The following is a 101,835-nucleotide window of genomic DNA, read 5'->3' on the forward strand; positions in this document are numbered from 1 at the left end:
TCTGCATCGGCTGGTATGCTAATATGTTTTTCCGAAGTATTACCATCATTCCCAGCACTTACCACACAAACAATACCTTTTGAAAGTGCTATTGAAGCTCCTCTTGATGCAAAACCAATTTGACCATTTCTTTGTGAATAAGAATAACTATAATTAGAATTATCATAATCTGTATAACCTAATGAAGAATTAATTACATCAACTCCTAAACTATCAGCCATTTCTAAGGCTTCCACCCAATATGATTCTTCTACTGGATTTTCAGAAGTAGTATCTTCTGTAATAAATAAATAATACTCAGCATCAGGAGCAGTTCCTACTAATTGTCCATCTACAAAACCACCCATTGTAGAAAGCACATTGGTACCATGAGAATATCTTGTGTAAAAATTAGTATTTCTATCAGGAAAATTATACCCTCCCAAAATTAAATTATTATCTCTCAATCTCTGAAAAGATGAAGCTGTATCTACACCTGGAAAACCTGCATCAAGTATAGCAATGACTTTTCCTTGTCCAGTATAATCTTGTTGATGTAATAAATGACCATTCAACATTTGAATTTGATTGTTTGAATTCCCGTAATTAAAATTGGTCATAATCTCAAACTCTTCATTATTCCTATTAGAACTGGAAGGATTATCATTTCTTGTTGAAGGATTCAAACTATGGTTTGCAAATTGAATATGATCTACAAAGTTTAGAGCTTCTAGTGATTGAATATTGAACTGTGTTCCTCTAATATGTAAAGCATTTAACCATTTAGATTTAGCCATAATCGTAATTCCTGAAGTTGCAGCAATTTGATTAATATATGTTTGAGAAATAGGAATATCTTTAATATCTAGAGCTATGTTTTGAGTTGTCCTTCTGTCTAAAGCTCTTTGTGACAACATTTCAAGAGGATTATTTGTATAATATACTTCATCCGGCTTATCTGTAAAATAAACCCAAGCATCTTCTTGTGCGAAAGAGCAAAATGACAATAATAGAAATAATAGTGTTCCTAATTTTCTCATAATCAAAACAATTTATATTCAAATATATTAAATTCTGAACTTTAGGTTATTAAATTACTGTGAAATATAAAAACACACCATAAGCAACTAACAGCAAAACTCCTTCTTTTAAACTCAGACTGCCTTTTTTTGGTAAAATTACCATTGGCAACAAAATAAAAGCAAAACCAAGCATCCAATAAATATCCTGACTTATGATTCTAACATCTACTTTTTCAATAGGTTTTATAATTGCTGTCACTCCTAAGACACTTAATATATTAAAGATATTAGAACCTATAATATTACCGATAGAAATATCATTTTCTTTTTTAATAGCAGCGATTATGGATGATGCTAATTCAGGAATACTAGTTCCAATAGAAACAACAGTAATTGCAATAACCCGTTTACTAACGCCTACACTTTCAGCTAGATTAACAGCTCCTTTTACTAATAATTCAGAACCACCCCATAAGGCAACTCCTCCAATTATTAAAAGTCCAAAAATCTTAACATAAGACATATTTTCTTCCATAGGAACATCAATATCTACTTTTACCTTTTTATTATTTCGAATTAAAATAATTAAAAAAATAGCTAAAAGACTTATAAAAATAAAACCATCAATACGAGTTAAACCTCCATCAATTATAAGAAAAACGAATAACAAGGTTGAAGCGATCATTTTTGTAGGCCAATCTGTAATGTAAAAACTTTTATCAACTTGAATAGCATTAATAAGTAAAACTACACCAAGAACTAAACCTATATTTCCAATATTAGATCCAATTACGTTTCCAAGAGCAATATCTGGAAAACCATCTAAAGCCGCTTTTACACTAACTATCATTTCTGGTGCTGAAGTTGCAAAAGAAACAACCGTTAAACCCACAATAATTTTTGAAATATTAAGTCGTAATGAAAGTCCTACTGAAGATTTTAATAACCAATTTCCTCCAACAACTAATAATACTAGTCCAATAATAATAAATAATATATCCATAAAACAATTAAGAAATTACACCACTGCCCAATACTTCATCTTCTTTGTGCCAAGCAACAAATTGACCTTCTGTAATAGCTGATTGAGGTTCATTAAATACTACATACATTCCATCTTCAAATTGATGTAGGATAGCTTTTTGTAAAGGTTGACGATAACGAATACGAGCCATTACTTCCATAGTTTCATTTGGCTGTAAGGTTAAATCTTCACGGATCCAATGTATTTCATTTTTTTTAATAAACAAGGCACTTTTAAATAAACCAGGATGATTTGCTCCTTGTCCAGTATAAATAATATTTTTTTCAACGTCAGTTTCAATTACATATAAACCTTCTTTAGTTCCTCCTACATTTAGTCCTTTTCGTTGTCCTTTAGTAAAGTAATGAGCACCTTGATGTTTACCAACAGTCTTTCCTATTTCATTTGAATAATCTCTATTTCTTGATTCAAAAGCAAAAGCTTCTTCTTGTGAAGAAAATTCTGGAGTTTCTGTATTAAAAATAGTGGCTTCTTCTGGTACTTCAATAATAATACCTTCTTTAGGCTGTAATTGTTGTTGTAAAAACTCTGGTAAACGAACTTTTCCTATAAAACATAATCCTTGAGAATCTTTCTTTTCAGCTGTAATTAAATCTAATTTTGCTGCGATTTCTCTTACTTCAGGTTTTGTTAATTCACCAATTGGGAATAAAGCCTTAGACAATTGTTCTTGAGATAATTGGCATAAGAAATAAGACTGATCTTTATTACCATCTTTACCTGCTAATAATTGATATGTTTCTTTTCCTTCCTGTTCAATAGTTCCTTTTCTACAATAATGACCTGTTGCTACATAATCCGCTCCAAGAGACATTGCTATTTTCATGAATACATCAAACTTAATTTCTCTATTACATAATACATCAGGATTTGGAGTTCTTCCTTGTTCATATTCTTTGAACATGTAATCGACAATTTTTTCTTTATATTCTTCAGACAAATCTACTGTTTGAAATGGAATTCCTAATTTTTCAGCAACTAAAAGTGCATCATTACTATCTTCTAACCATGGGCATTCATTCGATATAGTTACAGAATCATCGTGCCAATTTTTCATAAAAAGACCTATAACTTCATAACCTTGCTCTTGTAATAAATAAGCGGCCACACTAGAGTCTACTCCTCCAGAAAGTCCTACTACTACTCTTTTCATTTTCTTAACTATTATTTTTCATTTTTGGGTTTTAACTCTGTTGGAGCCATTTTACCTTCTTTATTTTTCTCTAAGGTAAAAGTCTTTCTTGTTTCTCTGGAAATTTTCTCCTTAGAAACTAGCTTCCCATTTTCATACGTTTCCCAATAACCCCATTTTCTATCATTCTTAAATTGACCTTTTACATTGATATTTCCTTTTCCATCATAATATAATGCAGGTCCATCTAATTTTCCACCCTTATAGTTTATCTCTTCTAAAATTGTTTCATTCTCAGCATATTTTTTATATAAACCTTGCTTTTTTCCATTTACATAGTTTGAGACTTCAGCTAAAGAGCCATCTTTATAAAAAACTTTCTTTACTCCATTGAGTTTACCTTGTTTATAGTTTTCAAGAGACATTAACTGGTCACTTTCAAAATGAAAATATTTCCATTCTCCATGTGGTAATTTATTTACCAACAAACCTTCACTTACTTTATTTCCTTTTTGATTGTAAAAAATGGCATAACAAGAACCATCTCCTTTAGAGAAATTCCTTGTTGCTATTACAGTTCCTGCTTTGGTATCATCAAAATATTTAAAAACTCCAGTTTCTTTACCATGATTAAAGTTACCTTCATATCTAGGTCTTTTTGATTCTTTATAAAATCCTTTCCAAACACCATGACGTTCACCTTTTGTATCAAACTGATTATTCTCAACTTGAGAGAAAACTGTTAAACAATTTAGAGCAAGAAATAGGAAGGCTATGAGGGATTTTATTAACATTTGTCTTATATATATCATATACTTATAGGTTTTTTACAATCAATTAATTAAACAATAATAAATCCAACGTTAAACTTTTTACTTTTTTACTTTTTTCTTATTTAACGTTATGCTTTTTTGTTTAAAGTTTTTTTACATTTGCTTAAACAATTAAAACAAAATGCTATGAAAAACTTTGCAAAATTAATCAAATTAACTTTAATCGCTACTACATTTGTAACGATGTTTTCATGTTCTGATGATGACACGGTGGTAACTCCAGTAAACAATAGTATTGCAGCCGTTACATCAAGATCTCCACAATTTACAACACTAGTTTCTGCTTTGGACAAAGCAGGATTAGTACAAACATTAGACCAAAATGGTCCTTTCACAGTTTTTGCACCTACAAACGATGCATTTAATGACTTTTTAACAGCTAACAACTTTGCTTCACTAGATGATGTACCAGTTGCTGTTCTTAAAGAAATATTATTAAATCATGTGATTATGGGTACAAATTTATCTACAGATTTATCCACTGGTTATGTAAAATCTATGGGTAAAGGTTCCGCTTCTGACACAAACACATTAAGTTTGTATATTGATACAGAAACAACTACAGATGTTGTTGTTAATGGAATTGCTACCGTAACTACTCCAAACATCCTTGCAGCTAATGGTGTAATTCATGAAGTTAATGCTGTAATAAACCTAGCTACCATTATTGACCATGCACGTGCTAATCCTAACTTTTCAACTCTTGTAACAGTGGTAACAAGTACTGACACGAATGGAAATGGTTTTGGTGATCAAAGTGCAGTAGCTACTACTTTGACTACAAATACAACTCCATTAACAGTATTCGCTCCTACAAATGATGCTTTTGCAGTTGCTGTTGGTGCTGGAGGTTTTGCAGAAAATGCTACACCATCTCAAGTTTCAACAGTATTACAATATCATGTAACTGCAACTGGAAATGTAGTGTCAACCACATTAACAGATGCTCAAGTTATTCCAATGATAACAAATCCGATACAAGAAATAACAATAGATTTAACAAGCCCAGCCACTCCAAAAATTACAGATCAATCTGCTACACAAGCTACTATTGTTGTAGTTAATGTACAATGTTCTAATGGAATTATCCATGCTATTGATAAAGTTTTACAACCAACTCTATAATATCAAAAATAATTAGAAGTAAGTTAAGGTTATTATTTAATCTTCTTAAAAACTCGATTGATATTGCATTAATCGAGTTTTTTATAAAATTGTTTTTCCTAATTCTACTGCTCTACTATTAGCTGCAAAAATTCCATTTTTGATAAATTCTAATAAATTATTATCTTTAAAAACTAACATAGCAGCTTCAGTTGTCCCTTTTTTTGATGCTACTTTATTAATCCATTCTTCATGTGATAAATCGCTTCTGTTTTGAAGTTGAACTGCTCCAATAAATGTTTGACTTACTAAAAACTCTGCTTCCGATTTAGAAAAACCTAATTCAATTGCTGCTTGAATCATTGCATTCATAAAATAAAATACATAAGCAGGTCCGCTTCCTGAAACAGCTGTTGTAGCATTCAACATTTCTTCTTTATCAATATAAATAGACTTTCCAGTGGTGTTAATTAAATTTTGAATAATAAACAATTCTTTTCGATCTACACTTGATGAAGCACAAAAAACAGTCATTCCAAGACCGATTTGTGTTGGAATATTTGGCATTGATCTAACTATTTTTTCACAACCCAATTTTTCTTTAATGGATTCTAATGTTACACCAGCCATCACAGATAGAATAAGATGTTCCTTATGAATAAAGGATTTTATTTCTTTTCCTAATAAACTAAAATCTTGAGGTTTTACTGCAATTATTATAATATCTACATCGAAAATAGCCGCTACGGGTTTGGTAAAAAAATTATTTTCATCTATTGAATAACGGTTTTTATTTACGAAACCACTCCTCGTTAATACTAAAATATCTGAAGCATTAATAAATCGAGAACTGACGAAACTATTTGCATAGGTTTGCCCCATATTTCCATAACCAATAATAAGTATTCTCATGTATTTTCTATTTATTTGTTTTTTTGAACGTTGAGAAACAATCTTTAAAAGATTTATGCTAAAGATATTTAGTATTTACATTTAGAAAAACAATTTCCTATTTTATAACAATTTCCTTAGTATTGTTTCAAAAAAAAATCCCTGTTGTTTGAACAGGGATTTATAAAAAATTACTTTTTTTATTTATTTTTCTTTTGAGCTTCTGCTTGTTCCATCATTTCCCTCATTTTTCTTTGGAATTTACTCTCAGATTTAGGTTTCGCTTTATTCTCTTGAATTCTAGCGTGAATCTTATCTTCTTTTACAATATAATTTTTAATTACTAACATAATTCCAATTGTAATCAAATTAGAAATAAAGTAATACAATGATAAACCAGAAGCATAGTTATTAAAGAAAAACAACATCATTAACGGAGAAATGTAAATCATTATCTTCATTATTTTGCTCATATCTGGCATACCTTCTTGTGTAGGAGCACTCATTTGTTGGTCTCCAGTAGTCATTTTCATGTAAAAGAATATCGCTATTGAAGCCAAAATTGGGAATAAACTCACGTGAGAACCATATATTGGAATTCGAAACGGTAATTCATAAATGCTATCATAAGAAGACAAATCATTTGCCCAAAGGAAACTTTTTTGTCTTAAATCGAACATTGATGGAAAGAACTGAAATAATGCATAGAAAACTGGCATTTGCATCAATGCAGGTAAACAACCTGCCATAGGGTTTACTCCTGCCTTAGAATACAATTTCATTGTTTCTTGTTGTTTCTTCATTGCATTATCTTTGAATTTTTCATTCAATTCTGCAATTTCTGGACGTAAAACTTTCATTTTAGCTTGAGAAACATACGATTTGTAAGTTACTGGTGACATTACTAATCTTACCAAAATAGTAAATAAGATAATTGCAAAACCATAACCAATTCCTATACTAGAAATAAAACCAAAAACTGGAATAAAGATATAACGGTTAATCCAACCGAAAATTCCCCAACCTAATGGCATTATTTCATCTAAATTTCTATCATAACCATTTAAAATTTGATATTTTGAAGGACCATAATACCAATTCATATTATAGTTTATTGCTCCGTTTTTAACTTCTAAAGGAACTTCAGCTATAAAATTCTTTGTAAAAACAGTATCTATTTCTTCATTATCTACTAAATTATCAGAAGAAAATCTAGCTGATTTGAAAGGAGTGTCTGTCAATAAAATAGACGTAAACATGTGTTGCTTAAATGCAATATAAGAAACATCAGCAGCAGTATCTTCTGAATCTTTAGCTGCATTTAAATAATCATCTTTTCCACCCTCATATTCAAAGACTAATTCTGTATATCTGTTTTCATACGAGATACTCTTTTCATTGCGATAGGTTTTTAATTGCCATTCTAAATTAACTGGTTTAGAAGGATTAATTACACTTTCTAATCCTTGAGAACGAATAGAGAAATCTAACATGTATTCTCCTGGCTTAAGAACATAACGGTATTCTAAGAATTGAGTTGGACCTGCTTTCAATTGCATAGTCACTACTTGGTTCTCTCCTTCTTTTGATACTTTAGGTTCGAAAAATAAATCAGAAGTGTGTAATAGTCTATTATCCGTAGTGTTTAATGCTAAATCGAATTTTGCATTATTTTCTTTTATAATCTTTACAGGTTTATTTGAATTCTTTTCAAATTGGTCATATCCTAATACAGTAGCATCAATAATGTAACCTCCTTTATTAGCTATTTTTAAAGAAAGAAGATCATTTTTTATTTCTGTAAAATCTTCTTTAGCTGAAGGCAATGTTGCTGAATATGCAAAAGTACCTAAAGCAGCTTTTGTCTGTTCTTGAGAAATTGAATCTGGAAGTATTTGAGCAGTTTCTACAACTTTATCGGTTATTTTTACTGTATCTTCTTGTTCCTTTTTAGCCTTTTCTAGCTTTTCTTTTTCTTTTAATTCTTCAGGTGTAGGCTGATTTGAATACATCATCCACATTAAAATACCAGAAATTAAAACAAACCCAACAATTGATTTTAAATCAAACTTTTTTTCTTCCATTTTAATTATTTGTTCGAAGGCTTAAGCCAACGGCAATTACTATTATTTACAAATATTCCAATAGAATTTTATTAGCCCCGATTGACGTGGAAATCTTTTTTATTTTTAAAATAAAAAAATTGCAACAAAAAGCGGGAAAATGGTTGGCTAAAAAACACCAAGCCATTCGCTCAAAATTCTATTTATTCTTATGTTGAACAGCTGCTTTCACGAAACTCACAAAAAGTGGGTGCGGATTTAAGACTGTACTTTTATATTCAGGATGATACTGTACTCCTATGAAAAATGGGTGGTTTTTTATTTCTATTACTTCAACTAAACCAGTATCTGGATTTATTCCTGAAGCAATTAAACCAGCATCTTGCAATTCGTTCAAATATCTACCGTTAAATTCGTAACGATGACGATGACGTTCCATTATTTCTGTTTTACCATAAATTTTGTTGGCCAACGTGTTTTCTTTCAAGCTACATTTCCATGCTCCTAAACGCATGGTTCCTCCCATATTAATTATATTTTTTTGCTCCTCCATTAAATTAATTACTGGATGCTTTGTACTATCATTCATTTCTGTTGAATTGGCATCTTTATATCCTAAAATATTACGTGCAAATTCTATTACTGCCATTTGCATTCCTAAACAAATTCCTAAAAAAGGAATATTATTTTCTCTTGCAAAACGTACTGTATCAATTTTACCTTCGATACCTCTGTTCCCAAAACCAGGAGCAACTAGTATGCCATCTAATCCTTTTAGATGTTTTTCTGCCGTTTTGACATCTAAATGTTCAGAATGAATAGAAATCACATTCACTTTTGTTTCATTGGCAGCACCAGCATGAATAAAGGCTTCTAAAATAGACTTATAAGAATCTTGCAATTCTACATATTTTCCAACTAGACCAATATTCACTTCATGTCTTGGATTTTTATGTTTTTGTAAAAACTCATTCCATTGTTTTAAATCTGGACTATTTTTTTCAGGTAAGTCTAATTTTTTAAGCGTTACAGTATCCAAACCTTCTTCTAACATTAAGTTAGGCACGTCATAAATAGTAGATGCATCAATTGATTGAATAACCGCTTCTTTTTTAACGTTACAAAACAAAGCTAATTTCTGACGCAAATCATCCGATAATTCATGTTCTGTTCTACAAACTAAAATATCCGCTTTGATTCCGCTTTCCATTAATGTTTTAACAGAATGCTGTGTTGGTTTTGTTTTTAATTCACCAGCAGCAGCTAAATATGGAACTAAAGTTAAGTGAATTACAATTCCATTTTCATCTCCTAATTCCCATAATAATTGACGAACAGATTCTATGTAAGGCAATGATTCGATATCACCAACAGTTCCTCCTATTTCAGTTATTACGATGTCAAAATTTCCGTTTTGACCTAATAATTGCATTCTCGATTTAATTTCGTTGGTAATATGTGGTACAACCTGTACCGTTTTTCCTAGAAATTCTCCTCTTCTTTCTTTTTCAATTACAGATAAATAAACCCTTCCTGTGGTTACATTATTGGCTTGTGATGTAGGAACATTCAAAAAACGTTCGTAATGTCCTAAATCCAAATCGGTTTCTGCACCATCATCTGTTACATAACATTCTCCGTGTTCATAAGGGTTTAAAGTACCTGGATCGACATTAATGTAAGGATCGAATTTTTGAATGGTCGTTCGATATCCTCTTGCTTGTAGCAATTTTGCCAGAGAAGCTGCTATAATTCCTTTTCCTAAGGAAGAAGTAACACCTCCAGTAACAAAAATATACTTCGTTTGATTCATTGTGTTGTGGTTTGTTGTAGTTGTGTAAAAAACTTGGCAAAGATATGTTTAAATATTAGATTTTTGAAATTACATTTTATAAAATTCCAAAAACATTTTAATAAAAAAATGCCATTTGATTTTCAAATGGCATTTTTTTATTAAAATGTTTTTGCTTATTCTTGTGCAGTTCCTATTTCATTTATTTCACTAATATCAGACTTAGGATCATCACCATACTCGTTTTTTCCATTATCACCCTCCGTACAAGCTAATATCAAATTATAAATTGGAATTAAGAGATACCAACCACTTTTCCCTACATCGTGCATTCTTCTTACTCCAACTGCTATTGAAGGAACTAAAAATACTAAACTTGAAATTGAGCCTAAAATCCCATTACCATTTTCAGGATTACCAATAAACAAACCTCCAAGTCCATCAATAATACCCAAAACAATACTAATGATAATATTTACCAATACAAAATACCAATATTCTTTTCTTCTAGCTCTTCCATTGAAATTTGCATAATTTTTAATTACGACTTTTTTCCACCAATCAATTAAGTTGTAGTCTTGTTCTTTTTTTTCCATAATTAACATTTTTAGTATTGTTTATATTCAAATATCTTAAAAATTAAAGAAAATAAACAAAGGGATAATACAAAGTTATTAACAAATTTATTTTTTAGGAAAATTTCTTCTAATATTTCTAACTAGTTCTTCTAATCCATTTAATTTTAGTTCGTAAACCAGTTTTAATTGTTCACCTAATTGTCCTTTTGGAAAGCCTTTATTACTATACCAAACTACATAGTATTCTGGCAAATCGATTAAGTACCAATCTTTGTATTTACCAAAGGGCATTTTTGTATGAGCAAGTTTTATTAGTTGGTCGTTGTTGTTCATTTTTTAAGATACTAGAAAATAGATGAAAGAAAATAGACTAATTAACGAGAGAATACTTTATATTATCTATCTACTATTAAAAATTTCTACTTCCAATTAAAAGTGACTTCTTTTTCGATGTCTGGATGTAAGCTTAATAAAACAGGGCAAGTCATTGCTGCTCTTTCTAGTATTGTTTTGTTTTTATCGGTAGTTTCGATTGACATGTCTAATACTACGATTATTTTACTTATCCTTCTTGGTTCTGACTGCATTATTTTGGTAACCGAAATTGTAGAATCTTTTAAATCAATATCTAAATCTTTTGTTTTTATAGCCATAATAGAAACCATACAACTTCCTAAAGCTGTGGCTACTAAATCGGTTGGAGAAAAAGCTTCTCCTTTACCGTGATTATCAGTTGGTGCATCCGTTAGTATTTCAGTTCCAGATTGTAAATGTATGCAAGTGGTTCGTAAATCCCCTACGTATGTTATCTTAGAAGTTGGCATCTTTTTCTTTTTCTTTTACTTTTTTAATAGAATAGTCTGTGTCGTAATACATTAAGTAAACTCCATTATTAATAATATTTCCATTATCATTAACATAATCGAATGTATTCTCAAAATATTCAGTTTTATTTGATTGAACCGATTTTGCATACCCTTCTTCTTGATAAATACGTAAAATAGTATCAAAAGTAACATCAAAGCCTCTTGCTGCTGCACTACTTGGTAATGTTCCGTTTTCTTTAAGATATTTATTCGCAAAAACCTTATCTGATTCTGTTTCTATCTCTTTTCTGTTAGAAGGAAATAACATATTCAATTCGGTTAAATTCGTCATTGGAATTTCTTCAAAATCCAAAGTATCATATAATTTTAAAACTACTAATTGAATGTCATAATCTGATTTTAATTTAATCAATAAATTAGTTACGTTTAATATTTGAGAAGTCGTTTCAGATTCAATAATAACAAAGTTCTTTTTATCCTTTACTAACAACGTTTTCAATTTATCGGTATCTACTCCTCCTTTATCATTAAATCCTGGAAATTTTACTCCAGGATATCTAGAAACTAAATACTCCTTAGTTGAACCTTTTTTAGTACTAACTACAGCAATTACATTTCCATTATTCTTTTCAAAATGAGAAAATAATTTATTCATCATGTAATCTTCAGAAGGTACAGCATTGTATAAATTAGGATATTTCATACCTACTTCTTTGGATAGAGGAGAAATGACTGGAATACTGTCTTTTAACAATAATTCGGCAGTTTTTTCTGCAAGTGAATTTTGGAATGGTCCAATTACTGCATCCACATTAGAAAAATCATTTTCTAAAATCAATTTAGAAATATTAGAACTTGTTCGAGAGCTTTCTACATCAAGAATTTTCACATTTAGAGGTAATCCTAAAACTCTTGCAGAATCTATAGCCATAATTGCACCTGAATAAAATTCTAAGGATAGATTTAAAAGTGGATTTTCTTTTAATGTCTGTTTTATAGATGTTGTAGCATTCCCATCTAACTTACTCAAATTAAAAGGTAACAATAAAACTAAGTTCTTTTTGTTATTCTTATTTATGGTTTCTACCAAATTTACGACTTTCTTTTCAAAATAAATACTATCTGCTTTTTTTGAAACTCCGTCTGAGTAAGGTAATTTTAAAATCATTCCTTCTTTTAGCCCATCTTTCAAATCAGGATTTAATGCCACTAATTCTTCTTTAGATATATTTAATTCTCTTGTAAGACTGAAAAAAGTTTGTCTAGGTTTTACAGTATATAATTTTACATCATTATCTGTATTATTATTGATTACTGTAACTGTTTTTTCAATTTTTCTTTTCAGAGTTAGAATTGTTCCTTCTTTTAAACCGTCTTTTGAATCTGGATTTAATGCAATAATATCTTCTATTGTGATACCGTATTTTTTTGAAACTCCATAAAGTGTTTCTTGTGGTTGTACTTTATGAGAAAATGTCTCGATTGTGTTTTTAGTACTTTGTACTTCCAGATAATTTTCATTTACAGGCAATGATTCTTTTCCTACAATAATTTCTTGTCCTTTTTTTAAACCATCTTTCAATAATTCAACATTCCATTCCTCCAATTGAGGAACAGTCACTTCATATTCTCTTGCAATACTATATAAAGTTTCTTTAGCTTTTACTTCGTGAATAATATTTTTAGTTTCTGTCTTAACTATAGCAGTTGTCGTTTTTGGAATTAACAAGACCGTTCCTTCTTGAATTCCATTTTTAGCATCAGGGTTTAACCTATAAATATCAAAAGGTGTAATTTGATATTTTCTAGATATCTGATAAATCGTTTCACCTTTTTCTACATTATGTCTTAAAAAATTGTCTTGTTTCGCCTTGGCTGCACAAGAAATAAAAACAAAGAATAAAATTAAAAGCTTAAAAATTCTCATAATTAGGTTTTAAATTGTTATTGAATAACAAATAGATTTGGTATTTATTATATTTATAGTCAAATTTTATTCCAATTTTAATTCAACTATTTTTGCATTTTCGTACAAAGGTAAACTTTCTTTGGTCTTAATAGCAAATAAAGCTTCTTCAAACAATTTAAATTTATCAGTATAAACGCAATAAGTAAACGTATTTATATCATAAAAAAAGCTTGTTTTTAATTCACCTTTATCAGATAATTCTCTAGCATATTTATCTCTTTCGCTTTGACTTTTAGTTACTTTATGCACAATATAAAACCCATCTTCCACTTGTTTTAAATTGTTAATTCTTTCTATTGCAGGAATTTTTTCATTATTAAAATTACTTTCTTTAATTTTTGCTCGAATTTCTTCCAAACCAATTTGCTTTTCCTCTACATCGACAATACTTCTTTCTTTTTTAATATTATTTTGATAACGAATTAATTTTTGAAGTGCCAATCTATCATCATATTCTCTTGCTGAAGCACTATAAAAACTTGCTTTTTCGATACGCTTTGTAATGATATACTCTTTTTCTTTTTCTATTGTAGCCATCTTAAAAAATAGCGATTCATTAGTTTTATCACTATCAGCATGTAAGGCTTTAATTTTTTCAATTTGCTCTTGTTCGGCTTTATTTTGAGCCTCAATTTCAGCCATAGATTTACTACGCTTTTTGAGTTCTTGATCTTGAGCCACGTTAACCCTTTGTACCTTATTCATCAAAGAAACATAATTTTTTCTTGATTCATTTAGGTCTTTCTTTAATTGAATAATTAACTTACTTGTTTCAATTCTATTAGCTTGTGTTTCCTTTTGTAACTTTTTATATTCTTCTACATCTACTATATTAGAATTTTTTAGTTTTTCTAAATCTTCATACATATCTCCAACTAAAGAATCTAATTTAGAAGTTAAAACATCTTGAATATTTTTGTTAGAGGCTAAAATTAATTTTAATTTATCTACAGAAGAACCTTTTGAATTATCGATTTCTTTTAAATCAATTTTTAATGAGTTCATTTTTATTATTTTCTGATTCATTTGTTCTTGGACAATTAATTTGTCTTCTAAATCTTCAATTTTAGCATTTTGAGCTTTATTCTTTTCAATCTCTGCTTCTTTTTCTGCTATTGTTATCATCAATTCATCAGAAATATCCTTTGGAGTAATACCTTCTTTATTAACAGCTAAAATAGTTCCTTCGGCAAATCTGTTTATAATTTCAGGATTTTGTAATTCCAATTGTTTGATACTAATTTTATACAATTTAGATACTGAATATTTAGTTTCTCCAGATTTAACCTTATGAAAAACAGTTTCTTCAGTTATAATTCTAGGTTTTCCATCTATTGTTTTTTTTCTTAAAGGAATAGCAATAACTTGTCCAGTTTTCAAGCCGTCTTTTAAATTATCTTTGTTTAATTCTTCTAAATCTTGAACAGAAACATTATAAGTTCTTGCAATTCCAAATAAAGTTTCCTGAGATTGAACAGTATGTGTAGTTGCGTTCTTATAATTAACTTCATTTTTTAAAAGTGGAATAGCAATTTCTTGACCTATTGATAAACTTGCTTCAGCAATTGAAGCATTTACTTTTTTAATTTCATCAACAGATACATTAAATTTTTTTGAAATAGAATATAGAGTTTCTTTAGGTTGAACTATATAAGTTTTAGTTTTAATTTCTTGAGCAAAAAGCAAATTGGAGCATGCCAATAAAATCAAAATATATTTCATGAAGCGATTGTTTATTTTTTGAATTGAAAAAGTCATTACAAAGTTATTTATTGTAACGACTTTTCAAAGCTTTTGTGTTAAAATTATCTAAAAATTATAAAAAAATTATTCCCACTCAATCGTTGCTGGTGGTTTTGAGCTAATGTCATACACTACTCTATTTACTCCTTTAACTTTATTGATAATTTCATTAGAAGTTTTCATTAAGAATTCATAAGGCAAATGTACCCAATCAGCTGTCATACCGTCAGTAGATTCAACTGCTCTTAAAGCTACTACTTTCTCATAAGTACGCTCATCACCCATTACACCTACACTATTTACAGGTAATAAAATAGCACCTGCTTGCCATACCGAATTATATAAATTATGTTCTTTTAAACCATTGATAAAAATAGCATCTACTTCTTGTAAAATAGCCACTTTTTCAGGTGTAATATCACCTAAAATACGAATAGCTAAACCTGGTCCTGGGAAAGGATGACGCCCTAATAATTCAGGATCAATTCCCAAAGTAGCTCCAACTCTACGCACTTCATCTTTGAATAACATTCGTAAAGGTTCAACTATTTTAAGTTTCATAAAATCTGGTAAACCACCTACATTATGATGCGACTTTATTGTTGCTGATGGACCTCCAGTTGCAGAAACTGATTCAATCACATCAGGGTAAATAGTTCCTTGTCCTAAAAATTTTACATCTGTTAATTGGTGTGCTTCATCATCAAAAACTTCAATAAAAGCATTTCCAATCGCTTTACGTTTTGCTTCAGGATCATCTAAACCAGCTAAAGCATCATAAAAACGTTGAGAAGCATCCACTCCTTTTACATTTAATCCCATTCCTTTATATTGATCTAATACACTTTGGAATTCATTTTTACGAAGTAAGCCGTTATTTACGAAAATACAATACAAGTTATTTCCTATAGCTTTGTTCAATAAAACGGCTGCAACTGTAGAATCAACTCCTCCTGATAAACCTAAGACTACTTTATCAGTGCCTATTTTCTCTTTCATTTCTGCAACAATTTCCTCAACGAAAGCCTTAGGAGTGAAATTCTGAGGTACTTCAGCAATTTTGACTAAGAAATTCTCCAACATTTGTTTTCCTTCAGTAGAATGATACACCTCAGGGTGAAATTGAATAGCATAAGTGGTTTCCCCTTCTATTTTATAAGCTGCATTTTCAACATCTTTTGTGCTAGCAATTCTAACACCGTTGGTTGGCAATTGTTTGATAGAATCAGAGTGAGACATCCAAACTTGACTATTTGGGCTAACTCCTTCTAAAAAAAGTTCATTTTCTTGAATAAAAGAAAGGTTGGCTCTTCCATATTCTCTTGTGTTAGAAGCAGCGACTTCTCCACCTGAAAAATGAGCTAAATATTGTGCCCCGTAACAAACCGCCAGTAAAGGCATTTTACCTCTTATTTGAGATAAATCTGGATGTAAAGCCTCTTCAGAACGAACTGAAAATGGACTTCCACCTAAAATTACTGCTTTGTATGATGATAAATCTTCTGGAATTTTATCGAATGGAAAGATTTCACAAAAAATATTTAACTCTCTTACTCTACGAGCAATTAACTGTGTGTATTGTGAACCGAAATCTAAAATTAATACGTTGTGTTGCATTGTTTTTAAAAGTTAGAAGTTAGAAATTAGAAGTTAGAAGTTTTAAAATTCACACTCATAACAAGTAACTCATTTTTATATGTAATAATTTGTTGTTTTAATGTTTATATTAATTTTGAGATTAAAATTAATTCTCATAAATCAATCCTTTTAATGTGGGTTCTTTTAAATCTATATAGAATATTGATATAGGTTCATCTCCTGATGTTTTACCATCTTTATTTAAATCTAATATAGCATTAATGTACAGATAATCATTTTCAGAATCATAATCAGCTCCAATAACTGAATAATTTTTCGGAATTATCAAGGATTTATTTTCTCCATTTTCATCAAAAAAGTAAAAACGTCTTAAATCTTTACTATTGATGTACTTGTCTTTATTGGTATCCTCATCATAAACAGAAATCATATAAAATTTTCTAGTGAGAGGTTGGAATTTAAGTGAATCAACAGTTGGTGAAGGATAATAACATGTTTTTATTAGAACTGGTTTATCAAATAGCTTTTTACCTTTATTTTCTTTATGATCGAAATGAAAAACATTAACTAAATTATACCCATAAAGCGCTTTAAAACCTGGTATTATATTTTGCCAATTATCCTGATTTTTTTGGTTATCATAATAATAGTTATGATGAAATTCACTTGAACCTGTATAATAACTTTTGTCTTTTTTATTATAATTCAATTTAAACAAAGGAGAAATTCTCACATTAGGATTTCCTGTTAAAAGTACTCCTAATGATTTTACCTTAAAATCTAAAGAATCTTTTTTTATAACGTTTTGAGCATCTTTTGAATCAACAACTTCTTCAACTTGCAATCCTTTTTTATCCAAATCATTGGAATGATTACAACTAATTAAAATTGATACGCATACTAAAAAAAATATCTTATTCATTTGTTAGTATTGAAAAGTTCCAAATTCACTATTGATTGTTAATTTTTTTTCTTCAGAAGCTTCCACTCTACCTACAATTTGAGCCTCAATATTAAATGATTTCGAAATTTCAATAATATCTTGAGCAATTTCAGCTGGTACATAAATTTCCATTCTATGGCCACAATTGAAAACTTGATACATTTCTTTCCAATCTGTTTTCGATTGTTCTTGTATCAATTTGAATAAAGGTGGCACTGGAAATAAATTATCTTTTATTACATGTATATTATCAACAAAATGAAGCACTTTTGTTTGTGCTCCTCCACTACAATGCACCATGCCATGAATAGTATCTGATTTGTATTTCGAAAGAATTTTCTTAATTACTGGTGCATACGTTCTTGTTGGTGATAAAACTAATTTACCGGCATCGATTGGGCTATTTGCAACAGTATCGGTTAATTGGGCTTGACCCGAATAAACCAAATCATTAGGAACAGAAGCATCATAACTTTCTGGATATTTTGTAGCCAAATATTTAGCAAAAACATCATGACGAGCAGACGTTAATCCGTTACTTCCCATTCCGCCATTGTATTCTTTTTCGTAGGTAGCTTGACCAAAAGAAGCCAAACCAACTATTATGTCACCAGCTTGAATGTTTGCATTATCGATAACATCAGTGCGTTTCATTCTTGCTGTTACAGTTGAATCTACAATTATAGTTCGTACCAAATCACCTACATCAGCAGTTTCTCCACCTGTAGAATGAATTGTCACTCCATGTTGTTTTAAATCTTGAATTAGTTCTTCAGTTCCATTAATAATTGCAGATAAAACTTCAGCAGGAATAAGACTTTTATTTCTTCCAATGGTTGATGAAAGTAAAATATTATCAGTCGCTCCTACACATAATAAATCATCAATATTCATGATTAAAGCATCTTGAGCAATACCTTTCCACACTGAAATATCACCAGTTTCTTTCCAATACATATAAGCTAAAGATGATTTTGTACCTGCTCCATCAGCATGCATTATGATACAAAAAGCTTCATCATTCGTTAAATAATCGGGAATAATTTTACAGAAAGCTTTTGGAAACAATCCTTTGTCTATGTTTTTGATGGCATTATGCACATCTTCCTTAGCAGCAGAAACTCCTCTAAGATTGTAGCGTTGGCTCGTATCGGAACTCATTAAAAAGTAGTTTGTTGTGTTGTGGCACAAAGATAGTTTTTTATCTCAAAATTCTAAAATTTGACATTAAAAAAGGCTTAAATTTTTACTAGAAAGACTCCTTCAACGTATTCAGAAGGATTTTCTGGAAAAAGTACATTAGTAATTTTAAATGAAGTATAACATTCTTCAATTTCAGATTCTACGTTATATTTCAAATTAACTTCATTAGAAACCATTGTAGTTTGATTATTCAAAGCAATTTTAATATCAATATTTCTAGCATTGATAGTTGTTTTTGGTAATAAATGGATAATATTTACTTCTTCAACAAATTCAAAAGGAATATCATTACCAATAACATCAGTAACTGTAATATCTGTTATAGAATAGGTTTCATTCTGAAAAACGTTCTCGTTAGTAGTTTCATCTAAAATTTCGACAAAAAAAGAAGCTGGAACAGGTTGTTTTCCTTCTATACATTTATCAGAACAACTGCACAAAATAAGAGTTATAAAACTTATAATTGCAATACTAATTTTTTTCATTTATTTATTTACTTAAAATTTCAATTTCAACTCTTCTGTTTGCGGCTGCTTGTTCTTCATTTGCCTCTGGAATAGGATAAATAGGATGATTAATTCCAAAACCTGTTACAGATACTCTAGTCATTGTTATTCCTTTTGCAACTAAAAAACGCCTTACTTGCTTTGCTCTCTCTAATGATAATTTTCTTCTATCACTACTTACACAACAAATATGACCTTGTATTTCGATTTTTAAAGTTGGATTATTTTGCATTACAAATAACAAATCATATAAAGCTCCATTCGATTCAGGTGTTATAGCAAAAGTATTCTGAAAAAAATTAATATCTTTAAGAAGTATTACTGTTCCTTTCTTTGCTAATTTGATTTTTTCATGCAAAGGCAAATTATCATCTATTTCTTCTTCCTTAATCCCTAATATTTCATTCTCTCTCTCTAAATCTTTTTCTAAAATATAATATATAGTTGCTTTCCTATTTTCTGCTTTATTTTGGGATTGATTAAAGTTTTCACCATAACTTCTTGTTTTAAAATCTTCCCTAATAGCTACTTTATCAAGAATAAAATCTGAAATAAAATCGACTCTTTTTTGAGCTAATGAATCATTGTACTCTACAGACCCAACTTCATCTGTATACCCGTTAATTGCAACAATTTTTGATTTACTATTTTTTTGAATCCAATCCTCTAATCGAAGCAACTCCTTTTTAACCAAATCAGATTTATTACTTTCAAAATAAACAGAGAATTGCTCTTGAGCAAAACTGCCATTTAAAAGAAGAAGTAATAATAATGATAAAATAGGCTTCACTTTAAATATTTTTTACGAAGTAACACTTTTTTTAGAAAATAAAAAAATAGGCTACAAGTAATTTAACGTGAAGCTTTAGTAAAAAGTATAAAAAAAGCCTATTCAAAATTTTGAATAGGCTTAAAATTAAATTTCTTTTTTAAAACAGACACTATTTTCGATACCTATATATTGTCCGTAATTTGGTATGATTGAAAAGCCATTTTTCTCATATAAGCGAATAGCTTCTGGCTGTTTTACACCGGTTTCAAGTACTAAATATTTACAATTTAGCTCATTAGACCAATTTTCGAGAGACTTTAAAACTTTAGTAGCAAAACCTTTATTTCTATATTCCTCAGGAACATACATCCTTTTTACTTCCATTGTTTCCTCATCATACTCTTTTATAGCACCACAAGCTACAGCTATAGCATCTAAATAAAGAACGATAACATATTTGATAACCGAAATACTATTAAATTGAGCATAAAAGGAATGTTCGTCTCCATCTCTTATTGCCAAATCTTCATCTAGTTTCCCTACTAAATCAATAAAATCTTTATTGGATGAGTTGGTTTTAACAACTTCAATCATTTGTAATAGATTATCTTAAAAATAATAACTCTCTATATTTGATAAGTGTCCACATTTCATCATCAACTAATAGTTCTAATTTATCAGCATGGTAACGAATTTCTTCAAAACATGGTTTTACTTTATCACAATAAGCTGAAGCCATTTTTGATAAATCAGTAAGATTATTAGCTTTCTTACGCTCTTCTGTCATAGCATCTACCTTAGTATTAATTCCTTCTATATGCTCAGAAATTTCTTTTATTAATGAAATTTGTTCTTTCGCAATTTTTTCGAAGTCTTTACCAAAAATTTCTTTTAAACCTTTAACATTTTCGATTAAAGTATTTTGATAACGTATAGCAGTTGGCACTACATGATTTCTTGCAATATCTCCTAAAACTCTACCTTCAATTTGAATTTTCTTAGTGTATTCTTCTAATTCAATTTCATAACGAGCTTCAACTTCAACATGATTCATAATTGATAACTCATCAAATAAATCCATTGCTTTTTTAGAAATTTTAGCTTTTAATGCTTCTGGAGTTGTTTTATGATTACTTAATCCACGTTTTTTAGCTTCTTTTTCCCATGCTTCACTATAACCATCACCTTCAAAAAGAATGTTTTTAGTTTGCTTGATATATTCTCTTAAAACATTGAAAATTGCTTCATCTTTCTTTAGATCTTTTTTAGCAATTAAAGCATCCACTTCGATTTTAAAATCCTTTAATTGTTTTGCAACAATAGCATTCAAAGTTGTCATTGAAGTAGCACAGTTAGCTGAAGAACCTACTGCTCTAAACTCAAATTTATTTCCTGTAAAAGCAAATGGAGAAGTTCTATTTCTATCTGTATTGTCTAATAATACATCAGGAATTTTACCTACAACGTTTAATTTTAAATCTGTTTTTTCTTCAGGTGATAGTTTTCCTTTAGTAACACCTTCTAATTCTGCCAATACTTTTGTTAATTGTTGACCAATAAATACAGAAATAATAGCTGGAGGAGCTTCATTAGCACCTAAACGGTGATCATTACTTGCAGAAGCAATAGCTGCTCTTAACAACTCTTCATAGTCATGTACTGCTTTAATTGTATTTATGAAAAAAGTTAAAAACTGTAAGTTACTCATAGGAGTTTTACCCGGAGCCAATAAATTAATTCCAGTATCTGTAGCTAGTGACCAGTTATTATGTTTACCAGAACCATTAACGCCTTTAAAAGGTTTCTCATGAAACAAAACTTTATAATCATGTCTTTCAGCTACTTTTTGCATCACATCCATTAATAATGAATTATGATCTACTGCCAAATTGATTTCTTCAAATATAGGCGCCAACTCAAATTGACTTGGAGCAACTTCATTATGACGTGTTTTCACAGGAATTCCTAATAACATACACTCATTTTCTAAATCACGCATGTAGTTAAGTACTCTTGAAGGAATCGAACCAAAATAATGATCATCAAGTTGCTGTCCTTTTGCAGAAGCGTGACCTAATAAAGTTCTACCAGTTGCTAGCAAGTCAGGTCTAGTATTAGCTAATGATCTATCAATCAAGAAATATTCTTGTTCCCATCCCAATGTAGGAGTCACTTTTTTTACATTTTTATCAAAATATTTAGCTACATCAGAAGCTGCACTGTCAATAGCCTGAAGTGCTCTTAACAAAGGAGTTTTATTATCTAGGGCTTCTCCTGTATAAGAAACAAATATTGTAGGAATACATAAAGTAGTACCATATATAAAAGCTGGAGATGTTGGGTCCCAAGCAGTATAACCTCTTGCTTCAAAAGTATTTCTAATTCCTCCATTTGGAAAAGAAGAAGCATCTGGCTCTTGTTGTACTAATTGACTTCCTCCAAATTTTTCAACAGGATCACTACCATCAAATGAAGTTTCAAAAAAAGCATCGTGTTTTTCTGCAGTGTTACCTGTTAATGGTTGAAACCAGTGTGTATAATGAGTAACATCTTTAGATAATGCCCACTCTTTCATTCCCATCGCAATTTGGTCAGCTATAATTCTGTCTATTTTTGTGCCCTTTTGAGTTGCATTTTTAACAGCTTTGTATGCTTCAGGTGTTAAAAATTGTCGCATTGACTTATCATTAAACACATTACTTCCAAATATTTTGGATTTTTTTTCTAATTTTTCAACAGCAACAATTTTCCTACTTGCTGTCTCTTTTAAAGCTTGAAAACGAAAAGTTGACATAAATTTTATTGTTTTTTAAGTTATACCCCTTAATTTTGAATACAAATATATAAAAATATAAACATTATAATAAAAACACCCTATCATTTTTTAAAAAAACCAACAAGTAAATATTTTTTTTAAAATCATTCAAAAAAATCATTCTTCAATAAAATATTAATGTTATTAACAATTTAGTGTTAATAATTTATAAAAAATCCTTTTATTTGCAAGTTATTACGGTTACTAACCGACAAAAAGAATATATATGAAAGGATCCAAATTGAGACTAGTTATGTTGATAATTAGTTTTTTTGTCTTTATGAGCAAGTCTAATGCTCAATGTGCAGGAAATGATAATACTATTACAATATGTACCAAAGAAAACTATAATCAAGGTATTGGTAACCCAAACGGAGTAGTAAATCTATTTACCCTTTTAGGCGTAGGTGCTGTAAATGGAGGTTCTTGGACAAATCTTAATAGTTCAGGAGGTTTAAATACGTCTACAGGAATATTGAATACTTGGCAAATCAATCAAAGTGGAATTTATAGTTATCAATATACTATTAATGGTATTTCAGGTTGTACTGATAATACTTCAATCATTACTTTAACTCTTGGTGGCTTTCCTGGTGTTGATAATCCAAGTGCTGTAGCTTGTGATAACAATGCATCTGTACCTTTATTTAGTTTTTTAGGAAGTAGTCCAAACCCTCATTTTAATGGAACATGGTCAGGAGGTCCTGCTGGCTCAGTAAATGGAAATTTCTTTAATGCTCAGTTAGCTGGCATTGGTACTTACACATTAACTTATACTGTTCCTGCTATTGGAAGTTGTCCTTCTAGAAGTGCCAATGTTTCTTTAACAGTTCATCCTTTACCAGAATCTGGAATTCCATCAAATCTAACTTTTTGTGAAACAGATGATTTTTCAGGATTTACTAATATTAATTTGTTTAATCAATTATCTGGTGAAGATTCAGGTGGATTTTGGTCAGATAATTTTCCTACAGGAGAAATATCTGGAATTGGAGATTCCTTTATAAATATTCAAAATATTGCCACTAATTTTGGACCTGGAACTTATACATTTACCTATAATGTGAATCCAACTCATCCTATATGTACTCCAGCATCTTCAAACGTAGCTATTATTATTGAACCCATAATTGATATTAATGGAGCAAATCTCAACATTACACCAACTCCAATTTGCTATGAAAATTTAAGTACAACAATTTTAACCGCTACAATTACTCAAGGTGTAAATCCAATTCCTGATGGAACATATAATATCACCTATACTTTATCTGGAGTAAATTCGGGAACTGAAACAGTAAGTATTACTTTTATTGGTGGAATTGGAACTTTTATAATAAATTCCGCTTTTGTAAATTCTATTGGAATAACTACTGTAAATATTACTAATATTATAAACCCTAGTAGTGTTACAAACTGTACAAGACCAATAACCAATCTTAGTAATACATTTGAAATTGCTGAAAGTCCAAATGTAAACGATACACAAATCTCTGTCACTAACTTTTGTCTTGGAGAAACTGGTCAAGTAGTTATTAGTGATATTAATAATTCTAATATTGAGTTATCAGATGACAGATACATCATTACTTACATTATTACTGATCCAAATGGATTACAAACTACTGAAACTATAGTAATTATAGTTACTAATGGTGATGGAGTATTCTCAATTCTCAATTCTTTAATTACAATTCCAGGAAATTATACCGTTACTATTATAAATGTTGAAAATGAAAATTCTGGTTGTTCAACTGATACAAATATAACAAGTCCATTTGTAGTTTTTCCTATACCAGAGGCAGATAATATTATTGTTTCGATAGATGACGTTTGTCTTGGTGATACTGTTGTAGTGACTTTATCTAGTGCCAATAATTTATCAGATGGACTTTATGATTTAGATTATTCAATTTTTGGAGCTATCAATGTTAGCAATCAGATAGTAAATAATGTTAATTTCACTAATGGTTCTGCTACTTTTACTTTGCCTAATACAATATTAACTAGTGGCGCATCAACTTTTGTTTTAAATGTTTTGACTAGTGTTTCAAATACATGTGGTACGAGCAGTTTTAATGATGCAAGTGACAATTTTATAATTAACCCACTACCAGATACAACTGGAGCCACAATAACAGCAATTGATATATGTATTTCAGAAATAGAAACTATTTTTATTGGAAATGCAAATATCTTAAATGATGGTGAATATACCATACTATATGATTTAACTGGTAGTAATAATAGTACAGATAATTCTGTGATTGTAACTTTTACAAATGGAAATGGTGATTTTACAATTCCATCTTCATTATTAGAAAATGGAGGAACAACGACAATTACCATTCAAAATATATCTTATAATGTAACTAATTGTGGCACTACTGATTTGTCAGCCAATCCAATAAATTTTATTATTACTGATCCTGGTGTTCCAAGTTTAGCAGTAGATGGCAACTTATTTTGCTTACAAGATTTACCAAACCCAACAATTGCTAACTTAACTTCAAATATAACATCTACTGGAACAATTACTTGGTACGATGCGCCCTTAAACGGAAATATCTATACTTCAACAGATCCAATAACAAATGGAACAACTTATTATGCTTCTCTTACTGATGCACAAGGTTGTGAAGGTTCTTCTAGACTTGAAGTCATTGTTGACTTAACTTTTTGTCCAAATTTATTTATTCCTGATGGTTTTTCACCAAATAATGATGGCTTAAATGATACTTTTTATATTAAAGATGTTGATGTTATTTATCCTAATCATGTACTTGAAATTTATAACAGATATGGAAATTTAATATACAAAGGTGATATAAATACACCTGACTTTGATGGTAAATCCAACCAATCCACAGTTCTGGGTAGTGATATTTTACCTACGGGAGTCTATTTTTATATTTTACATTATAATGACTCAACAAACAAAAAGCCAACACAAGGAAGGTTATATTTAAGCAGATAAGAAAAAAATGAAAAAATTGAATTATATATACGGACTTATTTTGTTGGCTTTTTGTACTTCATTTGCGCAACAAGATCCTCAATTCACTCAATACATGTATAATATGAGTGTAGTTAACCCTGGATATGCTACTGATGATTTAGGAGTTATTAATTTTGGAGGAATTTATAGAGCACAATGGATTGGAGCAACTGGTGCTCCTACTACATCCTCACTTTTTGTACATGCTCCTTTATCTGAAAAATTAGAATCTGGTTTTAATATAGTTAAGGATGAATTAGGTGATGATGTTTTAAATGAAACTACGTTAACAGCAGATTTAGCTTATAAAGTATCATTGAGCCAAAAAGCAAAACTTTCGATTGGTTTAAAAGCTGGTGTCAATTTCTTTAATACAAACTTTAATGGCTTTCGATTAAATGATGATGCTATTGGAACTGATAATGCATTTCAAAATTTAAATGAGACCTTTCTTAATGTTGGTGCAGGTGCTTTCTTTTTTACAGAAAACTATTATTTAGGTTTATCTGTACCTAATTTTTTACCCAATAAACAATTAAAAGAAGCTAGTGGAATAAATGCTATAGGTGTAGATGAATTGCATTTCTTCTTTACAGGAGGCTATGTCTTTAATTTATCAGATAATATCAAGTTTAAACCAGCTTTCATTACTAAATTAGTTCAAAATGCTCCATTATCAGCAGATATTACAGCTAATTTTATGTTTTTTGACAAATTTGAAATCGGAGCAGCTCATCGTTTTGATGATTCCTTTAGTGGATTAGTCAACTACAAAATTACACCTCAATTAAGAATTGGTTATGCCTACGATCATACCATTAACAATCTAGGTCAATTTAATTCTGGTTCTCACGAAATAATTGTGTTATTCAACTTGGATACTTTTGGCAACAGAGGATATGACAAATCACCTAGATTCTTCTAAAAGCAAAAATTTTATGAAAAAAATTGTAATTATATACTTTATAACAACTTTGAGTATTTTTGCTCAAGAAAGTCAACTAAAAAAAGCAAATAAGTATTTTAAAATAGCTTCCTTTGAAAAATCTGCTGAAGCTTATGCTGCTTTAATTTCTGATGGAAACACAGATCCTTTAGTTCTAAAAAAAGCAGCTGATTCTTATTATTATATTTCTGATTTTGAAAAAGCAGTAGGTTTATATAAAACATTAATTGACAAACAAAAAGAATCTTTGGATGACCAATGCATATTTCGTTATGCACAATGTTTAAAAGCTTTAGGTAAGACAGAAGAATCAAATACTTGGATGCAACTTTATGAAAAAGAAATTCCAGAAGTTGTTTATAAAGCTACTATTGAAAAATTAGAAACTATTAAAAAACAAGGGAACAAATTTGAAATAAAAAATGAAGTAATCAATACTCCTCAGTCTGATTTTGGTCCAGCAATTTATAAGGATAAATTGATTTTTTCATCAGCCTCAAAATCTAGAGGATTATTTTCAAGAAAATACAAGTGGAATGACCAAGCTTATCTTGATTTGTATCAGACTACTTTAACAAATACGACCTTAGATAGTACAGTTGTTCCTTTCTCTAAAGAATTAAATTCCAAACTTCATGAAGCAGATGTTACTTTTACAAAGGATGGAAAAAGAATTTATTTTACCAGAAATAATAGTGAAAATGGAAAACGTAAAAAAGATGACAATAAAGTTACCCAATTGAGTATTTACTCGGCTGATTTAGTAGATGGCAAATGGACTAACATTACTTCTCTTCCATTTAATGGTTTAAATTATTCAACCATGCATCCTTCTTTAAACAAAGAAAATAATCGTTTGTATTTTTCATCTGATATGCCTGGAACTTTAGGGTCATTTGATCTTTTTTATGTTACTATTGATACCAATGATAGTTTTGGTAAACCAATTAATCTTGGTGAAGAAATAAACACAAAAAATAGAGAACAATTTCCTTTTATTAGTAATGAAGGAAAATTATTCTTTTCATCAGATGGTCATCCTGGCTTTGGTTTGTTAGACGTTTTTATGTCAGAAGTTAAGGATGATGTTTATACAAAACCACTAAATTTAGGTTTACCAATAAATACCAATTTAGATGATTTCTCATTGATTTATAATGACACTTCAAAAAGAGGCTTTTTCGCTTCTAACAGAGAGAACGGAAAAGGAGATGACGATATTTACAGCTTTTTACAAATTGCTCCTTTACAAGATTTTCAATATTATGTTCAGGGTATTGTAATTGATGAAGAAAATGATGTACCAATAACTGAATCAACGGTATTCTTATTCGACGAAAAAGGAGACAAAATAAACGAAATGTTGGTGAATGAAACAGGAAATTTCTACTTTGATTTACAACCAGGAACCTATAAAATAAGTGTTTACAACCCTAATACTATACCTGCTGAAAAAACCTTTACAGTTTTAGATAATGGTACTACAAAGACAGAGCAAATTATTAAAGTAAAAAGAATTCCAAAAACATTCTTAGAAGAATTAATTGCTGAAGAAGGAGATCCAAAGGTGATTACTGATAATGGTGTTTTAATGTTTGATCTTCCTGAAATTTTATTTGATTTTGACAAATTTAATATTAGAGCTGATGCCAAAGTACATTTAGACCAATTGGTAGATAAATTAAATCGTTATCCTTTAATAAATATTGCTATTGGTTCCCATACAGATAATCGTGGAACAGAAGAATACAACAGACAATTATCACAGGATAGAGCAACTTCAACCATGAATTACTTAGTAGAAAGAGGAATTAATGCTTCTAGAATAACTGCTGAAGGATTTGGTGAAAGCAAACCAAAAGTAGATTGTATCGATCATCAATGTTCTGATGAAGAACATCAAATTAACAGACGAAGTGAATTTGTTATATTAGTAAAACAAGAATAAGATAGAAGACCTCAAATAGAGGTCTTTTTTTTATCTTTGGTTTATGAAATCGCTAGTAACAAAACTTTACAATAAATAAAAGCAATAACATATATGAAAGAAAACACTTAACATATGATTATGTTAGGTTGTACTCCAAAAGGAAGACTAACAGAACAACATGACATGTTTTTTGGAATAGGGAATTCCTTATATGATTTAAAACAAGATATGTTGGATTTTTGGCCAGAGGCTAAAGGAAAAATTCATTTAGATGCTTGGCAAAAAGTAACTCAAATTGATGGCTATTCGATAGAAATAGTTTCAAAAAGTGAAATTCTTAAGCAAGAGGAAAGGCTATTTTTTATCAATCTAGGAGGTTATAAAGAAAATGAATTTGAAGAATATCATTACAAAGTTTTAACTGTTGCCAAAACTAAAGCAGAAGCTATTAAAAAAAGCAAGAAGACTACTTTTTTTAAACATTGTGGTTTTGAGGGAGCTGGAGCATCACATATTGATGATAAATATGGAATAGATGTAGATGACATTTATAGAGTTAATGACATTTTAAGTCCAAAGTTTAAAGAAAAGTACCAATTAAAAATTACCAAAACAATCTCTACTCATGAGGACAAAAAACATATTAGCTATTTAAAATTTGACAAAATAAAAGCGTCCTAAAGATTAGAGCGCTTATATTTTTTTATACTTTACCTTCTGTATCATTCCTCTTTTTCCATTCTTTTGTATCTTCAACTTCATCTTTAGGAGTTAGAAAAAAGATAGCTAAACCAGCCACTGTCAATCCAATCATAATTATCCAAGCCACAGTATCTCCCCATTTATAAATCCATGAGAGCAATCTTGGCACTCTATCAAAAAACTTTAAAACTATGGCAAATGCACCAAAGAAAGCTATGTAACCTCCTATTTTTTTCATATAAATTTGTTTATGTTTGTACTGCAATATAAAAAAATAAAAATAAAAAAAGAGTCCTAAAAAAAATTAAGGACTCCTACTTTGTTATTAAAATGAATTTAGTTAATCATTTATTTACTAATTTTCATTACATTGTTATCATTAATACCATAATAATCTATTACTGCTTTATAATCATTAAAATCTACAGGATTTGCCATTCTGTTTCCGAAACTTGCAGGAATAACAACTGCTCTAAAAACTTGATTTTGTGTCCATACAGATGGTAAAGTATTTAAAGCGTAATTAGATCCTAAAATTACATTTGCATTAAATGTGGTAAAATCAAAATTATAATCAATTTCTAAATTTCCATCATAATACGTTTGTGGCATTAACCTCCAAACATCTTGTCCATTTACAACATCATATAAATGATAAACTAACACCATATCAGAATTATAAATTTGATAAGGGAAATCTAAAAACACATTATAATTATTTCCATTATTAAAATCTACATTAGAATACTCAAACACTTCACTAATGGTGTCATTATCTGGTTGTGTAACTGGTACTTCTCTGATAACTTCTTCTTTAACACAACTTTGTAGCGTAATCATCCCGATTAAAGCTAAAATTAAGGTAACTTTTTTCATAACTATTCGTTTTTTAAATTGTTTCTTACAAAAACAAACCAATAGTCGTGCCAAATTTTAAATAGTATATAAATTAATTAAATTTTATTTGTCATATATTTTCCTGCATTTTCATAGGGTACAATTAACTTTTCTAGCTTAAGTGATTGTACTGGACATTCTTTATCATTAGCAAATAACCACTTCTTAAGTTTATATTGATCTAATTTTAATATTCCATCTTTAGAAATTTTACCAATATTATTAATATCACTTTCTAAAGCTACTGTACACTTTTGTACTCTACCATCTGCTCTTATAACAAAACTATTTGCTTTAGCTGCATAGCAAGTTGATTCTCCTTCTTCGGAATTAAAAAATAAACCTTTAGATATAGCAATTTTCTTTAAATTATAAAGAAGTTCATTCTTTGATAATTTTAAATTTTCCATACCAAATATAGGATGAAAATGAAAATTAAATCTTCTATCATTACTAAATGGAAAAGAATTATTTAAAATAAAAGATTCTACTGAATAAATATTTGTATCGGAAACATTAAATCTTATTACACAACTAAAATCATGTTTTGATTTAGACATTGAAACTAAATTTGAATAAATTTTTTCAAATGTATTTTTTCCATTTATTGTAGGCCTAAGTTTGTTATGCTCTTCTTTTTCACCATCTAATGTAATTTGAAATGATTTAACTTTACTTCTAATTAATTTTTTAAATGTTATTTTATCTAATCCATATGCATTAGTTGTTAAACTCCCGAAATAATATACATTATTCTCTTTACATAATTTAGAAGCCCAATCTGATAATTCTAGAACAACACTTTTATTCAGTAAAGGCTCACCCCCAAAATAAGATAAACTTAATTCTTTTATTTTATGAATTCTTGCTAAAATTAGATTTTTAATCCCTAATATTATTTCTGATGAAATTTTACCAACCTTAAAGTCTTCATAACAATATAAACATCTAAAATTACATTGTTCAGTCACAAATACAATTATTTCTAAACGCTCGTTATCAAATGATTTTAACCATATTTTATTTGTATCCATTATTTAAAAAATTACTATTTTATTAATAAAAAAACATGCTATCTAAAATTCATATAAAACATTAACTTTAATGTAATCAATACTTTAGCATTAAGATTAAACATTTAATATTCTTTTTAAATAGCATTTTAAAAACTAGAAGAAATTAACCTTCTTTACATACAATATTTATTAGGCTATGACCTTGCTTATCATTATCAGGATTAGTAGAAAAACTTCCTAAAGAATCGTCTTTTTTGGCATAGCCTTTCAAGTAATTTAAATATTGATTATAGCTCTTTAAATCAGTTATAAAAATTGATCCATCTTCTCTTATTTTCAATTGATTTTCAATAATTTCATTAAACTCTTTTTGTGTTATCATAATAAATAAATTTTATTTCCCTACTCATATGGCTTTTCGGTTACGCCCCGTTTTTGATATGGTTTCTAGACTCCATTTTTAAATCCTATTAGTTAGCTAACTACTATGTAAAATTGGGAATTTAAGAGCAAAAAAAAATCCCTAACAATAGGGATTTTTTATTTAGTTTTAAGCTGATATTACTAGAAATCATATTTTCTTTCAATAGCAAATCGGATTAAATCGGTCTTTCCATAAATATTCATTTTTTTTAGAATATTTTTTCTGTGTGTGTCTACTGTGCTTTTAGCTACAAACAGTAAATCGGCTATTTCTTGTGATGTTTTACCTTCACCAACTAATCTAAGAATCTCTTTTTCTCTTGTACTCAAAATAATTTCTTCTTTACTAACTGTGTCCTTAGTAATGATAGCATCATCATAAAAAGAATTATTTTTAGCTACACTTTTTATCGCTTCAATTAATTTTTTCAACGAGGAATTTTTCATAATATAACCTAATGCTCCTGCTTCTTTCATTTGAAGAATGGCTTCTTCTTGATCAAACATACTAAAAGCTATTACTTGTATTTCTGGATATTCTTTCTTTATCATTCTAGTAGCAGCAATACCATCGCATTTAGGCATTCTTATGTCTGTTACTACAACATCTGGTTGCTTTATTTTCACCAATTCAAGTAACATTTCACCATCTAAAGCTTCTCCTACAACTTCAATGGTTTCTTCATATTCTAAAGCTAACTTAATTCCATCTATTAGAGCTTGATGATCTTCTGCAATTACAATTCGTATCATAATGGTAAATCTATTATAATGGTTGTTCCTCTTCCTTTTTTTGTATCAACTGTAAAAGTTCCTAATAACTGTTCCACTTTTCGTTCTATATTTTTTAATCCTATTCCATCATTTTTATCTATTTTATTACTCTCAAAACCTTTTCCATTATCTTCTACCATTACATTAATCTCGTTATCATATTGGTTCAAATAAATATTTACTTCACTAGCATTTGCATGTTTAATACAATTTGTTGCCAGTTCTTGAATAATTCTAAACAACAAAACCTCAACTGTATTCTCTATTCTATTATTTAATCCAGAAGGAATTACATTAAAAATGATTTTATTAGGAACTGACATTTTTTCTGCCATCTTTTTAACAGCTAATAACAACCCTTCTTTTCCAATAACTCCTGAGTTTTTAAGATGTGCAATATTCCGTACTTCATTATAAGCTTCATCAATTATTTGATTCGTTTTGTCATATAACAACTCATTATTTTCTTGTTCATTCAAGGTTTCAAAATTTATTTTTAAAATAGTCAATAAACTTCCTAAATTATCATGCAATTCATCTGCTATTTTTTGTCTTTCCTTATCTTGAATTGCCAACATTTTATCAATTTCATTCAATTGATTTTCTTTTAACTGATTCACCAAATGATTTACTTCAATAGTTTTTTGTTGTTCGATAATTTTCTTTTTATTCTTTAGATTTTTAAAAGATAAAAAGCCAATTAAAACAGACAAGAAAAGTAATAGTAAACTAATGCTAATTGTAATTTTATTTTTAAAATTAATTGCTTTTAAATTTTTATTTTCCTTTTCTTTTTCAACTGTTTTGTATTTAATATCAATATCAATTATCGCTTTATTTTGTTCTTTTTCATCCAAAATATCTTGATAAACTTTTTGCTTTTCTAAATATTCAATTGCTTTTTTATAATTCCCATTTTCTTTATAAGTATTGGCCAAAAAACCATAAATAATTTCTTTATTTTTATTCTTAAACTCCTTTACCGAAATGGAATCAGCTTTTAGAAAACTTGAAATAGCCTTCTCTTGTTTTTGCTGCTTTTTGTAAACGACTCCTCTATTTATGTAGATATACGATATATATTCATTTAAACTGTTTTTTTCATAAATTTTCATTGCTTTATCATAAAAAAACAAAGCTGAATCTAGTTTCATAAGTTGGTCTGAAGCATAAGTAGCTCCAATATTTTGCATGATTCTAGCACTATAAACTTCCTCATTTTGGTTTTCATTCTCTTTTAAAGCTTTAAAAAAGTAATCAATCGATAATTTAGGATTGGAATTATAAAAAGATTTGCCCAATTGCATATACCCTTCACTTAATATCTTAGGATCATGAACTGTTTTAGCATAGTCTAAAAATTCTTTTATGTAGATGTTATAATCAATCTTATTATTTTCGATAGCCAATAATAAAGAAACCATCTCAATATTTATTTGAGCTACTTTTGAAATACTATCTAAAATTATATATCTTTTTTTTGCTGCTAAATAATTTTTATAAGCCAAATCATCTTCGTTGATTAACTTAAAATAATTTGCTTTCAAATACTCAAAATTTGCTTTTTCATTATAGGATAACTGAGTACTTTTAATATGATTAATTATGTTTTTTGAGGAATCAATTGCTACATGATTGATACTTCTCTTTAGTGCTTCTAAGTAACTATTTTGACCAAATGAAAAAGCAACAATAAAAATTGCTGCTATAAAAAGTAGTTTCTTTTTTAAGCTATTCATTAAGAACAACCTTCAAAAGTAAGTACACCACCATTACCTACTTTAGGTTCTTCAATCAAGTCAAAATTGGGAAATTTTGGCAAGCTTTCTTGGAAAATCCTTAATATCTTTTCAGAACCATTAAATCTATCATCATGAAAACACATAAAATGAATAGTTTCTTCCGATTTTATATTTGTAAAATCACGTCCGTTTGCCAAGGGTTGCAATTCATTTAAATAAATTGGATTTTGATCTACACTAATTTTTCGCAAACTTTTATCTGAACCAGATAAATCTTTATTAGGACCATTTTCAACAAGTAGAACCCCTAAAATGCCATAATATTTAGCATTAGAAATATTATAATATGCAACGTATTTATAAGTACCCTCTTCTAATTCCGGTAACATTGTTCTTACTTCAACTGTTTTGTTTTCTAAGTTTATTTTTCCACAAGACTGATATGTTTTCATATATAGTATTTTTATTTTTAGCTAAATTAGGATTCTAAAATAGTAAAAAAATCACTAACAATGGGTATTTATTAGATTGATAAAAATGTAAATAATATAAAATAATCGATAAAACCTGTAATAAAATTCATTGAAGCAATACTTAATTTTACAACAACAAATTAACAATATATTACATCATGTAAAATGTAATGATAATAACATCTAAAAACCAAACAATTATGAAAGCTACAAAAATTATAGGAATCGTTTTAATTGCATTATCTATTTACCTTGGCTATTTAGGAATCAATAAAGTATCTAATAATACTTCAGAAATTAATTTTTTAGGAATAGAGATTGACGCTTCTAATGAATCAGGTCAAAATCAAGGATTTATTTTTCTTGGTTTAGCAGGCGTATTGCTTTTGGGAGGAGTTTACACCGTAAAAAAGTAAACTCATAATTAACATTAATTTTACTTCTTTACTATTATAAAACATTTCAGATAAGATTTAAGAATGATTTGGTAATTTTTAAATAACAATTTCATTACAACATACAAGTAAGTTTGTGCAACAACAATAAACTTACTAAATGAAAACAAAAATTACACTATTAGTATTACTTTTTAGCATTTTATATTCGAAAAACATAGCTGCTGAAAAAGGTAATAACTATTTTAAAACATCAAAAATTCATACAATAAACAATGTCTTAGTATCCAATATTGCATTTGCATCAGATTTTTATATCGTTAATGAAAATGAGTCTACTATTACTATTGAACTTACATTAAACAGTCCTTCAACCGGAAACACAAAGGTTGATGTGACTGTTTCTACTTTTGGAACAGCTACAAATGGTTCGCAATTTACATTTGCCAATCAAACCATTACTTTTCCTTTAAATAGTACTTCGGAAACTATTATTATTCCTATTACTAATGACGCTATTTTTAATGGTGATTCTTATTTTACATTAGCATTATCAAATCCTATAGATGGAACAATTACTGGTACTTCTAAAACAACTATTTACATCTTAGAGGATGAAGAAGATGTACCAACTACTGCTACAGCATTAGACATTAATTACCTTTCAAGTTATTTAGTCGATGCTACTGGTTCAGCAGAAATCGTTGCTCATGATCCTACTTCCCAACGCTTATTTGTAATGAATTCTACTGCTTCAAAGGTGGAAATTTTAGATTTTTCAAATCTTACTTCAATTTCTCCCGTTCAATCTATCGATTTATCTTCATATGGAATAGGTGGAACTAGTATTGCTGTAAAAAACGGAATGGTTGCAGCAACCGTTCAAGGAGCAAATTTCACCAATGGAAAAGTAATCTTTATGGATATTGATGGCAATATTGGATCTATAGTTGAGGCTGGTGTTTTACCAGATATGGTAACTTTTACTCCAGATGGAACAAAAGTAATAATAGCAAATGAAGGAGAACCAAATGATGACTATACAATAGATCCTGAAGGAAGTATTTCTATTATAAATGTTACTGGTGGTTACAATGGTGTCCTGCAAACTGATGTTACTAACTTAAATTTTAATGCTTTTGATAGCCAATTAACGACTTTACGAGCCAATAACGTTCGTATTTATGGAGTTAATGCTACCGTTTCTAAAGATTTGGAACCAGAATACATTACTGTGGCTTCAGATGGATTAACGGCTTGGGTTTCACTTCAAGAGAATAATGCAATTGCTACAATCGATTTGGTAAACAATCAAATTACAGCTATTACACCATTAGGTTTTAAAGATCATATGTTAACTGGAAATGAATTAGATACTTCAGATCAATTTGGAGAAATCTTTATGGGAAATTGGCCTATAAAAGGAATGTATATGCCTGATGCAATTGCAAATTATACTGTCAATGGAATTACCTATTTGGTAACCGCTAATGAAGGTGATTCTAGAGATTATGGTGGATTATCTGAAGAAAAAAGAGTAGGAAGTGGTAGCTATGTTTTAGATGCAAGCGTTTTTCCAAACGCATCCTTATTAAAAAACAATAAAAATCTTGGCCGATTAACTGTTACAAATGCAACAGGTGATACTGATGGCGATGGTGATTTTGATGAAATTCATGTTTTTGGAACTCGTTCTTTTAGTATATGGAATACGTCAACAGGACAATTAGTATATGATAGTGGTTCTGATTTTGAAAGAATCACAGCTGCTGATCCTGTTTATGGTGCTTTATTTAATGTTAGTAATAATAATAACAATCTAAAAAATCGTAGTGATAACAAAGGACCAGAACCTGAAGGAATTACTGTTGCTGAAATTAATGGCGCTACTTATGCTTTTATCACTTTAGAAAGAACTGGTGGATTAATGACCTATGATATTACTGATCCAATGGCTCCAACATTCATCTCTTACAAAAATAGTAGAACAACAAGTACTATTGGTGGTGATTTAGGACCTGAAGGAATTATTTACATTGCTCCAGAAAATAGTCCAATTAATAAAGGAATAATTATTATGGCTAATGAAGTAAGTGCTACTTTAAGTCTATATGAAATTTCTAATGACGTTTTAAACACACCAAATTATTTTATTACTACTAATACATTGGCTTACCCAAATCCAGTAACTAATGGAATAGTGTATTTCAATGAAGCAACAAACGTAAGTTTATATAATATGCTAGGTAAAAAATTAACAGAAAAAGAAAACACAAACAGTTTAGAAATGAATTACCCAAAAGGAATTTATTTCATAAAAACAAAAGATGGAATCACGCAAAAAGTAGTTGTTGAATAATTATAAATGTGTTATGTTGATTCCGAGAGGCCTTCCAAATTGGAAGGTCTTTTTTAATTGAAATGATATTAAAAGCACGAATACTTTTTAAAAATAATGGTCTTTATTGTACTATTAGCTTCCCTTTTTTAATTAATCTAGAGGAAGACAATACATAAACATAATTTCCTGATGCTAAGTTTTTAATAGTGAGTTCATCATTATTTTGATGTGTTGATTTATATACTCTTTTGCCATCTATTGAAAACACTTCTACACTAATTGCCTCGTCTAAATTGGAAAATAAATGCACTAGATTATCAGGACGCACAGGATTAGGATAAAGTAATAGTGTTTTCTCTTCATTTATTGGATTTGTAGTTGACAGTATTGGGGTTCCATTTACATTAATATTATCAATATAAAGGTTTTGTCCATACCCTTCATGTACCCTAAAAAGCAATAGCACTTTATCAAAACCTTGATAATTTGATAAATCTATAGTTTCAGTACGCCATTGGGTAGCAGTAGGAACAAACACAGTTGTTGGATTTGAAGGAGCAGTTGCTAATTGATCACTTTCCTTAAAATATAAACTTTGAAAGGTAACACCACAATCAGTTGAAACTAAAACTTCAAGGCCTTCATAATTGATACTTCCCCATATAGCGTAAGCAACATCAAAATTTAGTGAAGCATTTTCATAATTAGTCATATCTACAAAGATTTTTATATCGTCAGTTTGACCTGCTGTAGAGTTATAAGCATTTATATAAATACATCGATCACTTAATCCATAACCTCCAACTGTTTCATTTAATTCCCAAGTTAAATTAACATCAGGATTTACAATTTCAAATCCATTAGGAGGAAAAACAGCTTGAAAATCTTCTATAAGTGGTGGAATTATAGCGAGTTGTTGCAATGTATTTATCGTAAGTGTATCAGTATCTGATTGCCCATTCGCATCAGTCACTGTTAAGGTTACAATGTGTTCACCAGGAGTATTGAAAATAACATCAGCCTGCCAAGTAGTAGCTGTTGCTGGAATACCACCCTCAAATGTCCATAACCAAGTAGCATTTTCGTGATTTAGCATAGAATAATCTACAAAATGATACGCACTATATGTATCACATACTGAATTAGATTGCACTAATTTATCTACCATTATTTGAGCTAGTGGAGCCGTTTGGGGTTCATATAATGGACTTTCCCATACCCCTTTACCGTAAGTTGCAATTCTTATTTTCCCATCTCTGTAAAAAGGTATTCCTTTACAAACACTAGTTTTTAAAGGCAATCCGTTAGAAAAATCTATCCAATCTGGCATACTATCATTACGATAAAATACGCTTTTATTGGTAAACAAATAAATACCTCCACTCGAGTTTCCTAGAAGACTAATTCCATGAAAAAAATGATTTTGTATTGTTGGAGTTGCCATATTGGTCCAGGTAGAACCACCATCTATTGTTTTAAAAATTCTTGGTAGATTACCGTAAGTAAGCCAAATTTTATCTGGGTCAATTGCGTCTGCTTGTATATTAATGAAAACCCCAAAATTTCCATTTGGCATATTCATACTACTCCATGTTTGTCCACCATCAATCGTCTTCCATATTATACTCAAAGATAAAGAAGGCAATTGTTGGCAAACGTAGATGATATTTGGATTAGATCGGAACACTTCTATATTGGTTATTTTATCATTCACATCAGTTCCAAAAGTTTCCAACAAGCTAAATGTGTTCCCTTTATCTTCCGTTTTCCATATTTGATTGTCTTTACCAGTATAGGCAACAGCATAACAACGAGGGTCAAATTCTAATTCACTGGAACTATTTGTCCAATAGGATTCATTAGGTTGAATACCAAATCCTACGTTAGTAATAGGATCACCTATGTTTTGAGGTAATATTCTACCGCCTACTTGGGTGGAGTATACTCTTTTATTCTCACCAGGATTAACATATCCTGAAGCAGGTTCTCCTCCTCCTGTATTCAATACATTCCCTAATCCGTAATTTTCATAAAACGCTTTCACACCATTATGATAGGCTCCTCCATATAGGATATCTTCGTTCCAACCACTTCCAAAACCCCAAAAATCAGTACTATGCACCCCTTTCATTTTGGTTTCAAAATTACTGGTGCTAAAGAAATCAGAAGATTTTACTATTCCTCCATCATTAGTAATCCAAGTTGTATTACCTATCTGCCTAAAATCCTGCATATCCACATGTAAAATACTATTGGGAAAAGGAGCTGTTCCCGAATATCCTGCTAAAAGTGTAAAGGTTTCTCCTCCATCATTGGAACTCCATAAATTAATACCTCCAATTAAAAGCTTATCTGGATCAGTATTGGAGGCTAGCAAAGCACAATTATAAAAATCCTGATAAATTCCTCCTCCATCAGGATTTGATGCTGCCAAATTTACATGATTAGCGGTATAAGGCGCTCCGATGGGTCCATTAGGTAATGTCCATGTTGTACCACCGTCTGTGCTCTTATACAAACCTATAAAGCCATAATCTGTTGCTTTTGAATGACCAATTAAATGGGCATACACTCTATTGGGATCCGCTTGAGAAACAGCAAGCCTACCTCCATCAACATTTCGATTAGGGTTTGAAGAAGTATACCAGCCAGTAGATTGTACAGCAAAGGTTTGTCCGGAATTTGTAGACTTTAAAAACTCACATATATTGAGAGTATTATTTTTTTTAAGAAGATAAATAATAGTAGGATCAGCCGTATTCACTTTTATATCATAACAAAAGGAGTTAAACAATCGATTCCAAGTATTTCCATTATCAATAGATCTATAAAGCCCCCCATAACCAGCCATAAAAATGATGTTAGTTTGTGTGAGATGCACCACTATTTCGGAAATGATTCCATTGCCTGGATAATTAATATCAGCAAATACCTGTTGCCAATTTACCCCTCCATCACTAGTCTTGTATATTAAATTATCATTTCCTACATACACTATATCAGGATTTGTAGGGTCAATTTCTATGGCATTTACGCCCCGATTGCTAAAGGCTACATTCAAACTCACATTAAACCAATTATCACCTCCATCAAGACTTTTATAGACTTCTCCTGGTTCTGTTCCACAATAGACTATATTAGGATTAGAGAGAGATTGGTCGATACAATACACATTACACTGTTGATTATCAATAGCACCATCATCAACACCATGAGTTTCAATAGGTCCAATCAAAGTCCAGTCTCCATTTAATAGTGCTGCAGTTTCTGTTCTAGAAGAAATTTGATTGTATTTTTTAATTTCTTCTCTATTTCGATCCTTAATACTACCATCTGGTGCTATTAAATCCATAATAGATCTTTTCCAACTTTTATAATACTGAGTATGTATATTTTTTTCAAAATCATGTTCTCGATAATAAGCATTATAAGCAGCATCAACACTATAAACATTAGGGTTGTCGTCATACATCATTTTAGCCCACTCAGGTGCTTTTTCGATTAAAAAGTGGGGTGGTTTTTGCAAAGATTGCGCAGTTGCTACTATCGAATAGCAAAGCAATAGTACTTTAAATAATTTTTTCATGTGTTAGTGGTTGTTTGTTGTTTTATGGTTAAATCGTAAATATGAAAAATAAATTAAGAGACTATGAATGAATCCATTTTATTTTGTAAAATAGAACACAATACTTCTAATTTATTGATTCGTGAGCAAATATACACTTTTTATGAAATTTCATCAATAAAAAGAGTATTTGTATGAAAATAAAATCGCTTTTGTTTTAAAATGATGCTATTTTGACAAAAATAGTAGTATGAAATTGTTTTTATAATCCACTTTATTTTCTACTACCTGTAATTCCATAACTATTTTTTAAAATATTGTAACAAGGAAGTCAGGTTTTAGCCTTAATTTGCCAACAAACAATTAATATTAACATAAAAAACAAAACATTATGAAAAAGAAAATAGCTATATTGGCTACCAATGGATTTGAAGAAGTAGAATTAACATCACCAAAAGAAGCACTTGAAAAAGAAGGCTGGAGTACAGAAATCGTCAGTCCGAACTCGGGAAGTATTAAAGCTTGGGCATCTACTGATTGGGGAAAATTATACCCAGTTGATAAAACAATAGACGAAGCTCATTTTTCTGATTATAACGCGTTGCTTTTACCAGGAGGTGTTATTAATCCAGATCAATTACGAACGAATGAAAAAGCATTAGAATTTGTAAAAGCCTTTTTTGAAGCGGGTAAACCTGTAGCAGCCATTTGTCATGGACCACAAACACTAATTAGTGCGGAAGTGGTAGCCGGTAGAAAAATGACTTCTTATCCTTCTATCAAACAAGATTTAATCAATGCTGGTGCAGAATGGCATGATAAAGAAGTTGTGGTAGATAAAGGATTAGTAACTAGTAGAACACCAGATGATTTACCAGCGTTCAACAAGAAAATGGTGGAAGAAATTAAAGAAGGGATGCACGAACCTGCTTTGTAGTAAAACAATCAATTGATAGTAGAAAAGACTTTCCATTTATGGAAGGTCTTTTCTGTTTTTAAAGTGACCTATACTCAAATGGTAATTAATAATTTAGGAGTTAAAAAAAGATTTAATGAAATACCTTAAGAATTATAATTAATACGTCTGGAAGTATAAGTAATACCATATTACTTTTATTTAATACCTCTGGAAGTATAAGTAATGGCATTTTAATTATAATTAATACCTTTTAGGTTATAATTAATACCATTTAGATTATAATTAATACCATTTAGATTATAATTAATAGCTTTTTGATTATGATTAATAGCTTTTAGATTATAATTAATACCTTTTAGATTATAATTAATGTCTTTTAGATTATAATTAATAGCTTTTTGATTATAATTAACAGCTTTGAGATTATAATTAATGTCTTTTAGATTATTGATAATACCTTTTTGATTATAATTAACAGCTTTGAGATTATAATTAATGTCTTTTAGATTATTGATAATACCTTTTAGATTATAATTAATAGCTTTGAGGTTATAGCTTATATAATTTAGAAATTTATCAAATAAAAAACCTTCCATTTCTGAAAGGTTTTTATACTATAATCTCTTTACATTGGAAATATTCTCTGAGAACCCGATAAAAATCAGGATAAGCGAGTCACACACTTTTGCAAAAACAGTTCTCTGCTTACATATTCCTTCTATACTGACCTCCTACTTCAAATAATCCTGAAGTAATTTGTCCTAGCGTACAGTATTTAGTAGCATCCATTAATAATTCAAAGATGTTTTCGTTTTTAATGGCTGCGTCTTGTAGTAAATTGATTTGCTCTTTTACTTTATCCGCGTTTCCTTTATGTAAGTTTTCCAAGGTTTTAATTTGGAACAACTTCTCTTCTTCCGTAGCACGAATGACTTCTGATGGGATTACTGTTGGTGATCCTTTTGAACTTAAGAAGGTATTTACACCTATAATTGGAAATTCTCCTGTGTGTTTCAACATTTCGTAATACATCGATTCCTCTTGAATTTTACTTCTTTGATACATCGTTTCCATAGCACCTAAAACGCCTCCTCTTTCTGTAATTCTGTCAAATTCTGTTAAAACCGCTTCTTCTACTAAATCCGTTAATTCTTCTATAATAAAGGAACCTTGAATTGGGTTTTCATTTTTCGCTAAACCTAATTCTTTATTGATAATCAACTGAATAGCCATGGCTCTACGCACTGACTCTTCTGTTGGTGTTGTAATCGCTTCATCATACGCATTAGTATGTAACGAATTACAGTTGTCATAAATAGCATACAACGCTTGTAAAGTCGTACGAATGTCATTAAAATCAATTTCTTGTGCATGTAAAGAACGTCCTGATGTTTGAATGTGGTATTTTAACATTTGTGCTCTTTCATTGGCTCCATATTTCAACTTCATGGCTTTCGCCCAAATTTTACGTGCTACACGACCTATTACTGCATATTCAGGATCAATTCCGTTTGAGAAGAAGAACGATAAGTTAGGTCCGAAATCGTTGATATTCATTCCTCTGCTTAAGTAATATTCCACGTAAGTGAATCCATTCGCTAAAGTAAAGGCTAACTGCGTAATAGGATTTGCTCCAGCTTCAGCAATATGATACCCTGAAATGGAAACAGAATAGAAATTACGAACATTCTCTTTAATGAAATATTCTTGTACATCGCCCATTAAACGTAAGGCAAATTCAGTAGAGAAAATACACGTATTTTGGGCTTGATCTTCTTTTAAAATATCTGCTTGAACTGTTCCACGAACTTGTGCTAAGGTTTTTACTTTAATATCATTATACACTTCTTTTGGTAAAACTTGGTCACCAGTTACTCCAAGTAACATCAAACCTAAACCATCATTCCCTTCTGGTAAAGCTCCATTGTAAGTAGGTCTTTCTGTTCCTTTTTCTTTATAGATTGCTTTGATTTTTGCTTCAACCTCAGCTTCTAATTCATTTTCTTTGATGTATTTTTCACAATTCTGGTCAATAGCTGCATTCATAAAGAAACCTAACAGCATAGGTGCTGGACCATTGATTGTCATAGAAACCGAAGTGGCTGGATGACTTAAATCGAAACCAGAATATAATTTTTTAGCATCATCTAAACAACAGATTGAAACACCTGCATTTCCAATTTTACCATAGATATCAGGTCTGTGATCAGGATCATTTCCGTATAAAGTCACAGAATCAAAAGCGGTTGATAAACGCTTTGCCGGCATGCCTAAGGATACATAATGAAAACGTCGGTTTGTTCTTTCTGGACCACCTTCACCAGCAAACATACGTGTTGGATCTTCCCCTTCTCGTTTGAATGGATATAATCCTGATGCAAAAGGGAATTCTCCTGGTACATTTTCTTGTAAATTCCATTTTAGAATATCGCCCCAAGCTTGGTATTTTGGTAAGGCAATTTTTGGAATTTGCGAATGCGAAAGCGATTCGGTATGCGTTTGTATTTTAATTTCCTTATCACGCACTTTAAAGCTGTAAACAGGATTTTTATATTTATTTACTTTTTCATCCCAAGTTTGAATGATTAACCAATTGAATGGATCTAAATTCATTTTTACTCGGTCAAATTCTTTAACTAATAGAGAAATAAAGTCTTTGTTTTCCTCATTAATTTGCAAAGAATCTTCAAGGACACCTACTTTATCAATTTGAGGTAAATTGCCATTAACAGATTCAATAGTTTTAAAAATTCCGTATAATTTTTGAGCCACTTCCACTTGCGTTAAAACCGTTTCATCATACTTACGATTGTTTTCAGCAATTTCAGATAGATAACGGGTTCTGTGTGGAGGAATTACGAATATTTTCTCGCTCATTTCTCTTGTAATCTCAAAAGTAGATTGTAAATCAGACTCTGTCTTCTCTACAATTTTATCCATGATAGATTTATACAACGTATTCATTCCTGGATCGTTGAATTGAGAAGCAATAGTTCCAAAAACAGGCATTTCGTCAGGATTTACATCCCAAAGATTATGATTGCGTTGGTATTGTTTTTTCACATCACGAATAGCATCAAGAGCCCCTCTTTTGTCAAATTTGTTTAACGCTACTAAATCAGCAAAATCTAGCATATCGATTTTCTCTAATTGCGTTGCAGCACCAAATTCTGGAGTCATAACATATAAAGATACATCAGAGTGATCCATGATTTCAGTATCACTTTGTCCAATTCCAGAAGTTTCTAAAACAATTAAATCGTATTTAGCAGCTTTCAAGACTTGGATAGCTTCAGCTACATATTTAGACAAAGCCAAGTTAGACTGACGTGTTGCTAACGAACGCATATACACTCTAGAATTGTTAATAGCATTCATACGAATTCTATCTCCTAAAAGTGCACCACCAGTTTTACGTTTTGAGGGATCAACCGAAATTAATCCAATGGTTTTATTTGGAAAATCGATTAAGTAACGACGAACCAATTCATCCACTAATGAAGACTTTCCTGCTCCACCTGTTCCTGTAATTCCTAAAACAGGAATTTTAGAGGTTTCATTTGCTTTGTGAATTTTATCTAGAGTAGCTTTAGCTATTTCAGGAAAATTTTCTGCAGCAGAAATCACACGTGCAATTTCTCTTGGGTTTTTATTTTCTAAGTGATCGGCTTCATTGGTTAGTTTGTCACCAATAGGAAAATCGGAACGTTTTACTAAATCATTAATCATTCCTTGTAATCCAAGTGAACGACCATCATCTGGAGAATATATTTTTTCAATTCCATAAGCATGTAGTTCTTCAATTTCTTTAGGAAGAATTACACCACCACCACCAGCAAAAATTTTGATATGACCTGCTCCTTTTTCGTTAAGCAAATCAAACATATATTTTAAATATTCTGTATGTCCTCCTTGGTAAGAAGTCATTGCAATAGCATTAGCATCTTCTTGTATAGCCGTATTAACAACTTCTTCTACACTTCTATCATGACCTAAATGAATGACTTCACATCCAGTAGACTGAATAATTCTACGCATGATATTGATTGCTGCATCATGACCATCAAATAGTGATGCTGCTGTAACAATTCTTACTTTATTTACAGGAATATAAGGTTGTTGTTGTTCCATTTGTAATTTTATCTCAATTTTAAGGGTGCAATTTACGAATTTAATAAATTTCTTAGCTTATTTATACTCATAATTTCGAACTAAAAAAAAAGACACTATCTTTGATGAAAAGAATATAAAATAATACGTATGAAAAAAATTGGATTAGTTTTATTAGCCTTTATTGGTATAAGTTGTGCTGAATTACAACAAGTAGTTGACCAATTACCACAAGGAACACCAGGGCTTAGTCAATTAGATATTGCAAATGGTTTAAAAGAAGCTCTTGATAATGGAATTGACAAACAAGTAACTAAATTAACAGCAACTGATGGTTTTTTCAAAAATGATTTGGTAAAAATTCTATTACCAGAAGAATTACAAAAAGTAGACAAAGGATTAAGAGATATTGGTTTATCTAAATTAGCAGATGAAGGTTTAAAAGTATTAAACAGAGCTGCAGAAGATGCCGTAAAAGAAGCAACACCTATTTTTGTTGATGCAGTAAAACAAATGACTTTTAATGATGCAAAGAATATCTTAATGGGTAATAACAGAGCTGCTACATCTTATTTAGAAGGTACTACATCAAATGCTTTGTATGATAAATTTAATCCAGTAATTAAAAGTTCTTTTACTAAAGTTGGAGCTGATAAAGTATGGACAAATATCATTACTAAATACAATAGTATTCCTTTTGTAAATAAGGTAAATCCAGATTTAACAGATTATACTACTAACAAAGCAATGGAAGGTGTTTTTAAAATGATTGCAGTTGAAGAAGGTAACATTAGAACCAAGTTGAGTTCAAGAACTTCTGATTTATTGAAAAAGGTGTTTGCTTTACAAGATAACAAATAAGAAAACTTTAATATTCAATAACATATATATAACACATCGTTAACATACCTTAGGCAAAAATAGTTGGATATTTGCAGTGTTAAAAGTAACAAATCTCATATTTGTTTGGTTAAGGTTAGTTAAAAAAATACCACGTTCTCATAAACGTGGTTTTTTTATATTCTAAATTTTCATTTTAAATAATGAATAACTAATCCCTTTAAAAAATAATTGCTTTACGAGATAAAAAAACCAGATTTGAACTTTAACATAATATAACAAATTTATAGTAAAGTGTTAACACAAATAAAGCCAAAGTAGTTGGATATTTGTAGTGTTAAAAGTAACAAATCTCATATTTGTTTGGTTAAGGTTAGTTAAAAAAATACCACGTTCTCATAAGCGTGGTATTTTTTTGTTTTTAAAACTTTTCTTTTAAATAATTCACTACAGTTTCATTAAAAATCATAGGTTGCTCAACATTTACTACATGTCCACAATTTTCCACTACAAAAAGTTCGGCTGTTTTTACGTGTCTTTTAACTACTTCTCTAACTGCTGGAAGAAACATATAATCTTCTTCACCCATTACATATAAAGTCGGTATTTCTAATTCTACTTGTCTAAACCAACGCAAAATTGGATTTATTTCTGCGGTAAGTTTAAACCATTTTATGAATTCTTTTTGATACAACTTCTTAGCTTCATTAATAAAGAGTAAACGTGATTTTTTATGATTTTTTTTTGGCATTATTACAAATGCAAAAAATTTATATAAAATTAAATAAGGTAATACATACTTAAATAAATTTCCTAACCGCATTAATATTTGAGAACGAAAATTCATTTTTAAAATGGCTCCACCTAAAATCATACTTTTTACTTTTTCAGGATGCATTTCAGCTAATTGACGAATTATAATGGAACCTAGCGAAATGCCCACAAAATGAGAGGATTCAATTTGTAAATGATTAATCACCTCAATTACATCAGTAGCAATGGATTTAAAAGTATATTTTTGCTTGAAAGCCGTTTTGATTTGTTGGTTCGAATTACCATGACCTCTTAAATCTAAAAGCAACACATTAAAATGCTTTTGAAAAGCCCTAATTTGTTTGAACCAAATAGAAGAACTTCCACCAGCTCCATGCACAAAAGTCACCCATTGTTTTTCTGGATTAATTTGTGAAATATCTTCGGCAGATTCAGCTTGATAAATTGTATATGAAATCAATAGAGTTTTTTTAGAAATACAAATGTAGCATATTAGACCAAATAGTAACTCTAAACAATTATTAATTAATCTTGTATTTTTTCATGCAACTTTTTAAAGTAGGCAAGCGCTTTAACCAATCTACTACCATACCAAGAAAACATTTCTCCATCAACAAAAACAGTTTTTGCATGATGAGTCACTCTTCCAATTTCAAAAGCGTGTTCGTCCTTAAAAGGAAAAGGTTCTGAAGATAAAAATACATAATCTGGATCTCCTTCTAAACGAATTTTCCTTAATTCCACTTCAGGGTAACGGCTTTCTTTGTTTTCGTAAATATTACTAAAATGATTTAATTGTAATAGTTCGTTAATAAAAGTTGAATTTCCAGCTACCATATAAGGATTAGCCCAAATAAAATAAGCTGCTTTTTTTATAGGTCTGTCTTTTATAAATTGTTTAAAATCTTGTAACGCAAAATTAGTTTTATCAATCCACTTTTGTGCATCAGTACGTTTATTAAATAGTAAACCAAAATCTTGGATCATCTTACTATTATCCTCAATAGTAAGAATATCGGTTACCCAAACTGGACAAATTTGGCTTAACTCTTCTACTATTTCTTTGGTATTTTCTTCTTTATTACAAATAATAATATCAGGTTGTAAGGCTTTTATCTTATCAAATTTTATTTTTTTGGTTCCACCAACAACAGTTTTAGTAGCTTTTAGATGATACGGATGAATACAAAATTTAGTAACTCCAACAATATCATCTTCCAAACCTAAATCGTATAATAATTCCGTTTGAGAAGGTACTAAAGAAACTATCCGTTTCGGTGTATTTTCAAAAGTGTGTGAGGTCCCTATTTGGTCGATGAATTGTCTCATTTTTTATTTAAAAAATTACTGATAGTTTTGTAATTGGTAATAAAAAGCAATCCTAAAATAACATTGACAATTGAAACTGAAAAATTAAAATAATCAATTTTAGTTCCCAAAATCGCATAATTAGTGGCTTTCATTTTAAAAATATTTACGGCTTCAAAAATAAAATTCGGGAAATAGTCAACAATTAAAAAGCCTCCAATTAAAAGAATGGCTAATTTTAATAGTTGTTCATTTTTAAAATCTCCTAAAATAATGACATCATCATCAAAACCTTTATCTAAATCTAACTTATCAATAATATAATCTGTTTTAAATAACAAAATATAAAACAGTGTTAGCATTAAAAATACAGAAGTAATAATAACTAATCTTACCCAAATTTCATCTTTATAAAAAACAACATTAGAAATGTTTTGAGGTAAAAAAGTAAATAACGAAAGAATTAAAGAATAAAGTCCGTAAATCTTGATAATTAATCGAAAAAAATCTCTTTTAGTCATTCTTATTTATTTAAAATAATTTGTTTCATCTCTTGCTGTAATTTTAAAGCTTCTTCCCTAGCCTTTTCAGCAAAATCAATCCCGTTTGAAGCATAAATTATACCGCGAGAGGAATTAATTAATAAACCAATAGATTCATTCATTCCATATTTACACACTTCTGACAAACTTCCACCTTGAGCACCTACACCAGGTACTAAAAGAAAGCTATTAGGAACAATTTTTCTAATTTCTGTAAAATATTCCGCTTTGGTGGCACCCACAACGTACATTAAGTTTTCAGAATTTTTCCACTTTTTTGAGGTTTCTAAAACTTGTTTATATAACTCTCTTCCATTGATTCCGGAAAGTTCGGGATTAGTTTGAAAATCGAAAGCACCTTCATTTGAGGTAAGCGCTAGCATAATCGTATGTTTGTTTTCAAAAGTCAAAAAGGGTTCTACTGAATCTTTACCCATATAAGGAGCAACAGTAACCGAATCAAACTGTAGATCTTCAAAGAAGGCTTTGGCATACATTGATGAAGTATTTCCTATATCTCCTCTTTTTGCATCTGCAATTGTAAAAATTTCTGGGTATTTCTCATTAATGTAATGGATTGTTTTTTGTAAAGACTGCCAACCTTTAATACCATAAGCTTCATAAAAAGCGGTATTTGGTTTATAAGACACACACAAATCATGTGTAGCATCAATAATAGCTTTATTGAATTCAAAAATGGGATCTTCTGTTTCTAAAAAGTGTTGTGGGATTTTAGTCAAATCTACATCTAAACCAATACATAAAAATGATTTTTTTGTTTCAATTTGATTAATTAATTGTTCTGTTGTCATGAGAAATAGTGTTGTTCCTGCAAATCTACAAAGTTTAAACTTCAAAAATAAATATTGTGTAAATATCTATTGAAATTATATAAATAATGAAAGGCTTGTGCTGTATAGATTTGTATTATAAATAGTAATACATATGAAAGCTATAGTCCTATTTAATAAATTAACCATAAACTGTATGTGTATTTTAATTGCTACTTGTACAAACGATTTAATAATTAATGCCAAACAAGTTAATTATTTTGAAATGTTCATGTTATCATTAGCTATTGAGTGTAAAAAAAATATAGTAGAAGACAAATTGCTTAAAAATAAAGAGCTTAAAAACAAATTATTAAAATTATATAAAGATTGTCAAAAATCATGTAAGTCGTTCTCCAAGGCTGCTGCTTAACTTTGTATTAAATAAAAAATCAAATAAATAAAATCATTATGGAAGCTATATTAGAACCTAAAATTGGATTAGAAAAAAAAGATTTATCAAACAGCATAAAAGATTTAACCATTGTATTATCTAATGAAATGATTTTATACGTAAAAAGTAGAAAATTTCATTGGAATGTAACTGGAAACAGCTTTATGGAATTGCATAAACTTTTTGAAAACCAATATGGTAAGCTTGAAGAAACTATTGATGAAGTAGCTGAGAGAATTAGCAAGCTTGGAGGAAAGACTATTGGTACAATGAAAGAGTTTATTGAACATTCTATACTATCAGAGGAATCAAAATATGTGAACCAAAATCAAATGCTTGAGGAATTATTAGATGATCATGAAAAGATAATTGTTCAATTAAGAATATTTATTGAAAATGCAGAAGAACATAAAGATGCTGGAACTGCAGATTTTCTAACAGGAATTCTACTAGATCATGAATCTAAATCATGGATTTTAAGAAAATATTTAAGCTAGAGAGTAAATAAAAACAAAATAAATTATTAATTTAAAAACAAATATTATGAACACTACAGAATTAAAAGGAAACTGGAACGAAGTTAAAGGTAAACTAAAACAAAAATATGCTGATTTAACAGACGATGATTTACTTTACGAAGAAGGTAAAGAAGATGAATTGTATGGTCGAATTCAAAAAAAAGTTGGAAAAACTAAAGATGAAATCAAAAAATGGATTGCAGACTTGTAGCATATAGTTATGTTATTTAACAATACAAAAAGAGGTGAAAGCCTCTTTTTCAATATAATTTAAGAAATATAATATGGACACAAAAAGTAAACATCACAGCGCTTTAGATTTATTAGGTTTTATTGCCATAATATTTATTGCTTATATGTTAAAAGGACTAATCATTCCCTTATTGTTTGCTATAATTTTAAGTGTTTTATTATATCCTATTGTGTCTTTTTTAGAAAAAAAATTTAGATTCAATAGAGTTTTATCTGCTCTTGTTTCTATAATTACTCTAACTATTTTAGTGATGTCTGTTGTTTCTTTTGTAGGAATTAAAGTAGAGGAAATTGCCTCAAAAAGAAATGAATACTATACTAGTGCAAAAGAAAAAATAATCCCCTTAATTAATAAAGCAGAAAAATCCACAGGCATTCAATCTGAAGAAATTATCCAAACTGAGAATATGAAAATGGGCAAAGTCGTAAAGGATAATTTTTCGGATATTACCAGTTTTTTAATGGCTTCTGGAAGTATTTTAAGTAATCTAGTACTAGTTCCTTTATACATGTTTTTCTTTTTATTATATAGAAAATTCTTTATTAGTTTCATCTATTCAATTTGTTCAAAAAAGTGCAGTAAGGGAGAAACTAAAGAAATTTTAACCAAACTTTACGAAGTGCAACAAAACTATTTAATTGGTCTACTTACCGTTATGCTAATAGTTGGTTGTTTAAATTCTATTGGATTATTAATATTAGGAATTGATTATCCTTTTTTCTTTGGTTTTTTATGTGCTTTGTTATTATTAATACCTTATATCGGCATTATAATTGGTTCTCTTTTACCAGCTATAGTAGCCTTAGCAACAAAAGATTCTGCTTGGTATGCCGTTGGAGTAATTGGTATTTTTGGATTTATCCAATTTATAGAAGGCAATTTTATTACACCAAATATTACAGGCTCGAAAGTGAGTATTAATGCTTTTGTATCAATTCTATCCATAATTGTTTTCTCAATGTTATGGGGAACATCAGGTATGGTTTTGGCTTTACCTGTAACTGCAAGTTTGAAAGTAATTTTCGATCATTCTCCTCAGTTTCGTGCTATCGGATTTTTATTAGGTCAACCAACAGATGAATTTTTAAAGAGTAAAGCAAGAAGACGATTAAAGATTTGGAAAGAAATAAGAAAAATAAAAAACAAACAGTAATGAAATTCATGCTATATATTACCTTATTAAGTTCGCTACTAAGTTGTAAAAAAATTAAAAACGAATTCAACATTGACGAAGATAAATTAGAAGAAATAGGACAATCAATTATGAATAATTCTACTATTGATTTACTAATTAGAAAAAAATCTTTTTTAGGTATAACCATTAACGATTCTATAAACAAACATGAATTACTATTAACTAAAAATAGCTCCTCTATAAATATTGATAATTATACTTTATCGACTGTTCAATATGATAGTTTAGCTCAAATAATTACTTCTCCAGATAATAAGTTCATTATAAGTGATATCATAGTTACTTCATCTGAAGCTTTTACAGAATTAGGGTTAAAAGTGGGATCAACTTTTAAAGATATTAAAGACAATATCAGGTATTATGAAATTAAACAAACAGATAATGGTACTACATATGTTCAGGATTCGATTTTTAAATACATGTTGAATTATAATAAAAAAACAGCTAATTCTTCTATCTCTGATACTATAAAAATCAAACAAATTATTATTAATAATAAAAAATAAATATCATGAAAAAAATTACATTTTTAATCTCATTAGTATTCATATTAAGCTCTTGTTCTCCTAAAATTGTTGGAGAATGGAATGTAAGTAAATATCAAACTACTAAACCTGGTATTGAAAATATTTCATTGAATAATATTGGTACAATGACATTCAAATCTAATAATGAAGGAGAAAAAAATTTAGACTATACTGTGCTAGGTATAACCAAAAAAGACAATGTTCCTTTTACTTGGAAAGCCACAGAAAAGTATATCACTATTGATAGTGAAAACTCAGATTTTGCGAAGACCTGGATTATTTTAGAAAGCAAAAATAGCTCTCAAATTTGGAAATCTACAAATGGTGAAAATGAAGTACAAACAATTGAATTAACCAAATAATTACAAAGTATGAATGAGCAAATTGAAAACTTTAAGAACATGCTAAGTAAAACTTGGATCAATCTTTATGAATCCATGCCTTCAATTGTGTTTTCAATAATCGTATTTGGTATTGGTTTATTAATCATACGAAAGCTAAAAGGTGTTGCTTACACTTTTATTGATAAAAAATCAAAAGACCCTTTAGTAAGTGATTTTTTAGTAAATGTAATCGCTTTAATATTAACAATTTTCTTATTAATTATCTCGTTAAGCATATTAGGTTTAGGAGAAATCACAGATAAAATATTAGCTGGAGCTGGAATTACTACTTTTATTATTGGATTTGCATTAAAAGATATAGGAGAAAACTTTCTTTCTGGAATAATAATGGCTTTCAAAAGACCTTTCAGAATTGGTGATTTAATAGAAATTAATGGTTTTAAAGGTAAAGTTATTAATATGTCTTTGAGAGAAACTTTAATTAAAACATTAGATGGAAAAGAAGTTTTTATTCCAAATGGATTAATTGCGAAAAATGGATTGGTAAATTATACTTTAGATGATTTATTACGAACCGATTTTTTAATTGGTTTAGATTACAATGATGATACGCAAAAAGCTTTAGACATTATTGAAAACATTTTAAAAAATGAAGAAGCTATATTGCAATATCCAGAACCATTTGCAGTAATTGATGAACTGGCAACCAGTACTGTTAATGTTAAAGTTTTCTTTTGGTTCATGACTGATAATATCAAAGTGCCAGGTGCAAAATTAAAAAGCAATATAATGCTAAAAATTTTTAAATCATTGATGGATAAAGGGTTTGGTTTACCATCAGACATTGTTGAAGTTAAAATGTTAGAAAAATAGTACTTTTATAGCAATATAAAAGTAAAGTAATTATTTATCATTGTAAACGTTATCAATATCAGTATAAGGTTGCAAATTATATAGTCAAACTTTGAAAAAGAAATTTAAAAAATATTTAAAAATAATACTCTGGATAATAAGTTCAATTCTTGGACTTTTTTTTCTTTTAATTATTGCTTTACAAATTCCTTTTGTACAGAATTTTGTTAAAGATAAGGCTGTTAGCTATTTATCGAATAAAATACAAACAAATGTAGCTATAGGTTCTATTGAAATTGGATTACCCAAAAAAATAATCATAAACGATTTCTATTTTGAAGACCAAACTGGTGATACTTTAGTAGCTGGAAAAAAACTAGATGTTGATATTAGTCTTTTTAAATTAATATCAAATTCCGTTGAAATTAATCATGTTTATTTAGAAGGAATAACAGCTAAAATCAACAAAAACAAAGATTCTCTTTTCAATTTTGATTATATTATTGAAGCTTTTGCTAATAAAAATGAGACTTCTACTTCTGAACCAATGGTTATCGATATTAACCAAATTAAAATTAAGAAAAGTAAATTCTATTACAAAGATGTTGTTAGTAAAAATGATTTAGATGTTACTATTAATTATTTTGAAACAGAATTTAATACTTTTGACCTCAACAATTTAGCTTTTGATATTCCTAAAATTCAGCTAGACGGTTTGCAACTAAATTTGAATCAAGGTTTAGTTGAAACAACTACAAAAGTCAAAGAAAATATTAAAAATCAGACTAAAGCTAAAATTCTAGATCTAAAACTCAATGAAATAAACCTAACTAAAATAGCTGTTTCTTACAAAAATGAGACTTCAAAATTAAACACAAATATTGCTTTTGAAAAACTAAAAACTACTGTTAAAAACATAGATCTTAAAAATCAAAAAATTGAAATAAACGATTTAATTCTTGAGGATACTTATGGAAAATTAGCTTTAGGAAAACTTGATCAAAAAATAGTTGAAACAAAAAGCGAAACTACTAATTCAAACTGGAATCTAAGTGTAAATACAATTAGTTTTTCAAACATTAATCTAGATTACGATAATAACACCTTTGAAGTGCACAAAAAGAGTTTAGATCCAAATCATTTATCTGTTACTCAATTAAATTTTAAAGCAAATGATTTAACTTATACTACGACAAAGTCATCTGGTATTATAACTAGTTTCAACTTTTTAGAAAAAAACGGTTTTATACTAAATAATTTAAGTACACAATTTGAATATGCAGAACAAAATGCTTTTCTTAAAAACTTAAACATTATTACTCCACAAACTCATTTAAAAAATGAAAATATAGCCTTAAAATACACTTCTATAGCTTCATTAACAAAAAATCCAGAAAATATTCAGTTGCAAGCTAACTTTAGTAATAGTAGCATAGGTTTTAAAGACATTCTTTTATTAGTTCCAGATTTAGCAACTACTTCTCCATTTGATCAATATAAAAACAGTATTGTAAATTTTACAGCTAATGTAAATGGAAAATTGAGTAACCTTCAAATAAAAACGTTTAAAATATCAGGAATTGGTGCAACAAAAATAGATTTAAAAGGTTCCATTTTAGGTTTACCAAATGTAGACCAAACTTACATCGATTTAATAATTTCAACTATAGAAAGTACTTCAAAAGACATAGCTAATTTAATTCCCAAAGGATCAATACCAAATACAATAACATTACCAGAACATTTCATCGCTAATGGAAATTTTAAAGGCTATATCACTAATTTTGAGACGAAATTAAATTTAAAGAGTTCCTACGGAAATGCAATTGTTGACGCTTCATTAAATTTATCTAAACCTAATCATGAGGCATATAATATAATAACTTCTTTAGACCAATTTAATATTGGTAAATTAATTCAAAATAAAGATTTAGGAACGGTTTCTTTAAATACAACTATAAAAGGAAATTCTTTTGATCCTAAAAAAGCCAATGCAAAAATAGAAATGGAAATTCTTTCCGCAAATTACAATCAGTATAATTACAATTCTATCATTTTGAATGGAACGATAAAAGAAGGAAATTTTAATGTATTTTCAAAAGCTACTGATCCTAATTTAACATTCAATTTAAATACTTCTGGAGATTTTGGTAGAGAAACTCCAAAAGCCAAACTAAATTTAAAAATAGATTTAATAGATTTAAACAAACTCAACTTATATGCTAATGCTTTAAAATTAAAAGGAGATATTAATGCTGATTTTGATACTCTTGATTTAGAAAACCTCAACGGAAATTTAAGTGTCACCAATTTCTTAGTCGCTCTAGAACAGGAACAATTCCCAATTGACACCCTAACTTTAAGAGCTGTTTCTTCCGCTGAAAAAGATTCCATTATTTTAAAATCTCAGTTTGCAAATGCAACTATTAATGGAAACTATAATTTAGCTACAATTAGTAATGCTCTCACAAATAGTTTTTCTAAATATTTAAATACCAATTCCAATTCCGGTAATAAAACACCTTCCGAACCACAACACTTAACTTTTGAAATCAATATCAAAGAAGAAGAAATTATAAAGAAAATTGTTCCCGATTTAAAAGAGATGTCAGCCATTTCAATCAGTGGAAATTATAATTCTGCTAACGATTCAATAGTAGTTAATGCTTCTGTTCCAAATTTAAACTATGCTGGAAACCAAATTACAGCAGGAAATTTTTCAATTACTACTAAAAATGAAGCTTTAATATATAATTTAAATGTTGCCAAGATTCAAAACAATGCTTTTATAGTACCAAAAACAAAAATTTCAGGTAAAATTGAAAATAATCAAATCGATTATCAAGTAAGTATTATTGATTTAAAAGAAGTCGAAAAATATGCTATTTCTGGAAATTATTTGGTGAAAAACGAACTATCAGAAATTAATTTAAATCCAGAAAAATTAGTTCTAAACTACGAAAATTGGACTATTGATTCAGACAACAGTATTCAAATGTCACAAAGTGGAATTAATATTAAAAATTTCAATCTTTCTAAAAATCAAAATTCGATAACTATTCAATCTAAAAGCGATGATTTTTCAGCTCCAATAGAAGTCAATTTAAAAGATTTTAAATTACAATCTATTACAAATATTGTTAGTTCTAATTATGAGTTTGGTGGAACAGTTACAGGAAATACTACAATTGAAAATTTAAATAAATCTCCTCTTTTTATTGCTGATTTAGCTATTGAAAATTTTACTATAAAAAAGGATACGGTAGGAAACATGGCTTTAAAAATTGATAATAAAATAGCCAACACTTATACTGTTGATTTAGGATTAACAGGTAATGATAATAAAGTAAAAGTTATTGGTGATTATAAAACTGGTTCAGAAATTTTGAATTTCAATATTAATTTACAAAAATTAAAAATGAGTTCGCTTCAAGCTTTCACTTTAGGCAATTTAAAAGATAGTGAAGGGTACTTAAATGGTAAGCTACAAGTTGCTGGAAAAGCTTCTAATCCTAATATTGATGGTAATATACAATTCAATCAAGTTGGTTTTAATTTAATTCCTTTAAATTCAAAATTTAAATTAATCAATGATAAAATTATATTTAATCACAATGAAATTGTATTCAATGATTTTAAATTAAAAGATGAAAACGATAATAATTTAAAAATTAATGGTACAATTAATAGCTCTGATTATTCCAATTTAGGATTTAACTTAAATATAGTAGCAGAAAACTTTAAAGCAGTTAATTCAGAAGCGAAAAACAATGACTTATTTTACGGACAATTGTACTTAGACAATTCAATTAATATAAAAGGAAATCTAAACAATCCTGTTGTTAATGGGAATATTAAAATTAATAAAGACACTAAGTTTACAATTGTTTTACCACAAGAAGATCCGTCAATAGCAGATAGAAAAGGAATTGTAGAATTTATTGATCAAGACCAACCTGTTTTAATTACTGTTGAAGATCCAATGAAAAAAATTACAGAGACAAGCATAAAAGGAATTAATGCTTCTGTAAATATTGAAATTGATAAAGAAGCTGAAATTTCTATTATTATTGACAAAACTAATGGAGACTTTTTAAAACTAAAAGGAGAAGCTAAATTAAATGGAGGAATTGATGCTTCTGGGAAAACAACGTTAACAGGTAAATATGAATTTACAGACGGTTCTTATGAAATGAGCTTTAATCTAATTAAAAGGAAATTTGATATAAAACCAGGAAGTTATATTTTATGGACAGGAGAACCAACTACAGCTAATGTTGAAATAACTGCCATTTACAAATCTGAAATTGCTCCTATTGATCTAGTAAATGATCAATTAGGAAACGTTTCGACAGAAACTAGAAACACTTACAAGCAAAAAATTCCATTTGAGACGCAATTAAAAATGACAGGTGAACTAATGACTCCAGAGATTAATTTTGATATCGTATTACCAGATGGAAATAATGATGTTTCTACAGAAGTTATTAATACAACTAAAGCCAAATTAGAACAAATTAGACAACAAGATGATGTTTTAAACAAACAAGTTTTTGCTGTTTTATTATTAAATAGATTTATAGGTGAAAATCCTTTTCAAAGTGAAAGCGGTGGTTTAAGTGCTACTAATTTAGCAAAACAAAGCGCTAGTCGAATTCTATCTGAACAATTAAATCAATTAGCAGGTGATTTAGTTAAAGGTTTTGAAATTGACTTTGATTTAGAAGCCACTGAGGATTATTCCTCTGGTCAAAAACAAGATAGAACCGATTTAAATGTTGGTATTTCAAAAGAGTTATTAGACGATCGCTTGAAAGTAACTGTTGGAAGTAGTTTTGGAATTGAAGGTTCTCAAAATGAAAATGAACAAGCAAATAATATTGCTGGTGATGTTACTGCCGAATATTTGATAACTAAAGATGGTAGATATAAATTAAAAGCCTATAGAAAGAATAATTATCAAGTAGCTTTACAAGGACAAGTAATTGAAACTGGAGTTGCTTTCATAATTACCATGAACTATGATAAATTTAAAGAACTATTTCAGAAAAAAGCAACAAAAAAACAATAAAATTCTCTATGAAAAAGCATTTGCTCCTTTATTTAGTTACAATTACTCTACTACTATTTTCTTGTAGTGGTACTAAAAATATTCCTGAGGGTGATTTGTTATATATTGGACATCAATTAGAGGTTAATGGTGAAAAAGTAACCAAATCGGAAAGAAAAAATATCGAAAACAACTTAGATGGTTTAATTAGACCAAAACCAAATCGTTCAATTTTAGGTATGAGACCAGACATTTTCTTTTATAACCTTGCAGGAGATGTAAAAAAAGAAAAAGGTTTTAGACATTGGATCAAATATAAATTAGGAAGAAAACCCGTTTTATTTAGTGAAGTAGATTTATCATATAATAATAAAATTATTCAAAATTATACTGAAAACAAAGGCTTCTTCAATGTACAAACTATTTCAGACTCTACTAAAAGAGGTAAAAAAGGAATTGCAAAATATAAGGTAACATTAAATCATCAATACAAAATAAAACAAATTGTATATCCAGAAGATTCAACGACAATAGCCAAACAAATTACCAATTTAAAAAAAGATAGTTTTTTAAAAGTTGGTGAAGCTTATGATTTAGAAAAAATTAAAAATGAAAGAAATAGAATTGACACTAAACTAAAAGAGTTAGGATACTACTATTTCAATGAGAATTTTTTAATTACTAAAGTAGACAGTACAGTAGGAAACCATGAAGTTGATGTTATTTTAGCTATAAAAAAAGACACTCCAGAAAAAGCCAAACAAGCTTTCAACATCAATTCAGTTTATGTTTATTCTAATTTTAAAATTGATAATGACACTTTGAATATAAATCCTAATGCAACAACAAAATATGAAAATTTCACTATCATTGATGATGAAAAACTTTTTAAGCCTGTTGTTTTTGAAAACACTTTATACTTTAAAAAAGGGGATTTATACAACAGAACAAATCATAACTTATCATTAAATAGAATTATTACTTTAGGTACATTTAAGTTTGTAAAAAATCAATTTAAAGAAAGTGATACTATTGGTAATTATCTAGATGCTTATTATTATTTAACTCCATTACCTAAGAAATCCATTCGATTAGAGGCTTTGGCCAAAAGTAATTCTGCAAATTATTCAGGAACGGAGCTAAATATTAACTGGAGTAATAGAAATACCTTTAAAGGAGCAGAATTATTGGCTTTATCTGTTTTTGGAGGGTTAGAAGTACAAGTTTCAGGTCAAAATAATGGTTTTAATGTATATCGATTTGGTGGAGAATCTAGCTTAACATGGCCAAGATTTATTCTTCCTTTTAAAACACATACAGCTAGTGGTTATGTTCCTCGAACAAAAGCGATATTAAGTTATGAATATCAATTCAGATCAAAACTGTATTCTTTACAAACTTTTAAAAGTTCTTTTGGATATTTATGGAAAGAGAATAAAAGAAAAGAACATAATTTAAATGTTTTTGATATTACTTATACTTCATCAAATGGTATTACTGATTTATATAAACAACAGATAGCAGAAAATACTTCATTGGAAAAAGTGATTCAGAAACAGCTTATTTTTGGTCCAACCTATTCTTATACCTATACGAACTCGATGTTGACAAATAAAAAGAATACCTTCTATTTTAAAGGTGCTTTAGATTTATCAGCAAATGCAACCAGACTTATATTAGGAGCCAATGATGTTAATAACCCTAAAACTATTTTAGGAGTTCCTTTTAGTCAGTTTTCAAAATTTGAAATCGACTTCAGACATTATTTGAATTTTAATAAAGATACCAAATTAGCTAGTAGAATAATTATGGGAGTTGGCATTCCTTATGGTAATTCTAATGAACTTCCTTTCATTAAACAATTTTTCATAGGAGGAACAAGTAGTATTAGGGCTTTTAGAGCGAGATCTATTGGTCCTGGAACTTTCATTGATACTACAAATAATACTTTTTTACCAGATCAATCAGGAGATCTAAAATTTGAATTTAATACTGAATTAAGAACAAAAATTTATGATTTAGTAAAAGGAGCTGTTTTTGTCGATGGAGGAAATATCTGGTTATTAAATGAAGATATTAATAAACCTGGAGCTACTTTTTCAAAGAACTTTATGAATCAACTAGCTATTGGAGCTGGTGTTGGATTGCGTTTTGACTTCTCTTTTTTAGTTTTAAGAACTGATTTTGCTTTTCCTTTACGAAAACCTTATTTACCCAAAGGAGAAGAATGGGTTATTGATGATATTAATTTTGGAAATGGAAACTGGAGAAAAGAAAATCTGATATTCAATTTAGCAATTGGCTATCCATTCTAGTCATAAAAGCTACTATTTTATTTTATGATTGTAAAGAATAAATATAAATTGATATAATTATGTAAGATTTTCAAAAAATTATATAAGTAAGAGAATTCATTTTATTTCTAGTTTTGAATAACTATAAGAAAAACTAACCATGCCTATTCAAAACCAAAATAATTCATTGATTATAAAGCAACTAGTCAATGATATAAAAAAGAAGTTTATTGTTTTTTTTATTGATATAGCTAATGTAGTAAATTATCAAAATAGTGTATTTAAAAACATTTTTACAAATACATTTGAGTTTAATGAATTTTTAAAACAGTGTTACCAAATTGGCAATAAATCTGTTGGTTTAATCTCAATTACAGGTATTATAATTGGTTTAGTATTAACCATACAATCTAGACCACCTTTAGTCGATTTTGGTGCAATTGGAATGTTACCAGGAATGGTTGCCATATCTATAATTAGAGAAATGGGACCTGTTATTACAGCTTTAATTTGTGCTGGTAAAATAGGATCTAGTATGGGAGCAGAATTAGGTTCCATGCGAGTAACCGAACAAATAGATGCTATGGAAGTCTCTAATACAAATCCTATAAATTTTTTAATTGTACCAAGAGTACTTGCAGCAACAATAATGATTCCTATTTTAACCTTATATGCAGATGTCATTGGAATTTTTGGGAGTTGGTTAGGTGTAAATATAAAAGATAACGTTAGTATTACTCTTTTTATTCATCAAGCTTTTAATAATGTTGATTTTATCGATTTAGTACCTGCACTGATAAAGTCCTTTTTTTTTGGAGCTGTAATTGGACTAGTTGGTTGTTATAAAGGATTCCATGCTGGAAGAGGAACAGAAAGCGTTGGTATAGCAGCAAACTCTGCAGTTGTTACTTCATCATTATTGTTAATAATTGTTGATTTAATTGCTGTACAAATAACAGATTTATTATGAAAAAGGTATTAATTGATATAAAAGAGGTAAAAAAAAGTTTTGGAAAACAAGAAATTCTAAAAGGCATTACCTTACAGCTTCTGGAAAATGAAAATCTAGTGGTTTTAGGAAAATCTGGATCAGGAAAATCGGTTTTAATTAAATGTATAGTTAACTTATTGAAAATAGACTCAGGAAGTATAAAAGTAGATGAACGAGAAATTTCAGAAATAAATGAAACTGATTTAATAGAAGTTAGAAAGCAAATTGGCTTTTTATTTCAAGGTGCTGCTTTATATGATTCTATGACTGTTAGAGAAAATTTGACTTTTCCATTAACTCGCTTGGATGAAAAATTTTCAAATGAAGAGATCACACAAAAAATAGAAAAAGTTTTAGATGATGTAAGTTTACCCAAAGCAATAGACAAAATGCCTTCTGAACTTTCAGGTGGCATGAAAAAGAGAATTGGCTTAGCCCGAACTTTAATCGTAAATCCAAAAATATTATTGTATGACGAGCCTACAACAGGTTTAGATCCGATTACATCAGATGAAATTAGTAACCTGATAAATGAAACCAAAGATAAGTTCCATACTTCTTCCATTATAATAACGCATGACATAAAATGTGTAAAAACAGTAGCTGACAGAATCGTTATGTTAAAAGATGGAATTGTATATAAAGAAGGAACACTATCTGAGTTTGAAAACGATACCGATAGCTATATAAAGTCATTTTTTAATTAAAAAAACAAACATGGAAACGCAAAATAAATCTTATAAAATAAAACTAGGAGTTTTTGTAACATTAGGAATAATTTTTCTAGTCTCAATAATTTTCTTAATTGGGAGTCAACAAAATCTTTTCAGCTCTGAAATTAAAATAACTACAAAATTCAGAAATGCAAGTGGATTACAAGTTGGAAGTCAAGTGAGGTTTTCTGGTATTTCAATAGGAACGATAAATAATGTTGAAATTATAAATGATAGCACCGTTCAAGTGGATTTTTCTATTAAAAATAAAATCAAAAAGTTTATTAAAAAAGATAGTAAAGCTTCAATAGGTTCTGAAGGTGTTATTGGTGATAAATTATTGGTTATATCACAAGGAAGTACAAAAACGGAATCAATCGAAGATGGAGATATTATTAAATCTTTCGAACCTATAGAGATCGATGATATTTTAGCATCTGTAAAAGTCACAGCAGAAAATGCAGAAGTTATTACTGATGAATTAGCCATGTTACTTACTGATGTTAATGATGGAGAAGGTACATTAGGAAAACTAATGAATGATGAAAGTATGGCTGAAGATTTAGAAAAAACCATGGAAAATTTAAGAAAAAGTTCTAAAGGATTAAATGAAAATATGGAAGCAGCAAAACATAATTTTTTATTAAGAGGTTATTTTAGAAAAAAAGAAAGAGAAAAAAAGAGAGCATTAGAAAAAGCACAAGAAGAAGCTGAAGAAAAAGAAGCTAAAAAATAAAAAATAATCTTTGTTTGATTGATACAACTAATTTATTCCATATATTTTTTATTACTTTTACTAAAATCAAAAAACAACAACTGTGAAACTATTTTTAAAGCTTGATTCTAATATTTTAGCTAAAAAAATCTTGGAAGAAAAATTAATAAATTTCAATGTAAAATATGAAGTTACTAATTCTTCTGAAATTTTATTTTTAGAAAACATACCAACAGAAACCTATCAACAAATCACTACTTTATTAGAAGAATATGGGTTTGAAATAATTGAAAATCAAAAAAACATATTGGTTCAAAAAATTAAAGATGCCATTATTGAAATGGTTTTTAGTGAAGATGCTCCTAATGTAAAAAGTTCCGTTTATTTAGCAGAAAAACTAGATCATAGTTACGGCTACTTGTCAAATATTTTTTCAGAAGTTACTTATACTTCAATTGAAAATTTTATTATCATTCAAAAAATAGAGCTGACAAAAAATCTTATCATTAATGAGAATCTTAGCTTAACAGAAATTGCTTTCAAATTGAATTATTCAAGTGTAGCTCATTTAAGTACACAATTTAAAAACACTACTGGCATAACTCCTTCTGCCTTTCAAAGAATTATTACAAAAAGAAGAGAGATTGCTACAAAAAATATAAACTAAAAAACATGCAAAAAGATTATATCCTTATTACTTTGGCTGATGATGATGAAGATGATCGTCTATTCTTTACAGATGCATTTGATGAATTAAAAATTAATACTGTTGTCAATACTTTCAAAGATGGTAGAGAATTGCTAGATTTTTTACATCATCCTGAATCTGTTTTACCAAATATTATTTTTTTAGATTTAAACATGCCAATTTTAAACGGTATCGATTGCTTAAAAGAAATTAAAAAAAGTGATAAATTCAATGATATTGCCATTGCCATTTATTCAACCTCATCTTCAGATCAAGATGTAGAAAATACTTTTGTATTAGGAGCAAATATTTATATTAAGAAACCTAGTGACTTTAATACTCTAAAAAAGGTTTTATCTGAGGTAGTAACCATAAACTGGCAATACCATACTAGCGGATTAAATAAAGATAATTTTTTACTGCGATTATAACCCATTTTTTATGAGAAAAAATAAATTTAAATCTTCAAAATTTCATAAAATAATTTTCACTATTAGTTTATTTGTTGTTCTCTTTATTGGAGCGATAACTTATAAACATATAGATGATGTTTCTACATCTTCAAAACAAATAATGCATACTTATGAAGTTAACTTAGAATTAGAACGTTTATTTTCTTATATAAAAGATTCAGAAAATAGTATGAGAGGTTTTTTAATTACTAATGAAAGCATTTATTTAAATCCTTATTATACTGCAAATAGTAATATTAATCAATCATTTAGTACATTAAAAAAGTTAACTTCTGATAATAAAAAACAACAAAAGAATCTAAATGAATTATATGAAATAATAAAAAAACGTTTAGACTATAATGGACAATATTCTGATCCAGACGTAAGCAAGCATATAGAGGACACTAAGAAGTTTAAAAAAGATTTTTTTAAAAGTAGTAAACTCTTAGTTGCTATAAGGAATAAGATTAATGAAATGGCTGATTTAGAAAGTTCCTACCTAAAAAAACGCAATTCTCTTTATAATGAACAAATTAGTTTTACTCCAGTTTTAACACTTAGTATATTATTTATTACCATTCTACTAATTGTATATTCATATTACAAAACAAATAAAGATTTAGAAAGGCTTAAAGAAATTAATAATAGTTTAAATAAATCCATTTTTTTAAATTCTCAGGCAGAAATACTATCGAGTTTTGGAACTTGGGAATGGAATTTAATCACTCATGTTACTACTTATTCGGATAATTTTTATCGTATTTTAGGTTATGAACCTCATTCATTTCCATCTACAAATGATAATTTTTTAACATTTGTGCATCCTGAAGATAAAGAAATTGTTTTAGAAATCATGAGCAAAGTCGTGAAAGAAGAAAATTTACCACCTTCTACTTTTAGGATTATAAGGTCAGATGGAGAAATTCGTTTTTTTAGAGCAACTGGTAAATTATTTGATGAAAAATTAAAAAGCAAAACAGTTTTAGGTGTTACGCATGATATAACCGATGAAATCAATAACAATTTGCTTTTAAAAAAAAATATTGAGGATTTAAAAAAAGTGAATAATGAACTTGAAATTTTTGATGAATCAAGCAAACAAGCAGAAATTTTAGGAAATTATGGAAGTTGGGTTTTAAATTTTGAAAACAACAAGTTTATATATTCTGATAACAATTTTAGATTAATGGGATATGAACCTCAATCATTTGAACCTACAATCGAAAATCTTTTACTTCACGTACATGAAGAGGATAAAGAAATTGTGATTGAAGCTAATGAAGCAGCACTGTCTAATGATGAAATTCCAACAATGAATTATAGAATTATTAGAAAAGATGGTGAAGTAAGACGTTTTAAAACCGTAGCTAAATCATTTATTGATCTAAGTGGTGAAGAAAGTATAATTGGTACAACTCAAGATGTAACAGAAGACTATTACAAAAGTAAATTACTAAAAGAACGTAATTTAGAATTAGAACAAAATATTAAAGAACTAAATGAATTCAATCATGTTGCTAGTCATGATTTACAAGAACCTCTAAGAAAAATTCAAACCTTTATCTCCAGATTAAACGATAAAGAAAAAGAAAATTTATCAGATTTTGGTAAAGATTATCTCTCGAGAATTCAAAGAGCTTCAGATAGAATGCGTATCCTAATTAACGACTTACTACAATATTCTAGAACTAATAGAGGAGATAAAAATTTCAACAATGTAGATTTAAATGAGGTTTTAGCGAACAGTCTACTTGAATTATCGCAAAATATTGAAGATAGAAAAGCAAACATTCAATACGATTCTTTACAAGTTATCAAAGGAGTAGAGTTTCAAATGCAACAACTTTTCACAAACTTAATAAGCAATTCCTTAAAATATTCTAAAGAAAATGAAGTTCCAAAAATTGTGATTAAATACAAAAAAGTAAAAGCTAAAAATGAAGCTATTTTAAAAGACAATTCCAATAGAGTTTATCATAGAATAAGGTTTAAAGATAATGGAATTGGTTTCGAACAAGAAAATGCAGAAAAAATATTTTTACTTTTTAATAGACTTCATGGAAAGACCGAATATCAAGGAACAGGTGTAGGTTTAGCTATTTGTAAAAAAATAGTAGAAAATCACAATGGTTATATTTTTGCCTCTAGTGAACCTAATAAAGGATCTATATTTACTATTTATATACCTAAATCTTAATTGATTAAAAGTATGAAATTTAAAAGATTTTGGACAGTTTTAAAAAATACTTTTACAGGATTTTTAGACAAAAAAATCTTAAAAATGAGTGCTGCTTTAGCTTATACAACTGTTTTTTCAATTGGACCTCTACTGCTTGTAATTCTTTATTTGTGTGATATATTTTGGGGAAGAGAAGCTATAGAAGGTTCGATATACAATCAATTAAAAAGTTTTGTTGGAAAAGAAAGTGCTATTCAAGTTCAAAATATGATACAAAATTTAACTATTTCAAATAGCACTAGTCTTGCTGGAATAATTGGAATTGTAATGTTAATCATTGGAGCAACTTCTGTTTTTGCTGAAATTCAAGATTCAATTAATACGATTTGGGATATTAAACCAAAAAAGAAATCAGGTTTTTGGTTATTCATTAAATCTCGATTACTTTCCTTTGGAGTTATAGGAAGTATTGGTTTTATATTATTAGTTTCATTAGGTATTTCTGCAGTAATGGATACAATTAGTCAACAGCTTACCTCCTATTTCCCTGAAGTATTATATTATTTAGTTTATATTGCTAATTCTTTATTAACTTTTGTTATTATTTCATTGTTATTTGGAGCTATTTTCACGATTCTTCCAGATGCTAAAATAAAATGGAGACAAGTAAAATTTGCCTCATTTGCAACTGCTTTGTTATTTATTTTTGGTAAATTTTTAATCTCTTTTTATATCTCTAATTCTAATATAAATTCAGTTTATGGTTCTGCTGGTTCATTTGTTATCGTAATAGTTTGGGTCTACTACTCTTCTGTTATTTTATATTTTGGAGCCCAATTAGCAAAATCATATGCAATAGAATATGCTTCACCTATTCAACCTTCAGAATTCGCAGAATTCATAACAGTAAAAGAAGAAAAATCAAATAGTCAAATACTACAAGAAAAAAGATAATAGATTCTTTACTATGATTTAAAAAACACTCTTTGTAGTGTTTTTTTTATGTCTTATAAGTAGCCAAACTTAAAATTCTATAATAGAATTAAAAAATGATATAACATCCTTACAGCCTAATCGACTTAAATTTGTCTTATAAGTTCTTCGATAAGAGATAGAAACAATTATAATGGTAAAATGGAAATAGTATAATTTAAACATAAAATGATGTAAGATACATTTTCTTTAAAAAAACCAACTTTGTAGTGTATTAAAAATGAATAAAATGAGAAAGACAAACCCCAAAAGAACCTTACATTTTTATTTGATATTATGTGGTCTGACATTGTTAACGGTTACTTCTTGTGTCTTTACAAATAATAAAGAAGAAGATAGTTTAATGACTTATATCAATGGAAACGATTATAAATATGAAAATGTTGAAGCCGAATTGTTAGCCGAATTTAGTGAGAAAAATTTGAACCTTATCTCAATTAGTAATAAAGTAAAAGAAAAAGAAGTTCCATTTAGAGTAAAGTGTTTGGCAAAAAACTTAGCTCAAGAACAAATTAAAATAAATAAAATAATTAATCAAATTACATCTGAGAAATTAATAATCATTCCAAGTATCAATATTCAAAATGACAGTAATGAGTTGGATAAAGTAGACAGTGAAAATTTTAAAAAAAAATACTTAGAAATTGTCACAAAGATTATTAAAAGTCAGATTCATGATTTAACAATGCTATCTGAAACAACAAAAGATGTAGATTTTAAAATTTTAGCATTGCAAACCATCGTAAAACTAAGTAATTCTTTAGATGAAGTGAAACAAATTAAGACTACTCAAACATGAAAAAATGGATAATAGCACTAGTGTTGTTAACATTGTTTACATTAATTGCAAATGCCACAACTCTAATCATCTATTGAAATAAGAAAAAGAAAAACAATTAAATATAAATACTAAAAAGAAATAACATGAAAAAAAGAAAAAAAATTGTAGCAACACTAGCATTACTTTTAACAACTTCATTAGCTGTTAATGCACAATCTAAAGATTCAAGTGCAGAATTTGGTTTTAAAGGAGGCCTAAATTTCTCAAATATGTACACAGAAGATGTAGACGACAACAATGTACTGACCAGTTTTAATGCTGGTGTATATGCCAAATTACCCATAACAGATGCAATAGCAATACAACCAGAGCTATTATATAGTAGAAAAGGTGCTGAACTAGTTTATGACAATGCATTTGCTGAAGGAACGGCAAAATTCAAGTTAAATTATATAGAATTACCACTTCTATTAAAGTTAAACCTAACAGATAGTTTCAACGTTCATGCAGGACCTTATTTTGCATATTTAATTGATGCACAAGTAACTAACGAAACTAACGACGGTACATTTGATTTTGAAGATACCTACAACAATGATGATTTCAACAAATTCGATTATGGGTTATCAGCTGGTGTTGGTTTAGATTTTGAATCAATAGGAATAGGAGTTAGATACAATTATGGTTTACAAACCGTAGGAAAAGAAAGACAATTTGCTGGAACAACATATACGGTTCCTGATGGGAAAAACAGTAATTTAAGTTTGTACTTAGCTGTTAGATTAAATTAAAAAATATAAAAATATTATCATGTCAAATTTATTATACCTCATAGCAGTCATATTAATTATAGGCTGGGCACTAGGCTTTTTTGTCTACAGTGTAGGATCTTTAATTCATATATTATTAGTTATAGCAGTTATAGCCATAATATTTAGAATTATTCAAGGAAAGAAAATTTAAAAACAAGTATTAAAATTTAAAAACAAATATTATGAAATCAAATAAAGCATTATTAGGAGTAGTAGCAGGTCTAGCTGCTGGAGCAGTTATTGGAGTATTATTAGCGCCAGATAAAGGTTCAAAAACAAGAAAAAAAATATCAAAAAAAGTAGGACATTTAAAGGATGACCTTAAAGAAGGACTAGACAATACAATCAACTCACTAGAAAACAAATATGATGAACTTCATGAAAAATTCAATCATATATCAGAAAATGTTGAAGAAAAATTTAAAGAAAGTAAAACTAAACTGAAAGAGGAATTAGAAAAAATATAAGAAAATGGAAAATGTAGCTACAAATATTGAAATGCTTTTTGAAAAAGCTCAAGATTATACAAAAACTAGCATCGATTTATTAAAATTAAATGCTATTGATAAAACAGCAGATATTGCTGCATCCTTAACTTTTAGATTAGCTTTGGGATTAATTGTAGCTATGTTCTCCTTATTTATTAATATTGGGATTAGCCTGTACATTGGAAAACTAATAGGTGAATACTATTTAGGTTTTCTAATTGTATCAGGGTTTTATTTACTATTAGGTATACTACTTATTCTTTTTAGAGATCGTTTTATCAAAATTCCCATAACGAATTTAATCATAAAGAAACTTTTAGAAACTAAAATTAGATAAGATGAAAAAAGTAGACCAAAATCAACTTCTAGATGAAAAAATAAGGCTCTTAAAAAAGAAACAATTAAATGATTTTTCTGTTTTAAAAGAACAATTTTTTGTCACTGCGGAAAGCCTAAAACCAGTTAATATAATAAAAGAAACTATACATGATTTTAAAAATTCTAAAGATATTAAGAATTCATTATTAGAATCAGCTTTAGGAATAGCAGGAGGATTTGTTACAAGAAAAATGATTATTGGCAAATCATCAAATATATTTAAAAAAATATCAGCAACAGTTATACAGTATCTAGTATCGAATTTTATTACAAACAAAGCAGAAAAAATAAACATAAATGAAAAAGATATTCAAAATAGTGCTAATTAGTTCATTACTTCTAGGTACATGTGCAAAAACGTTCTCTCAAAATCAAGGTGACAATTATAATAGAAAATTCAAACTAGGTATAGGAGTTTCCACAGGGTTACCATTTAACGATCCTTATAATTTCAATTTAGGTGGAGATTTAAGACTTCAATATAATTTATCAGAAACTTATTCATTAACATTTACAACAGGGTTTAATAATTTATTTGTTAAAGATGATAATACAGATCTTAGTTATATACCAATAAAAATAGGATACAAATCTTTCATTTTTAAAAATGAATTTTATGTAATGGGAGAAGTTGGAGTTGCCTTTTCAGTCACTAAAGAATATGATACTAATTCCTTATTATTTTCTCCTAGTGTTGGATATGCAACAAAATATGTTGATATCAGTGTGAGATATGAGTTTCTTAAAGATTTTCCTGTTATAAAAGACAATGCTGTTGATGATGGCTTAGGACAGGTAATGTTGAGACTGGCATATGGTTTCGATTTATAGAATAGAAATTATATAAATCTATATTAAAATTCTATAAAACAATAAGGAGGGAATCAAACTAATTTTACAAAATAATAATAACATTAATAAAAACAATTTAAGATGAAAAATTTAAAAATCACTTTAGGATTATTTGCAGTTGCAGTGTCATTGACTGCCTGTACAGATGAAAAAAAATTACAAGCTGAAAAAGATGTTGCCATGTATGCTAACTATGTAGATTCAGTAAGTGGAATTGAAATGGATGAAGCAGCTACAGAATGGGATGCTATCCAAAAAGATCATGATCGTTTAAAAATGAATGCTGAAAATTCTTTAACTGGTGTAGAAGAAAGTGCAAATTTAAAAGAATCGGTTGATAATACAACTGTTAGATATGAAGAATACAAAGTAAAAGTTGTTTCTGAGAAAGAAAAAGCGGATATGGAAAATGCTAAAATGAACATTCGTAAAGCTTTATTAGGAGATGGATATGATGGGTCTGATATGTCTTTTGCATGGGTAAATAAAGATAATATATTAAGCGTTTATGATAATTTTGTAACTACTGTAGAAAAAAATAAAGATTCTTATTCAAGAGAAGATTGGGATGAAATTAAATTAATCTATGAGGCTTTAGATACAAGAAAAAACACTGTTGAAAAAGAAGGATTATCATCAGAAGATAATAGAAAAATTGCAGCTTTAAAAATTAAATTTGCACCAATGTATACCGTAAATAGAATAGGTGCAAAATCAGAAGAAAACGAAGAAGCAAAAAAATAATTGGTTAGGAAAAAGAAACAGCAAGATATTTCTTGCTGCTTATTAAATTCATTAAAAAGAATTTTAGTTAGTGAACCGTCTGAAATAGTTTTCAGGCGGTTTTTTTATTTTATTTTCTATTTTGATAAATAGGAACTTTCAATCCAACATGAACATCTATAGCATTTGTGTATCCAAAAAGACCATTAAAAATAGAACCAGAACCAACTGTTAATGGACCAGTTCTAAATCCAAAGCCAGATAAAAGTCCAGAATCTTGAACAACAGAGAATGGCAAATAAACACTAAACCACTTAGATTCATAACGAGGTGTTAAACTAACCGTATTTTTTATATAATTAGAATTTGGCTTAGTTGCTTTATTCATATTCAAATCGGTATTGAAATTTAAATAATATTTGCTATAAACATTCCAATCTGCATTAGCATGTAAAGCAGTAGGTAAAGAAACTGTAAACGATTTATTTTCACTAACTCTAGTAAAATAAGTATCTAAATCATCATTAATTGCATATTCAGCATCCGAAAAAGTTACACTATCAGCTTGATACACAACCTTTTCACCATCATTAAACTTTATAGAACCTATATCTGTAACAGAAAAGCCGAATTTTAATAAATATTTATTGACTCCTTTACTACCATCTGAATTAGACTCATTTGTTCGTAATTCATATGTTAGACCAATGTCAGTACCAAATCCACTACCACTATTTTCAATAGGTGAATCAAAATTATTCAAACTTTGTAAATTTCCAGTTTCAATTTGTCCATTTATTGTAGTAGTACTTGTCAAAGGAACACCTGTGTAATCATAATCTACAGTTAAATTTCTACCCTTAGCATATCCAGAATATATGCCTCCCAAATATTTAACCGAAATACCACCTTTTAAAAAATGTCTGTCATTATTCATTAAAATCGTAGCATAAGAAGCCCCTATTTCAAACCATGAGTTTGATGCTATACTAAAATTTTGATTGTTAACATTATAACTTTGATTCACATCATTTTGTAGATCTTCTAAATATATTCCATCAATCTCAGTTATATGTCCAATACCTCTAACTCTTGTGAATAAAGCTATTGCATTATTATCGTTAATATTCATTTGAAATGAAGGTCCTAAAACATCTGCATTCACATAAAAACTATTATTACCTGAAGGAGTCTTTCTTGCATAATCTTCAAAATTTGATGGATCATTAAGAACATCACTTAACTTCACAGAATAGTAGTCAGAATTTGCAAAACCACTTCCAGAAACAATATTAACATCCGTTTTAAATCTCGAATCAACAATATTAGCTGGATTATTTAAAACACTATAGATTCCTGCATAATTGTCATATTGGCTACCAAAAAAAGATTGTGATTGTGTCGATAAACTTAAAATACACATCGCTAATAAAAATACATTTTTAGACATAAGTTTATAGATTTAAAATTAAAAAAGGCTATAAAACAAGTCTATAGCCTTTCAAAAATAATGTTTTTATTTTAAAATACTTCTGTTTCTTTCAATTTTTCTGTATTAGCAACTAATTGAAGTTCTTCTACAATTTTTTGAATATCTCCATTCATAATATTACCCAAATCATATAAAGTTAAACCAATTCTATGATCAGTAACACGACCTTGTGCATAATTATATGTTCTAATTTTTGCAGAACGATCTCCACTACTTACTTGTGATGTTCTTTTCGTTGCATCTTCAGCTTCTTTTTTTGCTAACTCCATTTCATACAAACGAGAACGAAGTACATTCAATGCTTTATCCTTATTTTTATGTTGCGATTTTTGATCCTGACATTGAGCTACTAATCCAGTTGGAATGTGTGTTAAACGTACTGCCGATTTTGTTGTATTTACTGATTGACCACCTGGACCTGATGAACAAAAGAAATCTACTCTAACATCATTCATATCAATTTGAACATCAAACTCTTCAGCTTCAGGTAAAACCATAACAGTAGCTGCTGAAGTGTGAACACGACCTTGAGTTTCTGTTTGAGGTACACGTTGCACACGGTGTACACCTGCTTCATATTTTAGTGTACCGTAAACATCTTCACCAGTAACCTCAAAAATAACCTCTTTAAATCCTCCAGATGTACCTTCATTCATATCTACAACAGAAGTTCTCCAATTACGAGATTCACAATATTTGGTATACATTCTATATAAATCACCCGCAAAAATTGAAGCTTCATCACCACCAGTTCCTGCACGAATTTCAACCATTACATTTTTTGCATCCTCAGGATCTTTAGGAATTAACATAAATTTAATTTCCTCTTCTAACTGAGGCAAACGCTCTTTAGCTTCTTCTAATTGCATTTTTGCCATTTCAACCATCTCAGCATCTGAACCATCTGCGATAATTTCATTCGCTTCTTTAATATTACCATCAAGAATAAGGTATTCTTCTCTCTTCTCAACTAAGGCCTTAAGATCCTTATATTCTTTATTTAATTGTACATAACGTTTCTGATCAGCAATAACATCCGGTTGTATTATTAAATCGGATATTTCATCAAAACGTTGTTTTACATATTGCAATCTATCTAACATAGTATTCTCTTATTTTGGAGTGCAAAGTTAATAAAAAAATCAATCCGTTATTACACATTACAATTGTCTTTTTTTATTCTGATAATTAATCACTTATGATTTTTATTTAAAATAAGTCTAAATTAAATTTGTCAATTAAATTTCACGTATTACTTTTGCGCGATTATTTTAATTAAATCTAAATAAGTTATGAAGAAAGTAATATATACTATTGGATTATGCCTTATATCTTGTTTTTCATATTCTCAAGATAGTTTTGAAACTGATATTACAATAGATAATGATACTGTAAAACCAAAAAAGTATATTCTTAAAGAAGTTGTAGTGAATGGAAATCCACAAAATAATACTCCTAGCGTAAGCAAATCAACTATTAAAGAAATGGATTTACCGCAAGCTACAAGTGTAATAACTTCTAAAACTATTTCAAACCAACAAGCAAATTCACTTACTGACTTATTAAAAAATGCCAATGGAGTTTATATTATGGGAACAGCAGGTGGTTATCAAGAAGAAATTGCTTCAAGAGGTTTTTCTTTACGTAGCGATAATACTTTTAAAAATGGAATGCGTTATTACAACGGAATGATGATTGAAACTTCTGGTTTAGAGAAAGTAGAATTTTTAAAAGGAAGTGCTGCTATGCTTTATGGTAATGTGGCTCCAGGTGGAATATTAAATTTAGTAACTAAAAAACCTAAATTCAATTTTGGTGGTGAAGTTGGATTTAACATTGGTAGTTTCAATACCTATAAACCTACTTTTGACTTATATAATAGCATTGGTAAAAATAAAAAAGTAGCCTTTAGAATTAATGGAAGTTACGAAAAAGCTGAAAGCTTTAGAAATTATGTTGAATCAGAAAAATACTACATTAATCCATCCTTATTATTTAAACTTTCCCAAAAAACAGAATTGCTAATAGAAGCTGATTACATTAATGATAGTAGAACACCCGATTTTGGAGCTGGAGTCATTAATTACAAAGTTGTTGATCTTCCAAGAAATCGCTTTTTAGGAGTAACTTGGGGGAAATATGACGCTGAACAACTATCTAATACAATTACAATAACTCATAAAATTAATGACAACTGGAATATTAATTTTATAAATGGTATTCGTTATTATGAAACAGAACTATTCTCCAATGCTCGTCCAAATACAGGTGGATTAATTGCAGACAATGGTGATTGGAATAGAAATGTTCAAAAAGCTGACACAAAAGATAATTATTTTACACAGCAATCTAATTTGAACGGATTATTTAGCATTGGTAAAACCAAACATAATTTCTTATTTGGTGCTGATGTTGAAAATTATAAAACTTATTCTACTAGATATAATAATGAAGGGTATGATACAATAAACATTTTTGAAGAGTACGATCCAACGAATGAAGGAACAATACCAACAATTACAAAAAATAGATTAACAACAACGCCTATAAGTCGCTTTGGAATTTACATACAAGATTTAGTAAGTTTAACAGAAAAATGGAAGGTTTTAGCTGGTGTAAGATATAGCTATCAAGACACTGAAAACAATGTTCTTACATATACTAATGGCACCACTACAACTACAAATAATTATGACGATGCCTTTTCTCCAAGATTTGGTTTGATATTTCAACCAACAAAAAATAATACAATTTTTGCTACTTATTCTAATTCTTTTGATGTGAATACAGGTGCTGATATTAATAATGATCCTTTAAAACCATCGATAATAGATCAATATGAAGTTGGTATTAAAAACAAGTTGTTCCATGAAAAAATACAAGCAAACATTACTTTCTACCAAATAAATAATGACAATTTAGCACAAACTTCTTTACTTGATCCAAATTTTAGAGAACTAGCAGGTTCAATTAGAAGTGAAGGAATTGAAATAGATATTACAGCGAAACCAATAAAGGGATTACAAATTATTGCAGGATATAGTTTTAACGAAACTAAATATGTAAAAAGCAACACTTATATAGAAGGAAGTTTATTGAGATACAATCCAAAAAACACTGCTAATCTTAGCTTTAATTATGAATTTGAAGAGGGAAAATTAAAAGGATTGAATTTAGGAATAATAAATACTTACTTTGGTGAACGCTTTGCTGGAAGATCAACACAAATTAGAGTTGCAAATGATAACAGACAATTAATATATTTGCCTGATTTTTTTCAAGTGGATGCTACTTTAGGTTATAATTACAAAAAGATTACTTTGAAAGCAAAATTGAGTAATCTTTTTAATGAACTAAGCTATAATGCCCATGATGATAATAGTTTAAACCCAATAGCACCAAGAAATTATTCCATTGCATTAAATTATGCATTTTAAAATTAAATAACACATAATGAAACAAGTAACTCTTAGAAACTTACATCGAGATTTAGGCTATTTTTACGTAGGCTTGATTATTTCTTTTGCCTTTTCAGGAATTATGATGAATCACAGAAGTCATTGGCACCCTGAAAAATTCACCTTAGAAGCTAAAAATATAAAAGTAGTATTACCTACAAATGAAAAAGATATTGACGATACCTATGCTGAAAACTTAGCAAAAGAATTGAATATTGATGACAAAATAAGACGACACAATATACGAAAAGGAACATTTAAAATGCAATTCGAAAATACGGAAGTAGAAATTGATTTAAAAACTGGAAAAGGTGAAATTATTTCTTTCATTAAGACTCCAATAGTTAGTCAAGCTATGTTTTTACACAAGAACACTTCTAATTGGTGGATTTATTTCTCAGATATTTTTGGAATATCATTAATTATTATTGCCGTTACTGGTGCAATGATGATAAAGCATGGTAAACATACTTTTAAAAGAAGAGGCTGGAAATTAGCTTTAATTGGACTACTCTTCCCTATTCTTTTTTTAATATTCTCTTAAAAAATTATCAACTCCCCAAATATCGACTTATTTTTTTTGGGGAGTTTTCTTACCACCACCACTGATTCTTTTCTCAGAAAAACATAAATAAATAGAAATCAATTTGTTATATTTTTTATTTTAAATAAGTCTAAATAAATTTTGAAATTCTATTTTTCAATATTATTTTTGCTTTATTATTTTAATTAAATCTAAATAAATGAAAAAATATTATATTGCATTAACTAGTTTTTTCTTTGCATCTAATGCCATTGGACAACAAAATGAACAAAAAGAGAAAGACTCTATTAAAACTTTAAATGAGATAACGGTAACTAGTAATTATAAATATGCTCGTGAAAAAAGTAATACTGTTTCTAAAATGCCTTTAAAAAACATTGAAAATCCACAAGTTTATACTGTAGTAACGAATGAACTATTAAAAGAACAAGTAGTTACCAATCTGAACGATGCTTTAAAAAATGCAACCGGTATTACACGTCTTTGGGAATCTACAGGACGCAATGGTGACGGTGCTGAATATTATTCCATGAGAGGTTTTTCTGTACAGCCTTCTATGGTAAATGGATTACCGGCATTAACAAATGGAAACATTGATCCTATAAATATAGATAATATAGAAGTTATAAAGGGTCCTTCTGGTACTCTATTTGGTAGTAGCGTGATTTCTTATGGTGGTTTAATCAATCTGGTAACTAAGAAACCAAATAAAAATTTTAGAGGTGAATTAAGCTATAATTCTGGCACTTATGGAATGGATAGAATTACAGCTGACATTAACATTCCTGTAAAAGAAAATTTAGCGGTAAGAGTCAATAGTGCCTATCAAAATACAGATTCATTTCAAGATGCTGGATATTCAAATTCTTTTTTTATAGCTCCATCCATACGATTTGAAGCTAATGAAAAATTAACTTTCTTAATCAATACCGAAATATATAATTCAACTTCTGCAAATGCTCCAATGCTATTTTTAAGTCGCTATTCTCCTCTATCTTTTAGTGATATGGAGCTTTTTGATAGAAATTATAAAAAATCTTTTACATCTAACGATTTAACGGTAAACAATCAATCTTTTAATATGCAAGCTCAAGCTTTGTATAAACTCTCCAATACTTGGACTTCTCAAACTGTACTATCAAGAAGTACTACTAAAACAAATGGTTATTATCAATATTTATGGGATTTAGCAGATGGAAATAACTTTTCACGTAATATCGCTTTTGTAAATGGAGTAAATTATACAACAGACATTCAACAAAACTTCATTGGAGATTTTAAAATTGGTAGTTTAAGAAATCGTTTAATCGTTGGTTTAGATTATTATGATACAACTATTAAAAATGGTGGTTCTGGTTGGGTTACAAATGGAATAGTTTCTTTGGTAGAAGGAACAGATACTGGAGATTTAACTCAAGCTGGTACAGACGATCTTTTAATAGGAACATATTCTGGAAATACTGAGGCAAGTCAAAAGATATTTAGTGCTTATTTTTCAGATGTTTTAAATATAACGGATCGATTATCTGTTATGGCTAGCTTACGTTTTGATAATTTTGGTGAAAAAACCTCAAGTGATGGTGATGATGAAGCCAAAGATCAAATAGCATTTTCTCCAAAATTTGGTGTGGTGTACCAAATTATTGAAAATAAGATTTCTGTATTTGGTAACTATATGAATGGTTTTAAAAATATTACTCCTCAAAGCATTTATGACACTCAAGGGAATCTTGTGGAAATTAAGAAATTTGATCCAGAGCATGCAAATCAATATGAGTTTGGAATAAAAACGAATTTATACAAAGATATTATCTCTGCCACTGTTAGTTATTATAACATTAATGTAAAAAACAAGGTTACAACAAATCCTAATAACCCCAATGACGTCATTCAAGGTGGTGAAGTAGAAAGCAAAGGTATTGAAGTTAGCTTTACTGCCACTCCAACAAAAGGGTTAAGTATTATAGCTGGTTTCAGTAACAATAAAAGTGAAGTAACAAAAGATTATTTTCCAAACAATGGATATTTAGGTTTACGTCCTGAAGAAGCAGGTCCAGAAACTTTAATTAATTTTTGGGCTAATTATAAGATTTCAAATGGAAGTTTAAAAGGTTTTGGAATTGGTTTTGGAGGTAACTATGCCAGTGAATACAAAACACTTAATCGATCAAATATTGGAACTTTTGAATTACCAAGCTATACTATTTTAAACAGTGCTTTATCCTATGATGCTAACAAATTCAATGTTACATTAAAATTAAATAACGCATTAAATGAAAAATACTATTCGGGTTGGTCAACTATTACACCTCAACAATTAAGAAGTGTAATTGCAGGATTAACCTATAAATTTTAGTTAGTTGAATTAGTATTAAAAAACTCCTCATTTCGATGGGGAGTTTATCATTAGAAAAAAGAACAAAATGACGATTAAAAAAGCCATTCTAAAAATACATCTTTGGTTAGGACTAGCTACTGGAATAATTGTTTTTATAGTTGCTATAACAGGCTGTTTATATGCTTTTCAAGAAGAAATTCAAAATGTAACGGAAACTTATCGATTTGTTGAAAAACAAGATAAACCTTTTCTTTTACCTTCTAAAATTGAAACGATAGCTAAAAATGAATTACCGAACAAGCACTTACACGCTATTCAATATAGAAAACCGAATCAATCTGTAGAAGCCATTTTTTATAGCAATGACCCATTATATTATGACATTTGTTATATTAATCCCTATACTGGAAAAGTACAACGAACAGTTAATGAATTCTCTGGTTTCTTTCGTTTTATTTTAGATGGCCATTTCTACCTTTGGTTACCTCACGAGATAGGACAAACCATAATTGCCTCTTCTACACTACTCTTTGTGTTTATTTTAATAAGTGGTTTTATTTTATGGTATCCAAAAAATAAAAAAGCTGCTAAACAACGATTTTGGTTTAGGTGGAAAGAAACAACAAAATGGAAACGCAAAAACTATGACTTACATAATATAACTGGTTTTTATGTATTAAGTATTGCTTTAATATTTGCCATTACAGGATTGGTTTGGGGCTTTCCTTGGTTTGCTTATTGTTATTATACGGTAATAGGAGGTGAAAAATCTTTAGTTTATGAAGAACCTACTTCATTTAAAATTAAAAACAATGATTTAGTAATTAATCCTTTAGATAAAGTATGGCTACAAATGCAAAAAGAATATCCAAATGCAAATGCTATTGAAGTACATCCTGTTGAAACGGATAGTTCTACAATTGCTGCTAATGCCAATATAGGAAATGGAACATATTGGAAAACAGATTATCGCTATTTTGATCAATATACTTTAGAAGAAAAGAATGTAGAACATATCTATGGAAAATTAAATAATGCAACTACCTCAGATAAAATAATACGAATGAATTATGATATTCATACAGGTGCTATTATTGGTTTACCAGGAAAGATACTTGCTTTTTTAATTAGTCTTTTAATTGCTAGTTTACCTATAAGTGGCTTTTTGATTTGGTGGGGAAAGACTTTTAAATCACAAAAATGAAAAGGTTAATTCTAAGAAATATACATCTTCACTTAGGTTATTTTTTCGTTGGATTACTAATTGCTTTTGCTTTATCTGGTATTATAATGAATCATAGAAACCAATGGCATCCAGAAAAGTTTGAAATCCTCACAGAAGATATTCAAGTACAATTACCCAATGAAGATAAAATTTCAAAGTATTATATTAAAGAATTAACAAGATCACTACAAATATTTGAGACATTAAAACGGTACAACATTTATAAAGAAAAATTAAAAATACAATTTGAAAATACTGAAATTGAAATAGATACAAAAACAGGGAAAGGTGAAATCCTTTTTTTTTATTAAAACACCTATAGTCAATCAAACAATTTTTTTGCACAAAAACCCTTCTAGTTGGTGGATTTACTTTTCCGATATTTTTGGAATTTCTTTACTTTTCATTGCTGTTACAGGTATAATGATGATAAAAGACGAAAAGAAAACTTTTAAAAGAAGAGGTTGGAAACTAGCTATTACAGGATTACTCTTTCCAATTTTATTTTTATTATTTTTAAATATATGAAATTCTTTTATTTACTATTTTCTTTCAATATAGTAATTCATTTTAAATATTGGTTTATTACACAACTTATAAGTTATTTTATCAATAATTAAAGACATGCTATACTAAACAAATTTATTAGAAACAGTATCACAAAAAGGCAACATTTTACTAATATTAAATCCTCTTTTTCAAAAGAGGATTTGTCGTTTTTAAAACATAAAAATTAACTAAAAAACAAATCACTTTAAATTTTATGCAAAATAAAAAAAAATACTTAAACAATTATATAAAACAAAGAAACAAAAATACATTTTTTCTTAAAAAACTAAACATTTATCAATTAAAACTAATATTAGTGACAAATATCACATAAAAATAGTGATTTTTATCAATATAATATACAATTATAGTATTCTATTTTTGTAAAAAAACAGATGTATACCTCAATTCTAATTAATAACAATGTCATATTAATTCATTCACTTTTAAAGACTAAAAGAATACTCATCAAAGATGTTAAATCATTAAAAGTGAATGAAGCGATTACATTTCAATATTTTAAAAACGTTATTTTATTCTTATACATTTTTTCTTTGATTTCAACAATACTTCTATTCAATATTTATTTAAACGAATTTGTATGTTTCATATCAATTTGCATATTATTGATTCTATTATTTTACATAACCAAATATGATTATATGAATTTGTTAATTAGAGATACCAATTCAGAATATAAAATCTTTATTAGTAAAAAAAAGATGGGAGATTTAGACAAACTTATAACAAAACTTGAAGTATTAAATTATAACAAAATCATGAATCAATGAATTTGAACAACCCTGCGTATCTATTTATTGTTGCAATAGTGTATGGCTTTATTGTTACAAAAAAATATTATAAAAAATGAACCCAATTTTAAGTAAAGAAATTTTAAGCAAACATTTAAAAACTTCTATTAACCTATCAGATAGTGAATTAAATTATATCTTTTCTCACTTTAAAATTAAAAAATACAAAAAACATCAATTTCTCTTTCAAGAAGGAGACTTTATTGAATTTGATTATTTCATATTGAATGGAATTGTAAAATCATACATGACAGATTCTTATGGAAAAGAACATATAATAAATTTAGCTTATGAATATCTCTGGATTAGCGATTATCTTGCTTTATTTGGCAATAAAAGAACTAATCAATGTGCTTGCTGTATTGAAGAGACTAATGTTTTATCAATATCCTTAAATGATAAAGATAAGTTATGCAATGAAATTCCTAGTATTCGAAAATATTTTCGAGAAAAAAATCGAAAAGCTATAATTAGTTACCATAATCGAATAACTTCTATGTTAACATTAAGCATCGATGAAAAACACGAATGGTTTAAAAATGAGTTTTCAAAAATTCTAAATAAAGTACCTAAATCATTAATCGCATCTTATATAGGTGTATCAAGAGAAACATTAAGCAGAACAAAAGAAAAAAAATATAATCGAAAATGGTCTAAAAATCATTTATTACATGAAAAAATATCAATACAGTAAACAAATTTCTATTGCTCTTTAAATACTTCCCATGAAAGTTTTAAAAATTTACATCACTAATGAGAGTGATAAATTAATTGCTTTTTTAGTTGATCGAGAAATTATAGATGACCTTTATATCACTTTTGATCTAACAAAAGTTTTAGAAAATTACACTAATTTTAATATCAATTATGAAGAACTAATTAATCTTGAAACAACCAAACAGTTTTTTTATAAAAATGAAGTTTTAATTTTAAGTATAAAACTAGATGATGATAATCATGTCCAATTTCTCATTGAAAAAAATATTTCATTACAACATTTAAAAAAAGTTCCTGAAAATGTTATTCCAAAACAATTTAAAAAAATAATTTCCAATGCTATAAAAACTACTTATTTACAAACTGTTCTCTATTAAAATATACTAATAAATAATAACTTTTAAAACAGAGTTTGATTCTTCTAAAATCAAACTCTGTTTCATTAACATAGATCCTGATTTTATTCTAAAGTTAAAACTTCATAAATTTCAATAACAATAATGCTATTTTTGTATTTTAAAAATTACTTCACATTTTATTGATTTAAAACATTTAATAAGAAGATGAAGCATTATAAATAGAAAGGAATGAAAAAAACAATACTGGCATTTTTCAAAATTGCACTTCTTCTTTATATTGTATTATGTGGAATATTATATTTTTTTCAAGAGAAAGTTATTTTTTTACCTATAAAACTAGCTAAGAATTTCCAATTCCAATTTGATCAAAATTTTGAAGAACGTAATTTTAAAACTTCAGACAATACATTATTAAACGGATTATTATTTAAGGCAGAAAATTCAAAAGGATTAATCTTCTATTTACACGGAAATGCAGGTAATTTGAGTTCATGGGGTTTTGTTGCTAAAACGTATACTGATTTAAATTATGACGTTTTAATGTTAGATTATCGAGGTTATGGAAAAAGTGAAGGAAAAATAACCAGTCAAAACCAATTATTTAATGATGTTCAAACTGTTTATAATACCATTAAAAAAGAATACAGTGAAGATAAAATTATAGTCCTTGGGTATTCTATAGGAACGGGAATGGCTTCAAAATTAGCTTCTAACAACCATCCAAAATTATTAATTTTACAAGCTCCTTATTACAGTTTAACCGATTTAATGAAACGTACTATTCCATTTGTTCCAAGTTTTATTTTAAAATATAAATTAGAAAACAATCGCTACTTGAAAGACTGTAAAATGCCAGTCATTCTTTTTCATGGTGAAGAAGACCAAGTCATTTATCCTGAATCTTCTTTAAAGTTAAAAGAAGCCTGCAAATGTGTAGAGAAAGTTATTTTATTAGACAAACTAGGCCATAATGGAATGACTGATGATCTAAACTATAAAAGGGAGATAAAAAAGATACTACAATGAATGAAGAATACATCAAAAGAATAAATGCTGTTTTTGAATACATTGATGCCAATTTAGATAGTGAATTAGCATTGGAAACACTTTCTCAAATCGCTTTTTACTCTCCTTTCCATTTCCATCGCATTTTTAAAATGATTACCAATGAAACGCTAAATAATTACATTGGTCGTAAAAGAATTGAAAAAGCAGCAGCATTACTATTACATAAAAAAGATATTGCCATTTCTGATTTGGTTACCCAATTAGGTTTTACAAGTAGTTCTACCTTTACGAGAGCATTTAAAAAATATTACGGACAAAGTCCAACCGCTTTTCGAAAATCAAATCCACATAAATTTAGCAAGATTAGTCAATTGAATAGCAAGAATGGTCAAATAGAAACCAATTATGACACCTACATTTGCAACATAATCAATCTAAAAAAATGGACTACTATGCACGCAAACATCGCAATTAAAGAAATGCCAAAACAAGATTTGGCTTATGTAACACATATAGGTGTTGAAGGATTAGAAACTGCTTTTTACAAAATAATAAAATGGGCAACACCTAGAAATATTCTTGAAAACCCTACTTCCAAAATCATACGTGTTTTTCATGATAGTTTTAAAATAACACCTCCAGAAAAAGTAAGAATGAGCATTGGAATTACTTTAAATCAACCTATTGCAGTAGAAGGTGAAATTGGATTAACCCAAATAGAAAAAGGAAAATTCATAGTAGGTCGTTACGAAATAGAACCTGTAGATTTCGAAAAAGCGTGGACGGGTCTTTTTATTTGGATGAATGAAAATGGCTATACAAAAGCAGCCGCTAACCCCTTTGAAATCTATCATAATAACTTTACAGAACATCCTGAAAAAAAATGTATTGTGGATTTGTGTATCCCTATTTAACAGTTTTAGTTTCTTTAGGCATATAATTTAATAGTATTTAATTCCTCTTTTAGCTTCCATTTTGACAATAAAGTTACATGTACTGCTTATTTTATTGTTCTTTTTGCCTATTATATGGTGCTTATTGCCTATTTAATTGCTCTTTTTTACAATTGAATAGCTTCAATAGTCATTTGGTAAACCTTTTTTTAAATAAAACAATCCAAAAGAGTCTTTTTAAAAAAGTGTTTATTTCTTAATTCCTAGATTTTTAGTATCTTTAAACTACAAATAAACAGCTTATGGAAACTACAAAACGATTTACTGCAGCTATACATAAATTATACAATGCCTTTCACAACAATACTCTAAATCCTTTATGTTGTAACCAATGCGCGGTGGGAAACATACTCGATAATAAAGATTTTTGGAAACATTTATCAAATTATAACGGTTCATTGCAATTGAACTATGTTGGTTTAGTCAACCAAAATTTAGGAAAACGTTTTAATGGCTACACACCTATTGAACTTTTACAAATAGAAATGGTATTTCTAAAAGCCTGTGAGTTTCAATTGCCTTTGCATCGTAGCAATTCGTCCAAAAAAATAATAACAAAAGATATTTTGTTTAAAGGACTAGAAGCCGTTGTATCCAAACTTTGTGAATTAGACCGTATTCCAAATGTAATGGATTGTTCGGTGTTGTTTGAATATGAAACTACTTATTCAAATAAGGAAACTTCACTTCTAATGCATACAGTATAACTTCTTTATTGGTTTACCAAAAATAAAGATCTATAATCTCTAATTGTTAAATCATTGGAGATTTTTTATATTTACTCTATAGAAAAATTTACCAAAACAATAATAAAGAGAAAGTTATGACTAATATTTCAAAACAGCGCCTTTTATCGCTGGACACGCTAAGAGGTTTTGATATGTTTTGGATTATTGGTGGTGACATCCTTTTTAAAGCACTTGGCCAACAAACAAATTGGTCATGGGCAGATGCTTTAGCACGTAATATGGATCATGCAACATGGGAAGGGTTTTATGGTTTTGATCTTATTTTTCCTCTTTTTATGTTTATCTCAGGCGTTGCCATTCCTTATGCGTTGTTTAGCCAACTTGAGAAAGGAGTAACTACAAAAGCATTATATCCTAAAATTTTAAAAAGAGCTTGTATCCTTATCATTTTAGGAATGGTGTATAATGGTGGTTTGAATTTCGATTTTGAGAATCTAAGAATAGCTAGTGTTTTAGGACAAATAGGACTTGCCTACCTTATAGCAGCCCTCATAGCAATACACTTTAGAAAATGTAATGCAATTGTATTTTGGATTATTGGAATACTAATAGGATATGCTATTTTACAATTAGTGGTACCCGTTCCAGAATATGGAGCAGGAATACTAACACCAGAAGGAAGCATTAATAGCTATATAGATCGCATGCTACTTCCAGGAAAACTTTACGGAACAGTATTTGACCCAGAAGGCTTACTTTGTATCGTTTCTGCAGCTGCAATTACACTTATGGGAACTTTAGCTGGATTAATACTTCGTTCAGATCATTTCACTCCTTATAAAAAGGTATTGCTCTTTGTTATTACTGGTTTAGGATTAATAATCATAGCTTTAGTATTAAACAATTGGTATCCCATAATTAAATCGATATGGACCTCCACTTTTAACCTTTTAACGGGTGGAATTAGTTTTGTTTTATTAGCTATTTTCTATCTAATAATTGATGTTTGGAACTACCAAAAATGGACCTTCTTCTTTCGAGTTATTGGCCTCAATTCGATTGCCATATACATGGCTGTGGCTATGGTTCATTTTCAAGCCACTTCTGATTTTTTGTTCAGTGGTTTTGCTTCATTTTTTGGCGATTTTAAACTGGTAATACTAGCTTTAGGTCTTATCATTATAGAATGGCTTTTCTTGTATTTCCTTTACAAAAAGAATATTTTTATTAAAATTTAATGCTAAAGTTACTTTCTAGCATTAAAATAATCTTCAAAAGCCGTACAACCATAGATTAGATTATCATAATCATCAGGGTATTCCTTTTTTAACTTGGCGTAAGTTGTATTCAATTTAAAGATAGAATCGTTATAGGTATTATAATCTTCATAAGACGAATTCGGATTTTTATATCTAATTTGAAAAGAATCACATCGACCTATCATTCGTAAACAAAGTGCTTTAAATTTATCGGTTTTAGCATTTTGCATCGCTTTTTCATAATATTTTTTCGCTAAAAATCCATTTTGAAATTCGGCTTCATCTTCAGGATAAGGCTCTACATCATTAGCAGAAACTCCAAAGCGTCTCATCATCCAAGCATTTCCATGAATTGTCATGTTGTAGTAACAATTCGCTACCAAGAAACTATAATAGTCTTTCTCAGTACCGTTTTCGGTTTTATCAATATATTCTATTAGTTTAGCCGTAATTGTTTTTTTATTTAAAATGAATTTTTCTTTCTTTTCAATAAAATCTGGAGTATATTTTAAAGTAAAAAATGGATTCTCATCATCAAAACCATCATCCATATTAGCTCTTTTCCATAAATAATCGCTTTCATTCCAGTAATCATTATCTATTTTTTCAAAATAGCGTAAGGCCGTTTTTAAATCGTTTTTTCGGATGTATTGTGTACCTACTAAATCGTAAAGTTTCTGTAATTCTCCTCTACATGTTTTGTATTTCCAAGTGGAAAAATCATCAATCAATTTTGTATGCGATTCCACATCAGCAATTAAACTTTTTACTTCTTCAACAGTAGACATCACATTGATATACTGAAAATAATCATAAAAATAATCTCTATAGGATCTTGACTTGTTTCTCTTGGATTTCCATGTCATCTCATGATTTATAGTTGAATACAAAAACGCAGCATCGGTCTTATTTCCGTTATATTCTAATATTCGACCTAAAGCAAAAACAAACTGAGCATTATTTTTATGCTTTAAAATGTTTTCTTGCGTTTCTGGAAGAATCACGAAAGCACCTTGCGTTTGATTGGCAGTACGGCATAAAACTTCTGTGATTTCCAACTGATTGTTTAAAGGAGTAGATGTAAAGGCTTGATTTTTTATAGCAGCAATCTCTTTCAAACAAGTTGCATAATCCTCAGTAACAAATAAAAGTTGGATTTTTAAAACATTCCATTCCAAAGCATGCTCTATTTTATTCGTTTTAACCGCTTTGGCAAAGGCTAAAACTTGAGCAGCATACTTTCTATCATTGACAATTCTAGCTTGAATTTTACTATAGGAAAACTCATAACTATACTTTTCTTCATCACTCAAAGTAGTAACAGAAGGATCAAATAACGAATAATAAGGTGTAAAAACCCAATCCTCAATCTTATTTACTTCACGTAACAATAAAAAAGGTAGCGCTTCGTTTTTTGGGTCTAATTCATATACTTTTTTAATATATTCTAATGCCTTATCATGTCTCCTGATACTTGCCAAGGCATACACATTTGCTTTTTCTTCTTTGGTTTTAGCATGAGTTAAAATTTCAGAAATGGAAACCTCATTACTAAAATTATAAAAAACAGCAAAACGTTTATCAGGTGCATGTATAAAAACTTGTGCTGCATAAAAACTTTGTAAAGCCTTATCTTTTTCCACAATAGCTTTAAAATACAAACTCCAATAATACACAATATCCTTCTGTTTCTCTGTGGCAAAAGTAGCATCAAAGAGACGAGAAACATCTTTCAATTGGTTGTTGTAATAAGCCAATCGAATGGCTAAAAAAGCATAACGTCTCTTTAATTCAGGATTTTTAACAACTTCAGCTAATTTTTCAGCAGCTTGAATTAATTTCCCTCTTTGAGGTATAGAATAGGAGTCGTTTCTTTCCCAAGGATCGCTATATAAAACATTAAATACTTCACATTTCTTTGCAAATTTTAAATAATCGATGGCTTCCATGTCATTCTTGGCAAACAAATAAGTCACCATATTATTATGTACTTTTTCATTAAAAGATTCGTAAGGAATGCTATACACACATTCAGATACAGCGTTATAACTAATCTTACCTTTACAGTAGTTGTGCCAAAAAACGATATTCGGATTTTCTTCTAAAGACTTGTATTTATCCTCATTAGGATAAAAAAGGTCTGATGAATAATTGAATTCAGAAAATCCGTACATATTAAAATGCTCTGGTCTTGAAAAGCAAAAACGAATGTCTTCACCATAAGGATAATATCCGCAACCTAGAACAGAAGTGGAAATATTAGTTATTAAAAAGAGTATAAAAAGTTGCCATTTCTTCATGAGAAAAATATTTTGTTTGTTCGTCGTCTAAATGAAATAAAGCCACTGTAACCTGTTTATCCAAAATCACATTTTTCTTTATAGTACTAATTGCTTTATCTAATTGTTTCGCTGTTATTTTATCGTATTTAATCTTATCTCCTATTCGCAAATAAACATTGGAAAGCGTGATGTCTTTCGTAACTTCAAACCAAAGCGGTTTTATAGGTTTTAAAAAAGGTTCAATTTTATCAAAATCATTATAAATCACTTTGGTAAACTCATTATTTTGAAACAACTGCATCCAAGAATATATTGGTAAAGCAATGTCTAAATGTAAAGGATATTCACGTTGCCTATTTAAGTACAAGCCTAATTCGTTTACATCTAAAATAGAATTCTTGTCTTTATTATCCAAGGGATTAATTAAATTATAACACATCAACATGGCTTTATCCACTGGAGGAATGCCCATTTTATCAGGATATTTGTAAGGATATAAACGAAGCGTACAGCTCACTTTTTTCTTATAAATCTCCTTTATTTTTTTTAGAAAATAAAAGTAATTGTCTTTTGAGTTTATGGTCCAATCACAATCCATTTGAATTTCGTCAACAGCCTTTACCCTTTCTAAGTTTTCTTTTTTCTTTTTATTGATTAAGAAGACAATATTATCAGCTAAAAGGTCTAATTCTTCTTTTTTACTTTCTAAAAACACTTCGTTTCTGATATATACACAAGGAACTATGCTAAATTTCTTATTAGAATAAAAAGACAAATTATTTTTTGAAACTGGAATATTACCCATTAAATCGTTGTGTTCCACTTCAAAAAATTTCACATATAGTTTTGAGACTTTTTGAGTATCAATTACTTTTTGTTCCTTTTCTGAAAAACTCCAATTATCCGATTTCCAATAGTAAAAGGCACGTTCCACATTTTCAACTTGATACGGTTTAGAACAGGCTTGAAAAAGTAAAAAAAGTAAAATCGGTAATAGGTATTTTTTCATTGGAAGTGCACCATTTAAGCATTTATTGGAAATCCACTATAAAATTAGACATATAATTTTAAAATCGAAATAAAAATACTATTTTTCCTAACTATTAATTTATACTTTATAAAAATCCTTTTCCAATGAAAATATTTAGACCCATATTTACTTTATTTGCCATCACATTTCTTTTCAGTTGCTCGCAAAACAAGGAAGAAATTGATTTAAAACTGAGTCCAAAAATTGGAGACCAACAAACGATTGTTTCCCAAGTAGTAACTACTGGGAACGAACAAATGAGTATGAAAAGTACTATGGTCGTTCGTTTTAAAGTGGCTTCAAAAGACGATCAAAATGTCTTCACCTTTCATACAGACCTTCGTTATATAAAGACAGAAACCAAAATGTTTGGAGAAGTAGAAAAATACGATTCTACAAAAGACGAATCGTTGATGACTAGTGATGAAAGAAGCATGCATGAGGAATTTAAAAATGCTTTAGAATCGAACTTTGAAATTCGTATTGATGAAAAAGGGAGTATTGTAGAACCTTTTCATGCTATTGACGGGAATCCATCAACAGAAGCTTTAGTAGATATGAGTAATATACAATTGGTTTTTCCAAAAGAAAAAGTGAAAGTAGGTAGCGAATGGAAAAATGAAAAAACCAATCCCTTGACCGAACAAGTAACCAAGTCAACCTATACTATTAAAGACATTACTGAAAACGAAATCATCATTTCAGTAGCTGCCGAAATAGATGGCGTTTCAGGATTATTAGGCAAAAGTAAGGTAGATGGGGAATATATTCTAAATAAAAAAGATTGTACCTTACTAAAAGGAACCTTAGAAATGAATTTACAAATGGGTGGAAAAGTAACCAATACGTATTATAAAAAAATGCCGAAGAAGTAATTTTAGTTTAATTTATTGAAGACAATAAAACAATATTCTAGGATAAGATAGTGAGCACGGATTTATAAAAATAAATAGTATGAAACATATCTTTATTTACTTTATGTTCTTCTTTTCTATAACTTCCAAAAGTCAAGTAGTAGATAAGTTAACTTTTGATACCCTCAAAATAGAATTAATAAATTTTTTAAGTTCTAAAAAAGATACCAATAAGTCATCAATAGAAAGACTTAAGAATAATGAGAGTGAATTTAATTTAAGGGGATTGTTTAATAATAGACGAGAAGGAGAATTAATAAATGGATTATATAGTTTTTCTATTTTTGGTTCTCACACAAAAGGATATTTTGTTATTGTTGAGAATAATTCTTACACCATATTAGATTTATCTACTAGAGAAGGCTTAGATAAATCAATAAAAGATGTACTAGATTTTTCTGAAAGAAGTAAATATTGTGTTTCTATTTCTAGTGATATAGTCTCTCGATTAATTACGGTATATTATAACATAAATAAATATCCTTTGGCAGGTATTGATCTTAATTGTGAAAGAGGGGTTTCAACCACAGATGATTTACCCTAGAAATACAATGTAAATTGGACTCACAATCCGTGCCAACAAACAAAATCAAATTAAAACTAAACCACTCTTAGCAGTGGTTTTTTTACTGATAAAAATAAAAAAATAAGAACTATCCGAGAAGTTATGCTAATTAGTACTTAAATTGAGTATTTGAGCTATTTTATTTAGTATTTGCACTACTTTATTTAGCATTTGCGCTATTTTATTTAGTATTTGTACTATTTTATTTAGCGTTTGTACTATTTATTTTAGTTTTTTCGCTATTTAATTTAGTATTTGTACCGTTAGCGCATTCAATCACAAAAAAACCTCGTTCATCACAAACGAGGTTTTATGCTATTCACTAAGTACTATGGACTAATCACTATGGACTAATTACTTTTTCACAGGAATATTCTCTAAAATCTCCAACACAAATTTCCAATACTTTTGAGCCGAAGCAATACTTGCTCTTTCATCTGGACTGTGTGCTCCTTTGATGGTTGGTCCAAAAGAAATCATGTCCATATCTGGGTAATTGGTTCCTAAAATACCACATTCTAATCCAGCATGACATGCAACAACATCCGCTTTTTTACCGTTTTGTTTTTCGTAAATAGAAGATAAAACATTTAAAATTTCTGAATTCGCGTTTGGTGTCCAACCTGGATAACTTCCTGAAAATTCTACTTCGCAACCCATTAATTCAAAAGCTGAACGTAAGGCATTTGCCAAGTCAAATTTAGCCGTTTCAACAGAAGAACGAGTCAAACATTGAATGCTTAATTTTCCTTCACCAACAGTCACTTTTGCAATATTATTTGAAGTTTCTACCAAATCAGCAAAATCAGCACTCATTCTATAAACACCATTATGAGCGGTGTATAAAGCACGAACTAAATAATACTGAGCCATCGGTGGCATCACTTTTTTAGGAGTCGTAGCCGATTTTTCAATTACAATTTGAAGATTCGGTTCAGTGGTTTTTAATTCGGTTTTAATTTCATTGATAACCGCTTGCATGTCGTATACAAAAGCTTCATCGTAAACATTAGCAATAATTACTTCCGCTACACTCTCTCTAGGAATAGCATTGCGAAGACTTCCTCCTTTTATAGAAGCGATTTGTAGTCCAAAATCATCAAAACCATCAAATAACAAACGATTCATGATCTTGTTTGCATTTCCTAAACCTTTATGAATATCCATTCCAGAATGACCACCACTTAGTCCCTTTACAGTAATAGTATATCCTACTGAAGATTCTGGTACGTCTTCCTCGTCATATTCGGCTACAGCCGTAACATCAACTCCGCCAGCACAACCGATGTCGATTTCGTCATCTTCTTCTGTATCTAAATTTAAAAGTATTTCACCCTCTAACATACCTCCTTGTAAACCCATTGCTCCTGTCATACCTGTTTCTTCATCAATAGTAAACAAAGCTTCAATAGCAGGATGCGGAATATCCGTACTTTCTAAAATAGCCATAATTGTCGCTACTCCTAGTCCGTTATCTGCTCCAAGGGTAGTTCCTTTTGCACGAACCCAATCCCCATCGACATACATTTCGATGCCTTGTGTATCAAAATCAAAATCGGTATCATTATTTTTTTGGTGTACCATATCTAAATGCGATTGCATCACTATGGTTTTTCTATCTTCCATTCCAGCAGTAGCTGGTTTCTTTATAATCACATTACCTACTTCGTCATTCACAACCGCTAAATCTAGTTTTTTAGCAAAATCATTCATGAAAGCAATCACACGTTCTTCTTTTTTAGAAGGTCGTGGTACAGCATTTAAATCGGCAAATTTGTTCCAAAGTGCTTTTGGTTCAAGGTTTCTTACTTCTTGGCTCATATATTTATTTCTAGTTTTTATTTTTTTTTAATATTAATGTTATTTTACTTAGAATATTTTTTAGGATTCATTGAAGTATTAAAAACCGACATGATATAAATTGTCTTATCTAGTTCATCGACAAAATAAAGAATTATGAAAGGAAATATTTTCATAGGTAATCCATGATAATCTTTATATCTTATTTGGTAATTTGAAAAATCGGTTAAAGATTGAATTGTCTTATCAACTATTTCATAAAAATAATCTCCTAAACCAATCTTCTTAAATTCATAATAATCAATAGCATCTTGAATATCTGAAATTGCTCTTGGTTCAATTACGATAGCATATTTCATTCTTAAGATTTCAAACGAATTTTCTTTTTAGCTTCTTCCCACGAAACAAAATCTTCTTTTTTGGAAGAAACTCTTCTTTCATCTAGAATACTTTTCATTTCGTCGGAAATTAAAAACTCATTCTCAACTGTTTCATAATTAAATTTCTCAATTAATTTCATAAAGAAACCTAACTCATTATCTGGAATATTTAAAGTTACTTTTGTCATGAATAAATTAATTTAATTACAAATTTACGAAAAAAGAAATCTGCTATTCTATATTTGTATTATTTTTATAAAAAAACTGTGAACAGAAAATACATTTTACCTTTACTTTTACTCCTACAAATCGTCATTGTAAAAACATTGTCTTTATTTCCACAATTTGTTGAAAATTGGTATTCCAAAGGGTTGTATCCCAAAATTGCTTTTGTTTCAAGAAAATTATTCGGTTGGATTCCTTTTTCTACAGGAGATATTATGTATTTTATTCTTATTTTCTTTTTGCTGCGATGGATTTGGAACCATAGAAAAGGATTTTTTAAAAATTGGAAAACAAATGGATTGGCTATCTTGAGTTGGTTTTCTGTTTTCTATTTCTGCTTTAATTTGCTTTGGGGAATGAATTACTACAGAGTTCCTTTACATGAAAAATTAGCTATTAAAAAAGAATATTCTTTGGAACAATTAGAAGCTTTTACTACAAAAATGATTGCTAAAACCAATGCTTTACAAATGCAAATTACAGGTAATGATTCTTTAGCAGTAGAAATTCCTTATACTGAAAAAGAAATATTCCATTTGGCTTTAAAAGGCTATCAGCATTTACCTCAAAACTTACAAGAATTTCAATACAAAAATAAAAGCATTAAGGCCTCTTTATTCAGTTATCCTTTAAGTTACATGGGTTTTGGAGGCTATTTGAATCCGTTTACTAATGAATCTCAGGTGAATGTATTAAAACCAAAATACAATTGTCCAATGACGACTTGTCACGAAATGGCACATCAAACAGGCATTGGCAGTGAAAGTGAATGCAATTTCATTGGATTTATTGCTGCTATTAAAAATGAAGATATTTATTTCCAATATTCAGCTTATAATTTTATTACGCGTTATTGTTTAGGTAACTTGGAAAAAATAGAAGAAGGGAAAAGCAAACTTTATTTTGAAAAAATCAATAAAGGAGTTATTAAAAACTTTGATGAAAATGAAGCTTTTTGGGAAAGTTACCACACACCTATTGATACTTTCTTCGAATATTTTTACGATAATTTTCTAAAACTAAACCAACAAAAAGACGGTTTAGAAAGTTATAGTAAATTTGTAGGTTTGATGATTGGGTATGAAGAGTTGAGTGATTAGTGATTAGTGATTAGTGATTAGTGAAATTTACATTTTTTTTATAAGTAATAATACATTTAATCCACAAGGAAGTAAAATGGAATTGCGTATTTACCTTTATTAACTATCTTACAGCCAATACCATTCAAAAAAAAATTACTCAAAAGTCACTTGAGGAGAAAAATTCAATTCTTCAATTACTTTTATATTTTGAGTATCTATTAATTCGTACACTTTAACTTTTAAAATAGTTGCGTTTATGGTTCTTTTTTCATCAAAATAAGCATATTGAACCAAATACTTTTTGTTATCCCTTTCTAAATATTTAAAATCTTTTGAAAAGACTACACTTTCATTTATTTGTTCCTCTATCTTTTCCAAATGATTTCCGTTATTATCATATATTTCTAAAGAAACATTATTAGGAGCATAACCAACAGATGTTAAATACTGTTTCTTATTTAAAAAAATTGTTTCATTCTTTAAAGTAACAGGCCTTTTTTCATCATTCTCACTAAAATTTTCTATCTCAAAAGAATTTAAAGCATTGATAATTTCTGGAGTAACTAATTTATGTTCTTTACAAAAACTGCCTTCATATTTTGGTGCAGTATAATTAGAATAATTTATTGTAATACTTTTACCTTCATGCAAATACTTATTTTTAAAAGTAAAGAAAGTGATTCCTTTCAATTTCCAGTTTTCAAAATCTCTTGATACAGATAAAAATTCATATTTATTTTTAAACAAAATGATGTCTATGTCTCTATTAAATTGCCATTTTAAATAATATTCTTTTTTCTGACTATCATAAATAAAGCAATCTAAATAAGGGTCTCGCAAAGAACCTTCTGATCTAAAAATAAACAAATGTTTACTATTTGCTTCTATATTATCGATTTGGTAAACTTGATAAATGCCATAATAGTCAATACCTTCAAAATAATTGTTCGTTTTCTCATCTTTTGCAAAATGGAATCCACTAAGGGTTTGCTGATTGGTTTCTTTTAATTCGATATTACTTTTTGTTGGTTTAAATGGTTCTAGTACTGTATAGAGGTTTGAATTAGAAATACCTTCTTTTAACAACTCTATTAAACTTTTATCTTCTGTAGTAATACTGTTTGATGAAACAATAGTATCTTCCATATTTTCTACATTTATTTCTTGAGAAACTGTATCCTGATTAGTATTCTTTTCTTTACAAGAAAGTAAGAGTAATAAACCAATAGCAAAAAATACACTTTTAAATTTCATCTGTTTTTTATTAAATTAACTAAATCTCATCACTAGTAAAACTTACTACTTGTTTCTTTTTATAAGGTCGAATGATTAGTCTTGCTTCTCTATCAAAACGAATGTAATTATACACCCAATTTAAAAACACAACCGCTTTATTTTTAAACCCTATTAAGGAAAATAAGTGAACAAACATCCATACAAACCAGGCAAAAACACCACTAAAATGATAATTTGGTAAATCTACAACAGCCTTGTTACGACCAATCGTTGCCATAGAACCTTTGTCTTTATATGCAAAGGGTTTCATGTCTTTTTTAGCTAATAGTCTAGCAAAATTATCTGCAAGATGCTTTCCTTGTTGGATGGCAGGCTGTGCCATCATAGGGTGACCTTGTGGGTAATTTTCTAATGACATGGAAGCAATATCACCCACAGCAAATATATTCTCATAGTCTTCCACTTGATTATAAGCATTCACTTTTACTCTATCAGCTCTAGCAATTAAAGAATTGATATCTAATCCATTTACTAAAGCACCTTGAACACCTGCTGTCCAAATTACAGTAGCACTGTCAAAAGTTAAATCAGAATTGGTTGTTACTGTTCGACTATCATATCCTGTAACACGAACGTTTTTCCATACACTTACTCCTAATTTTACTAAAAATTTTTCTGCTTTGGTCGAAGCATTTTCACTCATGGTATTTAAGATCCGATCGCCACTTTGAATCAAATTGATTTCCATCTTGCGAATATCTAAATCAGGATAATCTTTAGGTAAAATGGCTTTTTTCATTTCTGCTAAAGCTCCAGCTAATTCAACACCTGTTGGACCACCACCTACTAAGACAAAATTCATTAAACTATGCCTTTCTTCAATATCATTAGTTAAAAGTGCTTGTTCAAAGTTTTCTAGAATCAAACTACGAATGTTTAGCGATTGCGGAATGGTTTTCATAGCCATACAATTACGTTCCATTTCTTTGTTGCCAAAAAAATTAGTTTTTGAGCCTGTTGCCAAAACCAAATAATCATATTTTAGTTCACCAATATCGGCAATAATTTTATTGTTTTTCGAATCAATTTCTTTAACTTCCGCTAAACGAAAATAAAAATCATTATGCTCCTGAACTACTTTACGTATCGGATAAGCAATAGAATCGGGTTCAAGACCACCAGTTGCAACTTGATACATTAAAGGTTGAAAATTGTGATAATTATGCTTGTCTAATAATACGACTTGAACTTTTTTATTTCTTAGTTTTTTGGCCAAAGCAATGCCTGCAAATCCACCTCCTATGATTACAATTCTAGGAAAACTACTGCGAGGTATATTCATTTTTTAAGATACTTAAATTGTATTTCAAAGATAGTAAATTAATGTGGCAATTTTATAATGAGTCATTATGGTAATTTTGAATCTAAATACTGCTATTATTGACAATTGAAATTGATTTTTGTGATTGACATTGAAATCCTAGCCCTGATAGCAGTGAAAATCTTTTTTTACAAATTTTACTAATTTTGTTGAAGGACAAAACGACCATCGGAAGTTCTTGTGCTTCTTAGAAAAATGTAAAATTGTAAAAAAAATTGTAACGAATAGCAGGAAGTAGCTACTTATAGATTATGAATCCAACATCGGAAGAAAATTTTGTAAAACAATTACAGGAAAATCAGAATATAATCCACAAAATTTGTCGGTTATATACTACTGATGAGGATGCGCATAAAGACTTATTTCAGGAAATTACCATACAATTATGGAAAGCATTCCCGAAATTTAGAGGAGATTCTAAGTTTACCACTTGGGCCTATCGAGTAGGTTTAAATACAGCCATCACTTTATATCGAAAGAAGAAAAAAACACTTACAACTATTGAATTTGATAGTACTTTTCATAAAGTAAAACAAGATGATTACAATTATGAAGAAGAGGAGCAATTAAAATTGTTATATAGTGCTATTAGTGAATTAAATGATATTGAAAAAGCACTAGTTTTTTTATATCTGGAAGACAAAGATTATGCAGAAATTTCAGAAACACTAGGAATTAGTGAAGTGAATGCAAGAGTAAAAATGAACCGAGTAAAAGGAAAATTAAAAAAAATATTAAATCCGTAATCAATGGATGAATTAGAAATATTAAAAAAAGATTGGAAAAAAAGAGAACATTCTTTTAACCAACTTTCAGAAACCGACATCTATAAGATGCTTCATAAAAGATCTTCCTCTATTGTGAAGTGGATTTTAATTATAAGCATTTTAGAAATTTTGTTATGGCTTAGTTTGAGTTTTTTAACAACAGATGAAAATTATTTTAAGACTCTTGAAATTTATCACTTGAGTAAGGTAATACCAGTGATAACTATCATAAATTATGGAATTATGATTTTCTTCATTTTTCTATTTTATAAAAACTTTAAAAACATTAACACTACTGAAACAGTAAAAAAATTAATGCAATCTATCCTAAAAACAAGAAAAACTGTAAAATATTATGTTTGGTATAATTTAATGATGTCATTTATATCATTTGTATTAGTCTTTACATTTCAATTTAAATATGATCCAAATTTAAATGAAGTCATAGAAAAAGCCACTCAAAATGTAAATCCTAATGTATTTTACATTATTTTATTTGCAGCTTATATTGTTTGCGCTATGATAATTATTGGTATCATCTGGCTTTTCTATAAGTTGCTTTATGGTATTTTATTAAAAAGATTAAACAATAATTACAAAGAATTAGAAAAATTAGATCTTTAAATTATAACTCTTATGATAAAAGTCATCGTTAATTTAGTAAAATTTCCAATACTAATCACTTTAATGTTAGTTAGTTATTTTGCAAATGCACAAAAACTAGACAATGCACTTCTATGGAAAATCTCTGGTAATGGTGTTGAAAAACCATCTTATCTATATGGAACCATGCATGCAGTTTGCGAAACCAATATAGATACTGATGTGATGAAAGCTTTTGATGAAACCAATCAACTATATCTTGAAATTGACATGGATGACCCAAATTTACAAACAACAATGATGGGTAGTATGATGATGAAAGATGGAGTGACTATCAGTTCATTAATCACTGAAGAAGAATCAAAAATAGTAGACAGTTTTTTAAAAGAAAATATTGGTTTTTCATTAAAAATGATTGATACATTTAAACCATTTATGTTGAGTTCAATGTATTTACCAAAATTATTAGATTGCCCAATGAAAGCGGTAGATATGGAATTAATGAAAATAGCTACAGCACAAAATAAAGAAGTATTAGGATTAGAAACTATTGAAGATCAACTAAGTCTTTTTGATAAGATTCCATACAAAACTCAAATTGAAGAAATAGTAAAAACAGCTAAAAATAATATGACTGATGACAGAAATGAAATGACAAAAATGTTAGCTGTATATAAAAGTGAAAACATTGAAGAAATGCTTGCTTTAACACAAGATTCAAAAAATAAGATGTTTTCGGATTTTGCTGATGATTTATTAACAAAAAGAAATCAAAACTGGATTCCTATCATAGAAAAAACAGCTAAAGAAAGTCCAACGCTATTTGCAGTTGGTGCTGCACATTTAGCGGGTAAAGATGGTGTGATTAAATTACTTCGAAGAAAAGGGTATAAAGTAGAAGCTATAAAATAATTTCTATTTTAAATAAATTTAAGAGGCTTTTTTAGCCTCTTTTTTTATCACTATAAATAAAACTCTTCTTATTCTAGCTCATAAAGTTTAATGAATAAGATGAAGAAATACCAAATTACCATAGTTAATGAAACTCAAGATTTTAAAAATGGTTATAAAATTCCAAAATACATTAAACTTAAAAATTTATATCAAATTGAAATTATTGGAAAATAAAAAGTCATGACAATTCTATTTCAGAATCATTTGAATTAATTGATAGAATTTGTTCTCCATGTATGCTGAAATTTGACAAAAATAATAACAGTTGAACTACATTTTAATAAATTACATTTATCTAATTATAGAAATGTACCCTTTAATACTATTATTATTTTTTGCGAATTCCCGAGTAAAAAAATATAAATTAAAAATGGAAGATTAAAGAGTATAGTTTAATAAAGCATTATAACAAAAAAGATTTACTGCGTTTTTCTTTTTTTGTTGTTCATTGGTACCTTGAAAGTTTATTTATTCTCTTCATAATTTCTATAAAAAGCGTTTAAAGTAAGCTGCTTTTATTATTAACAAACTAGTTTAAGCTACGTTTATCTTTTGATATTCTTTTAAACAAAAAACCCTCATCAAAAATGATGAGGGTTTTAAAAGAAAGGCGACGACATACTCTCCCACATAACTGCAGTACCATCTGCGCAGTCGGGCTTAACTTCTCTGTTCGG

General features: G+C 28.8%; 93 protein-coding genes and 1 rRNA gene (1 of these 94 cut by a window edge). 51 read left to right on the forward strand and 43 right to left on the reverse strand.

The genetic code is table 11. From position 1 onward, the window contains the following. The 4 genes in view from FIA58_RS14270 to FIA58_RS14285 are tightly spaced (at most 49 nt apart) and all read right to left on the reverse strand, a layout consistent with a single transcriptional unit that may run on beyond the window. Nucleotides 1–1,019, reverse strand: the 5' portion of a protein-coding gene (locus tag FIA58_RS14270; protein ID WP_140963162.1) for a S8 family serine peptidase. The gene continues 592 nt to the left of window position 1, outside the view; 1,019 of the gene's 1,611 nt are visible here — the first part of the coding sequence; the start codon lies at nucleotides 1,017–1,019; the stop codon falls past the left edge of the window. Nucleotides 1,020–1,068: 49 nt separating this feature from the next. Further along, complete coding sequence (locus FIA58_RS14275) at nucleotides 1,069–2,004, reverse strand: calcium/sodium antiporter (RefSeq protein ID WP_140963163.1); 936 nt, start codon at nucleotides 2,002–2,004, stop codon at nucleotides 1,069–1,071. 7 nt (nucleotides 2,005–2,011) lie between these two features. Further along, nucleotides 2,012–3,199: a tRNA 2-thiouridine(34) synthase MnmA gene (gene mnmA / locus FIA58_RS14280; RefSeq protein WP_140963164.1), complete on the reverse strand. Its 1,188-nt coding sequence runs from the start codon at nucleotides 3,197–3,199 to the stop codon at nucleotides 2,012–2,014. 11 nt (nucleotides 3,200–3,210) lie between these two features. After that, nucleotides 3,211–3,990, reverse strand: a complete 780-nt coding sequence (locus FIA58_RS14285) for a toxin-antitoxin system YwqK family antitoxin (protein WP_208022812.1) — start codon at nucleotides 3,988–3,990, stop codon at nucleotides 3,211–3,213. 147 nt (nucleotides 3,991–4,137) lie between these two features. Here FIA58_RS14285 and FIA58_RS14290 point away from each other — a divergent pair, with 147 nt between their 5' ends. Then, on the forward strand, nucleotides 4,138–5,136 hold the full coding sequence (locus FIA58_RS14290; protein WP_140963165.1) for a fasciclin domain-containing protein: 999 nt from the start codon (nucleotides 4,138–4,140) through the stop codon (nucleotides 5,134–5,136). 81 nt (nucleotides 5,137–5,217) lie between these two features. Here the strand turns inward: FIA58_RS14290 and proC are convergent, their stop codons facing one another. The 15 genes from proC to FIA58_RS14365 form a co-directional block, all read right to left on the reverse strand. Beyond that, a complete protein-coding gene (gene proC / locus FIA58_RS14295; protein WP_140963166.1) occupies nucleotides 5,218–6,027 on the reverse strand; it encodes a pyrroline-5-carboxylate reductase in 810 nt (269 codons plus the stop codon). A gap of 179 nt (nucleotides 6,028–6,206) precedes the next feature. Next, complete coding sequence (yidC, locus tag FIA58_RS14300; RefSeq protein ID WP_140963167.1) at nucleotides 6,207–8,090, reverse strand: membrane protein insertase YidC; 1,884 nt, start codon at nucleotides 8,088–8,090, stop codon at nucleotides 6,207–6,209. 178 nt (nucleotides 8,091–8,268) lie between these two features. Then, a complete protein-coding gene (locus tag FIA58_RS14305; protein WP_140963168.1) occupies nucleotides 8,269–9,882 on the reverse strand; it encodes a CTP synthase in 1,614 nt (537 codons plus the stop codon). Nucleotides 9,883–10,037: 155 nt separating this feature from the next. Then, on the reverse strand, nucleotides 10,038–10,457 hold the full coding sequence (locus FIA58_RS14310) for a DUF805 domain-containing protein (protein ID WP_140963169.1): 420 nt from the start codon (nucleotides 10,455–10,457) through the stop codon (nucleotides 10,038–10,040). An 87-nt stretch (nucleotides 10,458–10,544) separates the two neighbouring features. Next, nucleotides 10,545–10,772 carry a DUF3820 family protein gene (locus tag FIA58_RS14315; RefSeq protein ID WP_140963170.1) on the reverse strand — a complete coding sequence of 76 codons (228 nt, stop codon included), beginning with the start codon at nucleotides 10,770–10,772 and terminating at the stop codon, nucleotides 10,545–10,547. An 86-nt stretch (nucleotides 10,773–10,858) separates the two neighbouring features. After that, entirely contained in the window at nucleotides 10,859–11,263 is a 405-nt protein-coding gene (locus FIA58_RS14320; RefSeq protein WP_140963171.1) for an OsmC family protein, read from the reverse strand. Continuing rightward, complete coding sequence (locus FIA58_RS14325) at nucleotides 11,250–13,193, reverse strand: LysM peptidoglycan-binding domain-containing protein (RefSeq protein WP_140963172.1); 1,944 nt, start codon at nucleotides 13,191–13,193, stop codon at nucleotides 11,250–11,252. Before FIA58_RS14325 ends, FIA58_RS14320 begins: the two co-directional genes overlap by 14 nt. Before the next feature lie 66 nt (nucleotides 13,194–13,259). Then, nucleotides 13,260–14,957: a LysM peptidoglycan-binding domain-containing protein gene (locus FIA58_RS14330; RefSeq protein ID WP_165928931.1), complete on the reverse strand. Its 1,698-nt coding sequence runs from the start codon at nucleotides 14,955–14,957 to the stop codon at nucleotides 13,260–13,262. Between the two features lie 105 nt (nucleotides 14,958–15,062). Next, nucleotides 15,063–16,595 (reverse strand): glutamine-hydrolyzing GMP synthase, encoded by a 1,533-nt coding sequence (guaA, locus tag FIA58_RS14335; protein ID WP_140963174.1) that lies wholly within the window; start codon nucleotides 16,593–16,595, stop codon nucleotides 15,063–15,065. A 127-nt stretch (nucleotides 16,596–16,722) separates the two neighbouring features. Then, nucleotides 16,723–17,499, reverse strand: a complete 777-nt coding sequence (locus tag FIA58_RS14340) for a hypothetical protein (protein WP_140963175.1) — start codon at nucleotides 17,497–17,499, stop codon at nucleotides 16,723–16,725. Between the two features lie 3 nt (nucleotides 17,500–17,502). Beyond that, entirely contained in the window at nucleotides 17,503–18,681 is a 1,179-nt protein-coding gene (locus tag FIA58_RS14345) for an AIR synthase related protein (RefSeq protein WP_140963176.1), read from the reverse strand. 77 nt (nucleotides 18,682–18,758) lie between these two features. After that, entirely contained in the window at nucleotides 18,759–19,208 is a 450-nt protein-coding gene (locus FIA58_RS14350) for a hypothetical protein (protein WP_140963177.1), read from the reverse strand. A gap of 4 nt (nucleotides 19,209–19,212) precedes the next feature. Continuing rightward, nucleotides 19,213–20,019: an OmpA family protein gene (locus FIA58_RS21740; RefSeq protein WP_317167911.1), complete on the reverse strand. Its 807-nt coding sequence runs from the start codon at nucleotides 20,017–20,019 to the stop codon at nucleotides 19,213–19,215. A gap of 126 nt (nucleotides 20,020–20,145) precedes the next feature. Beyond that, nucleotides 20,146–20,595, reverse strand: coding sequence for a GNAT family N-acetyltransferase (locus tag FIA58_RS14360; RefSeq protein WP_208022813.1), 450 nt, complete (start codon nucleotides 20,593–20,595; stop codon nucleotides 20,146–20,148). A gap of 10 nt (nucleotides 20,596–20,605) precedes the next feature. Then, nucleotides 20,606–22,795 (reverse strand): glutamine synthetase III family protein, encoded by a 2,190-nt coding sequence (locus FIA58_RS14365; protein WP_140963178.1) that lies wholly within the window; start codon nucleotides 22,793–22,795, stop codon nucleotides 20,606–20,608. 247 nt (nucleotides 22,796–23,042) lie between these two features. Here FIA58_RS14365 and FIA58_RS14370 point away from each other — a divergent pair, with 247 nt between their 5' ends. The 4 genes from FIA58_RS14370 (at nucleotide 23,043) to FIA58_RS14385 (ending at nucleotide 29,371) form a co-directional block, all read left to right on the forward strand. Continuing rightward, complete coding sequence (locus FIA58_RS14370) at nucleotides 23,043–25,793, forward strand: gliding motility-associated C-terminal domain-containing protein (protein WP_140963179.1); 2,751 nt, start codon at nucleotides 23,043–23,045, stop codon at nucleotides 25,791–25,793. A gap of 7 nt (nucleotides 25,794–25,800) precedes the next feature. Then, a complete protein-coding gene (locus tag FIA58_RS14375) occupies nucleotides 25,801–26,739 on the forward strand; it encodes a PorP/SprF family type IX secretion system membrane protein (protein ID WP_140963180.1) in 939 nt (312 codons plus the stop codon). Nucleotides 26,740–26,752: 13 nt separating this feature from the next. Then, complete coding sequence (locus tag FIA58_RS14380; protein ID WP_165928932.1) at nucleotides 26,753–28,708, forward strand: OmpA family protein; 1,956 nt, start codon at nucleotides 26,753–26,755, stop codon at nucleotides 28,706–28,708. A gap of 120 nt (nucleotides 28,709–28,828) precedes the next feature. Then, on the forward strand, nucleotides 28,829–29,371 hold the full coding sequence (locus FIA58_RS14385) for a DUF1543 domain-containing protein (RefSeq protein ID WP_394352427.1): 543 nt from the start codon (nucleotides 28,829–28,831) through the stop codon (nucleotides 29,369–29,371). 22 nt (nucleotides 29,372–29,393) lie between these two features. Here FIA58_RS14385 and FIA58_RS14390 read toward each other — a convergent pair whose 3' ends face one another. The 7 genes from FIA58_RS14390 to FIA58_RS14420 form a co-directional block, all read right to left on the reverse strand. Continuing rightward, nucleotides 29,394–29,630 (reverse strand): hypothetical protein, encoded by a 237-nt coding sequence (locus FIA58_RS14390; protein ID WP_140963183.1) that lies wholly within the window; start codon nucleotides 29,628–29,630, stop codon nucleotides 29,394–29,396. 110 nt (nucleotides 29,631–29,740) lie between these two features. Next, the gene (locus FIA58_RS14395; RefSeq protein ID WP_140963184.1) at nucleotides 29,741–30,268 is read right to left on the reverse strand and encodes a hypothetical protein; all 528 of its coding nucleotides are present in this window, start codon (nucleotides 30,266–30,268) and stop codon (nucleotides 29,741–29,743) included. Nucleotides 30,269–30,345: 77 nt separating this feature from the next. After that, on the reverse strand, nucleotides 30,346–31,323 hold the full coding sequence (locus FIA58_RS14400) for a radical SAM protein (RefSeq protein WP_140963185.1): 978 nt from the start codon (nucleotides 31,321–31,323) through the stop codon (nucleotides 30,346–30,348). A gap of 145 nt (nucleotides 31,324–31,468) precedes the next feature. Continuing rightward, nucleotides 31,469–31,687 (reverse strand): hypothetical protein, encoded by a 219-nt coding sequence (locus FIA58_RS14405; protein WP_140963186.1) that lies wholly within the window; start codon nucleotides 31,685–31,687, stop codon nucleotides 31,469–31,471. A 182-nt stretch (nucleotides 31,688–31,869) separates the two neighbouring features. Continuing rightward, the gene (locus FIA58_RS14410; RefSeq protein WP_140963187.1) at nucleotides 31,870–32,481 is read right to left on the reverse strand and encodes a response regulator transcription factor; all 612 of its coding nucleotides are present in this window, start codon (nucleotides 32,479–32,481) and stop codon (nucleotides 31,870–31,872) included. After that, nucleotides 32,478–34,241 carry a tetratricopeptide repeat-containing sensor histidine kinase gene (locus tag FIA58_RS14415; protein WP_140963188.1) on the reverse strand — a complete coding sequence of 588 codons (1,764 nt, stop codon included), beginning with the start codon at nucleotides 34,239–34,241 and terminating at the stop codon, nucleotides 32,478–32,480. The genes FIA58_RS14410 and FIA58_RS14415 overlap by 4 nt, the downstream gene beginning before the upstream one ends. Continuing rightward, the gene (locus tag FIA58_RS14420; protein ID WP_140963189.1) at nucleotides 34,241–34,696 is read right to left on the reverse strand and encodes a hypothetical protein; all 456 of its coding nucleotides are present in this window, start codon (nucleotides 34,694–34,696) and stop codon (nucleotides 34,241–34,243) included. The genes FIA58_RS14415 and FIA58_RS14420 overlap by 1 nt, the downstream gene beginning before the upstream one ends. Nucleotides 34,697–34,917: 221 nt before the next feature. Here FIA58_RS14420 and FIA58_RS14425 point away from each other — a divergent pair, with 221 nt between their 5' ends. Then, nucleotides 34,918–35,133, forward strand: a complete 216-nt coding sequence (locus FIA58_RS14425; RefSeq protein ID WP_140963190.1) for a DUF5963 family protein — start codon at nucleotides 34,918–34,920, stop codon at nucleotides 35,131–35,133. Nucleotides 35,134–35,272: 139 nt separating this feature from the next. Continuing rightward, nucleotides 35,273–37,471 carry a choice-of-anchor I family protein gene (locus FIA58_RS14430; RefSeq protein ID WP_140963191.1) on the forward strand — a complete coding sequence of 733 codons (2,199 nt, stop codon included), beginning with the start codon at nucleotides 35,273–35,275 and terminating at the stop codon, nucleotides 37,469–37,471. Nucleotides 37,472–37,574: 103 nt separating this feature from the next. Here the strand turns inward: FIA58_RS14430 and FIA58_RS14435 are convergent, their stop codons facing one another. After that, the gene (locus FIA58_RS14435; protein WP_140963192.1) at nucleotides 37,575–41,039 is read right to left on the reverse strand and encodes a T9SS type A sorting domain-containing protein; all 3,465 of its coding nucleotides are present in this window, start codon (nucleotides 41,037–41,039) and stop codon (nucleotides 37,575–37,577) included. A 370-nt stretch (nucleotides 41,040–41,409) separates the two neighbouring features. On the opposite strand from FIA58_RS14435, the gene FIA58_RS14440 reads away from it, so the two are divergent. Beyond that, a complete protein-coding gene (locus FIA58_RS14440) occupies nucleotides 41,410–41,955 on the forward strand; it encodes a type 1 glutamine amidotransferase domain-containing protein (protein WP_140963193.1) in 546 nt (181 codons plus the stop codon). A 212-nt stretch (nucleotides 41,956–42,167) separates the two neighbouring features. Here the strand turns inward: FIA58_RS14440 and FIA58_RS14445 are convergent, their stop codons facing one another. Continuing rightward, nucleotides 42,168–42,533 (reverse strand): hypothetical protein, encoded by a 366-nt coding sequence (locus FIA58_RS14445; protein ID WP_140963194.1) that lies wholly within the window; start codon nucleotides 42,531–42,533, stop codon nucleotides 42,168–42,170. Between the two features lie 109 nt (nucleotides 42,534–42,642). Next, nucleotides 42,643–46,068, reverse strand: coding sequence for a methylmalonyl-CoA mutase family protein (locus tag FIA58_RS14450; protein WP_140963195.1), 3,426 nt, complete (start codon nucleotides 46,066–46,068; stop codon nucleotides 42,643–42,645). Nucleotides 46,069–46,197: 129 nt separating this feature from the next. Between FIA58_RS14450 and FIA58_RS14455 the strand changes: the two genes are divergently transcribed. After that, nucleotides 46,198–46,908 carry a DUF4197 domain-containing protein gene (locus tag FIA58_RS14455; RefSeq protein ID WP_140963196.1) on the forward strand — a complete coding sequence of 237 codons (711 nt, stop codon included), beginning with the start codon at nucleotides 46,198–46,200 and terminating at the stop codon, nucleotides 46,906–46,908. Between the two features lie 400 nt (nucleotides 46,909–47,308). Here FIA58_RS14455 and FIA58_RS14460 read toward each other — a convergent pair whose 3' ends face one another. From FIA58_RS14460 to pyrF, 4 genes are all read right to left on the reverse strand, one after another. Next, nucleotides 47,309–48,121, reverse strand: coding sequence for an alpha/beta fold hydrolase (locus FIA58_RS14460; RefSeq protein ID WP_208022814.1), 813 nt, complete (start codon nucleotides 48,119–48,121; stop codon nucleotides 47,309–47,311). 65 nt (nucleotides 48,122–48,186) lie between these two features. Continuing rightward, nucleotides 48,187–48,990 carry an ABC transporter substrate-binding protein gene (locus FIA58_RS14465; protein ID WP_140963197.1) on the reverse strand — a complete coding sequence of 268 codons (804 nt, stop codon included), beginning with the start codon at nucleotides 48,988–48,990 and terminating at the stop codon, nucleotides 48,187–48,189. Further along, entirely contained in the window at nucleotides 48,987–49,490 is a 504-nt protein-coding gene (locus FIA58_RS14470) for a hypothetical protein (RefSeq protein ID WP_140963198.1), read from the reverse strand. Before FIA58_RS14470 ends, FIA58_RS14465 begins: the two co-directional genes overlap by 4 nt. A gap of 2 nt (nucleotides 49,491–49,492) precedes the next feature. Beyond that, complete coding sequence (pyrF, locus tag FIA58_RS14475) at nucleotides 49,493–50,323, reverse strand: orotidine-5'-phosphate decarboxylase (protein WP_140963199.1); 831 nt, start codon at nucleotides 50,321–50,323, stop codon at nucleotides 49,493–49,495. A gap of 133 nt (nucleotides 50,324–50,456) precedes the next feature. Between pyrF and FIA58_RS14480 the strand changes: the two genes are divergently transcribed. From FIA58_RS14480 to FIA58_RS14595, 24 genes are all read left to right on the forward strand, one after another. After that, nucleotides 50,457–50,714, forward strand: a complete 258-nt coding sequence (locus FIA58_RS14480; protein ID WP_140963200.1) for a hypothetical protein — start codon at nucleotides 50,457–50,459, stop codon at nucleotides 50,712–50,714. Nucleotides 50,715–50,752: 38 nt separating this feature from the next. Beyond that, nucleotides 50,753–51,232 carry a Dps family protein gene (locus FIA58_RS14485; RefSeq protein ID WP_140963201.1) on the forward strand — a complete coding sequence of 160 codons (480 nt, stop codon included), beginning with the start codon at nucleotides 50,753–50,755 and terminating at the stop codon, nucleotides 51,230–51,232. Between the two features lie 46 nt (nucleotides 51,233–51,278). Beyond that, on the forward strand, nucleotides 51,279–51,464 hold the full coding sequence (locus tag FIA58_RS14490; RefSeq protein WP_140963202.1) for a CsbD family protein: 186 nt from the start codon (nucleotides 51,279–51,281) through the stop codon (nucleotides 51,462–51,464). Nucleotides 51,465–51,537: 73 nt separating this feature from the next. Continuing rightward, nucleotides 51,538–52,659, forward strand: coding sequence for an AI-2E family transporter (locus FIA58_RS14495; protein WP_140963203.1), 1,122 nt, complete (start codon nucleotides 51,538–51,540; stop codon nucleotides 52,657–52,659). After that, nucleotides 52,659–53,207 (forward strand): hypothetical protein, encoded by a 549-nt coding sequence (locus FIA58_RS14500; RefSeq protein WP_140963204.1) that lies wholly within the window; start codon nucleotides 52,659–52,661, stop codon nucleotides 53,205–53,207. Before FIA58_RS14495 ends, FIA58_RS14500 begins: the two co-directional genes overlap by 1 nt. A gap of 5 nt (nucleotides 53,208–53,212) precedes the next feature. Continuing rightward, nucleotides 53,213–53,590, forward strand: coding sequence for a membrane lipoprotein lipid attachment site-containing protein (locus tag FIA58_RS14505; protein ID WP_140963205.1), 378 nt, complete (start codon nucleotides 53,213–53,215; stop codon nucleotides 53,588–53,590). 9 nt (nucleotides 53,591–53,599) lie between these two features. Further along, the gene (locus FIA58_RS14510) at nucleotides 53,600–54,445 is read left to right on the forward strand and encodes a mechanosensitive ion channel family protein (RefSeq protein ID WP_140963206.1); all 846 of its coding nucleotides are present in this window, start codon (nucleotides 53,600–53,602) and stop codon (nucleotides 54,443–54,445) included. Between the two features lie 91 nt (nucleotides 54,446–54,536). Then, a complete protein-coding gene (locus tag FIA58_RS14515) occupies nucleotides 54,537–59,495 on the forward strand; it encodes a translocation/assembly module TamB domain-containing protein (RefSeq protein ID WP_140963207.1) in 4,959 nt (1,652 codons plus the stop codon). Between the two features lie 8 nt (nucleotides 59,496–59,503). Continuing rightward, complete coding sequence (gene tamL, locus FIA58_RS14520; protein ID WP_140963208.1) at nucleotides 59,504–61,789, forward strand: translocation and assembly module lipoprotein TamL; 2,286 nt, start codon at nucleotides 59,504–59,506, stop codon at nucleotides 61,787–61,789. A gap of 139 nt (nucleotides 61,790–61,928) precedes the next feature. After that, nucleotides 61,929–62,738 carry an MlaE family ABC transporter permease gene (locus tag FIA58_RS14525; protein ID WP_140963209.1) on the forward strand — a complete coding sequence of 270 codons (810 nt, stop codon included), beginning with the start codon at nucleotides 61,929–61,931 and terminating at the stop codon, nucleotides 62,736–62,738. Next, nucleotides 62,735–63,466 (forward strand): ABC transporter ATP-binding protein, encoded by a 732-nt coding sequence (locus FIA58_RS14530; RefSeq protein ID WP_140963210.1) that lies wholly within the window; start codon nucleotides 62,735–62,737, stop codon nucleotides 63,464–63,466. The genes FIA58_RS14525 and FIA58_RS14530 overlap by 4 nt, the downstream gene beginning before the upstream one ends. Before the next feature lie 10 nt (nucleotides 63,467–63,476). Continuing rightward, nucleotides 63,477–64,208: an MlaD family protein gene (locus FIA58_RS14535; RefSeq protein ID WP_140963211.1), complete on the forward strand. Its 732-nt coding sequence runs from the start codon at nucleotides 63,477–63,479 to the stop codon at nucleotides 64,206–64,208. Nucleotides 64,209–64,290: 82 nt separating this feature from the next. Then, nucleotides 64,291–64,854, forward strand: a complete 564-nt coding sequence (locus FIA58_RS14540; RefSeq protein ID WP_140963212.1) for a helix-turn-helix domain-containing protein — start codon at nucleotides 64,291–64,293, stop codon at nucleotides 64,852–64,854. Nucleotides 64,855–64,859: 5 nt separating this feature from the next. Continuing rightward, complete coding sequence (locus FIA58_RS14545) at nucleotides 64,860–65,306, forward strand: response regulator (RefSeq protein WP_140963213.1); 447 nt, start codon at nucleotides 64,860–64,862, stop codon at nucleotides 65,304–65,306. 10 nt (nucleotides 65,307–65,316) lie between these two features. After that, nucleotides 65,317–67,527, forward strand: a complete 2,211-nt coding sequence (locus FIA58_RS14550; RefSeq protein WP_140963214.1) for a PAS domain-containing protein — start codon at nucleotides 65,317–65,319, stop codon at nucleotides 67,525–67,527. Between the two features lie 12 nt (nucleotides 67,528–67,539). After that, nucleotides 67,540–68,463 (forward strand): YihY/virulence factor BrkB family protein, encoded by a 924-nt coding sequence (locus FIA58_RS14555; RefSeq protein ID WP_140963215.1) that lies wholly within the window; start codon nucleotides 67,540–67,542, stop codon nucleotides 68,461–68,463. Between the two features lie 268 nt (nucleotides 68,464–68,731). Continuing rightward, entirely contained in the window at nucleotides 68,732–69,301 is a 570-nt protein-coding gene (locus FIA58_RS14560) for a hypothetical protein (RefSeq protein ID WP_140963216.1), read from the forward strand. 125 nt (nucleotides 69,302–69,426) lie between these two features. Continuing rightward, nucleotides 69,427–70,074 carry a porin family protein gene (locus tag FIA58_RS14565; RefSeq protein ID WP_140963217.1) on the forward strand — a complete coding sequence of 216 codons (648 nt, stop codon included), beginning with the start codon at nucleotides 69,427–69,429 and terminating at the stop codon, nucleotides 70,072–70,074. Between the two features lie 19 nt (nucleotides 70,075–70,093). Further along, nucleotides 70,094–70,246 carry a lmo0937 family membrane protein gene (locus tag FIA58_RS14570; RefSeq protein ID WP_140963218.1) on the forward strand — a complete coding sequence of 51 codons (153 nt, stop codon included), beginning with the start codon at nucleotides 70,094–70,096 and terminating at the stop codon, nucleotides 70,244–70,246. Between the two features lie 31 nt (nucleotides 70,247–70,277). After that, the gene (locus tag FIA58_RS14575; RefSeq protein WP_140963219.1) at nucleotides 70,278–70,562 is read left to right on the forward strand and encodes a YtxH domain-containing protein; all 285 of its coding nucleotides are present in this window, start codon (nucleotides 70,278–70,280) and stop codon (nucleotides 70,560–70,562) included. Nucleotides 70,563–70,566: 4 nt separating this feature from the next. Further along, the gene (locus FIA58_RS14580; protein ID WP_140963220.1) at nucleotides 70,567–70,920 is read left to right on the forward strand and encodes a hypothetical protein; all 354 of its coding nucleotides are present in this window, start codon (nucleotides 70,567–70,569) and stop codon (nucleotides 70,918–70,920) included. 1 nt (nucleotide 70,921) lies between these two features. Next, nucleotides 70,922–71,290: a hypothetical protein gene (locus FIA58_RS14585; RefSeq protein ID WP_140963221.1), complete on the forward strand. Its 369-nt coding sequence runs from the start codon at nucleotides 70,922–70,924 to the stop codon at nucleotides 71,288–71,290. Then, on the forward strand, nucleotides 71,259–71,792 hold the full coding sequence (locus tag FIA58_RS14590) for a hypothetical protein (protein ID WP_140963222.1): 534 nt from the start codon (nucleotides 71,259–71,261) through the stop codon (nucleotides 71,790–71,792). Before FIA58_RS14585 ends, FIA58_RS14590 begins: the two co-directional genes overlap by 32 nt. Nucleotides 71,793–71,894: 102 nt before the next feature. Beyond that, the gene (locus FIA58_RS14595; RefSeq protein WP_140963223.1) at nucleotides 71,895–72,557 is read left to right on the forward strand and encodes a DUF6565 domain-containing protein; all 663 of its coding nucleotides are present in this window, start codon (nucleotides 71,895–71,897) and stop codon (nucleotides 72,555–72,557) included. A gap of 109 nt (nucleotides 72,558–72,666) precedes the next feature. On the opposite strand, the gene FIA58_RS14600 is transcribed toward FIA58_RS14595, so the two are convergent. After that, nucleotides 72,667–73,986: a DUF5723 family protein gene (locus FIA58_RS14600; protein WP_140963224.1), complete on the reverse strand. Its 1,320-nt coding sequence runs from the start codon at nucleotides 73,984–73,986 to the stop codon at nucleotides 72,667–72,669. A 71-nt stretch (nucleotides 73,987–74,057) separates the two neighbouring features. Continuing rightward, nucleotides 74,058–75,131, reverse strand: coding sequence for a peptide chain release factor 1 (gene prfA, locus FIA58_RS14605; RefSeq protein ID WP_140963225.1), 1,074 nt, complete (start codon nucleotides 75,129–75,131; stop codon nucleotides 74,058–74,060). Between the two features lie 189 nt (nucleotides 75,132–75,320). On the opposite strand from prfA, the gene FIA58_RS14610 reads away from it, so the two are divergent. The 12 genes from FIA58_RS14610 (at nucleotide 75,321) to FIA58_RS14660 (ending at nucleotide 87,918) form a co-directional block, all read left to right on the forward strand. Beyond that, the gene (locus FIA58_RS14610) at nucleotides 75,321–77,465 is read left to right on the forward strand and encodes a TonB-dependent siderophore receptor (RefSeq protein WP_140963226.1); all 2,145 of its coding nucleotides are present in this window, start codon (nucleotides 75,321–75,323) and stop codon (nucleotides 77,463–77,465) included. Nucleotides 77,466–77,481: 16 nt separating this feature from the next. Continuing rightward, the gene (locus FIA58_RS14615) at nucleotides 77,482–78,030 is read left to right on the forward strand and encodes a PepSY-associated TM helix domain-containing protein (RefSeq protein ID WP_140963227.1); all 549 of its coding nucleotides are present in this window, start codon (nucleotides 77,482–77,484) and stop codon (nucleotides 78,028–78,030) included. Nucleotides 78,031–78,229: 199 nt separating this feature from the next. Next, the gene (locus tag FIA58_RS14620; protein ID WP_140963228.1) at nucleotides 78,230–80,386 is read left to right on the forward strand and encodes a TonB-dependent siderophore receptor; all 2,157 of its coding nucleotides are present in this window, start codon (nucleotides 78,230–78,232) and stop codon (nucleotides 80,384–80,386) included. Between the two features lie 67 nt (nucleotides 80,387–80,453). Further along, nucleotides 80,454–81,572 (forward strand): PepSY-associated TM helix domain-containing protein, encoded by a 1,119-nt coding sequence (locus tag FIA58_RS14625; RefSeq protein WP_140963229.1) that lies wholly within the window; start codon nucleotides 80,454–80,456, stop codon nucleotides 81,570–81,572. Beyond that, entirely contained in the window at nucleotides 81,569–81,904 is a 336-nt protein-coding gene (locus tag FIA58_RS21485) for a hypothetical protein (RefSeq protein WP_243754681.1), read from the forward strand. The genes FIA58_RS14625 and FIA58_RS21485 overlap by 4 nt, the downstream gene beginning before the upstream one ends. A gap of 28 nt (nucleotides 81,905–81,932) precedes the next feature. Beyond that, nucleotides 81,933–82,121 carry a PepSY-associated TM helix domain-containing protein gene (locus FIA58_RS21490; protein ID WP_243754682.1) on the forward strand — a complete coding sequence of 63 codons (189 nt, stop codon included), beginning with the start codon at nucleotides 81,933–81,935 and terminating at the stop codon, nucleotides 82,119–82,121. Nucleotides 82,122–83,009: 888 nt separating this feature from the next. Continuing rightward, nucleotides 83,010–83,648 (forward strand): Crp/Fnr family transcriptional regulator, encoded by a 639-nt coding sequence (locus tag FIA58_RS14635; RefSeq protein ID WP_140963230.1) that lies wholly within the window; start codon nucleotides 83,010–83,012, stop codon nucleotides 83,646–83,648. Nucleotides 83,649–83,679: 31 nt separating this feature from the next. Further along, nucleotides 83,680–84,048 carry a hypothetical protein gene (locus FIA58_RS14640; protein WP_140963231.1) on the forward strand — a complete coding sequence of 123 codons (369 nt, stop codon included), beginning with the start codon at nucleotides 83,680–83,682 and terminating at the stop codon, nucleotides 84,046–84,048. 210 nt (nucleotides 84,049–84,258) lie between these two features. Further along, nucleotides 84,259–85,056: an alpha/beta hydrolase gene (locus tag FIA58_RS14645; protein ID WP_140963232.1), complete on the forward strand. Its 798-nt coding sequence runs from the start codon at nucleotides 84,259–84,261 to the stop codon at nucleotides 85,054–85,056. After that, on the forward strand, nucleotides 85,053–85,952 hold the full coding sequence (locus tag FIA58_RS14650; RefSeq protein WP_140963233.1) for an AraC family transcriptional regulator: 900 nt from the start codon (nucleotides 85,053–85,055) through the stop codon (nucleotides 85,950–85,952). Before FIA58_RS14645 ends, FIA58_RS14650 begins: the two co-directional genes overlap by 4 nt. A gap of 281 nt (nucleotides 85,953–86,233) precedes the next feature. Continuing rightward, the gene (locus FIA58_RS14655; protein WP_140963234.1) at nucleotides 86,234–86,698 is read left to right on the forward strand and encodes a Na(+)-translocating NADH-quinone reductase subunit F; all 465 of its coding nucleotides are present in this window, start codon (nucleotides 86,234–86,236) and stop codon (nucleotides 86,696–86,698) included. A 116-nt stretch (nucleotides 86,699–86,814) separates the two neighbouring features. Then, nucleotides 86,815–87,918: an acyltransferase family protein gene (locus tag FIA58_RS14660; RefSeq protein ID WP_140963235.1), complete on the forward strand. Its 1,104-nt coding sequence runs from the start codon at nucleotides 86,815–86,817 to the stop codon at nucleotides 87,916–87,918. A gap of 8 nt (nucleotides 87,919–87,926) precedes the next feature. Here the strand turns inward: FIA58_RS14660 and FIA58_RS14665 are convergent, their stop codons facing one another. Next, on the reverse strand, nucleotides 87,927–90,239 hold the full coding sequence (locus FIA58_RS14665; RefSeq protein WP_140963236.1) for a hypothetical protein: 2,313 nt from the start codon (nucleotides 90,237–90,239) through the stop codon (nucleotides 87,927–87,929). Continuing rightward, nucleotides 90,199–91,230 carry a hypothetical protein gene (locus FIA58_RS14670; protein ID WP_140963237.1) on the reverse strand — a complete coding sequence of 344 codons (1,032 nt, stop codon included), beginning with the start codon at nucleotides 91,228–91,230 and terminating at the stop codon, nucleotides 90,199–90,201. The genes FIA58_RS14665 and FIA58_RS14670 overlap by 41 nt, the downstream gene beginning before the upstream one ends. 125 nt (nucleotides 91,231–91,355) lie before the next feature. Here FIA58_RS14670 and FIA58_RS14675 point away from each other — a divergent pair, with 125 nt between their 5' ends. Both FIA58_RS14675 and FIA58_RS14680 read left to right on the forward strand, forming a co-directional pair. Next, nucleotides 91,356–92,126: a DUF6263 family protein gene (locus FIA58_RS14675; protein ID WP_140963238.1), complete on the forward strand. Its 771-nt coding sequence runs from the start codon at nucleotides 91,356–91,358 to the stop codon at nucleotides 92,124–92,126. 79 nt (nucleotides 92,127–92,205) lie between these two features. Beyond that, nucleotides 92,206–92,709: a hypothetical protein gene (locus FIA58_RS14680; protein WP_140963239.1), complete on the forward strand. Its 504-nt coding sequence runs from the start codon at nucleotides 92,206–92,208 to the stop codon at nucleotides 92,707–92,709. Between the two features lie 375 nt (nucleotides 92,710–93,084). Here the strand turns inward: FIA58_RS14680 and FIA58_RS14685 are convergent, their stop codons facing one another. The 3 genes from FIA58_RS14685 to FIA58_RS14695 are packed head-to-tail and all read right to left on the reverse strand — an operon-like array spanning nucleotide 93,085 to nucleotide 95,098. Beyond that, nucleotides 93,085–94,551 carry an aminoacyl-histidine dipeptidase gene (locus FIA58_RS14685; RefSeq protein WP_140963240.1) on the reverse strand — a complete coding sequence of 489 codons (1,467 nt, stop codon included), beginning with the start codon at nucleotides 94,549–94,551 and terminating at the stop codon, nucleotides 93,085–93,087. A gap of 44 nt (nucleotides 94,552–94,595) precedes the next feature. Further along, entirely contained in the window at nucleotides 94,596–94,889 is a 294-nt protein-coding gene (locus tag FIA58_RS14690; protein WP_140963241.1) for a type II toxin-antitoxin system RelE/ParE family toxin, read from the reverse strand. Nucleotides 94,890–94,891: 2 nt separating this feature from the next. Then, nucleotides 94,892–95,098 (reverse strand): hypothetical protein, encoded by a 207-nt coding sequence (locus FIA58_RS14695; RefSeq protein ID WP_140963242.1) that lies wholly within the window; start codon nucleotides 95,096–95,098, stop codon nucleotides 94,892–94,894. Nucleotides 95,099–95,176: 78 nt separating this feature from the next. Between FIA58_RS14695 and FIA58_RS14700 the strand changes: the two genes are divergently transcribed. Beyond that, complete coding sequence (locus tag FIA58_RS14700; protein WP_140963243.1) at nucleotides 95,177–96,235, forward strand: DUF3810 domain-containing protein; 1,059 nt, start codon at nucleotides 95,177–95,179, stop codon at nucleotides 96,233–96,235. A 135-nt stretch (nucleotides 96,236–96,370) separates the two neighbouring features. Here the strand turns inward: FIA58_RS14700 and FIA58_RS14705 are convergent, their stop codons facing one another. After that, a complete protein-coding gene (locus FIA58_RS14705; protein ID WP_140963244.1) occupies nucleotides 96,371–97,471 on the reverse strand; it encodes a hypothetical protein in 1,101 nt (366 codons plus the stop codon). A gap of 19 nt (nucleotides 97,472–97,490) precedes the next feature. Further along, nucleotides 97,491–98,795 carry an NAD(P)/FAD-dependent oxidoreductase gene (locus FIA58_RS14710; protein ID WP_140963245.1) on the reverse strand — a complete coding sequence of 435 codons (1,305 nt, stop codon included), beginning with the start codon at nucleotides 98,793–98,795 and terminating at the stop codon, nucleotides 97,491–97,493. Nucleotides 98,796–99,085: 290 nt separating this feature from the next. Between FIA58_RS14710 and FIA58_RS14715 the strand changes: the two genes are divergently transcribed. Genes FIA58_RS14715 through FIA58_RS14725 form a run of 3 tightly spaced genes read left to right on the forward strand, consistent with a single transcriptional unit; the run spans nucleotide 99,086 to nucleotide 101,116 of the window. Next, a complete protein-coding gene (locus FIA58_RS14715; RefSeq protein ID WP_140963246.1) occupies nucleotides 99,086–99,580 on the forward strand; it encodes an RNA polymerase sigma factor in 495 nt (164 codons plus the stop codon). A 3-nt stretch (nucleotides 99,581–99,583) separates the two neighbouring features. Further along, entirely contained in the window at nucleotides 99,584–100,225 is a 642-nt protein-coding gene (locus tag FIA58_RS14720) for a hypothetical protein (protein WP_140963247.1), read from the forward strand. Nucleotides 100,226–100,237: 12 nt separating this feature from the next. Further along, entirely contained in the window at nucleotides 100,238–101,116 is an 879-nt protein-coding gene (locus tag FIA58_RS14725) for a TraB/GumN family protein (protein ID WP_140963248.1), read from the forward strand. A 647-nt stretch (nucleotides 101,117–101,763) separates the two neighbouring features. On the opposite strand, the gene rrf is transcribed toward FIA58_RS14725, so the two are convergent. Further along, nucleotides 101,764–101,835: ribosomal RNA gene (gene rrf, locus FIA58_RS21880) — 5S ribosomal RNA — on the reverse strand; the annotation flags it as partial.

Source organism: Flavobacterium jejuense (genome assembly GCF_006491595.2).
GTDB lineage: Bacteria > Bacteroidota > Bacteroidia > Flavobacteriales > Flavobacteriaceae > Flavobacterium > Flavobacterium jejuense.

Excerpts from the sequence above, each read along its gene's own strand:
- FIA58_RS14360 (WP_208022813.1), bottom strand. The coding sequence starts at position 20,595 with ATGATTGAAGTTGTTAAAACCAACTCATCCAATAAAGATTTTATTGAT.
- FIA58_RS14305 (WP_140963168.1), bottom strand. The coding sequence starts at position 9,882 with ATGAATCAAACGAAGTATATTTTTGTTACTGGAGGTGTTACTTCTTCC.
- FIA58_RS14585 (WP_140963221.1), top strand. The coding sequence starts at position 70,922 with ATGAAAAAAGTAGACCAAAATCAACTTCTAGATGAAAAAATAAGGCTC.
- FIA58_RS14570 (WP_140963218.1), top strand. The coding sequence starts at position 70,094 with ATGTCAAATTTATTATACCTCATAGCAGTCATATTAATTATAGGCTGG.
- FIA58_RS14400 (WP_140963185.1), bottom strand. The coding sequence starts at position 31,323 with ATGGATACAAATAAAATATGGTTAAAATCATTTGATAACGAGCGTTTA.
- guaA (WP_140963174.1), bottom strand. The coding sequence starts at position 16,595 with ATGCAACACAACGTATTAATTTTAGATTTCGGTTCACAATACACACAG.
- FIA58_RS14450 (WP_140963195.1), bottom strand. The coding sequence starts at position 46,068 with ATGGAACAACAACAACCTTATATTCCTGTAAATAAAGTAAGAATTGTT.
- FIA58_RS14420 (WP_140963189.1), bottom strand. The coding sequence starts at position 34,696 with ATGAAAACATATCAGTCTTGTGGAAAAATAAACTTAGAAAACAAAACA.
- FIA58_RS14315 (WP_140963170.1), bottom strand. The coding sequence starts at position 10,772 with ATGAACAACAACGACCAACTAATAAAACTTGCTCATACAAAAATGCCC.
- FIA58_RS14590 (WP_140963222.1), top strand. The coding sequence starts at position 71,259 with ATGAAAAAGATATTCAAAATAGTGCTAATTAGTTCATTACTTCTAGGT.
- FIA58_RS14470 (WP_140963198.1), bottom strand. The coding sequence starts at position 49,490 with ATGACTAAAAGAGATTTTTTTCGATTAATTATCAAGATTTACGGACTT.
- FIA58_RS14725 (WP_140963248.1), top strand. The coding sequence starts at position 100,238 with ATGATAAAAGTCATCGTTAATTTAGTAAAATTTCCAATACTAATCACT.
- FIA58_RS14665 (WP_140963236.1), bottom strand. The coding sequence starts at position 90,239 with ATGAAGAAATGGCAACTTTTTATACTCTTTTTAATAACTAATATTTCC.
- proC (WP_140963166.1), bottom strand. The coding sequence starts at position 6,027 with ATGAGAATACTTATTATTGGTTATGGAAATATGGGGCAAACCTATGCA.
- FIA58_RS14530 (WP_140963210.1), top strand. The coding sequence starts at position 62,735 with ATGAAAAAGGTATTAATTGATATAAAAGAGGTAAAAAAAAGTTTTGGA.
- FIA58_RS14430 (WP_140963191.1), top strand. The coding sequence starts at position 35,273 with ATGAAAACAAAAATTACACTATTAGTATTACTTTTTAGCATTTTATAT.
- FIA58_RS14370 (WP_140963179.1), top strand. The coding sequence starts at position 23,043 with ATGAAAGGATCCAAATTGAGACTAGTTATGTTGATAATTAGTTTTTTT.
- FIA58_RS14290 (WP_140963165.1), top strand. The coding sequence starts at position 4,138 with ATGAAAAACTTTGCAAAATTAATCAAATTAACTTTAATCGCTACTACA.
- FIA58_RS14705 (WP_140963244.1), bottom strand. The coding sequence starts at position 97,471 with ATGAAATTTAAAAGTGTATTTTTTGCTATTGGTTTATTACTCTTACTT.
- FIA58_RS14620 (WP_140963228.1), top strand. The coding sequence starts at position 78,230 with ATGAAAAAATATTATATTGCATTAACTAGTTTTTTCTTTGCATCTAAT.
- FIA58_RS14380 (WP_165928932.1), top strand. The coding sequence starts at position 26,753 with ATGAAAAAAATTGTAATTATATACTTTATAACAACTTTGAGTATTTTT.
- FIA58_RS14365 (WP_140963178.1), bottom strand. The coding sequence starts at position 22,795 with ATGTCAACTTTTCGTTTTCAAGCTTTAAAAGAGACAGCAAGTAGGAAA.
- FIA58_RS14445 (WP_140963194.1), bottom strand. The coding sequence starts at position 42,533 with ATGGAAGGTTTTTTATTTGATAAATTTCTAAATTATATAAGCTATAAC.
- FIA58_RS14670 (WP_140963237.1), bottom strand. The coding sequence starts at position 91,230 with ATGAAAAAATACCTATTACCGATTTTACTTTTTTTACTTTTTCAAGCC.
- FIA58_RS14425 (WP_140963190.1), top strand. The coding sequence starts at position 34,918 with ATGAAAGCTACAAAAATTATAGGAATCGTTTTAATTGCATTATCTATT.
- FIA58_RS14490 (WP_140963202.1), top strand. The coding sequence starts at position 51,279 with ATGAACACTACAGAATTAAAAGGAAACTGGAACGAAGTTAAAGGTAAA.
- FIA58_RS14680 (WP_140963239.1), top strand. The coding sequence starts at position 92,206 with ATGAAACATATCTTTATTTACTTTATGTTCTTCTTTTCTATAACTTCC.
- FIA58_RS14525 (WP_140963209.1), top strand. The coding sequence starts at position 61,929 with ATGCCTATTCAAAACCAAAATAATTCATTGATTATAAAGCAACTAGTC.
- FIA58_RS21485 (WP_243754681.1), top strand. The coding sequence starts at position 81,569 with ATGAAAAGGTTAATTCTAAGAAATATACATCTTCACTTAGGTTATTTT.
- FIA58_RS14405 (WP_140963186.1), bottom strand. The coding sequence starts at position 31,687 with ATGATAACACAAAAAGAGTTTAATGAAATTATTGAAAATCAATTGAAA.
- FIA58_RS14710 (WP_140963245.1), bottom strand. The coding sequence starts at position 98,795 with ATGAATATACCTCGCAGTAGTTTTCCTAGAATTGTAATCATAGGAGGT.
- FIA58_RS14645 (WP_140963232.1), top strand. The coding sequence starts at position 84,259 with ATGAAAAAAACAATACTGGCATTTTTCAAAATTGCACTTCTTCTTTAT.
- FIA58_RS14545 (WP_140963213.1), top strand. The coding sequence starts at position 64,860 with ATGCAAAAAGATTATATCCTTATTACTTTGGCTGATGATGATGAAGAT.
- FIA58_RS14350 (WP_140963177.1), bottom strand. The coding sequence starts at position 19,208 with ATGAAAAAAATTAGTATTGCAATTATAAGTTTTATAACTCTTATTTTG.
- FIA58_RS14695 (WP_140963242.1), bottom strand. The coding sequence starts at position 95,098 with ATGACAAAAGTAACTTTAAATATTCCAGATAATGAGTTAGGTTTCTTT.
- FIA58_RS14535 (WP_140963211.1), top strand. The coding sequence starts at position 63,477 with ATGGAAACGCAAAATAAATCTTATAAAATAAAACTAGGAGTTTTTGTA.
- FIA58_RS14640 (WP_140963231.1), top strand. The coding sequence starts at position 83,680 with ATGAAAGTTTTAAAAATTTACATCACTAATGAGAGTGATAAATTAATT.
- FIA58_RS14690 (WP_140963241.1), bottom strand. The coding sequence starts at position 94,889 with ATGAAATATGCTATCGTAATTGAACCAAGAGCAATTTCAGATATTCAA.
- FIA58_RS14595 (WP_140963223.1), top strand. The coding sequence starts at position 71,895 with ATGAAAAATTTAAAAATCACTTTAGGATTATTTGCAGTTGCAGTGTCA.
- FIA58_RS14395 (WP_140963184.1), bottom strand. The coding sequence starts at position 30,268 with ATGAAAAAAGTTACCTTAATTTTAGCTTTAATCGGGATGATTACGCTA.
- FIA58_RS14610 (WP_140963226.1), top strand. The coding sequence starts at position 75,321 with ATGAAGAAAGTAATATATACTATTGGATTATGCCTTATATCTTGTTTT.
- mnmA (WP_140963164.1), bottom strand. The coding sequence starts at position 3,199 with ATGAAAAGAGTAGTAGTAGGACTTTCTGGAGGAGTAGACTCTAGTGTG.
- FIA58_RS14505 (WP_140963205.1), top strand. The coding sequence starts at position 53,213 with ATGAAAAAAATTACATTTTTAATCTCATTAGTATTCATATTAAGCTCT.
- FIA58_RS14550 (WP_140963214.1), top strand. The coding sequence starts at position 65,317 with ATGAGAAAAAATAAATTTAAATCTTCAAAATTTCATAAAATAATTTTC.
- FIA58_RS14375 (WP_140963180.1), top strand. The coding sequence starts at position 25,801 with ATGAAAAAATTGAATTATATATACGGACTTATTTTGTTGGCTTTTTGT.
- FIA58_RS14635 (WP_140963230.1), top strand. The coding sequence starts at position 83,010 with ATGAACCCAATTTTAAGTAAAGAAATTTTAAGCAAACATTTAAAAACT.
- FIA58_RS14615 (WP_140963227.1), top strand. The coding sequence starts at position 77,482 with ATGAAACAAGTAACTCTTAGAAACTTACATCGAGATTTAGGCTATTTT.
- FIA58_RS14555 (WP_140963215.1), top strand. The coding sequence starts at position 67,540 with ATGAAATTTAAAAGATTTTGGACAGTTTTAAAAAATACTTTTACAGGA.
- FIA58_RS14455 (WP_140963196.1), top strand. The coding sequence starts at position 46,198 with ATGAAAAAAATTGGATTAGTTTTATTAGCCTTTATTGGTATAAGTTGT.
- yidC (WP_140963167.1), bottom strand. The coding sequence starts at position 8,090 with ATGGAAGAAAAAAAGTTTGATTTAAAATCAATTGTTGGGTTTGTTTTA.
- FIA58_RS14650 (WP_140963233.1), top strand. The coding sequence starts at position 85,053 with ATGAATGAAGAATACATCAAAAGAATAAATGCTGTTTTTGAATACATT.
- tamL (WP_140963208.1), top strand. The coding sequence starts at position 59,504 with ATGAAAAAGCATTTGCTCCTTTATTTAGTTACAATTACTCTACTACTA.
- FIA58_RS14410 (WP_140963187.1), bottom strand. The coding sequence starts at position 32,481 with ATGATACGAATTGTAATTGCAGAAGATCATCAAGCTCTAATAGATGGA.
- FIA58_RS14480 (WP_140963200.1), top strand. The coding sequence starts at position 50,457 with ATGAAAGCTATAGTCCTATTTAATAAATTAACCATAAACTGTATGTGT.
- FIA58_RS14560 (WP_140963216.1), top strand. The coding sequence starts at position 68,732 with ATGAGAAAGACAAACCCCAAAAGAACCTTACATTTTTATTTGATATTA.
- FIA58_RS14415 (WP_140963188.1), bottom strand. The coding sequence starts at position 34,241 with ATGAATAGCTTAAAAAAGAAACTACTTTTTATAGCAGCAATTTTTATT.
- pyrF (WP_140963199.1), bottom strand. The coding sequence starts at position 50,323 with ATGACAACAGAACAATTAATTAATCAAATTGAAACAAAAAAATCATTT.
- FIA58_RS14500 (WP_140963204.1), top strand. The coding sequence starts at position 52,659 with ATGAAATTCATGCTATATATTACCTTATTAAGTTCGCTACTAAGTTGT.
- FIA58_RS14330 (WP_165928931.1), bottom strand. The coding sequence starts at position 14,957 with ATGAAATATATTTTGATTTTATTGGCATGCTCCAATTTGCTTTTTGCT.
- FIA58_RS14275 (WP_140963163.1), bottom strand. The coding sequence starts at position 2,004 with ATGGATATATTATTTATTATTATTGGACTAGTATTATTAGTTGTTGGA.
- FIA58_RS14625 (WP_140963229.1), top strand. The coding sequence starts at position 80,454 with ATGACGATTAAAAAAGCCATTCTAAAAATACATCTTTGGTTAGGACTA.
- FIA58_RS14435 (WP_140963192.1), bottom strand. The coding sequence starts at position 41,039 with ATGAAAAAATTATTTAAAGTACTATTGCTTTGCTATTCGATAGTAGCA.
- FIA58_RS14320 (WP_140963171.1), bottom strand. The coding sequence starts at position 11,263 with ATGCCAACTTCTAAGATAACATACGTAGGGGATTTACGAACCACTTGC.
- FIA58_RS14325 (WP_140963172.1), bottom strand. The coding sequence starts at position 13,193 with ATGAGAATTTTTAAGCTTTTAATTTTATTCTTTGTTTTTATTTCTTGT.
- FIA58_RS14660 (WP_140963235.1), top strand. The coding sequence starts at position 86,815 with ATGACTAATATTTCAAAACAGCGCCTTTTATCGCTGGACACGCTAAGA.
- FIA58_RS14495 (WP_140963203.1), top strand. The coding sequence starts at position 51,538 with ATGGACACAAAAAGTAAACATCACAGCGCTTTAGATTTATTAGGTTTT.
- FIA58_RS14655 (WP_140963234.1), top strand. The coding sequence starts at position 86,234 with ATGGAAACTACAAAACGATTTACTGCAGCTATACATAAATTATACAAT.
- FIA58_RS14685 (WP_140963240.1), bottom strand. The coding sequence starts at position 94,551 with ATGAGCCAAGAAGTAAGAAACCTTGAACCAAAAGCACTTTGGAACAAA.
- prfA (WP_140963225.1), bottom strand. The coding sequence starts at position 75,131 with ATGTTAGATAGATTGCAATATGTAAAACAACGTTTTGATGAAATATCC.
- FIA58_RS14440 (WP_140963193.1), top strand. The coding sequence starts at position 41,410 with ATGAAAAAGAAAATAGCTATATTGGCTACCAATGGATTTGAAGAAGTA.
- FIA58_RS14390 (WP_140963183.1), bottom strand. The coding sequence starts at position 29,630 with ATGAAAAAAATAGGAGGTTACATAGCTTTCTTTGGTGCATTTGCCATA.
- FIA58_RS14510 (WP_140963206.1), top strand. The coding sequence starts at position 53,600 with ATGAATGAGCAAATTGAAAACTTTAAGAACATGCTAAGTAAAACTTGG.
- FIA58_RS14465 (WP_140963197.1), bottom strand. The coding sequence starts at position 48,990 with ATGAGACAATTCATCGACCAAATAGGGACCTCACACACTTTTGAAAAT.
- FIA58_RS14345 (WP_140963176.1), bottom strand. The coding sequence starts at position 18,681 with ATGAGTTCCGATACGAGCCAACGCTACAATCTTAGAGGAGTTTCTGCT.
- FIA58_RS14485 (WP_140963201.1), top strand. The coding sequence starts at position 50,753 with ATGGAAGCTATATTAGAACCTAAAATTGGATTAGAAAAAAAAGATTTA.
- FIA58_RS14575 (WP_140963219.1), top strand. The coding sequence starts at position 70,278 with ATGAAATCAAATAAAGCATTATTAGGAGTAGTAGCAGGTCTAGCTGCT.
- FIA58_RS14340 (WP_140963175.1), bottom strand. The coding sequence starts at position 17,499 with ATGAATAAGATATTTTTTTTAGTATGCGTATCAATTTTAATTAGTTGT.
- FIA58_RS14285 (WP_208022812.1), bottom strand. The coding sequence starts at position 3,990 with ATGATATATATAAGACAAATGTTAATAAAATCCCTCATAGCCTTCCTA.
- FIA58_RS14675 (WP_140963238.1), top strand. The coding sequence starts at position 91,356 with ATGAAAATATTTAGACCCATATTTACTTTATTTGCCATCACATTTCTT.
- FIA58_RS14565 (WP_140963217.1), top strand. The coding sequence starts at position 69,427 with ATGAAAAAAAGAAAAAAAATTGTAGCAACACTAGCATTACTTTTAACA.
- FIA58_RS14715 (WP_140963246.1), top strand. The coding sequence starts at position 99,086 with ATGAATCCAACATCGGAAGAAAATTTTGTAAAACAATTACAGGAAAAT.
- FIA58_RS14310 (WP_140963169.1), bottom strand. The coding sequence starts at position 10,457 with ATGGAAAAAAAAGAACAAGACTACAACTTAATTGATTGGTGGAAAAAA.
- FIA58_RS14385 (WP_394352427.1), top strand. The coding sequence starts at position 28,829 with ATGTTAGGTTGTACTCCAAAAGGAAGACTAACAGAACAACATGACATG.
- FIA58_RS14600 (WP_140963224.1), bottom strand. The coding sequence starts at position 73,986 with ATGTCTAAAAATGTATTTTTATTAGCGATGTGTATTTTAAGTTTATCG.
- FIA58_RS14720 (WP_140963247.1), top strand. The coding sequence starts at position 99,584 with ATGGATGAATTAGAAATATTAAAAAAAGATTGGAAAAAAAGAGAACAT.
- FIA58_RS14580 (WP_140963220.1), top strand. The coding sequence starts at position 70,567 with ATGGAAAATGTAGCTACAAATATTGAAATGCTTTTTGAAAAAGCTCAA.